We start from the raw sequence: 115,343 nt of genomic DNA, 5'->3' as shown, positions 1-115,343 counted from the left end.
GTAGTTGGCTTTGCTTCAAATCATATTTGGCAGCAAATTTGTGTATGCCTGCCCACTTTGCGCGCTCAAAGTATTGCGAAAGCAATAAGCAATTTCTTAGCGTACCAGGCTGGCCGCAAAGTGCATCTTTAACATCATCGCTAATCGGCACTTTATCTACCAAATCATCTATACGCTGTTCCATCATGGCATCTAACAACGATAGAAGCCCCGTTAGGAAACCTTTTAATGGGTCGTCTTTTTCATGGATATTCATATAAACCAGTTCACAAAACTTTGCGCGTACCAGTGCCATTTGCATTAGCTCAGTGGGTTGGCCATCGCTTAAGTTCGCGAGCGCGAGCAAAGAGATGAACTTTTTCACTTCCACTTCGCCCATGAAATTAAGTGCGTGTTTTAACGAATTAATTTTATTGCGTTTGTTAACTAGCGGGTTATTGATAAAACGAAGCAATAGATAAGTAAGAGAGGGATCGCGCTCGATAATTTTGTTCACTTCGTCGAAATCTAGCTTAGCTTGACTGCTTAAAGCCATAAGCTCTAGCATGGTTAAGCTACTAGGCCCGAGTTTTCTGTGACGCACTATTTCTGGTTTTGCTAGGAAATATCCTTGGAAGTAGTCGAAGCCCATCTCTTTGAACTTATTGAACTCTTCATAAGTTTCAATTTTCTCGGCAACGAGTTTTATTCTATTTGCTTTAAACCTTTCGACTAGCGCGGGAATTTTATCGTGTGCTATCTCTGTAATATCTATTTTTACCACACTAGTGAAAGGGATAAAGGCTTCCCACTTACCTTTCATATCGTAGTCATCAAGGGCGATAGGATAGCCTAATCCGCGAATATGTTTGCATGCAGCTACCAGTGCTTCGTCTACTTCAACGGTTTCCACTACTTCAATCACTACCTTGCTGGCATCTAGTGAGGTAGGAAAACGAAACATTAGGGTGTCGCGATGAAAGTTTATAAACGCCTTCTTATCACCAGTAATTTCTTCAATACCTAAACTTAAGTGAGTAGACGTTAGAATTTTTGAGGTTGCTTCATCAGGGTTCACATCGGGAAAGCAGTTATCTTCGCCAACTCGAAAAAGCAATTCGTATGCGTAAACATTTCGGTCTACGTCGAATATGGGTTGTCTTGCGACGTATGCAAACATCACGTTCCTCTTAACTGCATGATAAACATTGGCTTTACATCGACTATTTTAGTTCTCGTTATTGTCTAGCAAATGACTGCAGTGTTTGTAGTGCAAAAATCGATTGTATCAATCTATTATTTTCAGTTTCTTCATTGAAAAGCAAGATATATGATTACGCTTGTTAACGGATCCTTAACTTTTCGCGGCTTTTCATTTAGCGACTAAATCGGTAGGTGTCATAAGTACGGGATAAGCGAACAACCATTGTGCTGTCATTAAAGTAAAATAATCGTGTCGTATTGTTGAGAAGGGCATAGCAGAGCGTTTGCAATGTCGAAATACACGATGTGTGTTGAAGTTAATCTTTTTTCGAATACCGAACTTTTTTTCTAATTTTTGGTCTTGATATTGTAGAAATAGTTACTATACCTACATATCGGTACGACTTCATATCACAATTAGGTCTCGCGCGGCTTCAAGTACTTTGGTAACATGAAGCGGCAATACATGAGGTGAACAATGAGTAACAATTTGCAAACCATGGCCCTGTCAGTGCCACACAGCGGTAGCATCGAAGGCTACATTCAAGCTGTAAGCAGCATTGATATGCTTAGCGCAGAGGAAGAGCGCGAGTTGGCAGTGCGCCTTCGCGAAGACGAAGACTTACAAGCCGCTCGTAAGCTGGTAATGTCGCATCTTCGTTTTGTTGTGCACATTGCGAAGTCTTATTCAGGCTACGGCTTACCACAAGCAGACTTAATTCAAGAAGGTAATATTGGTCTGATGAAAGCAGTGAAGCGTTTCGACCCAACAGTGGGTGTGCGCTTGGTATCTTTTGCTGTTCATTGGATCAAAGCCGAGATTCACGAGTTTGTGCTCAAAAACTGGCGCATCGTTAAAGTCGCCACTACCAAAGCGCAACGCAAACTTTTCTTTAACCTTCGTAAAGCGAAAAAGCGCTTAGGTTGGTTTACTCACGATGAAGTACAAACAGTAGCAAGCGAGCTAGGTGTAAGTACGAAAGAAGTGCTTCAAATGGAAGCGCGCATGAGTAGCCAAGACCAAGCTTTCGATCTAACTGCTGACGAAGATGAAACTGGTGGCAATTTTGCACCTGTTCAATATCTAGAAGACAAGTCTTCAGATGTTGAGACTGACGTTATCAACAGCGACTGGGACGCAGCAGCAAGCAAGCGCTTGTACTCTGCAATTAAAACGTTGGATGATCGCAGCCAAGACATCATTGAAACGCGTTGGTTAGCAGATAACAAAATCACTCTGCAAGACTTAGCCGATAAATATCAAGTATCTGCTGAGCGCGTGCGTCAAATAGAAAAGAACGCAATGAAGAAATTACAGGCAGCAATGGTCGCGTAGCGTTTATTTATTTGTTTTGAATATAAAAAAGCGCCTGTATGGCGCTTTTTTTATGGAGCACGGATATGCTAACGCTCGAGATTATTCGTCTTCGCCTTTTTTCACAGGCAACACCCAAAATACACCTTCAAACTCAGCCACAGGATTTTCACCATCTAAAATAGCCACGGTAAGTTCAAAGCGGGCCTTTTTATTATTTTCTAATGGTTTGAATTTGCCAGATAAGGTTTCAATATTACATATTGCCCTTGGCTTCATCGTTATTGGCTTGTGATAATGTATGTTGCCATCTCCAAGCACTATGTCACCGTCCAGGCCGCGTTCTTTAAGCTGAAGATAAATCATTCCCCAACCCGTTAATGTGGCGAGTGAGAAGATACTACCAGCAAACATTGTACCGTGAATATTGATGTTTTTATTCAATGACGCCCGGGTTTCAAGCGTTCTGCCTGTGTACTGATAAAGCTTGATTCCCATATGCTCAGTTATGGGAATGGTTTCAGACCAGGTTTCTTGTAACGACTTACACCACTTTGGATGTAAAACCAGCGTATTGTTTTCGGTAAATTTCTTCACCATTTGCTGACGTTTTAACATGCCAAGCTCGTTCGGTGCCTCTCGTTCGACGACAAAACCACAAGCACTAAAAAAGTCGATTGAGATTTCACGACTATTGGTAACTGCACGAACGGCACCCAGATCTTTAGCGACATTTTCAAGTGCAGCCATGATCATTTGGCCCAGACCTTTACGTTGATGTTCGTTGTGAACAGCAATATGACGAATCTGTGCCTCTTCGGCTGTGTTCAAATGCACTCGCCCGCAAGCAACAATATCGCCGTTGCGGTTAGTTATTATACGGTGCTCGGCAACTTGCTCGTATTCGTCTTTCTCTGAGCCGGGAGGAAAGTTCCACGGTTGCCGTAAATGTTCCCACCTAAAGAGATAATAGGCGTCGAACTCGGCATCGCTTTTGGGCGTTACAACCTTGTACACAATAGACCGACCTTTTTTGAAAGAGTGAACGTCATATTTAAACGTAACCGTGATTAGCGTACAAGCTTAAATATGTAAGTGAATTTAGCGAGCGGAATCTTTTTACACGTTGAATTGAAATGTTACTGGACCATCGTTAATTAGCCCAACTTTCATATCTGCACCAAATTGACCTGTAGCAACGGGTATACCTTTGCTTTTAAGTGCGTCTATAAATTTAAGATAGATAGTCTTTCCATGTTCGGGTGTTGCACCACGAGAAAAGCCTGGGCGATTACCTTTTTGGGTATCTGCAACCAGCGTAAATTGAGATACAACCAATATTTCGCCGCCTATCTGTTCAACGTTAAGGTTCATTTTTCCGTCACTGTCATTAAACATGCGGTAACGGCATAGCTTGTTGGCAAGCTTTTCTATTTCAGCATCACCGTCTTCTTTTTCAACGCCTAGCAACACAAGCATACCGTGACCAATTTCTCCAATTACTTCATTTTCTACGGTGACGTTGGCTTCAAGTACACGTTGAATCAATCCTATCACTTAAATTAACTCCTGAAGGTAGCGCGACATATCTTTCGTAGCCCTGCACAATGCATAAGCAATATTTGGCTCTGAAGTGCTATGGCCGGCGTCGGGTATAATTTGCAGCTGGCTATTTGGCCAAGCCTTATGAAGCCTTTCTGCTGCTTCAGTCTTGCAAATCATGTCATAGCGGCCGTGCACAATGGTACCGGGAATACTCTGTATTTTCTCGACATTGTTAAGAATATAGTTTTCTTCTAAAAAGCAGGCGTTAGAAAGAAAATGGCATTCTAGCGTAGCAAGACAAGTGATTAGGCCCATAGGGTAATGGGACGTGCTGTCACCAACACCGGGTGGCAGCGAAACGCGAGATAACCTTTCCTCCCATTGATACCAGCGCTTTAGTGCAGCATGGCGAAGTACTTCGTTATTTGCATGAATCATGCTGCTGTAAAAATCACATACTGCAGCCGAATCAATAGGACTGGGAACGCCTTTGGTGAACTTTCTGTAGTATTCGGGAAATAGCTGAGCAGCTCCGCCTTGCGGCGACAAAAACCAATCCCTGTCTTCTTGTCGTGCTAAAAACACACCTCTAAGAATTAGCCCAGTGACTCTGTTGCTGTGTTTAATAGCGTAAAGCAATGCAAGGGTTGAACCCCATGAGCCGCCGAACAAAAGTACTTTGTCTATTGCCAGATATGAGCGGAGCTTTTCAATGTCTTCTACATTCGACCATGTATCATTCTGCTTAGTATCTGCATGTGGTGTCGAACGCCCGCACCCTCTTTGTTCATAGCCTATGATGCGATATTTGTTGCTATCGAAAAAACACTTGTAGTTGGGCGGGAGACCAGCGCCTGGGCCGCCGTGAATGAATATGACGGGAATGCCGTCTGGATTACCACTTTGCTCGAAGTACAGCGAATGCCCACTTCCCACGTCAATAAATCCATTTTTATAGTAGGTTACGTCTGGGTAAAGTCGTTTCATTTTATTTCTGCGCGTTGTGCGAGTGCCTGTTTTGGTTTACTTTACTGTTATAAGGACTTACGCGTGCGTAATTTATTGTGCTTTCTACAGTGTGTATTTTTTATAACTCGTTACACGTGTGCTTTTATTAAGCATCTTAATTGTAGCAAAGCCATTACGTTGCACTAGCTAATCACATTATGATCACAATTGCGAGGACAGTTAAATGGCGGGTCAAGGTTCAGGCGGCAACGTAATTGCCGCTATTTGTAATTTTTTTATTCCAGGTTTAGGGCATTTAGTTCAAGGACGCATTTTAGGTGCGTTATTTTTCTTTGTAACTGTTGGTGTTTGCTATGCGCTAGCAGCAACAGTGGTACTTGCTATCGTATTTTGGCCTTTAGGTGCAATACTGCACCTTATTAGCATTATCAGCGCAGCTCGCTTTAGAGCAGGAGCTGTAGCATGAAACTCGTAGCCTCAGCATTTGTTGCCATGTTAATGCTTACCGGCTGCCAGTCTGCTTATTATGCAGCATGGGAAAAAGTAGGCGTTGAGAAACGTGACATCTTAGTAGACCGGGTAGAGAACGCCAAAGAATCGCAAGAAGAAGCGCAAGAGCAGTTTAGATCAGCGCTTGAAGCATTTGGTGCCGTGGTAGCGTTTGATGGTGGCGAGCTTGAAGATGTCTACGACCGCTTGAACGGCCAGTATGAAGATAGTGTTGCAGCAGCCGAGGATGTTACTGCGCGTATAGATAAAGTTGAAGGTGTAGCTGAAGCGTTGTTTGATGAATGGCAGGAAGAGCTTGAAAAGTATCAAAATGCTTCACTTAAACGCGACAGCGCAAGCAAATTGCGTGAAACACAGCGTCGTTATAAATCGTTAATGAAGGCCATGCGCAACGCTGAAAGCAAAATGACTCCTGTGTTGAGTGCTTTGCAAGACAACGTTTTGTATTTAAAGCACAACCTAAATGCGAGTGCTATTGGAGCATTACAAGGCGAGCTTTCTACCATTGAAAACAACGTGGCGCAGCTGCTTCGCCAAATGAATGCAGCTATTGAAGAGTCTGACGCGTTTATTGCGTCGATGAAAAACTAAGGTTTTGAAGCAAAGTTCGCATGAAAAAAGGGAGCAGCTGCTCCCTTTTTTGTCGCTGAGTCTCTTGTCATACGCTTGGTAGCGTAGTATCGCTTTATGCGCTGTACGCTACACTATTCTTAATTCTTCGCTCTTTACTCTTTATTCTTTACTCTGCGATCTCTTCATTCTTCAGGTACTTTTCTTGGCGCGTGCTCTGCTTTTTTATTCTCTAATGCTTCGCCCAAACTACATGTGAATTCAGCGCCAAACAGCACAATAATCCAAGACAAATACACCCACAAAAACAGAATAGGTACAACGGCTAGTGCGCCATAAATAAGTTCATACGACGGGAAATTAGTGACGTAAAGGGCAAAGCCAGATTTGGTAATTTCAAAAGCGATGGTGGCAACTACCGCACCTGCAATAGCATGGCGCGCATATACACGTCTGTTGGGCACCACCATATATAAAATAGCAAACGCTAACATGGCAGCGCCGCTTGGTACTAAGCTTAATAAAAAGGTGCCAAGGCCTGGCGTATACTCTTCAGTAAATGCGGCTAGGCCGGCTAAGTAAGAGCTCACTATCACGCTAGAGCCAATAAGCATTGGGCCAAGAGTAATAACCATCCAATAAATAGCGAACGTGTAGACAACGGGTCTGTCGCTTTGCGTGCGCCAAATACGGTTTAGTGTTTTATCTACATTCGATATAAGCATAAGTGCCACTACAAGCAGAGACAAAATACCTATGGCACTCATTTCCGATGCATTACCTACAAAGTCCGTCATGTACTTATGAACTACATCGCTTGCGGTTGGCACAAAGTTGCTAAATACAAAGTGCTCTAGCTTGCTTCGTACAGAAGCAAAAGCGGGGAATGCTGACATGATCGTAAAGGTCACCATGATAAAGGGCACAAGAGATAACAGGGTTACATAGGCCAAGTGGCCTGCCGAAATGGTGATATTGTCTTCTTTACAGCGTTTTACAAAGATACTGCTTAAGTCTTTAAGCTGAGGCTTAATGTTTTGGAAAACCGTTTTAACCCTGTCTAAATCCACTCGATTTCTCCTGACGACGTCCATGGGTTTGCATTTAATACCAGTGCAGCCGTGTTTTAGTTTTTCATTTGGCTAAGCGGATGGGTATATCAAAAGTTAAATGTTAACTGTGCAGACGATAGGTAGCAAAAGGTTTGTTCAAAAAATAATAACAGGGTGAATGCCAATAACGCTGGTTTAATTGAAAAGGGGGCTGGTTTAAACAGTAAGGAGAGTGCTAACTTACAATAGCTGAACTGCAAACCCGCAGTACAGCTATTGAAAGAGGGGTATTAAACAGAGTGATTAACTGTTACCTCGAACGCCAAGCATGTGGCAAATGGCATAACTAAGTTCGCTTCTATTTAGCGTGTAAAAATGAAAATGTTTAACGCCTTCTTTCGCCAGTACTTTTACCTGATCCATGGCGATATTAGCGCCAATTAGGTTGCGGGTGGCCTGGTCGTCTTCATCAAGCCCGTCGAACATTTTATGCAGCCAGCCTGGTACGTGCACGTTAGTAAAACCTGCAAATCTAACTAATGTTTGGTAATTGGTTACTGGCAAAATACCCGGCACAAGGTCTAAGTCTACCCCAGCTGCGGCGGCGCGATCTCTAAAGCGTAAAAATACGCTGGTGTCGAAGAAGAACTGAGAGATCGCTTCCGTAGCGCCTGCTTCTGCCTTGCGTTTTAAATTCAGTAAATCGAACTGGGCGTTGGGGGCTTCTGGATGCTTTTCAGGATACGCCGCTACCGAAATATCAAAATCGGCTACGTCTTTTAACAGGGCAACCAAATCTGACGCGTACATTTCCGTTTTATCTACACCTGCGGGTAGGTCGCCACGTAGGGCTACAATACGGCGAATACCAGAATTCCAATAATCTTGTGCAATTTGCTTTAGTTCTTCTCTACTAGCATCAACACACGTTAAGTGTGGTACAGCTGCCACGCCAGTCTGTTGCTGAATACGCTTTACAACGTCATGGGTTCTGTCACGTTCACCACTGTTAGCACCGTAAGTTACCGACATGTAACTTGGCTTTAATGGAGCAAGACGTTCTACAGATTTCCATAAGGTTTTTTCCATAGCTTCAGTTTTCGGGGGGAAAAACTCAAACGACACATCAATATCTCGCAGCTCAGACAGAGACTGATTTAGGGCATCGATACCTTCTGCGTAAGAAACCATGGCTTATTCTCTCAAAATTAAAATATTATGGACGTTTAGACGTCTAAACTAAAGAATATATGTCTAGACGTCAAGAGGTTTACACTGCTCAATTGACCTTTTCGTTAATCTGTTTAGAATTTCTATTCATAACATAAAAAAGAGTAAACCGAGTTAGTACAATGGCAGAATGGAACGGCAACTATATTCACCCCTACGCAGAGCACGGTAAAAAAAGCGAACAGGTAAAGAAAGTCACTGTTTCCATACCTATTAATGTGCTGAAAGCGTTAACCGATGAACGCACACGCCGACAAATTAATAACTTGCGTCACGCAACCAACTCAGAGTTGCTGTGTGAAGCATTTCTACATGCGTTTACGGGTCAACCGCTACCCAACGATGATGATTTGCGTAAAGACAATCCTAACCGCGTGCCTGCTGAAGCGCGCCGTATTATGGAAGAGATGGGCATAGACCCAAGTTTAGAAAACGACGTAACAGAAGACTAATTACGCTTTACTTCAAATAAAAAACGGCGCTGTACAAGCGCCGTTTTAGTTTGTTAAGCAAGCCGCTATTCCTTTTCAGCTCCAGGAATACGAGCAACGCCCGATTTAATGGCTGCTTCAGATACGGCAGAAGCAATGCGCTGGCAAAGACGAGGATCCATTGGCTTAGGAATAATATAGTCTTTTCCAAAGGTTAGGCTTTCGCTTTTGCTGGCGGCAAGAACTTCAGCCGGCACCTCTTCTTTGGTTATTGCACGAAGCGCTTCAACGGCGGCAACCTTCATTTCATCGTTAATAGCTGTTGCTCGTACGTCCAGTGCGCCGCGGAAGATAAATGGGAAGCACAGTACGTTGTTCACCTGGTTAGGGTAGTCAGAGCGCCCTGTTGCCATAATTAGGTCTTTACGTACTTCGTGAGCAAGCTCTGGCTTAATTTCTGGGTCTGGGTTTGAGCAGGCAAACACAATTGGGTTTTCTGCCATTAGCGCCAGCGTTTCCGGTGGTAACAAATCTGGGCCTGAAACGCCTACAAAGATATCTGCACCGTCCATTACATCTTCAAGCGTACGTTTATCGGTATTATTGGCAAACAGCTTTTTATGTTCTGTTAAATCATCGCGGCGAGTGTGAATTACGCCTTTGCGGTCTAGCATATAAATACGCTCACGCTGTGCCCCGCACTTTATAAGAAGCTCCATACATGCAACGGCTGCAGCGCCTGCGCCCATGCAAACAATTTTAGCTGTCTCAATATCTTTACCCTGAATTTCCAAGGCGTTTAACATACCTGCGGCAGTTACAATAGCCGTACCGTGCTGGTCATCGTGAAATACAGGAATGTTACAGCGCTTAATAAGTTCTTGCTCAATTTCGAAGCATTCAGGTGCCTTAATATCTTCAAGGTTAATCCCACCGAATGTGTCTGCAATGTTCGCTACGGTATTAATAAATTCTTCTGTTGTGCGATGCTTAACTTCAATATCAATGGCATCAAGACCTGCAAAGCGCTTAAACAGAAATGCCTTACCTTCCATAACAGGTTTCGATGCAAGAGGACCTAAGTTACCTAAGCCCAAAATAGCCGTACCGTTACTAATAACCGCTACCATGTTGCCTTTAGCGGTATATTTGTAAGCGTTATCTGGGTCTTCTGCTATCTCTCGTACTGGTTCAGCCACACCTGGGCTGTAAGCCAATGCTAGGTCGTCAACGCTATCAGCCGGCGTAGTAAGCTCTACACTAATTTTGCCCGGCGTTGGTTTGGCATGATAATCGAGGGCGCGTTGTCTAAAATCTGACATGTAAGTTAATATCCTTAAGACGTAGGGTTCATCGGTGTTTTTCGTCTGTGCGATGCAGTTAATGTTGTTATTGTTGTTTTAAATTACTAAAGCACATGTTCGACATTGTTAGAATTCGTCCAGCAGCACTAGTCTGCGCCGTAAAAAGGCAACATTATTCATGAAATTAATACTCATTATTACGGTGACGATGGCAACTCTAACACAGCCTTTCACTGTGTACATATCTGATCAGAATTCTCATGTATCAATTTAGGTGACGCTAAGTTATTAGACCAGTAATATACGGCTATAATTGCCATTCATGCTATTTATTGATGTTGGGTAATTTATACGGTTTCTGTATTTTATTTAACGGTTAAATTTGTCAATGAAGAGTGTAACTATTGAGTGCTACGAAAGAGGAAGTAATGACGGAAAGAAAGCTGGTTGCAGTGCTTACCGAGGTTTGCGAAGAGCTTAAACAAGATGATAGCGGTTTCAGTTGGCTTACACATATAGGTCATTGGCGCTCGCCTACCATTGTTGCTGTGTTCAATACACAAGCTCAGCTAACCACAGCGTTATCACGAAAGTGGGATATAGACTTTATAAATCGCGTGAATATAGCGCTTGGTACGATAAAGTCATCGGCATACACCTGTCGTTTCACGAGTGAAGAGGCATGTAGCGTTAAAAATGGTGGGGATTGGGACCGCCATTTGTCGCAATTAGACTTGCATTAACAATCCAACATGCGCAAACAAGGGAATAAAGTGGTTTTAAGGTAATAAAAAAGCGCCGTAAAGGCGCTTTTTAGATTGGATACCAATAAAGGTAATAGGCTTACTTTTTGCCCAATGCACCGAAACGCTTCTTGAAGCGATCAACACGACCACCAGTATCAACGTTACGTTGCTTACCAGTGTAGAATGGGTGACATGAAGAACATACGTCTAGGTTGATGTCTTTACCCATAGTAGATCGGATTTTCATTACGTTACCGCAAGAGCATGTTGCTGTGATTTCAGCGTATTCTGGGTGGATACCTTGTTTCATGGGATTACCTCATTAATAAGGCCGTATCGCTATACAGCCCGAAGCCGCACACCATACGTAACTTAAAATTCAAATGATGAGTCGTTTACATAAACAGCCCATCGCAAAAGAGCGGCGCATAATAATAGATGGAGGCGCTGTTATCAAGCGGTTTTTGTACGCAGAATAAGCAGCTTGTGATTCTCCTTAGGGTTAAATAAAAAAGTGTGATTAAATATTTGTACTTACCGGCTTGTTGCACTTATTGACGGGCATCAGGACAAACGCGGAAAACAAAAGACTCACGTGCGCATTCAATGCGTTAAGGCATTTTTCTTTTACCATGGCATATATTCAAGTTGCTGTACCTGTTCCACTAAGGCAGTTATTTACCTACACCCACACATCTACGTTGTATCGTGGGGTGCGTGTTTCGGTGCCTTTTGGTCCACGGAAGTTGGTTGGGGTAGTTGTAGGTACTGTGCTTGAAAGTGATGTTGAAGACGTTAGCAAGCTAAAAGCAATAGAAAGTGTTTTAGATGATAACGCCGTTATAGATGATGTGCTGCTTAAAATGGCGCAGTGGCTCTGGCAATACTATCACCACGCACCCGGTGAGGTGCTGCATGCCATGCTGCCGGTGTTGTTAAGAAAGGGGGAGTCGCCTAACCCTGAACCAGACGATATGTTGTCGTTAACAAGCGATGTTGAAAGTATCGATTTAAGTATTTTATCAAGGGCGCCAAAACAAAAAGCGTGTGCTGAAGCACTTGAAAAAGGCGACATGCTTGCGTCTGCCGCAAGAAAGCGCTTCGGAGCACCAGCAGTTAAGGCTTTGGTAGAGAAAAGCGTTGCCACTATTACAGCTACTATCCCTCAGTTTAAATGTGCCGGTTGGCTTAACACGATGGAAGTGGGTGAAAAGCCCATTCCTGATAAAGAGCAGTCTGTGGCAATTGCGGCGCTTAATCGTCAGCACAACAGCTTTGCCGTGAGTTTGCTGGAAGGTGTAACTGGAAGCGGTAAAACCGAAGTGTATCTGCAGGCAATCGAGCCACTTTTGGCAGACGGCAAGCAAATTCTTATCCTTGTTCCTGAAATTGGGTTAACACCTCAAACCGTATCGCGTTTTGAAAAGCGTTTTGGTATTGATGTAGGCGTGCTTCACTCTCAGCTGTCCGATAAAGCGAGGCTACAAGTGTGGCAGCGAGCAAGGGCTGGTGAATTAGGTATCATTATTGGAACGCGCTCGGCCATCTTCACCCCCCTTAAAAACCCAGGTATGTTGATTGTTGATGAAGAGCATGATGAGTCGTTTAAACAACAAGACGGCTTGCGCTATCACGCACGAGATCTTGCTGCGATGCGGGCCAAGCAACATAACATCCCTTTGTTGTTAGGCAGTGCAACGCCAGCATTAGAGTCACTAAATAATGCGTTATCGAATAAGTACCACCATTTGCAGTTAACTAAACGAGCAGGTGGTGCTCAAAGTACCCATCAGCACTTATTGGATGCCCGCGATCAGCCCATTCATTACGGTATTGCCCAAGGCATGTTAAGCATAATGCGTCAGCATATTAGTGCTGGCAATCAAGTGTTGGTGTTCGTTAATCGCCGTGGTTACGCACCGGCAATGCTTTGTCACCATTGTGGTGAAACTGTAACGTGTAAGCGCTGCGACCGACCGTACACCGTGCATAAAGGTCAAAATAGGCTTCAATGTCATCATTGTTCGGGCACCCGCGCTATGCCGTCAAACTGCGAAGCTTGTCACAGCAGTGAATTGGTTACCGCCGGTACTGGCACCGAACAAGTTGAACAGGGATTAAGTGCATTATTTCCCGGTGTTAAGCAAGTCCGTATAGACAGCGACTCAGTGCGCGGTAAAGACAAGTTGCATCAAACCCTTGAAGCCATAAATCGACAGGAATATCAGCTGTTAGTTGGCACGCAAATATTATCGAAAGGGCATCATTTTCCGCACGTTACGCTGGTGGTTGTATTAGACGTAGATGGTGCATTATTTAGCGCCGATTTTCGCGCCCCCGAGAAGCTTGCACAGCTGGTAACACAGCTAGCAGGTAGAGCGGGGCGAGCAAGCAAGCCAGGCGAAATGTGGCTGCAAACACACAATCCCCATCATCCTTTGCTGCAAGACCTTGTGAATAATGGCTATGGCCACTTTGCACGACTTGCATTAATGGAAAGAAAAGCAGCTAGCTTGCCGCCTTATATCAGTCAGTTTGTTATTCGTGCCGAGGCTACCGACAGCCACCTAGCGTTTAATTTTTTGCAAGGCTGTAAAGGTATATTCAATCAGCACCACGCTGTTGAAATGAACGGGCCATTTCCTTGCTTAATAGAGAAGAGACAGGGAAGGTTTCGCTTTATGTTGGTTTGCAGTCACCAAAAGCGGTCGCCGCTTCATGAAGCGTTGCGTATAGCGCTTCCTTTTTTACAAGCGTTACCGCAAGCTATAAAAGTGCGCTGGTCGGTAGATATTGATCCCACCGATTTCAGTTAGCTTGTTGGCGTGCAATACGTTAAAATTTAGCAATAACGTCGGCTGTTTTTAACCGTAGATATATACTAATGATGTATGTTATTAGTTTGAACAAATGGCCGAATACAGCCTTGGTATAAGACGTTTTTCTTACGACCACGAACAACGATAACAAGTAGGAATATTGCCAACTATGGCTCAACGCGATTATGTCTCTCGTGGACGCTCTACACAAAAAAAGAAGCCTGCGAATAGTGGCAGGAAACCCGCATCACAAAACCAATCTAATGCCCCAGCGCTAGGTAAACTACCTATTATTCGTCTTGTGGGCGTGTCTGCTTTGGTTATAGGTTTTGGTGTTTTTCTATGGTCTATAAAAGACAATGTTGAAGAACAAGTAGATGTACAGGCATCAAGACCAGTAGCACCTACCGAAGAGGCATTACCGGAGTTACCGGAAGAAGAGTGGGAATACATTAAAACACTTCCAGGCTACGAAGTAGAAGTTGAAGTTCAAGAGCAGGAAAAGTCTGATAAACGTTACCTAATGCAGTGCGCGTCATTCAGAACCCGTGCGCAAGCTGAAGAAATGAAAGCTAAAATTGCTTTCCAAGGGTTAGAGGCACTAATTCGCCACAGCAGCGGCAGTAACGGCGACTGGTTCCGCGTTATTCTGGGGCCATTTGAGTCTAAGCGCGATGCTGAAAAAGCAAAGCACAGTCTGCGTAAAGTGAATATAGCGACTTGCCAAATTTGGTACTGGAATTTGTAAACCGCATTATTTTCGACAGATAGGGATATGATAAACGGCATATATGGCAAACAGCATGGCTAACAAAAATAGTGTTTTTGATGTGCCTAATTATCAATACTACAGCCTAAAAGAACTTGAAGATGTTTTGCAAAATATCGACAAACATCAATATCCCGAGCGCTACGTCGCTGCGCAGGCTGCGTTTGAAGTTAAGAAAGCGTCTAGTGTACTGAAAGAAGAAAAGCGCGTTCGGGATTCTAATAACTCCTCTAATCGTACCGATGGCCATTTTGAAAAATCTAAATGGTCAAAGCTTCATGTTGTTGCACGGTACAATATTGCTCTTCTCATCGTGTTATTCGTAGGGTTATTCGTGCCATTGTCTGCTGATTTTAGCACCGTCAAAACATGGGTAGATAATTCTGGCTGGTTCATAGTTTTATTGTCGTTGGTAGTGACGTGTCTATGGTATGCATCTATTGCTGTTGATGAAGCGTTTAGATTCAAACTCAATGACGATATTCGTGGCAAAATAACGATATTCTTGATGCCCTTCTTTGGCATCATGCTTAGCTGGAACGCAATTGATAATGCGCTGCCTTATATGCTGCATGCACTTTCTTCAAGTGAAGAAACTGAACATGCAGTGCTGTTTAATAAAGGTAGCGCGACTAAACATTGTAAATTTAATTTGCAGCTGGAAGATACTCAAACACATTCACACAGTCAGCTATGTGTGAATAAAAGTGCATTCAATAGGCTTTCCCAAAAAGGCACTGTAGTATTAAAAGGTAATGAAAGCGCTTTTGGGTTTACCATTGAGTCTTATCGCTTTCACTAGTTATTCGGTTTAATCATCGCAATAGCCAACGCAAAGAACCAAACTATTTGTCCTAAACCAAAAATAGCCGTTGTCGCTTCGAATAATGGAACTGTTTCTAAAAACGAAACACCTGAAAATAAGGTCATAACGCCCGCTATTCCTACAACTACGCCCATGATATGAATGATGTTTGCGTACTTATTGGCTTTTATGCCCATGTAGCTAATCAGCAGCACCCAGAGCGCTCCGAGAAGTTCGATACCTCCTCCAAGCGCATCTATCACAATATCTACACTGTTTAAGACCACAACAGCATTTTCTTCACTGGTGTTAGCATAGTTTGCAAGAGACGGCAGGCTTACTAAAAAAATAAAAGTGCTAGCGAGTACAAAGGTTGCCCAAATGTTTCCCAATGAACTGTTAAATCGTGCCGCGATAGGGCTCGTGCTTTCGAATATCTTTAACAACGATTGGTTCAGCAATATAAGGCCTAAGCTAAACACAATGCCAATAACGATATAGCCCATAAAAAAGGTATCGCGCTGTGACAAAAGGAACGTAAGGCGAGAACTCTCATTGCCATCTTCAGGTGCTTCAATTAGTCCAAAAAACAGCACGAAGCCGAAGATATAAGTGAGTCCACAAACGAGCGATGCTATGCCGCCCGCTTTTCGTTGCGCAGAATTTACTGTTTCATGGATAGGTGCGTTAGATGTGTGTGGGTTTAATTCCATTTTTTACTCGTGCTTTACTCTTACTTGGCTTCTGCTCGGCTGTTACATAGCTCTCACACAGCGGGGCTACAGATATTCATTAAGAACTACATGATGTAACCCATCAACCCCAATTTGTAACAAACATTGATTGCGCGGTAGCAGTGGTACTAAAACTACTGGTGAAGAAACGGAATAGCTATACCCCAGCGTTCTGCAAGCACGTTAGACGTTAATACACCAATGGCGAAAGCGTTAAGTGCAGCGGTAGCCCAAAACACACGCATAAAAGCCGGCTTGCTACGTTTATGTTTAAAAACATGCTGCGCAATAAAAGCGCCAGGCCACCCACCTAAAAGGCCTAGTATGTGAAGTTTACTTTCAGATATGCGCCATCGTTGATGTTTGGCGGCAGATTTGTCGATGCCATAACAACTAAAGGCAATAGCACTTATTACTGCGCAGAAATAAGTGACATTAACAGGCAATTGACCTATTACAGTTAGCAACACCAACGCGCTGCAATACACTGTTACAACTATCTTAGCTATTTTGGAGCCTGACTTAATTGCGTTGGGTTGAGAGCGCACGTTTTTGTAGTCTTTTAATAGTTTTATAGAAGCCGCTTTTTGCCCGCCTTTACCATCTTCTTTCATTTCATAAACGATAATATCGCCATTCACTGGGCGTCGAGAGCGTTTCAAAAAGCTACTGATATGAACAAAGGCACGGGTTCCGCCTCCATTGGGTTCAACAAAACCAAAGCCTTTGGCGTCATCCCAATTCTGAATTCTTCCCTGATACTTCATCTATCTTCCTTTTAAACTACGTATTAAGAGTAAAGAGTATGTGAAGCAAGACGCACTTATTCAATGTACTTTTTTAAACACAGGTATCTTTTTATCCCACTACAGTGAAACAGCATGTGGTAATACCCTTGAAAATAAGGCGTGCTGCCCCACTTTAAGAAGTATTGGACTTACAGGCTATCGCAGCGAGACGTTTTTAGTGAAACTGTTTTAGACAGTTTGGCGATAGCACCCAGCAAAACGGGGAATTAACGTGACAACGATTGTATCTGTACGACGTGGAAATCAGGTAGTAATGGCCGGAGATGGTCAGGTATCGCTAGGCAATACCGTAATGAAGGGCAATGCGCGCAAAGTTCGCCGCTTGTATCACGATAAAATTTTAGCAGGCTTTGCTGGTGGTACTGCAGATGCGTTTACGTTGTTTGAGCGCTTTGAAGCGAAACTAGAAGCGCATCAGGGGCATTTAACCAAAGCCGCTGTTGAACTAGCGAAAGACTGGCGCACCGACCGAATGTTGCGAAAGCTCGAGGCATTATTGGCTGTAGCCGATGAAACCGCGTCATTTATAATTACAGGTAATGGCGATGTGGTGCAGCCTGAACAAGACTTAATTGCTATTGGGTCTGGTGGTAACTATGCACAAGCAGCGGCAACCGCGCTGTTAAACAACACCGAATTAAGTGCAAAGGAAATAGCGGAAAAATCGCTGACTATTGCAGGTGATATTTGTGTATTCACCAACCATAGCCAAACTGTTGATGTACTAGATTATTAAATCACCAAATTACTCAGTTTTTGCCTGAGCAAAAACTCATTCGCCGCGTTGGCGCTTTTTGTAATACCTTCCAACGCGAAGCGCTTTGTTAGAAAAGGGTTTATTCATGTCTGAAATGACACCAAGAGAAATTGTCCACGAACTGGACCGCCATATCATTGGTCAGCAAGACGCCAAACGCGCAGTATCTATTGCGCTGCGTAATCGCTGGCGCCGTATGCAGCTTGAGCCAGAATTACGCCAAGAAGTAACGCCTAAAAACATCCTTATGATTGGCCCAACCGGTGTGGGTAAAACTGAAATTGCACGCCGTTTGGCAAAGCTAGCCAATGCACCATTTATTAAAGTGGAAGCGACAAAATTTACCGAAGTAGGTTATGTAGGTAAAGAAGTAGAAACTATCATTCGTGACCTTGCGGACATTGCCGTTAAGATGACGAAAGAAAACGAAATGAAGAAGGTAAAATTCCGTGCTGAAGAAGCAGCGGAAGACCGCATTCTTGACGTTCTTATTCCGCCACCAGAAGACGCGTGGGGTAACAAAGAAGATGTTGAAGATCGCGGTACACGCCAAGCGTTTCGCAAAAAGCTTCGTCAGGGCGATCTAGACGACAAAGAAATTGATATTGATGTGGCACAGCCTCAGGTGGGCGTAGAAATTATGGCGCCTCCTGGTATGGAAGAAATGACTAATCAGCTTCAAGGCATGTTCCAAAATCTGTCGGGTTCGCAAAAGAAAAAGAAGAAGCTGAAAATTAAAGACGCATTCAAACTGCTTGTTGAAGAAGAGGCTGCCCGCCTTGTCAATCAAGAAGACTTGAAAGAAAAAGCGATTGAAGCAGTAGAGCAGCACGGCATTGTGTTTGTTGATGAAATTGATAAAATTTGTAAGCGTGAAGGCAATACATCAGGTGATGTGTCGCGTGAAGGCGTACAGCGTGACCTATTGCCATTAGTAGAAGGCTCAACAGTATCTACCAAGCACGGTATGGTTAAAACCGACCATATTTTGTTTATTGCTTCTGGTGCTTTCCAAATGAGTAAGCCGTCTGACCTTATTCCAGAGCTACAGGGCCGTTTACCTATCCGTGTTGAACTGTCGGCGCTCAAAGTAGACGACTTTAAACGTATTTTAACCGAGCCAAACGCATCGCTTACGCATCAGTATATTGCGTTGATGAAAACCGAGGGCGTTGACATTAGTTTCGACGAATCAGGTATTCAACGTATTGCTGAGGCCGCGTGGCAGGTAAACGAGCGCACTGAAAATATTGGTGCCCGCCGTTTGCATACGGTGCTTGAACGCTTAATGGAAGATATCTCGTTTGATGCTTCTGAGAAAAGCGGTGAAAGCTTTGTGATTGATGCAGCGTATGTAAACAACCACTTAGAAACACTAGTAGACAACGAAGATCTTTCGCGTTTTATTCTATAAATAAGTGTTTTACAGCGGCCATTACATCGCTGTATTAACCTACTGAAAGCCCAGTTTTGTGACATTAACACGCTGGGCTTTTTTGTATTTTCAGTAATACCTACTTCTTTAACCCTCCGCTGCGCTCTTAATTAGTCAGTAATGACACTAAGCGGCCCGTGATATCAAGGCCAGTGTCTTTTTCTACTTTCATGAAAAATGGGCTAGGGTTTGCTTCTAAGAAAAAGTACGTACCTTTAGCACTTTTACGCCAATCGATAGCACACCAGTGCATACCTAATGCCTTGCAAATAGACACCGCTAAACGCTGCGTTTCTTTTGGAACAAGTGTGATTACAGGCGTAGCGTTTTTATCGTTTCTAAAGTCTAGTTCGGTAGAGGGGATCTCAACACTTAATACATCGCTTCCTAATACATAGCTTCGAATATTGGTGCCACCAATATATTTTTGAAAAGTAACAGGGCGCTGATGAAGCAGCGTAGTTAACAAGGGTTTTAACTCGGGCGTTTTATTAACGAATTGTGCTGTTTTCCCCCCCCTAACCGGCTTATACACTACGTTTTCCATGTTATAACAAAACTGAGTAGCGACATCTGCAGCGTTACCTATAAAGGTATAAGGTACTTTTGCACCTAATTTAGCCGCTGCTCTTAGCTGAGCGGGTTTACACTGATGCGAGCGAATCGCGTCAATTGGGTTCACCCACTTAATGTCGTTAAAGCTAAACCAGCACAGCATTGCGCTACTTTTTTCTTGTTCAATCCAGCTTTGTTCATAAGCGGCCTCTTGATTTGAAGACGTAATTGGCTCACCCGTAATATACTCGTGCCAGTAGGCAGAATGCGTAGATGAAAACGTAATACGCTGGGGCATAGACTGGTTTATTTCACACATTTCATGATTAAAGTGAATGCATCCATCGTTAAAGTCGGGGTCATAACTCAGGTTCCAAGAAATGCCAAATTGTGAGGTGTTGATGATAAAATTCTGATGGCCAGACTGCGTGATAGCAGAGGCGACGTGCTGAATTTGTGGGTCTTTTTCGTTACCCAATAACGCAATGTGCATGTTTGTCCTTGTCGATACAAGATAAAGTGTAAAGCTTACAAACTGCGCGCTTGGACACCCTTTTCACCAAGCGCGCTTGACTAATTAAGACAGGATGTCAGGTAATTTACCGCCGTCTTCTCCAATAGCCATTGTTATGTAAACCGGCTCTTTGGGAGGTCCTAGGCGCTCAGGTTCATCGCAGAAGTATGCTTTAGATACTCCTCCAGCTATTTCAAAAAGTTGGTTTTCAGCTAATTCAACACAGTCTTGTGTGGTGTTTTTCATATTACGCTCCTTGTAAGCGTTGGTTTTAAAATGCGCCGCCGTTAAGCCGACAGCGCTTCGTGGTAAAGGGTTCTAAAGCAGCCTGCAATAAGCGCTGTTCTGCTAGAAATATTCAGCTTTTTATAAATATTTGCGCAATGAAACTTAACGGTACGCTCGCTAATGAAAAGGTCTTGCGCAATGGTTTTATTTGAGCAGCCTTCCATTATTTTGTGCGCTACCTGCAGTTCGCGTTTAGACAAACAATTTATTGGCAATAAGTCTTCGCTTGGCATGATGCCTTGCTCTTCAATAGACAGACGTTCTTTTTCCGTCATAAGCTGCGGCGTTTCTTGTCTTTCTCTATGTGTCATTGGTTTTCTCCTGGAAGGTCTTGCATTTGATTCCCTGGTACTTCAGAGGGAGAGTATGAATGTAGTTGCCCGTTGCGTAGACATAGCACGCGGTCTGCGATGGCAATAGATTGAGGTCGATGTGCCACAATAATGCGGGTGATATTCAGCGACTTCAGGTGAGCGTTAATCTTGGCTTCGTTTTCTATATCTAAATGACTACTGGCTTCATCAAGAAACAATATGTCGGGGTTTTGATAAAGGGCTCTTGCTAAAAGTAAACGTTGCTTCTGTCCGCCACTTAAGCTGCTACCCATGTCACCAATTAGTGTGAAGTACTGCATAGGCATTGCCGCTACTTCATCGTGAAGGCAGGCCAGTTGCGCCGAGCGCACAATTTTTTCTATCGAAGGATTGTCTTCAAAACAGCTGATATTGTCAGCTATTGTGCCGCTCAAGCAGGTATCTTCTTGAAGTACAGACGCTACCTTAATAGGGGCTCTCTCTCCTATAGAATGGCATTGAGGTGAGCACGCCTCGGAATAGCTGGCTTCAGGCGAGTAAGGCTGAGACAAGTCTTGTTGTGACAACACGTTTGCTGACTTTTTGACTGCTGCAGTGTGAAAGTGCTTCAGCCTTCCTTCGTTTAACGGGTAAAGCCCCATCAAACATTTCAATAGTGTGCTTTTTCCGCTACCGCTGTCTCCAACTATTGCGATTATCTCTCCCGCCTTTACCGCTATATTTAAATTGCGAAATACCCATTCGCTGTTTTCGCTATAGCGATAGCCGATGTGTTCTGCCGTCATAGCGTTTAAAGAAAGTTGGTTTATAGCGCTGGTGTCATCACAATGCTTCGACGAAGAAGCGCTGAGCGTCGGGTTTTGCTCAAAAGTAAGCTGATGCGTAGTAGGCGGGGTGAACAGAATGTCGCTTAAACGCGCAAAGTGAACATTCAGCATTTTTAGCTCTATAAGCTTTCCAACAATGCCGTCTATTGCCCCTACAAATCGTGTTTTATAGGCAATAAAAGCTAACAGCATGCCTATAGTTAGCTCGTTATCCATAACCAGCGTGGCACCGATGTACACAACGATAAGGTTTTCTATACCAAACAAAACCTGATTGACAGAGGCACTGCCAATGTTAATCTTCCCTAGAAGAATGTCTTTGTTTAGTGATGCTACTAGCTTGTTTTGCCAATCGCTGTGGCGCACAGCACCTTGCTGGTAAACCCTAATAGGTAGGATGGCACGAACGCTTTCCATAAAATGGGATTGCTCACTTGCCGACAGCGCAATTTTCTCGGTAGTGAGACGTTTCATCACTGGCAGCAAGCACAGCCTAATAGCTAAATACAGTGCCATAACAACAAGTACAGTAGCGCTAAGTTTTATGGAGTACATTGCCATAACAACTAGCGTGATAATTGCCATAACACCATCGAGTACTGCAGTGACTACGCCTGTTGTTAAGAATTCTCTAATGTGAGCCAGTGAGCCAAAGCGCGAGACAATATCGCCAATATGTCGCTTGGCAAAGTAGTCTAGCGGCAGTGATAAAAGGTGCTTAAATACTGAGGCAGATAGCTGCAATTGAACTCGGGTTGATACCGCAAGAACCAGTAGCTTTCTAACGATGCCCGTAAATACTTCGATAAAAAGTAAAAAAGAGAAGCCAATCGCCAATGCTTTAAGCAGCGCGTCATTATTGTGTGTAAGCACATCATCAATAACCGTTTGCATATAATAAGGCGTAGCCAATGCAAAAATTTGGAGCACAACAGACAACGCAAGAAGCGTGGCCAGATTGCGCTTAAATCCTATAGCTTTACTAAAAAAAGATGCAAGGCGTAAACGCGGTGAGTTTTTCTCTGGCGTGAAGTCATCACTGGGTTTCACCTCAAGGGCAATACCCGTAATGCTGCGAGAAGCTTCGGCAAGTGAAAGTTTACGTAAGCCCACTGCGGGGTCGTTAATCCACACCTTTTTATTCTTAACCCGCGTTAGCACCACAAAGTGATTCATGTTCCAGTGCAAAATAGCCGGGCAGGTTAACGATGAGAGATCGTCCATTTCAATTTTAAGTGCTCTAGTTTGAAACCCCATCGACGTTGCTATATGCATAACATCTTTTAATGTGGCGCCTCGAAGCGAAACACATAACTGTTGTCGTAAAGCCGTGAGATCGCGTTTATCGCCATAAAACTGGGCAATCATGTTAAGGCAAGCCAAGCCACATTCCGCGGCTTCACTTTGTAACACAACGGGCACGCGAGCTTTTTTGTTTAGCTGTTCAATGGGATTGGTAAAGGTTAGTGTGGTCATTGTTAAAGCTTCCCAATTACGCTGTACAGGGGTTCAAGTAACCACTCCATAAGCGTCCTGTTACTTAGTTCAACGTCAGCTGAAAACGTCATTCCAGCGCGCAGACTAACGGCTTTTCCGTAAGCCAAGATTTCTTGGCTATTTATGGATGCGGTAACCAAATACGTAGGTTCATTTATCGGTATAGGGGCATTATTAAGGTCGCCTGGGATAAGCACGCTATGCGACACCGATTTAACCTGTCCTTGCTGCACACCAAACTTTTGATAGGGAAACGCGTCGTAGCGAATATGTAGCGCTTGTCCAACGTCAACAAACCCTGCTGACCGAACAGGTACTAATATTCTTGCTTGAATATCGTTGTCTTGCGGCAGCAATGTAAGTAACAAATTAGAACCATCTACAATGTGCCCCGGCTGCAAGTTCATACCCGATACAATGCCTGCTTTGGGTGCGTATACCGTTTCCTTTGTTTGTTCGTTGTGAAGTACGATTTGCTGCGTTACGTCGCTAAGTGCATTTTTGAAATTCGCAAGTTCATTAGCGTGTTGCTGTGGAAGTCGCTCTATTTCCCGCTGTAAGGTATTAATCGCTATGAATTCTTTGCGTTTATCCTGCTGAGCTAGCTTAAATTGCTGCTCTGTACTTAAATATTGCAGCGTTTGGTTATCAAATTCCGACGCACTTATATGCCCTTTAAGTTGCAGTATTTCTGCTTTTTCTAGGCTTACTTTGGCTAAGCTCCATTGTTTTTGTGCTAATGCTGTAATGTTGCTTTGTGCTTCGAACGATTGCTGTAATGCAGCAAGCGTTTCGTTCTTCGCGATGGTATTTGCAATATGCAGCGCCTCAATTCTAACTATGGTGTTATGCAGTCGCTGCTGCTTCGCATTTAATTCTTTCAAAAGCATACTGCTGGCACGTTCACCCGTTTCGCTCTGTTTACTGTATGTAATTTCAAGCAGTGGTGTGCCTGCTTCAACTGCATCACCTTCTTTAGCTAAAACCCGGGTTACAGTACCTCTGCGCATATCTGGGTATAACTTGAAAACACCAGTGGCTGGCTCTAACCAACCTAGCACCGACGCTTTGCGCGAGAATGATGTGGTGTTCATATACACGATAACAGCCACAACCCATATGAAAATGGCGGTGGTTAACAGCATAAATGCAGGTTTAGGTGTCATTAATAAGCGCCCCTGCGTTTTGCTGTTTTGGGCGCTAACCGCTTCTTGTCGAAAAAGTCCTTTTCTCATTTGAACCCCACAATTTCCCTATTTGCATTGAACGTTGGTTGCCCTTTGATGAAAAAGAAAGGTATCTGGTGTCGCTTCCATGACGACGCATTATCCTTGGCATCAAATCCCTGACGCCTCCGTTGTTACTGCCAGATACCCTGTGAAACACATCATCAGAGTGACGCAAACAAGACTATGCGTAATTGTGTTGTTTTGTTTTTGTCGCGAGGTCGTATTTTCTGAAGCTCACTAATACAAAGGGCGTGGCGCAATTTTTAAAGCGGTTGGCTCAAAAGTGTAAGTTGATTTGGCGCAATTATTTCGCGCAATGAAAAGAATAAGTCATAGAACTGACTAAAGAATGTGCTATAAAAAACAAAGAAATATGAAAAACAGCAAAAAGACGTACTTAAAAAGGAATACTCATGTTTGTACCCAGCATACTCTTAAAGCAGCTTTATACTCGTGGCAGCCTTACAAAAGCAGGTAACGGGCTAACGTTTACGCTTAAAAACCGTTTAAAAGACGCCACAATTAATGAGGTGAAATGGATTTCATTGGATGGTGAGAAAATTCCTGAAGATAAAATATCGCTACAATTAACGAGCGATACGCGTGTTTCAGTTGCAGAACTGAATAAGTCAGAAGGTAAACCATTCGGATTACGTCAAAGCATTACGGTGCATCTTGATATTAACGAGGCCCCTTGCCCGGAAAAGCGCAAGCTTGGCATTTGCTTTTCAGCATCGCCTTTTGGAAAACTTAAGTTTGAAGTAGATGACAACATTACTGCTGAAGGGCAGCGCAGTGCGTCTATACCGCGTGACGATATGGACGACTATGGCGAGTCAATTATAAAAACACGTCAGGAATATTTTGAAAGCGCCACTGGAAAGAAAGTGAATCATGTCGGCAAATATTCAATAGATCCTACCGAGCTTCAAGGCAATATTGAGCACTTTATCGGCGTGGCACAAGTGCCAATTGGTATTGCGGGGCCACTTAAAATTAACGGTGAGCATGCTAAAGGTGAATTCGTTGTGCCATTAGCTACCACAGAAGGTACGCTGGTTGCGTCTTACAACCGTGGAATGAAGCTTTTGAACATGAGTGGCGGTGTAACGGCTACCGTTGTTGATGATGCGATGCAGCGCGCTCCGGTATTTATTTTCGAAAATGCCCGCGGCGCAAGAGATTTTGTGAAGTGGGTAAAGGAAAACTTCGACAAAATTAAAGAAGAAGCGGAAGCTACGTCAAGCGTCGCGCAGCTTACTTATATCGATCATTTCCTATCAAACAAATTCGCATTTTTGCGTTTTAACTACAAAACGGGCGATGCCGCTGGCCAAAACATGGTCGGCCGTGCAACGTTTGCTGCGTGCGGGTGGATTTTGGACCACTATGAAGGCATTGAAAACTTTTACTTAGAATCGAACTTCGCAACCGATAAAAAAGCATCGCAAATTAACATTATGCGTACGCGTGGTAAGCGTGTGACGGCAGAGGCGACTATTAAGCGTGAGCATCTGCTTGAAGTTATGCGCGTAGATCCTAAACAAATTGACTACCACGGGCGCGTTGCTGGGGTGGGCTCATTCTTATCGGGTGTAAATAACACGGGTCTTCACTCACCAAACGGCATTACCGCTATGTTTATTGCTACCGGACAAGATGTGGCAAACGTCTCTGAGTCATCTGCCGGTATGATGTACTCTGAACTTACCGAAGAAGGCGATTTATACGTTTCTATTACCATTCCATCGCTTATTGTTGCTACTTACGGCGGCGGTACGGGTATTGGTACACAGCGTGAATGTTTAGAGCTGCTTGATTGTTACGGACGTGACCGCGTGTATAAGTTTGCAGAGATTGTAGCGTCGGTGGTACTTGCTGGTGAAATTTCACTTGCATCAGCCATCAGTTCATCTGACTGGGTATCGTCTCACGAGCAGTATGGGCGAAACCGCTAATTTCTCTTACTAACGCCTGATTAAAATAATGGCGTTACACCTATAAAAAAAGCCAGTGAGCTAAGCTTCACTGGCTTTTTTGTGTGCTTTACACCATAGGCGCTAAAGGCCTAGTGTTCCCAATGATAGTGATGTGCTTTAGCTTCCACTTCATCTGCGGTTTGCTGAGGCATAAAGGTAGCATTGTCTTGCTCGAAGAAGAACGGCTTACGGGTTTTCTTGCTGCCTACTTCGTTCATGGTTGCCGACTCGTAAACACGGCCATTAAGTACGGTGTACTCAACATACTCACTTTTCTTAATGTCGCTTAATACATCGCCGTCGATAACCACTAAGTCAGCCAATTTACCTTTTTCGATACTACCAATATCGTTGCCCATGCCAAGGTGTTTCGCGCCGTCAATGGTGCCACCACGCAGTGCCTCCCATGCACTAAAGCCGCCTTGCTCCATTATCCAAAGCTCCCAGTGTGCTGCAAGACCTTCACGTTGACCGTGCGCACCAATGTGAACACTTACGCCATTGTCGCGAAGTTCTTTCGCGTAGGCGGCTACATTCTGGTGGTTGTATTGGTTCTCTGGTGCCGTTGGTCTGCGAATAGCACGGCTATCCAAAATGGTTGAAGGGGTATAACGCAGTAGGCGTGGGTTTTTCCACACTTCTGTTTTGTCGTACCAGTACTCTTCACCCATCATGCCGCCGTAAGACACAACAAACGTTGGTGTGTAGCCAAATTCGGTAGCACGCCAAAGTTGAGTAACGTCGCTGTAGCCTTTTTCAACAGGAATACTGTGCTCAAGGCCGGTGTGACCGTCTACAAGCATTGTTAAGTTCTGCTGAAGCTTACCGCCACCTTCTGGCACTACCATCATTTCTTGGTGTTTTGCTGCCCACAGCACCTGCTGACGCTGATCGCGACGCGGTTGGTTGTAGCTTTTCACCGAAATAGCGCCAGCGTCTTTTAAGCGCTCAACATGGAAATACGCATCTTCGTAGTTGTTGATAATCGCTTTATATCCAAGACCTTCCGCTCCGTACAAAATGGTGCCGGTTGAATAGATTCGAGGAGCAACAATGTCGCCTTTTCGCTGTAATTCAGAGGCAGCAAAAATCTCGGTTGTATCGTTAGATGGGTCGTGAATAGTGGTTACACCAAACGACACATTTGAATACTGGCTCCAGTTTTGCTGTGGAATAATTTCGTTTCGACCTTGCGAACCGTGTGCGTGTGTATCTACCAGCCCAGGGATAATGGTTTTACCGCTGGTATCAATTTGCATAGCGTCGTCAGGAATTTTAACTTCGCCGCGCTTGCCTACAGCTTCAATGCGGTTGTCTTTAATTAACACTACGCCATCTTCAATCACTTCTTGCGTATTGTCGGCGTCGCGCATAGTAACTACTTTGCCGCCTACAAGCGCTTTATAACCCAATGGCTTATCTGCTTTGGTACTAAACGATAAATCAATACCTTCAGCCACTGGCTCTGGTAGTGTTTCTGGTGCGCCTTCTACAAACGCAAATGCTTCATCTAGTGAACGTTTATAAAGTGTTGGGCCATTAAACCAGCTTACCGTTTTGTTGTCTGGTGACCACGTTAGGTATTCACCAGCTCGACTTGAAAGTTGCGTAACGGGTAGCGATGTCATGTTCGGGCCAATGGTAATCTTTTTACCATTTTCAACAAACGGTGCTACGTAGGTTTTAAATTGATACACAAACGCAACCCACTTTTTATCGTGTGACAGTTTGTACTCACTTACCTTGGTTGAGCCGTAAAGGTGCGTGCGCTTGTCGTTGCCTTGTAAGTTAACGCTAGAAAGCTGAGTTTCATAATACGCTGCGCCGCCAGCCGATTCCGTAAAGTAAACACGGTCATCATCACCCGCAAAATGCGCGTTGTAGCCACCTTCAGTCACTTTGTTAACGGTATCTTCTTCAAGGTCAGCTACATAGATACCTGGCTCTACGGAATACTTAGGGTCAAGCAAGTAGCCGCCGGTAAATTTGCGGAATACGACCTTTTCACCATCGGCAGAAAATGACGGCTCAATGTAATGGCCAGGCTGTGATGAAATGACTTTGCCCTTACCACCGCGTGCAGATACAACGCGAACGCTACCTAGGTTTTGGTCGTTCCATGTGGTGTAAACAATCTTCTTACCGTCGTTAGAAAAGCGCGGGTAGTATTCGTCGTGGTCGTTCTGTTTTGTGAGGCGTTTTATTTTGCCCGACTTCACATCGCGCACATAAAGCTTACCTAAAGCTTGGAATAAAACCGTTTTGCCGTTTGGCGACATTTGAGACCAGCGGATCATTCGCACATCAAATTCGTCAGGCGCAACATCCACGTCGAATCGCAGTGCATCAGCGTACTTCACAGTACCTTCAACATTAATATTAATGGTGTTTGTAGTTTTGTCTTTAATGTCGATGGCGTGGAACTTACCACCAGTCCAATAAACAATTTTAGAGCTATCTGGCATCCAGTCGAAATACGCAAAATAGCCTTCCGAGCCGAAGCCTTCCTGCATATCGCGTTCAAGTTCAAGGGTAAGTGGTGTTTCAACGCCCGTTTTTACATCTTTGATAAACAGGGCTGTACGGTCTTTAACACGGCGTACAAAGGCAACGTACTTACCGTCTGGCGATGGAGTAGGTACTACTGCGCCACCTGTGCCGCTGATGTAGCGACTTTCTTCACCGGTTTCACGGTCGTATCGAGTAACCGCAAAAATACCTTCAAGGGGGTCACGGTTATATTCAAAGCGCGCGCCGGGTACTGTGTTTTCCGTAAAGTAGATGTATTTTCCGTCAGGCGAAAATACAGGGTCAGCAATGTTCTGCTGATCGCGCTTACCGTTGTTACGCGCTTTTATTTGAAGGCCATCGCCACCCGATTTGTGGTACATCCAGATTTCACCTGCAGGAATACTGCGGCTAGACATAATGCCTTTTGTTACCACTAAATATTCGCCGTCTGGGCTCCATTTAGGTGAGTGAATTAGGTTGCTCTTCTCTTTGGTTATTTGGCGTAGGTTCGAACCGTCAATGTCCATTACCCAAATATTGCTAAGCCCGTCGCGGTCTGACACAAACGCAATCTGTTTTCCGTCTGGAGAGATAGCAGGGTGAATGTTCCAAGCGAAATCTTGAGTGATTGGCGTGGCTTTACCGCCTGCGGTATCAACCTTGTACAAGTCGCCCAGCATATCGAACACCATAAATTTGCCATTCGGTGCAATATCTAGGCTAGACCACGTGGTTTCTGTTGTATTAATGGTGACTTCGTTTAGTGAATAAGGCGGGTTAGTCACTTCCCAATTCTCGACGTCGTATTCCGATTGTGTTTCTGTGTTGGCCAATGCTGCCAACGGCGCTATTGCACTTAAGCTCAGTGCGCTTGCTAACGCAGCGGTTAGCAAGTTCTTAGAGGTTTTAATCATAGTGGTGGTTCCAAACACTTTATTTATAGTTTTCTTGCTTTTACTTTTTATTATTTGAATAACAGTATGCCTTATGTAGCTACAACTCAACGTAAGCGTGGCATTGTGTATTATCTTACCGTAAAGCTTCATACACATTGTGGTAATGCGATTGTATGTACGATTTAAGCGCTTAATGCGCACATCATTACTTTCAGTGATGCTTGTCTATTACAGCAATAATCGCTAATTTCATAACAAGATATTAACAAGTGACTTGTGTGAGAACTACCGTGAGCAACGCCGAACAACAATTGCATTATTCTACCTGTACGCTTTGTGAAGCCATGTGTGGCATTGAGGTAGCAACAAAGGGCCGTCAAATATTGTCAATAAAAGGGGACAAAGATAACCCTTTTAGCCAAGGTTATATTTGCCCGAAAGCCAGTGCCTTAAAAGATTTGTACGACGACCCCGACCGTTTAAAGCGCCCAGTGAAAAAAGTGAGGCTTGAAGGAGGCGAGAGCGCCTGGAAGGAGATTTCGTGGGATGAGGCGTTTGATTTAGTTGCGAACAAATTGCACAACATACAGCAAGCTTATGGCAACAATGCGGTAGGCGTATATTTAGGTAACCCCAATGCTCATAATATGGGGTCGATATTGTTTGGCCCCTATTTTTATAGGGCGCTTAAATCACATAACCGATATTCAGCTACGTCAGTTGATCAGTTACCGCATCATATTGTAAGTAGAAGGCTGTTTGGTCATATTTCACAAATTCCTATTCCCGATATCGATCACACGCAACACTTTATGATTATTGGTGGAAACCCGCTGGCATCGAACGGCAGCATTATGACAGTGCCAAACGTGAAAAAGCGTTTGAAAGCCATTCAAAAGCGAGGCGGGAAAGTGGTTGTTGTCGACCCCAAGCGCAGTGAAACCGCTGACATAAGCTGCGAGCACCATTTCATTCGCCCCGGAAGCGATGTGCTACTTTTACTGGCAATGCTGCACGTGTTGTTTGAAAAGCAGCTACATAAAATGAATGCAATATTGCCTTATGCCGAAGACATTAAAGCGGTAGAACATTACGTTAAGGATTATTCGCCGCAAAAAGTGAGCGAAGCTACGGGTATTTCAGCTTCACACATTACGCAGCTAGTTACCGACTTCTGTGATGCCGATTCCGCCGTTTGCTATGGCAGGATGGGGGCAAGCGTGCAGGCTTTTGGTACTTTAACGCAGTACCTAATCATGTTGTTTAACATGCTTACCGGAAACTTAGATAAGCGAGGGGGCATGATGTTCACTCAGCCCGCCGCCGACGTGCTTCCAGTTTCAGGTAAGGGGAGTATGGGTGGATTTACTTCTCGCGTAAGAGGGCTTCCTTCATTTGCCGGCGAGTATCCGGTGGCCTGCTTGGCCGAAGAAATACTTACGCCTGGTGAAGGCCAAATTAAAGCTATGGTGATTGGTGCGGGAAACCCAGTGGTTACTACACCAAATGCAGAGCAGCTCGATAAGGCATTCTCTGAACTCGACTTTATGGTAGCGGTAGATTTCTACGTGACTGAAACCTCTCGTCATGCCGATGTCATACTTCCTCCGGTGACTGCACTAGAACGCGACCATTACGACATTGTGTTTCACAACTTTGCGGTGCGTAATTTTGCTATCTACTCTGAAGCGGCAGTGGAAACAGATGAAGACCAGCTTACCGACTGGCAAATTTACTTATCGTTAGCTGAACGGTTAGATGCCCTAAATGGAAAAAGTACAGCCCACTATGATGCACTTTGGGATAAGCAACCTAAAGGTGTGGTAGACGATTTACTACAAGCTGGGTTGTATGGCGGTAAATCAGGTAATGCCGATGAAAGCCTAGCGCAAGGGCTTTCGCTTGCGAAGTTAAAAGCACACCCTCACGGTATTGATTTAGGGCCGCTTCAACCGTCTTTACCCAACGCGTTGTTCCAGGAAGATAAGAAAATACACTTAGATTTTGATTATTTTATGTCGGATTTAGACAGAGTAAATGCGCAGTTTTTTGGTGCCGAGAAGCAAGAAGAGTCACTTGTTTTAATAGGGCGCAGGCATATTAAAACGAATAACTCGTGGCTGCATAACAGCCCAAGAATGGTAAAAGGAAACAATCGCTGTACGCTGCAGCTTCACCCTGATGATGGCGCCACACACGGTATTGAAAATGGTGATGAAGTGCGTGTTACATCGCGCGTAGGGATGGTAACCATAGAGGCCGAAATTACCGATGCCATTATGCCGGGCGTGGTGTCCATACCTCACGGTTGGGGGCATAACAAAAAAGGCATAAAGCTTTCTGTGGCAAGCCAAACCCCTGGGGTAAATACCAATATTCTTACCGACGATTTGCAGGTAGATGAGCTGTCGGGAAATGCAGTGCTAAATGGCGTGCCGGTTAAACTGGAAAAGGTTAGCTGAACACATTTGGAGGTCATGTTGCCTCAACATTGACAACTTGTTTTTGCTGGGGCACGCTGATTAACACTCTCAGTGCGATTTTCGTGCTTTGAAGGACTACTACGGTGTAGACGCACTCTTCACCTAAAAAGGATTTACTATGAAATTGAAGCACTTTGTTAAGGCAATGGTTACTGCCATATTAATTAGTAACACGGCATACGCAACAACAGATCCCTCAGGTGAATCTAACTCCTTTGAGATAACAATAAAGCAATTGCGTGAATTTGGCGTGCCAATCCAAGTGCCAGGCTTGTGGTACATAAATGAAAATTCAGCGTTGGAGTTTTATAGTTCTGGCAGTCATGCGATTGAATCTCTCTCGAATCATATCCTCAAGGGGCAAGCATTAACGCAGAATGAAAACTTAGGTCAAGGGTTAAAGCACCTAAGAAGTCTGTCTAAAATGAATTCAGAAGACTTTTTGAGTCAGGAACGAGAAAGCCCAGCATATATAGTTTCGTTAGTCGTAGACAACCCAAACATGCCTTGTCCACCTTGTGAAGTTCAAAGTGAACGCTTAAAGGAAATACAGAGCAAGAAACAGAATGTAGATGTGGTGGTTATTACAATAGCGAATTAAGACACTAAACGGTCACAGAGGGCGTTAGTCTTTAGAACTGTGATTGTAAGAGCTAAGAAAGGCTATAAGTTCCGAAGGCTATGATTGCAAGAACATGATGGCCTATTGCTCACAAACATCAACGTTTAATTAATGGAGTGTAAGTGAGTAAAGGCCATCTAAAAATGCTTAGCAAAAGCTTTTAGTTACTCCGTTAGGTCATCGTAACGAATTCTTCACCACTGGTTGGGTGAATAGCAACACAGGCGTCGAAGTCGGCCTTTGTGGCGCCCATTTTAATGGCAACCGCAAAGCCTTGAAGAATTTCATCCATGCCATGGCCTATGCCGTGCAGGCCAACCACTTTCTCATCTTTGCCTACACATACCAGCTTCATTTTGGTCATTTGACGATGACGCGTTACGGCGGTGTACATAGATGCAAAGCTAGACGTGTACACTTTTACATTGTCTTCGCCATGTTCTTCTATTGCTTCACCTTCGGTTAAACCAATTGTACCAATAGGTGGATGACTAAATACCACGGTAGGTATTTGCGAGTAGTCCATGTGTGCATCTTTCTGCCCATTGAACAAGCGCTCGCTTAGTAGGCGACCCGCTTTAACAGCAACAGGGGTAAGCTCTGCTTCACCGGTAATGTCGCCAACGGCATAGACGTTTTTTGCAGTGGTGTTTTGATACTTGTCGACCTTTACTGTGCCATTGTCGTTAAGCTCAACGTCGGTGTTTTCAAGGCCGATTTTATCGGTCGATGGCTCGCGACCAATAGCCCACACAAGGCAATCTGATTTTAGTACTTCGCCATTGGTTAGATAAACTGATAGTTCACCGTCATCGGCTTTTTCCACTTTCTCAACGCTTGCGTGAGTATGCAGTTTGGGCCCTTCTGCGTTTATCATGTCTACCAAGGTTTCATGAATAATAGGGTCGAAGTTGCGAAGAGGGGCATGCTTTCTTACTACAAGATGTGCTTCTGTACCCAACGCGTGCAAAACACCCGCAAGCTCCACGCCGATATAGCCTGCACCCACTACCACCGCGCGTTTGGGTTGCTGCTTAAGTGCAAAGAAACCGTCTGAATCGATACCGTATTCGGCACCTTCGATATTTGGAAAAACAGGGCGGCCGCCTACAGCAATGGTGATATGGTCGGCAGTATATTGTTTGCCATCAACTTCAACGGTGTTGTTGTCTATGAATTTCGCAAAGCCACGAATTAAGGTTACATCGTTTGCGGTTAACACGCGGTCGTATGATGCATGAATGCGTTCAATATATGCCTGGCGACTGGCAATAAGCCCTTCCCAACTGAAGTGGTTTACTGATACATCAAATCCGTACTCTGGCGCATAGCGATGTATTGCTTCGGCTACTTGTGCACCGTACCACATAGCTTTTTTGGGAACGCACCCTACGTTTACGCAGGTACCGCCAATATCTTTTGCTTCAATAATTGCTGCTTTCTTGCCGTGCTTGGCTGCTCGGTTTGCTGACGCAATACCGCCGCTTCCACCACCAATACTGATATAGTCAAAATGTTCCATTTAAAACGCCTTTTCTGTGGATTGGGCAAGAGCTTGGTTTCACGTTATTGGCTCGTGACGTGTTAAACAAAAAGCCCTGCTGCACGCGTTTGACGCGCTAATTAATCATATATCCACAAGACCGACATTGGCATGTGAATATTTCAATGTATGTAATCATGGGGGTGACGCTTGTTAAAACAACAGCTAAAACAACGCCAACGAATTAAATGTATACGTAGCTTACGATCAATAGCTCATACCCATTTTTAATCGACGTGCTCTGACGGCTCATTGTGAACATTGATTTCTTCTGTCGCCTGTGGCTCTACTTGTATACTGAATGCCTTGCCACGCTCTTCTTCAAAATGAATAAGTTTGTGAATAGTTGCGTCAGTAAAAACATGCCCTTCTGGCAGAATTAATATGTGACTGTCGTTGTAAAGGTTTTGCGCTAAAACCATTCCTGATTTTAACTGAGTTGCTTTCATGGATGTGTGTAGAAGCGTGCTGGTGGTAACGTCTTCAGCTTCCAATAACAAGTCTAAAAACTCGCCATCATAACGCGTGTTGCGATGCTTCTTCATCTCAAGCTTGGCGTCACGAGGTGATAGTTCAATGCCGCTTAAACGGCCAGTTACCAAGCGCCAGTAGTCACGTGCTATTGCTAAAATACGGGCACCTACGGGAATTTCTTTCGCCACTTTTTTGTATAGCCCTGAACCATTATAATGTTCGAACTGATATTCAATAATGTCAGACACACCATGTAGTTCGTGAGCGGGAGCCAGTATAAGTGCGGCTTGCTTTGTCTGTGTTAGATAATCTTGCTGTTGTTGATATTTTAATTTTGCGAAGGGCGCAAGAAAGTCTTCTGTTTTAAGGCCAAGCAAACCAAGCTCACAAATTAACCCTGCATAGCGAACAAGTTTAATTTCTTCTTTGCCTAACCGTGCAATGCGCGCCAATTTTCCCGCAAGCTCACTCACCTCAATGGCGAATTTCCCATTAATGTGTGGGTTAATACTGATTACGTTAAACAAAACCTGCTCCATTGCGAGGTTGTGTTTTTCAATTTTTTGCAGCGCCGCTTTAATTTGGCGCGTGCGTTTATGCACCATTTGCTCTAGTTGTGTATTAACGTCTTTCAGCTTTTTATTTTGCAAGCGTGTTAACTTCTGTAGCCTCTCATTTTCCGCTTTTAGTTTTACTCGTTCTAGCCCTTCTTCAACCACGCGAATGAGTTCTTGATTATCCCAAGGCTTTTGAAGATAGCGGTGAATTTTACCTTCGTTAACCGCTTTTATCGTTGATTCAATATCAGCGTATCCCGTTAACACCACGCGAAAAGTATCTGGGTAATGCTTTGCCACCTGTTCAAGTAGTTGGGCTCCCGACATTTGAGGCATTTTCATATCTGAAATAACCACGTGCACGTCGTTAGTATTAAGCAACTCGAGTGCCTTTGCGCCGCTGTCTGCAAGCAGTAGCGTGATGTCCATAGTGAAAAGCGCACGCTTTATAGCGCGAAGGATATTTGGCTCATCATCCACAAATAGCACTGTGTATGTTGCCTTCTTATCAGCTTTCAACTCTGTCATAAATACATATCCTTTATTAGCATCATGCTCGCGTTAATTTTTCCGCGGTATTGAAAAGCATGTTTATTGCTCCTCGGCATTTTCATCTTCTTTCTTTACCAGTGGTAGTGACAATGTAAAACAGCTGCCGTCGCCTTCTTTACTTTCAGCAAACAAGGTTCCACCATGCTCTTGCGCAATACCGAACGAAATAGATAGTCCCAACCCTGTTCCTTGGCCTTCAGGTTTGGTTGTGAAAAACGGATTAAAGAGCTTATCCAAATGGCTGGCAGGTATGCCACATCCCGAGTCTTCTACACGAAGCTCAAGGTGATCCCCGACCGTGCAGGTGGTTATAATAATTGTGCCGTGCTTGCCAGTACTCTCGATAGCCTGACCTGCGTTAATCAATAAGTTTGTAATTACCTGAGAGATTTTGCCGACATTCATCGATATATCAGGTACGTTACCCAAATGCGTCTCAACGGTGCATGTGTATTTGAGCTGATTGTTCACCATCGCTAATGTTGTGCGTACACAGTCATTAATGTTGTGCAAATGCATTTCGTCACTGTCTACTCGCGAAAACAGTTTCAGCCCTTTTACTATCTCGGCAACCCTGTGCAAACCTTCTTTTGAGTCTTTTAATAAGTCTGAGATATCATCGTTTACGAAATCGATGTCCTGATTGGCAAGCAGGCTTTCCAAGTCTTTAATAGCTTTTTGACGCCGATCCTCGTCTCTTTCTTCCAGAACAGCTTTAAGTTGAGAAAAAATCATTTGATAAGTGGCAACGTACTCGCTTAACGTTGCAATATTGCTGCTTACAAAGCCCACTGGGTTATTTATTTCGTGAGCCACCCCTGCGGCTAGCTGACCAACCGACGCCATCTTTTCAGCCTGCAGTAACTGCACTTGAGCTTCTTTTAAATCTTTATTGGTTTCTTCAAGCTGGTAGTTCTTTTTGTGGAGCAGAGCAGTCCTGTCTTGCACTTTTTCTTCTAACAAGGTGTTAAGCTCTTTAAGCTCGTCTTGTATTCGCTGTCTGTGGCTGTATTCCTCTTTTAGACGCTCTACAATGCTATTAAAAGCTTCCGCTAGATCGCTTAGCTCATCTTTTCCTTTTACCTCAATATAGACATCTTGGTAATTATTGTTCTCGACTGCATCACCCAATCGCTGCGCGCCTTGATGAAGTCTTGATAGCTGCGACATTAAATACGAACCTACAGAGTAAGAAAGCAGTCCAATAAGAATGAATTCAAGGAGAGCAAGCAAGAGTGTCCAGCTTCGTACGCGCGAGACGGATTCGGTATTAGATGCAATGTTTAACCCTAGTTCAACGAAGCCATAAACAGTGTTGTTTACCATAATAGGGGCGCGAGTGTCGTAGACACCATCTGTTGATTCTGTGGCTGCTGTATCTTGAACGAAACCTTCGCTTGATAAGTCTGTATTGCTCTTTTCAACAAACACTTTGCCGTTTTTATCAATAACGCGAACGTAAGCAATATTGGGGTTGGTAAGAATCTCTGTTACATCTGCATCAAGCGCTGAAATATCATAGCTTAGAAAGGCATTTTTCGTAGTTGATACAAAAAGCGCCACGGTGGTGTCTGCCGATTTTTTTACACTGTTATCAACTAGGTCGTTGAGCAGTTGAAATACAGTAATGATTAGCACCAATAGCAGAAGTGCAGCTATGGAGGCTATGCCTGTAATGGTTTTCGTTCGTAAAGACAGTCGCATGGTTACCCACTCAAATTTGAGGCCGAGATAATGATATAATCCCCAGCGCTCTTACATCGTCCCAATCACTATCGCTTGATTGAATAAAACCGTTGAACCCTAATCCCTCTAGAACCCATGACTTACTGGTGTCGTCTGATATTGCTATTAATGCTTTAAGGATAGCCTCTCTGTGGTTTTGCGCCATGTTAGGGTGCGTTGCCAGCGCATGTGGTGTGTAACCATTGCTTTCCCACAGCACGGTCAGTGCTTCATTAACATCATCAGGTACTGCACCTAGCGTGCGTAGAATACCGCCGCCGCTTTGAAAGAAGCCCTTCTTCACGGCGAAATAGACTGAGTCGTGAGATTTCACATAACGAGGAATAAAGCTGATGTTTCGTTTCCTGAGTTCTGCTTGAGTGATAATGGTTGCGGCAAATGCTGCCGGAGCCGGAAAGGCCATTTCAGTGCCGTTTAAATCTTCAAGCGAAGTAATATCGCTATCTTTGCGTGTAACAATAATGCCCTTAATCGCTTTATTCTTTTGGCGAGCCAAGGCTTTGTAGCCAACAGCATCGCTAAACGCTACGAAGTGATAGGGATTCATATACGCAATATCGTATTTTCCCTCGGCCAGGTTGCTTTCGAAAGTAGGGATGTCTTTGGCTGTCTGAAATTCGATATTTAGCCCAGAGTATTCTGAAATATAGTGAATAAGCGGCTGCCACCGCTCTACCATTTTTTTAGCCGACTGTTGCGGAACCACTCCTAGCGTTAATGTTGTTGTCGTATTGTTCGCCATTGTTGCTGAAGAGAACAACAATATAAAAAGGCAAATTTGGTGTCGAAATAGTTGCATATACCGCTCCTTGTTTTGGCGTTTTACATCGACATGTATTGTTCTAAAACCATGGTCAAATCATGGTTTGAAAATGGCTTTTGTAAGGTTGCATCGGCACCTAAATCCAGTGCTCTCTCAAGACTTATGTGATCTAGTGCTGAAATGACAACAATTTTTAGATCTTTGTATCTGCTTTGTTTGCGCGTGAAATCAATAACGCTGTAACCGTCCATGCCCGGCATGCTTAAGTCAAGCGTCATGATTTTGGGTTGATACTGGCTTAGCATTATGCCAGCCTGAAAACCGCCGATAGCGATGTGGCTTTCATAGCCGGCGCGCCGCGCTACGCGTTGAATCGATTTGGCCAATGGCATTTCGTCATCTACAATCAAGATAGAAGGGTTTGCTGTGCTTTTTAGGGCATCAGGTATAGGCATGTCGTGACGCTCTAAAAACTCGATAAAGTCTTCAACGAGTACTCGGTTGTTTCCTCTACCGGGCAGCTTAAAACCTTTTAACTTTCCACTTTCTATCCATCTGATTACGGTACGCAGGTTAACATCGCAATATTCAGCGATTTCGCCCGAGGTTAATGTTTTCATAACTTAGCCTTGAAGAAGAATTGACCAAATTATAGTTGCAGATCCCGCATGAGACAAAGTAGACAAAAGGATTAAATGTGACAATTGTGACATTTTTAATGTTGAAAAGGGGCGAATTTAGAAGAAGCGGCGCTTAATTCAGGCCAATCGCAACTTGTATTTAACTTGGCAAGCCCCATCATAAATGTAAACAAAAGTTAAGAGTGACCGAATATGACAACACCCGCAATTGAATTAGTAGATGGACTACCTCTTTTTTCTTCTATTGATGCTCAATCAATAAAGCCTGCAATTGAAAAAGCAATAACACAGTGTAAGCAAGAAATTGAAGACGTGGTGGCGTCAAAAGACTATTCGTACAGCAATCTGGTTCACCGTTTGGAAGAGTCGGACGATAGATTAAGCAAAATGTTCTCTCCTGTGTCACATATGAACAGTGTAGTCAGTAGTGATGAACTGCGCGAGGCGCACGACGCATGTTTGCCGTTGCTTTCAGAATATGGCACATGGGTAGGTCAGCATGAAGGACTCTACAATGCGTATACTGAACTAAAACAGTCTGATGAGTTTTCAGGCCTGTCTGAAGAGCAGCAAAAAGTAGTAGAAAATGCCGTGCGTGATTTCACGCTATCTGGTGTTGCCCTTCCAAAAGAGAAAAAGGAACGCTTTGCACAGATTCAAGCCAAACTCAGTGAATTGTCATCAACATTTTCTAATAACGTAATGGACGCCACGATGGGCTGGACCAAGCACGTTACTGATAAAACGCTGCTTACCGGCATGCCTGAGTCGGCGCTAGATGCCGCGGCACAAGCTGCTCATCAAAAAGACTTACAGGGCTATCTATTCACTTTGGATATTCCTTCTTATCTTCCTGTAATGCTATACGCCGATAATCGTGAACTGCGAGAGGAAATGTACCGTGCTTACGCTACCAAAGCCTCTGAGCAAGGCCCTAATGCAGGGAAGTGGGATAACACTGAAATTATTAAAGAAACGTTGGCACTGCGCACAGAACTGGCCGAGCTATTGGGCTTTTCTACTTACGCTGAGCGCTCATTGGCTACGAAAATGGCTGACTCTACCGAGCAGGTAATTACCTTTTTGCGCGATTTAGCGTCGCGCTCTAAGCCTCAAGCAGAGAAAGAGCTAGAAGAAGTTCGCGCTTATGCAAAAGACACTCATGGCGTGAGCGAATTGGCAGCATGGGATTTGCCTTACTTCAGTGAAAAGCTGAAACAAGAAAAATACACTATCTCAGATGAAATGCTGCGTCCTTACTTCCCTGAAAACAAGGTATTGTCTGGCCTGTTTGAGGTAGTGCATCGCTTATACGGCTTAAAAATAGCTGAGCAGCCTGGTGTTGATACATGGCACAAAGACGTGCGCTATTTTACGATTACCGACGACAGCGACGTTATGCGCGGCAGCTTTTATCTTGATTTATATGCACGAGCTAAAAAGCGTGGCGGTGCATGGATGGATGAATGTCGTGTACGCCGTGAACTAGCCAACGGTGAACTGCAGTTACCTGTTGCCTATCTTACCTGTAATTTCAACGCACCAGTTGGCGACAAACCTGCGCTGTTTACTCACGATGAGGTAGTAACCTTATTCCATGAGTTCGGTCACGGTATTCACCACATGTTGACAAAAATGAAAGCGGCAGGCGTATCGGGAATCAATGGCGTGCCTTGGGACGCTGTTGAACTACCAAGTCAGTTTTTAGAAAACTGGTGTTGGGAGGAAGACGCGCTTAACTTTATTTCAGGTCATTATGAAACTGGTGAGCCGCTGCCTGCTGATTTACTAGAACGTATGCTAGCCGCTAGAGACTACCAATCTGCTATGCAAATGGTAAGACAGTTAGAATTTAGCTTGTTCGACTTTTTACTGCATAGCGAAAAAGGCAGTACGGTTGACGTTCAAGGTACTTTAGATGCCGTTCGTGAAGAAGTTGCTGTGGTAATTCCACCATCGTTTAATCGCTTTCAAAACAGTTTTGGGCACATTTTCGCCGGTGGTTATGCAGCGGGCTACTACAGTTACAAGTGGGCTGAAGTATTATCTGCAGATGCATACAGCAAATTTGAAGAAGATGGTATTTTTAACCGCGAAACGGGTAATGCGTTCTTGGAGAACATTCTAGAAATGGGTGGAAGCAGAGCGCCAATGGACTTGTTCGTTGCATTTAGGGGCCGCGAGCCGCAGGTAGATGCGCTGTTGCGCCACAGCGGTATAAAAGGCTAGCGACTAATGGCAGAGTCTTTTCAGTCTATATATCGCCGTGCGTGCGAGCGCAAAGGCGGTGAAAAGGTGCTTGAGGCGATGCTTCAAGCACCGCTTTCAAAGGCACAGATACAGAAAATACCTGACGATCGCTTTCTAGCCGCGATGACGAAGAAAGTGTTCCAGTCGGGGTTTGTATGGCGTGTGATTGAACAAAAGTGGCCTGATTTTGAAACAGTATTCTTTAACTTCGATATTGATAAAGTGCTGTTAATGCCTGATGAAATGTTAGAGCAGAAAGCCACGGATAAACGCATTGTGCGTAACTACAAAAAAGTAATGACGGTGCGCGACAATGCCATAATGATTAAAGATGTTGCGCGAGAGCACGGCAGTTTCGGCAAATTCGTGGCGTCTTTTGATCCTGAAAATATTACGCAGCTTTGGGATTTTCTTAAAAAGCGAGGCGCTCGGTTAGGCGGTAACACCGGACCATATATGTTGCGTTCGCTGCGAATAGACACCTTTTTGTTCTCACGTGATGTTGAAGACTACCTAAGAAAGCACGACATTATTGACGGTGGCTTAACGTCTAAAAAGTCGTTAACGGCTGCAAACGAGGTGTTTGAAATGTGGCGCAAAGAGAGTGGACGTTCGCTTCAAGAAATAAGCGCCATTCTTGCATTTAGCTGGGGCACCAATAACCGATTGGCATAAAGCTTTTGCTTGCCCCCACAATCCGATACACTTCAGCTTTATAAAAATACTCCACAGAACAGGACTGTCATGAGCGACAATCAGACTTCCGCTACACAAGTAGACAACGCTGCAGAGCAAACCACGCACTTTGGTTTTCAACAAGTTGATAAAGGCCAGAAAGCATCGCTTGTTGCTAATGTTTTTGATTCGGTTGCAGCAAAGTACGACGTTATGAACGATTTGATGTCGATGGGAGTTCACCGCCTTTGGAAGCGATTTACTATAGATTGTAGCGGTGTGCGTGCAGGCAATAAGGTACTTGATATTGCTGGTGGTACGGGCGACCTAACTGCTAAGTTTTCGCGCTTAGTTGGCCCAACGGGCCGTGTAACACTTGCCGATATTAACTTATCGATGTTAAAAGTAGGGCGAGATAAGCTTCGCGATCGTGGTTTGGTAAGCAACATCGACTATGTGCAGGCCGACGCAGAAGCACTGCCTTTTCCTGATAATCACTTCGACGTAGTGACTATGGCATTTGGCCTTCGTAACGTAACCGAAAAGCAGAACGCACTTAATTCGATTTACCGTGTGTTGAAGCCAGGTGGCCGCCTTCTTGTACTTGAGTTTTCAAAGCCAACTTCTGAGCAATTAAGTAAAATCTACGATATGTACTCGTTTCATATTCTGCCAAAAATAGGGCAGTTAGTTGCGAACGATGCAGAAAGCTATCAATACCTTGCTGAGAGTATTCGCATGCACCCCGATCAAGAAACGTTAAAGGGCATGTTTGAAACCGCTGGCTTTGAACAGTGTGACTATCAAAATTTAACCGGCGGTATTGTTGCTCTTCACCGTGGATATAAATTTTAATGCCAACCTCTGCTCTGATTTCTGCCACTGTTGAAACCGCGTTAAACAAGCTGCTTTCGTTAGACGACGAAAGCAAAAAGCGTTTGAAAGGATTAAACGGTGCAAGACTGACTGCTTTTGTTTCGCCCTTACCCTACGGCATAACCTTGTCGTTTTCCGACCGAATTGATGTGTTGATTGAACAGGAAAACTTTGATGACGTTGTGAAATCGTTGGGTAAACAAGACTGCTGCATTAAAACGTCAATGCAAACCCTGCCTGCACTGAAAGAGACCAGCAAACTGACCCGACTTATTCAGCAAAAACAGCTGTTTCTTGAAGGCGAGTTGAATATCGCGCAGCAAGTAAGTGGGCTTTTTCAACAGCTTGATATCGACATTGAAGAGTTGCTGGCAAAGAAAACAAATGACGTTGTGGCGCATCAAAGTGTGAAAACAGCGAAAGCAATTCATCACAAATCAACGGCAGCAATTTCATCCATCGCGCGAGTATTTGGCAATGCCTTGGTAGAAGAAAAAAAGGTAGCGGCACACAAGCTAGCCGTTTTGCACTTTAGCGATGAAGTTAACGCTCTGCGCGATAGCACCGAGCGTTTAGACGCGCGTCTGAGCGCAATAGAAGAAAAGTTTAAATAAGCACAGGTTGCACATGCGAATAGTAAGGTTGTATCAAATTAACAAGGTAATGCTTGAGCATGGGTTAGATGAACTCATTCCAGCAAAGTGGTTACCTTGGTATGTGCGTATATTACGATTCGCAATTTTTTGGATCCGCAACAAACACAAAGGAAAGTCGGCAGGCGAACGTATAACGCTTGCTCTGCAAAACTTAGGGCCCGTATTTATTAAATTCGGGCAAATGCTGTCTACACGAAGAGATTTGCTCCCTCCCTCTATCGCGAATGAACTTGCTAGGCTACAAGACAAAGTACCGCCTTTTTCTTCAGAGGCAGCTCAGGCAATAATTAAACAGTCGCTTGAACTTACACATTTATCTGACCTTTTTTCTGAATTCGATGAAACACCATTGGCATCGGCTTCAATAGCACAGGTACATGCAGCCAAATTGAAACACAACAATGAAGATGTTGTGGTTAAGGTGTTACGACCAGATATTCGCGATACCATTGTGGCAGATATGGAATTGCTATTTAGCCTAGCCTCAGTTGTGCAACGCTTTTTACCTGACGGCAAAAGGCTACGGCCCATAGAGGTGGTTGTAGAGTACCGCAAAACCATTGTGGACGAGCTAGACTTACTACGTGAAAGTGCTAACGGTATTCAGCTAGGGCGCAACTTTGAGGGATCTGATGCGCTTTATGTGCCCAAAATTTACAGCGACTATTGCAGAAGCAATGTGCTGGTAATGGAACGCATTTACGGTCTTCCCATATCTAATATCGATGCACTTCTTGCGCAAAATACCAATATGAAAAAATTGGCTGAACGTGGTGTTGAAGTGTTCTTCACCCAAGTGTTTCGCGACAGCTTTTTTCATGCAGACATGCACCCCGGTAATATTTTTGTGTCTACGGAAAGCCCTGATAATCCAAAATACATTGCGATAGATTTTGGCATTGTGGGAACATTAAACCGCGAAGATAAACGTTATTTGGCGGAAAATTTTATTGCGTTCTTTAATCGAGACTACCGCAAAGTAGCGCAGCTTCACGCCGACTCAGGCTGGGTGCCGCAAGATACCAACATCGACGAGTTTGAAATGGCTATACGCACGGTGTGCGAGCCAATCTTCCAAAAGCCTCTTGCTGAGATCTCTTTCGGTAACGTGCTGCTTCAATTATTTAATACGGCGCGTCGTTTCAATATGGTGGTGCAGCCTCAATTAGTATTGTTGCAAAAAACGCTACTTTATATAGAGGGGCTAGGTAGACAGCTATACCCACAATTAGACTTGTGGAAAACAGCGAAGCCTTTCTTAGAAAATTGGATGAAGGAACAAATTGGTTTCTCGGCCATGGTGGGCAAGGTAAAAGATAACTTACCGTTTTGGTCAGAAAAGCTACCTGAAATGCCTGACCTACTTTACGACAGCTTGCAGCAGTTAAAGCGGATGCCTTTACAACAGCAGCGAGCAACAGAAGCATTATTATTGGCACAAAAGCGCACAACTCAGACCACTCACCTTACTGTAGTAGGTGCGACTTTGGTCTTATTGTCTGCTGTATTGCCAATGTATGAATTATCTTGGTATTTCCCAGCTTTTTCGGCGACGTTGGGTGTTATGTTCTGGTTTTTAGCTTGGCGGCATGGCCAAAAATAATTGTGACACCTCGATGAATTATTTATGAAATCCACGGTTTATTAATTAATTTGTATATTAATCATCCCGAAGAGTGTTATAGTGCACTTGGCTTTATTGCCAAAGTCTTTAGATAGACGCGATTTTGTATTATTTGCTATATGTTAAAACCGCTCGAGTTACCCGGTAATTTGTTGTAAGTTGTTTGTCCATTCGTAAGTAAGACCCAATACTTCGCATATTTGAAGACTATAAACGAACTTAGTTATACGCGCGAAAGCGCACTTTAATACAATATTTGAGGTCTATACGACATGTCTAAAGTTACAGGCACAGTTAAGTGGTTCAACGCTGACAAAGGTTACGGTTTTCTAACTCAGGATAACGGCGGCAAGGACGTTTTCGTTCACTTCCGTGCAATCATCTCTGACGGTTACAAAACGCTTCCAGAAGGTCAGCGAGTAGAATTCGAAGTAGAAGAAGGTCAAAAAGGTCTTCAAGCTGCAAACGTGCAAGCTATCTAAGAATTCGAAAACTAAAGAATTCCAAAACGGCGGTCATTGACCGCCGTTTTTTATGGCATTCCCTTTCCCTTCCTTAAGTTGCTTTTCCCTATATTTTAATGCTTTACTACTTCTTCAGTAGCGTTATCAAAACGTACTGAGAAATCTCATCGCTTGTAGGGGGTTGATATCATGTTTTTGCGTAACCGCAGTCATTCTTTTCTTAGTGCTATTGTTTTTTCATTAAGTTGTTTTTACGCGCTTGCGCTAAATGCGCAAACAGCGGCTCCTCAACAAACCAAAAAAGTACAAGATACCAATGAACAAAATAGCGCTGTGCTTGCTGTTGTATTGGGTCAGCCTGTCACCGTTAAGAAAGCTACACCGTCGATAAACGATTTAGTTCAGCTACGCGAAGATGCTGGCGACAACTACAATGCTGTGCTTGATCATATTATTAAAGTGAATGCATCGACCGCAGTAATTCAGGCAGTATTAGATGACTATGCCAAGCAAAAGAACATTGCATTGAACCAGCAATGGGTAAAGCAGTTTGAAACAAAGTTTGGCCGTGAGGCGTCTGATTCTGAGCAGGCATCAACCAATATTGAAGACATTGCGAAAAAGCAGGTATTACTGTTTCAAACCGAAAGAGCTATGTATGAGGAGTTTGGTGGGCGCGTTATCTTTAGGCAGTCAAACCCTCAAATGCCAATTGATGCTTATCAAGCGTTGCTAAAACGCTACCAAGCTTCTGGGAAGTTAACCTTTAGCGACAGCCAACTTGCATCGTCCTTTTGGGAGTCTTTTGCTCCACCTTTTCAATTTGAAATTCCCGCTGAGAACGTAGATTTCAGCACGCCATGGTGGCTTTAAAAAAGCGTAACAAGTAGTGTTAAATAGCAAGGAGGCCACGTGAAGTCTTCACTGGTAGATAAAACAGATCGCGCCATACTTACGCTGCTTCAGCAAAATGCTGAAAAGCCCATAGCAGAAATAGCTGAACAGGTTGGCCTTACCGTAACACCCTGTTGGCGCAGAATTCAAAAACTCGAAGAGCGGGGCATTATTTCAAAGCGTGTTACGTTGCTTCAAGGCCGCGCTTTGGGGTTAACCATGACCGTTTTTGTTCAGGTAAAGGCAGGCCGGCACGACGGTAAGTGGCTTGAGAGCTTTGCTAATCATGCAGCATCTTTTGATGAAGTAGTTGAATGTTATCGAATGTCGGGAGAATACGATTATTTGTTAAAAGTGCTTGTGACCGATATGGACTGTTTTGATCATTTTTACAAGCGACTGGTAAATGGGCTTGAGTTTTCCGATGTAACGTCAAGTTTTGCTATGGAGCAAATAAAGTACACTACTGCACTTCCACTTAATCATTTATAAGAATTTCTACTGTTCGTTTCGTGCTAACTGGAATGCAGGGCCAGTCTTTCATTTACTTTTTTTAATATAACTGCCATTTTGCTGAAATTATCATCAACAAAGTTCGGTCATATACTGCTTAGTAGCTATACCTAGTTTTGTTTATGGGGACACGTGGCGCAAGGCATGACACCCTCAACAAGGAGCATCATGTTTAATACCATCAAACAGCGAATTTTATTGGGATATGCCTTAGTTATAGTGGTAGTTGTTATTGCAGCCATGGTACTTAGCAGCAGTAATAACAGTGTGAATAAGCAGGTAGACAGCTACGTATCAAAAACCCTACCAGCGCTTAACGCCATCAATACTATTCAAAGTAACAGCAAAGAACTAGTGCTGAACAGTTATTCTCTTTATGGAACTACATTAAGCGTTAATGATTTTAAGGAACGTTATACTGATGTTGTTGGTGATATTGAGCACCAGTTTAGTACGCTGAATGCGCTTGGTAATTCTGTTAGTGAGGCAAAAGCGAAATTCGATGACTTGTCTGTTGCAGTAGCATCTATTCAGACAACAATGTCTGCGTCATCTATTAGCTGGGACACGGCGCGCAATAATTTAGAAAGCATTGCTATGTCGTCTGAAGCATTAACAACGGTGCTGGATGAAATTCGAAGCAACGTTGAACGTGCGGCAGGTAATAGAACCATGGCTATCGCTAATGAGCTAGATGTGAGCCAGTGGACTATTCTTATTCTCGTTGCACTGCTCGTGCTGGTGTCAGTAGTTGGGTATATCCTTGCAAAACAACAAATAGCTAACCCAATAGAGCAGGTATCAGAAACACTAAACACGCTTGCTAAATCTCGGCGCTTGGCTACCAATATGCCGCCGCAGCAGTTAAAAGAATTAGACGATATCTCAAAAAGTGTACAGGGCTTACTGAGTGTTTTCCTTAAGGGAATGCAGGATTTACAGGAAGCGGTAGTCGACCTTACTCAGTCGTCAAAAACATTGAATACAGCCACTACTAACTCATCAGAAGCAATTCACAGCTTTCATGGTGATATAAAGCAGCTAGTTTATGTGATGGATTCATTGTCTAACGACATGGAGCAAAGCCTAGCACTGTCTCAACGCGCAGCCTTAGAAGCGCAAAGCAGCGCCGAGAAGGTCGCACAGGGGCGCGACGATGTTGAGCACGCGGCACGCGCTATTTCTGAGCTAACCAGTGATATTGATAAAACAGCGTCAACACTAGACAGATTACAAAACGATGGCAAAAACGTTTCTAGTGTGGTTTCTACTATTGCCGAAATTGCCGATCAAACTAACTTACTTGCGCTTAATGCTGCTATTGAAGCAGCGCGGGCAGGGGAGTCTGGCCGTGGATTTGCGGTAGTAGCAGATGAAGTGCGCACGTTGGCGTCACGCACACATCAATCTACAGAAGAAATTAATACCATGTTAGAGGCCATCGTAAATTCTATTAGAACATCGGTGCAGAACATGACGTCTAATAAGGACAAAGCGCACACTGCTCTGGGTATGGCGAATGAATTGGTTGATACGTTAGAAGAAGGAAGGCAACGTATTTTGTCTTTAGTTGCGGTAAGTACGGAAGCGTCAGATTTGGTGTCTCATGCCAAAACCCAAGTGTCGTTAGCAAGAGAAGGGGCACTAGATTTTCAAATGTTAGGTGACAAGGTAAAAGAGGCGAACATTAATGTTGGTGTAGAAGCCGAAGGGCTATCTGAGTTAGCAAAAGAATTACAGTCGAATGTGAATACATTCAAACTAACTTAGTAAGAATAGCAGGCAAAAAAATGGGGCCGTTTTATAGGCCCCTTTCAATTAGTGATTTTGTTCTTCAATGTGCTGATCTGCAAATATCTTGGATTTCTTTTTAATTTTACATCCTAGGATACGCTGCGCATTCTTACGGCCAATATAATGGGCTACCGTATAGGGGTGTGCGCGCTTGAAGAACCGTGAAAACGAATGAAAAACATTTTCCATACTTAGGCTCCTTCTTAATAAAAATTCCCCAAATAAATATAGTAATATTACAGATTAATGTCAACTGTGATTTGGATCTTCTGTTAATTGGTAGCGTTGGCAAACAATATTAGATCACTTTTTACGCTAGCCACTAAGAGAGATGGCATAGAAGCAAATATAAATATAAAGCGGTGAAGCACAGTGCTGGTAACGTAATTATAGAATACGTGAATACAAGTGAAGTATCTAACGCACTCTGGTGATGTTTACTATTTGAGCGGCGAATAATGAGTGAATGGGCAAAAGCGGATGGAAATGGGTCGAATGTTAAGAAGGCGGGCTACCTAATGTTTGCAATAACAAAGGTAGCCCGCCATAACACGCTCTAGTAATAAGACAGCTTTTCTGATTTCCCTGAGAAGATTTTATAAACCATAACGGTGTAAGCCAGGATAACGGGAACAACAATAACAACACCCACTAAGAGAAAGCGTAACGAACTTGCATCGCTTAGTGCTTCATTAATTGTCATAGTGCCGGGAATGATAAAGGGGTAGTAGCTAATCCCGAATGCAGCAAAGCAGAGCATAAAGATTAGCAGCGCAATAAAGAACGGAAGCCATTCGCCCTTACCATTTGCATGGGGAAGCTTCTTCAGTAGAGTTGCGCACAGTATTAGCAGTCCAAAGCACATGGTTGGAATAGCAAACAATACATACCCCCAAGGTGCAGACAACCATAGGGCGCGAACGTCATCGTGAAGGGTTAGGTTAGCGATACTTACTGCAATTATCCCGCCGCCCAGTACGTATAAGCCACGCTGTGCCCAGTAATACGCTTTTTGCTGAAGTTCGCCTTCGGCTTTTAGTATTAACCAGCACGCACCGATAAACGCATACGCAGCCGTAACACCAAAAGCGGCCAGTAAGGCAAAGCCTTGAGCCCACATATCGGTACGCAGCCCTGTTACATATATACCTAGCATATAGCCCTGCGCCAGTGTAGTTAACAAAGAACCATACTTGAAAACTAAGTCCCATTTACGCTTTTTCACTTGTACCACTTTGGCGCGAAAATCGAACGCCACACCTCTTAAAATAAGGCCCAGAAGCATAAAGGTAGCAGGCAAATATAGCGTTTGAAGGAACTCACTGTGCGCCTCAGGGAATGCTATTAAAAGTAATCCAATGGCCAATACTAGCCACGTTTCGTTAGCATCCCAGTAGGGGCCAATAGAAGCAATCATGTCATCTCGAAATGTCTCGGTACGAGGCGGGATTAAAACACCTACGCCTAAATCGTAACCGTCCAAAATGGCATAAAGTAAAACCGATAACCCCAATAACCCCACATAGATATTGCCGAGCATTTCTGCTGAAACATTTTCAAACATAGTCGCTCCTTACACCGTGGCTGGGTCTGGGTTACGAGGCTGCATTTTCGCTTTAGCGACCTCTCTTTCTTCTGTGGTTATTTCTTCAATTTCCACAGCGCGTCGACACATCAGCATTAAAGTGCCTATATAGGCCACTAGTAGCACTGAATAGATAACTAGATACAGTGTAAACGACAGTGCGATATTGCTTGGCGGCAATTGCGTTACCGCATCGGCTGTGCGCAATACGCCACTTACCAAATAGGGTTGGCGTCCAATCTCTGTGACATACCACCCTGCAAGTGTGGCTACCCATCCACTAAAAGCCATTCCTACAAACGTGTGTTTTAGCCACATTGGTAACGCGCCATTGCGGAACAAATAGAAGCTGCCAATCCATGAAATGGCAAGCATAAGCATACCTACGCCAACCATTACCCTAAAGCCATAGAAGACTGGAGCAACTGGCGGGTGCTCGCCTTCAAACTCGTTCAGCCCTTTTATCTCGCCATCAAGTTTATGGGTAAGAATAAAACTAGCACCGTAGGGTACGGGAATTTCAAAGTGATTTTCTCTACTCTCTTCATCGGGAATGGCAAACAGTAACAGTGGAGCACCTTTTGTGGTTTCCCACAGTCCTTCCATAGCTGCCACTTTTTGCGGTTGATGTTTCAAGGTGTTAAGGCCATGCATGTCGCCTGCAAAAATTTGTAGCGGAATAAGGATGGCAGCGGTATAGGTTGCTGTTTTCAATGCTAATTTAGGCGCAAGTTTGTCGTCGCCTTTCAACAAGCGATAGGCTGAAAGACCTGCAATAAGGAAACTAGCTGTTAGGCCAGATGCTAGCATCATGTGAGCAAAGCGGTACGGGAAAGAAGGGTTGAAAATAATTTCTTTCCAGTTAGTTGCGTACAATACGCCGTCTACTACTTCATAACCTTGCGGCGTTTGCATCCAGCTGTTTAAAGCTAAAATCCAAAACGCAGATATTGTTGTGCCTATGGCTACAACCAGAGTTGATGTTGTATGAAGCCAGTTGGGTACGCGTCGTATTCCAAATAGCATGATCCCTAAAAAGGTGGCTTCTAGGAAAAAGGCAGTAAGCACTTCATAACCTAACAACGGCCCAGCTACATTGCCTACCTTTTCCATAAAACCGGGCCAGTTAGTTCCGAATTGGAATGACATGGTTACGCCGCTCACCACTCCAAGCGCAAAGCTTAAAGCGAAAACACGTACCCAAAAACGGTACATACGCATCCAAACAGGATGGCGCGATGTGTTAGAGCGTAGTTTGAAGTAAAACAAAAACCAGCCCATCGCCATGGTTATGGTAGGAAATAAAATATGAAAACTAATGTTTAACGCAAATTGTAATCGAGACAGCAAGAATGCATCCATAGAGGGCCCCCTTAGTTAACGCTGTTTTTCCCCGGAAGAAGCTTGTCTTTAAGTTCAAGCATACGGCCCACGCCTGAGCCCAACTTCATCAGCGTATTTAACTTTTCTGGCCCAAGGTTCTGAAGTTCTTCAGACCACACTGTAATTGATTCGAGTAAATCGTGAATTTCGTTCAATTTATGTTGTGCATTTGCTTCTTTATCAGTAGCTGGTGTGTCTAGTAACAGGTCGCGAAGCAAACTCATGGTTGGGTCTATTTCACGCTTTCTGCGTTCTTCGAATACGCGGTTGGCCAATGTCCATATATCGCCTGCTGGAATAAAGAAGTCTTTACGTTCGCCTGGCACTAAATGCTGTTTTACTAAACGCCAAGACTGAAGTTCTTTTAACCCCATGCTGGTATTGCCGCGTGAGATATTAAGCGCATCCGAAATTTCCTGGGCAGTGATAGGCTCTTCGTTTAACACTATTAATGCGAGTATTTGACCAACGGTGCGGTTAAAGCCCCAGCGACTACCCATTTCACCAAAGTGCATAACGGCCGATGTGATTAGTGGCGTCATCTTCATTTTTGTTACCTGCTGAAGTTTCAGAAATTACTGAAAGTTTATTATGGAGCTTGACATAGATCAACTATTTTTGGTGTTTATTACAGGCGTTTTATGAAGTTTGGCTGATACAGCATTTCTTTACATTTACAAGTTTTGAGCAATTACCAAAGCTCTAAACTGGCAATGATTTTAGCTTTACTGTATTTTCCTGTGGGTTTAATAGAAACCCATGCATTGGTATATATAAAAAGGACTTTGTTTTGTCGCTAGCACAACGGTTATTCTCTCTTACGTTACTCTCCTTTTCTGTTTTAATTACTGTTACCCCAACAACTCTCCACGCGACAAGTGACCCTCTGTTTTACAGGCAGTGGCAGTTCGAGGGAAACAGCGTACCATCGGATTTCTCTAATTTTAACTTAGGAGTCCTTAGAGCCGAAGCTCAACTGGGTCTTGGTGAAGAGAATGTTCTGATGCTGATCACAGATGGGATAAAAACCGATCACGAAGACCTAGAGGGGGCTTTCTGGACCAATACACAAGAAGTCCCTGGTGATGGCGTAGATAATGATGGTAATGGCTACATCGACGATATACACGGCATAAATACCGGAACGAAAAATGGAAACTTTACCGATGAAAATGGGTGGGGAACAAATGTTGCCGGTATAATAGGCGCTACCGTAGATAACGGAGTCGGTATACGTGGTATTGCGCCAAATACCAAAATTGTTGGTTGTCAAGTAAACGAAGACTTCAATGAATTGGAGTTGGCACAGCAGATAACCATTCTAAATGAATGTATCAGTTACGCTATTAGCTTGAAGAAAAACTCGGTTAACATCTTTGCGATTTCAAGCACATACTTTGAACATCCATATCACTATTTTCTTGAGGTGGAAAAAAATCTCAAGTTGTTTATGCAATTGATTGAAAAAATAGAAGAAAATGACTTTCTTTGGATCAACGGTGTACCTGAACCCATAGATAACACTGACTGGACCCTTGATTATATACCAACTTATCCACTTGGACTGAATAGCCCTAACATGGTGGCGGCAACTAGGTTAAGCCGGTCACTTGAGCTGGCTAGCAACTACGGTAAAGTTGCCGCGACTTCTGTCATTGTCGGAGATGTCATGACCACCACACCGTTTGATAAAATAGAGTCAAACGGAACATATATTTTTGATGTAACGCCTGAAGATGAACGCGTTATTAAGTCTCCATTTATTGACATTGTTGAGCATCCTGATAATCCGCAATTGTTGGCGTGGCATATACCCGCTTTTTCAAACGACGGCGGCCAGTCAGAAATTATCTTTCCACACGTCGATTTATCAACGGTGACTACATCTTCTTTGATGATTGATGTAAGTCTCAAAAGAAACAAAGCATTGAATGGTTACAACCAAGACGGTAACCCAATATATCAAAAGGGAGGGGAAGTAAGGATAGAGTTCAGGGTAGATGATTCAGAGCAATGGATATATTTTAATTCTGATTTTTTGAGTGCACGTGGGGTGTGGGATCTGTATACGGCGCAATTAGACCTAGAACGTAATTTTGATACGCCAATTTTGCCTGATTCCAAAATTCAATTTCGACTGAGTATTAGCGGGAATGAGACCTATATCGATGGGTTGAAGGTTTGGGCTATTGAAGATGGCGTGTGGAAAAACGGTTATGACTACACTTATCCACCCAATGCCGGGCAGGCAATTCTTTCCGCTTTAGCAGGTATAATCAAATCACACAATAACGATTGGCCGGCCTGGAAAATCGCCAACGCTATTACATCTGGCGGTTCATTTGATGAATATGTTTTAAGTCCTGGGCGCACGCACAACACTTCAGGTGCTGGAATTCTTAGTCTATTGAATGAGGGAGAAGGCGCGTTAGATTGTCGCAATAAATTACTACAGAGACGGTTATTACCAGCAACCAATGAAGCAGTATTCATGGTTGTTAATGAAGAATTAAGAATCAGAACAAAAAGTCTAAACTGTGAAGAGCCAGGAGATGCTTACACGCTGGTTGATGATATAGCGGGTAATACGTTTATCTCGGTTGACGACGGTAGCTTTGGTGATCGATTTGCTGGGGATGGTTTAGGAATACTCACCTATCAACCAAATAATGTTGGTAAAACAATACTTAAAAACGAGTTTGATGACAATTTACCCGTCTTTGTTTTTTATGACTACCACCCCGTGCGACAGGAAGATTCATCCTGGGTGGATACCACAGATGCAAGGCATGTAATGTGGCAAGATACGGAAAATTTAAGGCTAGGCGGGTTAGATACTGATATCAGCAAGTCTTTTTACGAGTATCCATTTGGTTACTTGGGGATAAATACGACGCGACAAATTAGCTCAGAGGTTGGGGCGAACGAAAGTCGGTTCGAGTTATCAATTAATAATTCTAATACAAGCAATATTCTCAGTACGTCTAAATTTGAACATCCAGAAACGTCAAACGCGATTTACGATTCCAACATTCTGGTTGATAAAAGACTTAATAGTTTTCGAATATATGCAGCACCTAAGAATACGTCGGACAATGTTTACACTCGTTTGCATATGAAGGGTGATGAAGGTAATCGACAATTAATCGCAGAGTATAGCGCCACGCACTACCACGAAAATCAATCATCGCCATTTCTACAGATTGTGTTTTACGAGAACAAAAGCGTTATTGAGTTTAATTATGGAGACCTTCCTAATTATCTAGAGGGGGTTGAGTATGATATCGGACTTGAAGTAGGTCGCTCATTCAGGCAGAGACGCACTGTTACGTTAAAATCGCACTCATCTTATCTGCTTGATGTCGATTTTGACTTCGATGGTATCATTGATGTAGATGATCCAGATGATGATAATGATGGCGTAGCTGATGAAGTAGATGCTTTCCCGTATGACTCTGCTGAAGATACGGATACCGACGGAGATGGCATTGGAAACAACGAAGATACCGATGATGACAATGACGGTGTGAATGATGAAGAAGATGCTTTTCCACTCAACCCGAATGAAGATACGGATACCGACGGTGATGGCGTTGGAAACAACGAAGATACCGATGATGACAATGACGGTGTGAATGATGAGGAAGATGCTTTTCCATTAAATCCGAATGAAGATACGGATACCGACGGTGATGGAGTTGGAAACAACGAAGACACTGACGACGACAACGATGGTGTGAATGATGATGAAGATGCTTTCCCATTAAATCCGAATGAAGATACGGATACCGACGGTGATGGCATTGGAAACAACGAAGATACCGATGATGACAACGACGGTGTGAATGATGATGAAGATGCTTTTCCATTAAATCCGAATGAAGATACCGACACCGACGGCGATGGCATTGGAAATAACGAAGATACTGATGATGATGGGGATGGTGTAGCAGATGGCAGTGACGCGTATCCTTTGGATCCTAGTAGAACCCAAAATCCTGCTACCAAACCAGTTTCTTCTACAGCTGAGTCAGGGGGAGGGGCATTTAGTAGTATGAGTGTTTTGTTACTAATCATAATTATCGCTGCTAGGAGAGGGCGGAGATATCATGGCTAGGTAGCCAGTAATTGGACATCTTGGTAGATAATTATTGATAGCGCCAATTGTCCAGCAAAACAGTAAACGCTATGCCTTAAATGCTGTAGAAATTACATATTTTGATGTTTCGAATTGTGTGATTTCCGCAGCATTGCCTTTTCTCTAGATGCACTGTCGAAGAAAAAGTTAACCGATTTTTTAATTAGTTTCGTATAGGTTGATATTTCTTTATAACACCATGTGAATAGTATTGTTTCGCGCTTTCTGATAACAATAAGAAACCATCTTTGTTTCAGGAGCTTGTCATGCCGAAGAGCTACACACTTTATGGAACTTCTTTTTCTTTGTACACAGGCAAAGCTCGTGCGTACTTGCGTTACAAAAACGTCCCCTATAAAGAGGTTTTTTCATCATTAAAAGTCTACAAGCGCATTATCGTACCCAATACCGGCGTGCGTTTTATTCCGGTAGTTAAAACGCCTGACGGGCAATATATTCAAGACACAGCAGAAATAATTGACGCTATCGAAACTCAGCATCCTCAACGTCCTGTTTACCCAACCACACCAAAGCAGCGCATAGTGTCTCAACTATTTGAGTTTTATGGCGACGAATGGCTTCTCTTGCCCGCCATGCACTACCGATGGAATAAAGATAACGACGATTATATTTATGGTCATTTTGGCTCTGTAGTGTTACCTGGTTGGCCAGCGTTTATCCGAAGATTTTTGGGTAAGAAAGTGGGGAGCAAGTTTAAAGGGTTTGTGCCCCTTCTTGGTATTACCGAGAAAACAATACCGGCGTTGGAGCAATGGTACGAGAGCGAATTACTCCCGTTGCTGGATACTCACTTTGCTAAGCACGACTATTTACTTGGTAGCGCTGCCAGTGTGGGTGACTTTGGGCTTATGGGGCCTTTGTACGCGCACTTGTATTTAGATCCATATCCCAGTCAGTTCATAAAAGCGAAAGCGCCTAACGTTGAAGCTTGGATTAATCGTATGAATGTTACGCCCATCGAGGTAGGCGACTGGCTAGCTGATGACGCCATTCCAGATACGCTTTTGCCTATTCTGCAGTTGGTTTTCAGGGATCACTGGCCCGTTGTGCAAGATACACTTTCTGCGTTTTCAGTATGGTCAAAACAAAACGCTGATATAGCTATTCCACGGATGATTGGTCAGCATCCTTTCTGTATTAATGGAGCTGAAGGTAGTAGATCGTTAACGACGTTTTCTGTATGGAAGTACCAGCGAATTCTTGATACTTTCAATGGGCTAAATGAGGAGAAGAAGGAGCAGGTAAATGCGTTTTTGAATGCCTGTGGTACTGATAAACCGTTTAACAACCCACCTTTTCAAAGAGTTAAACGGGAAAGTAATAAGCTTGTTATAGATAAGAAATAAGGGGCAAGCCAACTTAATTAGATAATATAAAAAGGATTTTGAACAACATGAAAGCACTTAAAATTTTAGCAGTTACCTTCATTGTTTTAGTGGTCATTGCTGTATTTTCCTATGAAAGAATAATAGCGAGTGTTTTATTGCCGCAATATATTGAATGGGCACATGAAACAGAGCTAAAGGGCCAAGAAATAGGCACGCCATTAAATGAAAAAGAGTTACTACTAGCCGCTGAAATTGGCATCAAGCACCCTGAAAAAGTACGTATTGTGTATATTGATGAAGTGCCTTACCCATACGAAAATTATGCATTAAAAGTTTTCGGTGAAGCCGTTGGCCTTGTGGGTGAGGGTATCATTAATAATGCTCAAGTATTTGGATACTCAATTTACTCCCGTAAAGATTTTGAACTCAACAGGCCTAAATTGGCGCATGAATTAGTACACGTATTGCAAATTGAGAGGGCGAGTTTAGATAGCGTGGTGACTCAGCACTTCTTCGACATGGCTGAATATGGTTACGATGACGCGCCGCTAGAAGTGGAAGCTTTTAAAGCGAACAAAACATACAGTGCCGATTGGTAGTGAGAACACGGCTCCATAATTGCTCCATATTGTGTGCGTATAACTACGGTTATTGTCGCAGCTATAACTCTTCTTGTTCGTCGCCATTAAGCTTTTGATGGTACGAAGCTATTCGATTCATTAACTATTTCCTACAGAATGTTCCTTTCAGATGCAGTCACTAACATGCTAAACAGCATGGACGACAGTGCAAGTTTCTCAATCTGGAACACGTTATCTAATAGCAGTACTTTTGTTAACCCTAATGCTACTGAAGTGTCGGAGCCAATTAATCTGTTTATTTTAATTCTCAGTGCGTTAGGGCTTGTGGGATCTCGTCGAGTAAAATCATAAAGCCCGCTTGTTACAAGCAGAAGCTACGCTAGAGGAAGGTCGGGTGCTGCTTTTTGCTTTTTCAAAGCTACATGCACCAACATAATTTCAAACCGTAGCCAAGTGTCTGTAATATTTATAATTGTTATGAAAAGTGCAAACTGAATTTTAGACTAAAGTATTAAAGCTTAAAATTCTCTATAGCGTAATCATATTCTAAATAAATACGACATTTACCATTAGTAAGTAAATCTAGCGTATATTAGAGATTCTTGATTGTTATTCTAATTCAAAAGCTTAGCTGATACTGTTTGAACAAAACAGTGTTCTGCTTCACCATAAGCACATACAAACGGACCATGGTGTATTTCAATGAGCGTGCACAACAAACCCACCCTTCAGAATTGTGAAGACGAAGCCATACACCTTATTGAAAGCGTGCAAAGTTTTGGTTATGTCATTGCTTTAAACCCTCGCGACAAGCGCATTCAGGTTGTTAGCAGCAATATCAATGAGCTTTTCAAAGTTGATATCGTACCTGGTGAAACGCTAATTACAGAGCTTATCGATATTCCTACGCCCGATTCTCGCACGTTTCAAAATATTTACGAATCAATTGAAGGTGGAAAATTACGCCGCGCTTACCAATGGAAATTCGCAGAGAACGCACTGCACCTTGAAGATTGGGATAAAGAAGGAAGTGGTGTTGCATTTGACTCTGATGGGTTGTTAGTGATTGAACTAGAGCCCACACCACAATTAACTCATGAGGCGGCCCAGCAGTGGGTGCCTATGGATATGGATGTTCGTCCGTTACTTCCTGATGTTGAAAACTGCGAGGCTATTGGTGATGTGGCAGACGCTATAGCAAAGGTATTTCAAAGCTATATCGGGTTTGGTTCGGTAATGGTGTACCGTTTTGACGAGAAATATAGTGGTGAAGTGATTGGAGAAGCAACTAAAAGCGAGCGCTCTTTCAAAGGGTTAAAGTTTCCCGCGTCTGATATCCCGAAACAAGCACGCGAGCTTTATCTGAGTAACCGGGTACGATGCGTTTATGATGTTGAAGAAGCGCCTATTGGTTTGCTGCCTAAAATCGATAACGGAAATCGTGCTCCACTTGATTTGTCCATGTCGATGGTTCGCTCGGTATCACCGCTCCATATCCAATATTTAAAGAACATGGGGGTAAGATCGTCTTTCTCGGTTTCTTTGGTATTTGAAGGTAAATTATGGGGTTTATTGGCCTGTCACAATCATGAACCTATTTATATCGACCAAAAGAAGCGTTTGGTGTGCGAATCGCTAGGACACCTTTACGCATGGCAGCTGCACACAAAAGCGCTGCACGAAAAGAAAGAGCAATTTCAATCTAGGCAGCGCAAATTAAACAGCATTGTTCATCAGCTAACTACGTTTGCAAACCCTCTTGAGGCAATTAGTCAAAAAGAAGGCGACTTGCTCTCTGTTACTGAGTCGTGCGGAATGGCAGTGGTAACACCGTCAGGTCGCTACAGTGTTGGTATTACACCTTCAGATAAAACCCTTGAGTTGTTATTAGACAAATTTGCGATAACGCAGCCAGAACAGTCTATTGCTATTAATCGTTTAACTGACGATATCATTCAAAATAACGACCTTAACGGCATACGTGGAATCTACATATCATGCGTATCATCTAAGCTTGGCTATTACACCGTATGGTTTAGAGAACAGCGAGACAAAACCATACGTTGGGCGGGCCGAGAAGCCGCGAATAAAGATGTGTCAAAGTCGCTTACACCAAGAAATTCATTTGATACTTATTTGCAAAGTGTAGCCGATGAAGCCCTCGACTGGACTGAAGACGACAAACTAATTATTGAAGGCTTCGACCACTTATTTATTCCTTACGCGTTAAGCTTAAAAGCGTCGCTTGATAAACAAATTAGTAAGCTTGAAGAGCTTGATAAAGCAAAGGACCATTTTCTTGCCAGCATTTCTCACGAGCTGCGCTCGCCCTTAAATTCCATTGTAGGCTGGACTGATTTAGCACTAATGGATGTGACCAATGTTGAGCGTATGACTGACGCATTGGGTGTTATTAAACGTGCGGCATCAACACAGGCAGCGCTGATAAACGATATATTGGATTTATCACGCATTATTTCAGGCACCATGAAGCTCAGCACGCATTCGCTTAATATTGCAGATGCCATCTCGGAAGTGTCAAAGTCGTTTGAGGCAGGTTTTGCTAGTAAGAATATTCAGCTTTCTATTCACTGCGACGACAGCCATACGCAAATACTCGGCGATAGCCTTCGTATAAAGCAGGTGGTAAATAATTTGCTTAGTAATGCGCTTAAATTTACAGCCAAGGGCGGCACGGTGCACGTACGAGGCAAACGCGAGCACTCTAATTACTTGTTCCGCGTAAGAGATAACGGCAAAGGCATGACTCAAGAGCAGCTTTCGCATGTATTCGAACGCTTTTATCAAGGGAAAAATGAGCATAACCGTCATGGGTTAGGGCTGGGCTTATCCATTGTTAAAAGCCTTGTAGAAATGCACGGCGGTGAAATTTATGCACAAAGTGACGGGCCAAACAGTGGTACGACTTTCTTTGTGTCGCTACCCATAGCTCCGCTTAGTTTGCAAGAAGACATTATTGAAACGAAGAACTCGCAGATAAGTAACCTCACTAAATCCCTGCGTTTAGAAGGGTTGCGTATTCTTGTAGCAGAAGATGAAGCTGACGCGCGAGATTTTATCAAACTGTTCTTGGAATCCAACGGCGCTCGCGTAAACGTAGTGAAAAATGGCCTTTTAGCTTGGAAAGAAATAAACGATATACCGGGTGCATTTGACCTATTACTAAGCGATATCGGTATGCCTGAACTTGATGGCCTTGGGCTTGTTACCAAAATAAGAGCTAGCCAAATTCCGGAAATAGCAAAGCTTAACGCTGTTGCGCTAACCGCTTACGCGTACACCTCTGACCGTGTGAAGGCACTGAAAGCTGGGTTTTCAAACTACGTATCGAAACCTGTTGATGGTGAAGAGCTACTTACCATCTTGGAGATGTATTCGCCGGATAAAAATCGGCGCTAGGCTTTTACTATCCTAAGCGCTTTGCTTTTAGCTGCTGTTTTTTTAGGAACAAATAGCGCTTAGTGTTGCTACCACCGTTGAATTAGCTGTTTGTAGGTGGTGGCATCAAGCAATGACAACTGGCGTTTAATTATGGGCTGTTGCCTGAGCACGTCTTGAACGGCCTTTATAGAACTAAATTTTTTACCATCAATATAGTAGTGGCTTTCGTCTGAAGTTGGTACACCATCAAGTGAATAAGCACCCGTCAATTCACTGCTCTTGTGTGTTATTGATGAATGACCAATAAAGTCTGCGGTACCGTCTCCATCGATATCTTTCGTTAACCATTCAAGTGCTAAATGTTGATTCATAACACCTTGCCTCTGCATATCAACAATGGCTGCGTTAAAACTATCGATGATTTGTTTAGCATTACTCACATTTTTGCGAAGGGAGATTTGAAAACCTGTCGTGGCTAAAGGCGAAGCAGAAAAATGAAGTAGTTCTTCATTGTCGTTAAGTAATAGTTTATTGAATTCTGTTGCCAGCAACGCGGTAGTTACAAGGTAATGAGCACGGTCATCGGCAAGCTGCTTGAAAGCATCGAACGAAGAAGGATTACGCGACCATTTTACCTCTTTCAATAGGCGGAAGTTGGGAGTGTTCGCAAAGCGGTTTTCAATGGCCACACGATTGTCTTTTAAATGAGAAAAACGTTGTACATTCTCTACGTTACTGGTTTTACCTAACGCGTATAAGTAAATTGGTAGATAGATATCCGATAATAAAAAATCGTCTTTATCTTTTCCTAAATCTATAAATGCAAATTCTCCATCTACCTTGCCAGTAAGTACCGCGCTACCTAAAAATGCATCTCGCATTATCTTAAGTTCTACATCTATATCCGCTCTGCGAAAGGCGTCTTTTACAATAGCGGTAGTTCTTGAGGGTTCGCCATTGTCACTTACGTAAGTTTCGAAAGGGGAAGCGGCTAATTGCGTTTTGGCTTGAGCAGACATTGCTGGCAACAGACATAAGGTAAAGCCTAACACTGTCATTACCTGTATTGATTTTGATGTAAAGATACGTAGCGATTTAAGGGGCAAGATGTTGTCTCCATACTGCATACATGCACTTTGTACACTGTAATGCAGATGGATGGTTTAATCCAATGGCGCTATTTGCGAGAATATTAATAAAACGTAAGCGACTACACCTTGTAGCCGCCCGTTTTTTTAATGGCTTTACTGGCTAAAAATGGCGCTATTCACCAAAGCTGCCTGCGGGCCCAGGATAGACCACCACGCTTTCTACGTCATGGTTGCTTACGCTAGCAACGCCGAAGAAATAGTTGTCTATAACAATGTTTTCCAGCGTAGCCTCGGTTACGTTACCTACAAATTTACTGTACTCCCACTGTGGAGCGTCGGTGTGTCGCCAATAAATTTTATAACCCTTCAATTGTGGGTTTTGAGTCTCGTCAAGGGCATCCCAACTCAAGGTAGTAGAGGGCTGTACCGCGCCTTTTATTTTAACGCCCTTAGGTGGATTTGGCGCCCACGCCATTGCTGCAAGTGATACCGCATTTAATCCTGTAAGTTTAGCTGCATAATCGAAGTTAACGCCGTCTAACGTATCGCCGTATTTGATGCCGTCTTCGGTACGCAAATCTTGATGCTGACGCGTGTAGTTTTCATTCGTTTCCATAATACGAATGCCAGGGTAGCCTAAGTCGTTAAACGGGCGATGATGCCCACCGCGACCAAAACGATCGAGGCGGTAAACCACCATGGTGTCGAGGTTCTCAATATATTGGTCGGCAATTTTATCGATGTAGCGCGCCAAATTGCGGCTAGGAGAGTCTACTTCACCACCTGTGAAGCGGCGACGGCGCGCTTCTGCTTCGGTTTCAGTAACACGGGTGCCTTCTGCAAAAATGCGTGCAGTGGTATTGTTAATAACACCGTTTACGCCTTCAATATTGCCAATCATATCGTTATTTAATACGGCCTTAATGCGCCAGCCGTCTTCTTTTGCTTGTTCTGCCATAATACGGCCACCAAACAAGCCCTGTTCCTCACCTGCAAGGGCTGCGTACACAATACTGCCGTTAAACTTGTGCTTGCTTAATACGCGCGCCGCTTCAAGAGTACCTGCTACGCCCGACGCATTGTCATTAGCACCTGGTGCATCTGACGTGTAATCCATTACATCGCTAACACGTGAGTCGATATCGCCCGACATGATCACGTAGCGATCTGGATCGGTGGTGCCGCGTTGAATAGCGATAACACTTTTTACTTCTACCGGGTCGGGAATGCGCTTTTCGCCGCTAATCACATCCGATTGGAAATACACTTCAAGACAGCCGCCGCACTCTGCAGATATTTTGTCGAACTCAGCTTTAATCCACCGCCTTGCTGCACCAATACCACGCGTGTCTGACTCTGTTTCAGAAAGTGTATGGCGAGTGCCAAAATTTACTAATGTGGTGATGTCGCTCTCAATACGCTCTGGCGAGATTTCCTTGGCAATATCGTAAAGCGCTTGTGTTTGCTCGCTCTGAGCAGCACTCGTTGTTTGCAAAAACAATACACCTAAACAGGCGCTAGCCATCATGGCTGGTTTTTTAATTAGGTTGTGTGGCTTTTTCAAGGTTAGGTTTTTTATCATTGTTCTCTCCGTTGTATATGCTCAAACCATAACCAATACGAACAAAGCGAACAATTAGAGTAAACGTATGAGAACGCAAGTCATCGCAATGCAGCGATTTAGAGAATATTTAGGGGAATACAGCCGTTTGTCGATTGAAACGATATGCATACAAAAATTCACACGTAACAATATGTGTTACAGAAAACAGGCCTACAAAAAAGCCAGCAATGATGCTGGCTACTGACAATTATTCGTTGAAGGCTCAAACATAGCCTTACTTGCTAAATAAATGCAAATGCATCGCCAAATAAGTTTTCTTGTTTCAGGCCGCGCTGCGTGAAGTCATCGCGCACTACTTTCGACATTTCAAATCGACCCGCAACGTACACTTGCACATTTGTAAAGTCTGCATGGTCGGCCATTGCGGCATGGTGAACCCAGCCTGTGCGGCCAGTCCAATCGTCGTTGGCAAACTCAACTACAGGCACAAAAGTAAAGTGCGAATGTGCTTGAGCAAGCGCAGTTAGTTCGTCTGCTAAGTAAAGATCTGAAGCGTGTTTACCACCCCAATATAGTGTTAACGGGGTTTTGTCGCCGCTATTTAAGTGCTCTTGCAAGATAGAGTAGGTGTATGAAAAACCGGTTCCGCCAGCAATAAGCACCATGGGTAGCCCGTTGTTTTGAAGAAACGCGTCGCCATGGCCAATACTAAGGGTAATTTCACCCTCTTCACGCATACGGGCAAGTACTTCACCAGCATAATTGTTGCCTGGCTCAGCGCCGATATGCAACTCTATTCGGCTGTTATCAAAAGCTGCATTAGCAATTGAAAAGGGCCGCATATCTTTTTCACCCATTACAGCCATAGCATATTGACCCGCCTTAAACGTAGCAGGTGTAGTAGGTGTTAATTCAACTTTATATACAACGTCGGTTAAAGGCGTGATGCTTGCAACCTTACACTTAATTTCTGACATGGTTTCTCTTTTTACCTTGTATTTAGCGTCTCGCCTTTTACTTTCTCTAGCGTATGCTTTGTAGTGCACTTATTTACGATGCACCGCTTTTAAATACTTCAACTACTTAAAGCTAATGCGGTAGTTAAATAATATCAAAGCTACATGATACCAAGTTCGTCCCAGATATCATCTACTCGCTTTTTAACATCTTCGTCCATCACAATAGGTACGCCCCATTCGCGGTCGGTTTCGCCCGGCATTTTATTGGTAGCGTCCATACCCATTTTCGAACCAAGGCCAGAAACCGGCGATGCAAAGTCTAGGTAATCAATAGGCGTGTTTTCTATCATCACGGTATCGCGTGCAGGGTCCATGCGGGTGGTAATCGCCCAGATAACATCGTTCCAATCGCGCGCGTTAACGTCGTCATCACACACAATAACAAACTTTGTGTACATAAACTGTCGCAAGAAAGACCAAACCCCCATCATTACGCGTTTTGCATGACCCGGATATTGTTTCTTCATAGTCACTACCGCCATACGGTACGAGCAACCTTCAGGTGGAAGGTAGAAATCTACAATTTCTGGGAACTGCTTTTGTAATATAGGTACAAACACTTCATTTAACGCTACACCAAGAATGGCTGGTTCATCAGGCGGACGACCTGTGTACGTTGAATGATAAATAGGATCTTTTCTGTGAGTAATATGCGTTACTGTGAACACTGGGAAGTCGTCTACTTCGTTGTAGTAGCCTGTGTGATCGCCGTAAGGCCCTTCTGGTGCGGTTTCATCTTGTGCAATATAACCTTCAAGCACAATTTCAGCGCTTGCCGGTACTTGCAAATCGTTACTTATCGACTTCACTACTTCTGTTTTATCGCCACGCAACAAACCTGCAAACGCGTATTCAGAAAGCGTATCTGGCACAGGTGTAACTGCGCCTAAAATAGTGGCTGGGTCGGCACCTAGGGCGACTGATACAGGGTATGGTTCGCCGGGATGAGTTTGACACCATTCGCGAAAATCTAATGCGCCGCCTCGATGTGATAACCAACGCATTATTAGCTTGTTTTTGCCAATAACCTGCTGACGGTAAATACCCAGGTTTTGACGTTTTTTGTGTGGGCCTTTTGTTACGCTTAAGCCCCAAGTTACAAGTGGTGCAGCATCACCAGGCCAGCAGCGCTGAACCGGAATTTTCGACAAGTCTACATCGTCGCCGGTTAGTACCACTTCTTGGCAAGGGGCTTTCTTCAGTACCTTCGCCGGCATATTAAGCACTTGCTTGAATACGGGAAGTTTTTCCCAAAGGTCTTTTATACCTTTGGGTGGCTCAGGCTCTTTTAAATAGGCAAGCAGTTTACCCACTTCACGTAGGGCCTCTACTGAGTCTTGTCCCATCCCCATTGCTACGCGCTGAGGCGTACCAAACAAGTTGGCAAGTACCGGCATATCGTGATTCTTAGGGTTTTCAAACAAAAGCGCTGGGCCGCCTGCACGCAATGTGCGGTCGGCAATTTCGGTCATTTCTAGGTCAGTATCAATAGGCTGACTAATGCGCACCAATTCGCCTTTCGCTTCAAGCTGACGAATAAAGTCGCGTAAATCTTTGTACTTCATCTGGGCAGGTGTATCCACAATCTGTAATTATGGCAAGAATATACTATTTGAAGCGAAAGTCCGATCAGTTAGCAGCAGGAAAGTGAGATTAAACGTTTTACAGATAAAAATACGCTTTACAGCGCTGTCATTTGAGTGTGATATAGAGACATGCGCTTAACGTATCATTAACAAATCAAAGAACATGCGCTTTCTCTAAACCCTTTGCCTAAGGTGGTTACATGACAACATTCGATCAAGACATGCTCGACGAGTTAAATTTACTGCTTAAGTTTCCAAACGATAGCCTGCTACAGGGGCTTAAAATTCATCACGATGCTAGTCAAACAATGGTCAATGCTGCAGCTAGGCTGTATGCAAAAGGCTTAATTACACAATCTGATGGTGGTTACTTAACCGATTTGGGCATTGACCTTGCCGACCATGCGCGTCATATCCAGTCAGCATTGTGTCCACGTAAAAGCAGTCATTAGGGTCAACAGACCACATTCTTAGAAAAATATTTGAAGCGCTAGGGTGCGTAATATTCGCTTAAGCGCTTCATCTGCAATACTGCGTTAAGTTATTCTATACTTAGCCGATACCCTCTTTGTATATGTGTATTTCGTGTTTGAGCGTTTGTTATGAAACAAAATCTGTTTACTTCGATGGTTGCTAATGTCTCTGCCAGCATGATTTTTGCCGGCGTTTTGTTGTTCGGTGTAACAAAGCCCTCTTACGCGTTAGAAGGTGAAACCATTGAAGAACTGCGTGCAGTGCAGTTGTACAGTCAAGATGCACTCATCGAGATGATAAACGCCAATACTCACTTAGATAAGGTTGTTGAGGATCGTTGCCAGCTTGTACAAGACATTGAGGCACGTGCCGATGTACTAAAAATTCCTGCTTATCAATTCCTGTGGGGGGATATGTTGGCGTGGGGCGTGTGTATAGATGAAGCGCCCGAGCGCGGTATTGGCTATATGGAAGATGCCGCTAATCAAGGTTTGCCCGCGGCACTTGAACAGCTTGGTCGCTATTACGCAAAAGGCACTTTAGTGCAGCAAGACAAAGAACGCGCTGTGGTTTATTTGCGAGAGGCGGCTGCACTTAAAAATTTAAATGCGCAAATACGATTGGTTGAATTGTTTTTAGAGGGTTACGGTAGCCCGTACGATTACGTTGATGCGTACCACTGGTTATACAATTCGGTGACTTCAGATAAACAGCAGCACCAACAAATAGCAGGCTATTTAGCCAAACTTGAAAAGCTGATGCATCCCAAGGCAGTTCGAGAGGCTAAGCGACCGCTAGATAGCTAGGTTTACAATAAATCGCGGTGTAAGAATCTATCGGCTTGTTTTACTCGCTGCTGTTTTCTCTACTTGTCTTTTACCCACAAGCATTGGGCGAATAAGTTGAACTCGTCCTCTATGCTGAACGCAAAATACAGCTATTACGTGCACAATAACACTTGCGTAAAGTACATCAGCCATAATGCTGTGAATCCACTCAAGTGTGCTGTTTCCAAACAAAGCATCAATCTCTTCCATCAGAAAGCCGGTAACACCTAGCCCAAGCAGCAAAACAACAACAAGGTAAACCATTAGCCAACCGAACGGGTTGTGGCCGTGTTCTGGATTTACTCTTCTTTCCTTTAATTCAGAAAGGTGGGTTTTGAATGCACGTTTACTTAAGTCGATGTGTTTAAAACTAGCCAAAGACGCTTTTGTGCGGGTGAAACCCCAAAACAACCTGACTGCAACAAGTACAGTTGCGATGTAGCCTACAATTTCATGAATTTGCCTGCCTGGCTCAACAATAAAATAATTAGTGATAAAAGCGGCAACCAATCCCCAATGGCATAATCGAACCAGTATGTCCCAGATAACAATTACTTGGTCTGTATAAATAGAAGTTTGATGTGAAGGTTGTTGGTTCATTGATTTAAAAACTACGGAGCGTCATAAGCGCAAGATAGCGCATGTTTGCTGAAATAAAAAACGCCACAGTAAAAGCGTGGCGTTTTAAGCAATAATGTATACCTATATAGGCTTAGTGCATTTCTTTCTTAACAATGCTGCCATCAACAGGGTTGAAATAAATCTCAACTTTGTTTTCTTCTTTGTCAAAACCATAAATTTCGTAGCAGTTGCCGCCAGTTACTTTAAATTCGTTAATTTTGTAACCTTGCGCAAGTAGTGTAGCTTGAAACGCTTCTTGGTTTTGCCAGTCAGACTGAGGTGCTGTTGTACATTGCGTTGTACCGTGCTCTGCACTACAAGCGCTCAACAGTGTGGCTGCGCCAACCGCAGTTAGCATCATCATTGTTTTTTTCATCGCAATCTCCCTAAAGATTTATTTAAGCGTTACTTGATACTTTGTTCCCAGCTGTATCAGGTCAATATATTGTATACCTGAAGAGTACATGCTTTTAATGAGAATGACTATAGCTCTCATTAAGATGTAGCACATTAATGCCATTGCAACAGTGAACGTAATTACTACGCAATGTTTTGCGTCAATACTGTTATACTGTGCACCAAACGACCACTAGTTTAATTTAAAGGTAATTTATAAATACATGAGTGATGATCCGCATTATCAGCGCGAGAAAGAGAAGTACGAAAATCCGGTAGCAAGCCGAGAATATCTAATGAGCTTGCTAAAAGAACATGACAAACCATTGTCGTTTCTAGATATCTGTAATTTGGTCAATGCTTTCGACGAAGACGCGCGAATAGGCATTCAACGTCGCCTGCGTGCAATGGAGCGCGAAGGGCAGGTTCAATTTACAAAACACAAAAAGTACATACTTCAAAACCGTGATGAAATAATTAAAGGCCGTATTATTGGCCATCGTGACGGTTACGGTTTCTTGCGCCCAGAAGATAAAAGCGGCGATTTATTCATAAGTGCAGGGCAAATGAACTTGTTTATGCACGATGATGTGGTTGAAGCGCGTATTAGTTGTACTGACCGCCGTGGGCGCAAAGAAGCGTTCGTGACTCAAGTAATTGAGCCGCGCAGCGAGCCTATTGTTGGCCGCTATTTCGTTGAGCAAGGCTTTGGCATGGTTGTGCCCGACGACAGCCGTTTGCAACATGAAATTGTAATTCCCCCAGAAAGTACGCATGGAGCCCGCATGGGCCAAGTGGTTGTGGTTGAAATTACGCAGCGACCGCGCCGTAAGATGAGCCCAGTGGGCAAAATTGTGGAAGTACTTGGCGAGCATATGGCACCGGGTATGGAAATAGAAATGGCTCTGCGCACTTTTGATATTCCTCATCAGTGGCCTAAAGGTGTAACGAAGCAAATTGAAAGCTTAACCAGTGAAGTGCCCGACGAAGCCAAAGAAGGGCGCATTGATTTACGCCAACTTCCATTGGTAACCATTGATGGCGAAGATGCAAGAGACTTTGATGATGCGGTTTATTGTGAGCCGCTTGATGACGGTGGCTGGCAGCTTTGGGTAGCTATTGCCGATGTAAGTCACTACGTACGCACCGGTTCAGCGTTAGACGATGAAGCGCAGCAGCGTGGTAACTCGGTGTATTTTCCAGACCAAGTTATACCTATGCTTCCTGAAGTGCTCTCAAACGGCCTGTGTTCACTTAACCCTGAAGTAGACCGCTTGTGTATGGTGTGCGAAATGACCATCAGCGCCCAGGGTAAGCTGCAAGAGTTCCAGTTCTATGAAGCCGTGATGAATTCTCACGCGCGGCTAACCTACACCAAAGTATGGAATATTCTGCAAGGTGACAAAGAACTTCATCAGCGTTACGAACCACACGTTCCTCATTTACGTAATTTGCACGACCTCTATCGCGCGCTCAAAAAGGCCAGAGCCAAGCGCGGTGCTATAGAGTTTGAAACACAAGAAGTGAAATTTGTGTTTAATGCGCAGCGTAAAATAGAAAACATCGTACCGCTGGTTAGAAATGATGCACATAAGCTTATTGAAGAGTGCATGATTATGGCTAACGTAAGTGCGGCGCTAATGCTTGAAAAGCATGAGGCTCCCGCCTTGTATCGCGTGCATGACAAGCCTGATGCCGACAGACTTACTGCATTCACAAGCTATTTAAGTGAAATTGGTATTCCTCACGGTATTAATGAAGACGCCGAGCCTGCTGCATTTACTGACGTGGTATTAAAAACGCGTGGGCGAGCAGATGAAGAGCTTATTCAAACCATGCTGCTTCGCTCAATGAAACAGGCTATTTATGATGGCGATAATGTAGGTCACTTTGGCCTTGCACTAGAGGCCTATGCGCATTTCACGTCTCCAATTAGACGTTATCCCGACTTGGTCGTACACCGCGCTTTGAAAGGTATTATTGCCAAGCAAAAAGGCAAGAAAGCGGTTAGCGGTGCGAAGAGCTATACCGTTGAAGAAATAGAGCAGTTAGGTGAACAGTGTTCAATGACTGAACGCCGTGCCGATGATGCAACCCGTGATGTTGCCGACTGGCTTAAGTGCGAGTTTATGCTTGACCACGTTGGCGATACTTTCGAAGGCGTTGTAAGTTCAGTAACGAACTTTGGCTTGTTCATTCGTATAACCGAGTACCATATAGACGGGCTTGTACATATCACATCACTCGATGACGACTTTTATCACTACGACGATGTAAAGCAGGCGTTAGTAGGGGAGTCTGGGCATCGCCAGTTCCGTTTGGGCGATACTGTAGAAGTAAAAGTTGCTGCGGTAAATCTTGATGAAAGAAAGATTGATTTATTGTTGGATAAGTCTATGCTGCGCGGCACTTCAGGTAAGAAGGTAAAGGTTAAGACTGCTAAAAAGTCGCGAGCACAAAAACAACGCGACTTTAATGAACCGGTAAAGGGCAAGGCTAACTCAAAAAGCGGTTCGAGACGTGGTTCAAAAACCAGAAGCGACTCAAAAGGCGCTTGTAAAAATGTCGCGAATAGTGGCAAAACATTAAAGCTGAATAAAAGAGGTAAGCGTTAAATGGCGCAGCAAGAATGGTTGTATGGATTACATGCAATGCAGTCGGTACTTGAACAAGAGCCCGAGCGTGTAATGGAAGTAATGGTGTTAAAAGGGCGAAATGATGAACGTCTAAACAACATTGTGAACCAAGCACGCCGTTTCGGTATTTCTGTTCAGTTTTGTCAACGCAAAGCGCTAGACGACAAAGTGAATGGCGAACAGCATCAAGGCGTAGTAGCACGAGCGAAGCCAGCGCGTGTTCTAGACGAAGCAGACTTAGACACAATTTTAGCCAATGAATCACAGCCACTACTGTTAGTGTTAGACGGTATTACAGACCCGCATAACTTAGGTGCATGTTTGCGTACCGCAGATGGGGCTGGCGTTCACGCGGTAGTGGTACCTAAAGATAAATCAGCAAGTTTGAACGGCACAGTAAGAAAAGTGGCCTGTGGTGCTGCTGAGGTTGTGCCTTTAATACAAGTTACTAACTTGTCTAGAACACTGAAACACCTGCAAGACAAAGGCTTATGGGTTGTGGGTACGGCAGGTGAAACCGACAAAATGCTTTATGATGTAGATCTGAAAGGGCCTACTGCATTAGTGATGGGCGCGGAAGGTAAGGGTATGCGTAGACTGACCAAAGAAACCTGTGATGAACTAGTTAAACTACCTATGGCGGGCAGTGTGACTAGCTTAAATGTATCTGTGGCTACAGGCGTATGTCTTTATGAAATTGTAAGGCAACGCAGCTTGTAAGCAGCAACTTCCTTTTTTAGTCAACGTACTTTCTCTGTTGTGCGCTAAATTCATTATGTGTGAATGACGCACTTTGTAACTACCATCATCAAAAGTATTTATCATAGTACTTTCTCAAAATTGAAATAGAAACGCGCACTTTCGTTTGAAAAGTGCGCGTTTTTTATTTCTAACGTTTCATTTCTTAGTTTTTTTCCAAAAAATAACAGCCCGTTCGGCGAAAATCGAAACCGCTTGATCAAATAGTGAACACCGCGGTTTGTTTGGTATTTAAGGGTAAGTCCTTATTTACATGTTTGTGCAAAACAGGAGGAGTTTAATATTTTGTTACATTTTGCGAGTAAGTAATTAATGTTAATTATAGATTTTTATTCCTAATATGAATTCGTCTGTAGCGCCCAGCGTGCACAGTTTTTCATAGCGATGTTGTTCAAATGTGCGGAAATATTACGTATAAAAATCGCACCTCCAGGGTAAGGCAACATACCTAACGCATTGATAAACTGCCTAATATAGACCTTGTAAGTGGCTTGTAGAATTTCAAACTACTTACTTACCTGACAAACGGGTAAGTCGTTGCAACGCAGTTGCGTCGGTAGTCATGGATGAGCATTTCGTATAAGGTAACGGTTACACCTGTATGTCAATTTATAACAAAAGTTTCAAAAGCACGGAGTAACAAAAACAGTGCTGAAACACAACAAGACAGATAAACAGGAAATAAATTTTGAACTCAAAATTAAATAAGAAACACACATGTATGACAGCAGCAGCGCTTGCTGTATCACTTGGCTTAATGGGTAATTCAGCAATTGCAGCAGAGACTGGTTTAGTAAAAGTTGAAGCCCAACCAAAATCATTTCAGGAGAAACTTCGTGGTCGCTTAGGCGAAAGATTTGCTGAAATTGAAACTGACGAGCGCTATATCATCACGTTTAAAGACGAAATGAGCAGCGGTGAAGTGATCATGGGCGAAGACGACGCACAAGTTATGTCTTTTGGCCGTGACTCTGGTCTTTCTCTTAATAACGGTCGTATGGGTAAAATTCAACGCGGCGGCAAAGTTGGTCTTAAAAAACGTCCATTCAGCATTTCTGCAGCACGCTCTGAAGTACAAAAAGTAGGCGGTAAAATTAAGAAAGAAATCGGCAAACGTCGTATGGTTGCTGCTACGCTTAACAAATCAGCACTAAATAAACTGCGTAAAAATCCAAACGTTGCAAGTGTAGAAGTAGATGCCAAGCGTTCACTAATGGCACAAACTGCTCCTTACGGTTACACCATGGTGCAAGCAAACCAGTTTGGTCAAGGCGACACTACAGCACGCAAAGTATGTATCATTGATACCGGTTACAACTATGGTCACCCAGACCTGCCGGACATTAACAACGGCCTTTCTGGTAACTCAAACAACACCGCAGTAGGCAACTGGTATAACGATGGTAACGGTCACGGTACTCACGTTGCGGGTACCATTGGTGCATACGACAACAACGAAGGTGTTATCGGTGTTTACCCAGGCGTTAGCATGCACATTGTTAAAATCTTCGATGACAACGGTCAGTGGACATTTGCTTCAGACCTTATCGATGCAATTCAACAGTGTCAGGACGCAGGCTCGAACGTTGTAAACATGAGTTTGGGTGGTGGTAGCTCGTCTACTACAGAGCGTAACGCTATGCAAAGCTTCACCGACGCTGGCATGCTGTTAGTAGCGGCTGCAGGTAACGACGGTAACAGTGCTAAGTCTTACCCTGCATCATATGACGCAGTTATGTCTGTTGCTGCGGTAGATTCTAACGAAAACCGTGCTAGCTACAGCCAGTACAACAACCAGGTTGAAATTGCAGCGCCGGGCTCTGCGGTTCAGTCTACTTACCCAACTAACACTTATGCATCGTTAAGTGGTACATCAATGGCAACACCACACGTTGCTGGTGGTGCAGCGCTAGTGTGGAGCTACTTCCCGCAGTGTTCTAACACGCAAATTCGTAATGCACTAAACGCGACAGCAAAAGACAAGGGTGCTGCAGGCCGTGATAACTTCTATGGTTACGGTTTAATGCAACTTGCAGACGCTTACAATTTCCTAAACACAAATGGCTGTGATGGAAGCGGTAATGGCGGTGGCGGTTCTGAGCCAGGTGTAGAGCCAGTATCAGGTCAGCTAACGGGCCTTTCTGGTTCACGTCGTAGCTGGGATCGCTATCAGTGGACTATTCCTGAAGGCGTATCACGTATGACGGTAACTATTGGCGGTGGTTCTGGCGATGCTGACCTTTACATGAAGTTTGGTTCTCAGCCAGAAACTAACAGCTACGATTGCCGTCCATATCAAAATGGTAACAACGAAGTATGTACTTTTGACGCGCCAGCGGCAGGTACATGGCATATTGGTATTCGCGCATACTCAACGTATAGCGGCGTAACGCTGAACTACTCTTACGAGTAAACTTCTCTTAGTTCCCATATAAAGCCTGCCACTGTGCAGGCTTTTTTATATTTCAGCATCCCTTTCTACCCTGTGAAGTGTCAACAATTAACTGTGTAGTGTCAGTTTTGCAAAGTTAATGTAAAGGCCTGAACGGAAGTTGTTTTATTTAGCCTTAGAGTAATGAAACACATGTTTGTGTGTTTTTATCTTAAACGCTAATAAAGAATACTTCTAAGGACCTTCACAACAATGCAAATCACATTCACTGATATGCACCACTTTTTTATTTCAAAAGCGCGCACTTTAATTTCAGCCATTGCTGTTCTGACGCTACTTTCAGCATGCGGAAGTTCAGACAGCAATAATTCCGACTACACTTTTGCCTATTTGCAGTTTTACAACGGCTCACCAAACGGTGCTAACGTTGAAATGCGTGAAGTTGACGGCGACAGTTTTGGCTCTGCTCAATTTGGTGATGCCACATCAATGTATTCAATGGATGATGGCGAGATAGAGCTTGAATTTATTCGAACTGATGCGGACGACCAAGAGGTTTTCATTGATGAGCTTACGGTAAACTTGCGCGACGGCTACAAAACGATTGTAGTGATGAATGGCGATTTCAATTCCCCTTCATTTACAGCGTATCAGTATGAGCGTGAAACACTTGATGTTCATTTTCGCTTATTCGTGACATCTGTAGTAATTGATGAAAGCCAGTATGACTTTTATATGAGTGAAGCTGGCGACCCTTTTGAAGCGGCAAACTTTTTGGGTACGGTGTCAGCCGGAGAAATTTCGGAGTTAACTTACTGGGACGCCGATGACGATAGCAGCGACTTCGATGAAGGTGAATATACTATCTTTTTAACGCAGCCAGGAAGCGATACGGTAATATTCGAGTCACAAACCCTCGACTTTATTTATGAAACTGAGTACCTGCTATCACTTCGCGATGTTAGTGGCGCAATTCAAGATGGGTTGGTAGTAGATACCATCTTGAACTCATCTTCAGTCACTGCACTGACCGATGTGGAAGCCGATTCACAATACCGCATTTATAACTCAACTAACTTAACCACACCGTTGTCAGTGACGTTTGGCGGTAATACTGATGAAGAAGATGTGACTTTCACACTGGCATCTGATGAGTTGTCTTCGTTCAGTGCAATTCGTTATGGTGATTATCGCGTTACGGTGACAGACCCAAGTAATACGGTGTTACCTATCAACAACAAGTTGATTACGCTGAATCAAGGCGAGAGCAAAGCTATCCTTATATACAGTAGTAATGGGCAGTTGGGTGCGGCTTCGTTGGTAGAAAGTGGTCTTCCACAGGCATATGACAAAACCGTTAACTTCGTTAATTTGGTCGACGACTATGACGATGTTGATTTTTATCTTGTTCGTAATGACGAAACGATTGATACCGCAGAATATGACGTTCAGAACTTGTCGTTTGCTGAAAGTGAAGATGAAGTTCTGCCGTCTGATTTCTATGAAGTAATTGCAGTGTATGAAGACAACAATGGAGAGCAGGTGTTATTGGATAGAACTGCGTTGTTCGGATTTACTGAAGAACAGAACTATATCGTAACGGTAGAGCCTGCAGATACACCAACAGGTTATAAAATTAGCATTTTATATTAACGGGTTACGTTTAGCTTAGACTAATTGATAAGTACAAAAACTTTCATATATAAGCAGATGTTATAGGTTTAAAAGGCTGAGTAAAAAATACTCAGCCTTTTGTGTTGTAAATCTTCATGACGTTAGTAGCAGTTAACTTGGCCTTAAGGGGCGTCAATCCTCATGAGCATCATTAGCGATCTTCACAACATATCAAACGATAAAGCTCTGTCTTTTGACGAACGTTTAGATAGGTTGCTAGAAACAGGTACTACACTGCTTAACTTAGAAACGGGCATAGTGAGCAATATACGAGGTGATTCTTACCAAGTACTGAACGTGCACACTCCCGATGCTGCGATAACGCCAGGAATGCGTTTTCCACTTGCTGATATCCCACAAACCTTTGAAAAACATAAAGTACTTATTGTCGAAGACAACGAAATTAATCAGCTTGTTATTCGAGAACAGTTAAGAGACATAGGGTTATATGCCGACCTTGCCGAAAATGGTGAAGAAGCTGTTAAATTTGTGCAAGATGCTTATGAAACTGGCGACATCTATTCTATAATTTTGATGGATTGTCATATGCCCGTGATGGATGGACTAGAAGCCACCAAGCAAATTCGATTGTTGGAAGGTGATACCAAGCGAGTTCCCATTGTTGCCGTTACCGCGAATGTGTTGGCAGATGATAAAGAAAAGTGCTTGAATTCCGGCATGGACGACTTCATATCAAAACCAGTTGGTTGTGATAGTTTGAAAAAGTGCATTTTTCGACACATAAATTCGCCATTTTCAAGTAATGAAAATGGGCTAAAGGCTCCTGCATGATAACCCTCAACGTGGTTATCGGCCCCGGCTTTTAGTCGGGGCTTTTTTATTGCTCGCATAGTTTAAAAATAATTCAATTTACCGCTATCACTTCCCAAACTTTTCTGTTATTATTTCGCGCCCTTTTTATGGGGGTATGTACATAAAAGCAACGATATCCAGTTGTTTTTAGCAGCACTAACGACTCGGGAGAGTCTTAATTTTAAGAGCGGAGCACTAACATGATCCAAATGCAAACTAACCTGGACGTTGCAGACAACAGCGGCGCTCGCAGGGTTCAGTGTATTAAGGTTCTTGGTGGCTCGCATCGCCGTTATGCAGGTATCGGTGACATCATCAAAGTTACTGTTAAGGAAGCAATTCCTCGCGGTAAAGTTAAAAAAGGTGACGTACTGAACGCAGTGGTGGTGCGTACTAGAAAAGGCGTTCGTCGTGCAGATGGTTCTACCATCCGTTTTGACGGTAACGCGGCTGTTATGCTTAATGCAAACAAGCAACCAATTGGTACGCGTATCTTTGGCCCGGTTACCCGTGAGTTGAGAAGTGAAAACTTCATGAAAATCATCTCATTGGCCCCAGAGGTACTATAAGGAGTCACGATAATGGCTAATAAAATTCGTCGTGATGATGAAGTAGTCGTATTAGCGGGTAAAGACAAAGGCAAGCAAGGCAAAGTTCTTCGCGTGCTTATGGCTGATAACCGTGTAATTGTAGAAGGCATCAATCTTGTTAAGAAGCACACTAAGCCAAACCCACAATTGGGCGTAGCTGGTGGCATCGTTGAGAAAGAAGCTTCTATTCACGTTTCTAATGTTGCGATTGTTAACCCGGCAACGGGCAAAGCAGATCGCGTTGGTTTCCGTTTCGAAGATGAGAAGAAAGTACGTTTCTTCAAGTCTAACGGCGAACTTGTTTAATTATATTGGAGAGTACGATGGCGAAACTGCATGATTTCTATAAAGAAACAGTAGTAGCTGAACTTGCTAAGCAGTTCGGGTACAAAAGCGTCATGCAAGTCCCTCGGATTGAAAAAATCACTCTAAACATGGGTTTAGGTGAAGCAGTTGCTGACAAAAAGGTACTTGAGAATGCTCAAGCTGACATGACGGCTATCGCCGGTCAGAAGCCTGTTGTTACGGTTGCAAGAAAATCAGTAGCGGGTTTTAAAATCCGTGAAGGTTATCCGATTGGCTGTAAAGTAACCCTACGTGGCGAGCGTATGTGGGAATTCCTAGAGCGTTTGATTTCAATCGCTATCCCGCGTATCCGCGATTTCCGTGGTTTGAATCCTAAATCATTCGACGGTCGTGGTAACTACAGCATGGGCGTGCGTGAGCAAATCATTTTCCCTGAAATCGATTTCGATAAAGTGGATAAAGTTCGTGGTATGGATATTACTATCACTACCAGTGCGAGCTCTAATGAAGAAGCACGTGCTCTGCTGGACGCGTTTAACTTCCCATTCAAAAAGTAAGGGTGTAGGGTTATGGCAAAAGAATCAATGAAGGCACGTGAAGCTAAGCGTACTAAGCTAGTAGCTAAGTATGCTGAAAAGCGCGCCGCACTTAAAGCGATTATCAGCGATGTTAACGTTTCTGAAGAAGAGCGTTGGGACGCTGTTCTGAAGCTACAACAACTGCCACGTGACTCAAGTTCTTCACGTCAACGTAACCGTTGCCGTGTAACTGGTCGTCCACATGGTTACCTACGCAAATTCGGTCTTAGCCGTATCAAGCTTCGCGAAGCTGCGATGCGCGGTGAAGTCCCTGGCCTTAAGAAAGCCAGCTGGTAAGGAGTAGCTGATAATGAGCATGCAAGATCCTATCGCGGATATGTTTACCCGCATCCGTAACGGCCAGATGGCACAGAAAGTTTCTGTAACTATGCCTTCTTCAAAACTTCGCGTTGCTATTTGTGAAGTATTGAAAGCAGAAGGTTACATTGCAGACTTCGCTGCTTCTGGTGACGTTAAGCCTGTTTTAGAAGTTACGCTTAAGTACTTCGAAGGCAAGCAAGTAATTGACACTATCGAACGTGTAAGCCGTCCTGGTCTGCGCATCTATAAGAAAAAAGATGAGCTTCCAAAGGTTATGGGTGGTTTAGGCATCGCTATCGTGTCGACTTCTAAAGGTGTGATGACTGACCGTGCAGCGCGTAACGCTGGCATGGGCGGTGAGATCATCGGTTATGTAGCATAACGGAGGAGTTGAAATGTCACGTATAGCAAAAGCCCCAGTAGACGTTGTATCAGGTGTAGAAGTTTCTATCTCTGGTCAAGAAGTTACTGTTAAAGGTAGTAAAGGCACTTTGACTCGCGTTTTCAATGACGCTGTTGAAATTGCACAGGAAGACAACCAATTGAAAGCACTTCCACGTGAAGGCTTTGCAAACAATTGGGCACAAGCAGGTACTGCTCGTTCTATCCTAAATGCAATGGTTCAAGGTGTTTCACAAGGTTTCGAGAAAAAACTTACATTGTTAGGTGTTGGTTACCGTGCACAAGCACAAGGTGCCAAACTAAACCTTACTCTAGGTTTCTCTCACCCTGTAGTATACGAAATGCCAGAAGGCATTACGGTTGAAACTCCTAGCCAAACTGAAATCGTCGTTAAAGGCGCCGATAAGCAGGTGGTTGGTCAGGTTGCGGCGAACATTCGTGGTTACCGTCCACCAGAGCCTTACAAAGGCAAAGGTGTACGTTACTCTGACGAAAACGTACGTCGTAAAGAAGCTAAGAAAAAGTAGGTGGGTGATACGATGGATAAGAAAACAGCTCGCATTCGTCGCGCTACTCGCGCACGTGCAAAAATTCGTGAACTGGCCGCGCATCGCTTGGTAGTTAACCGTACACCTCGCCACATCTACGCTCAGTTAATCGCTCCTTGCGGTTCTGAAGTGTTGGCTGCAGCTTCAACTGTTGAGAAAGATCTTGCAAAAGGTCTTAAGTCTACAGGTAACGCTGAAGCAGCGACGGTAGTCGGTAAAGCAATCGCAGAGCGCGCACTTGAGAAAGGCATTAAAGCAGTGGCTTTCGATCGTAGTGGTTTCCAATACCACGGTCGCGTTAAAGCATTAGCTGATGCAGCTCGCGAAGCTGGTCTTCAGTTCTAGGAGTTTATAATGGCTAAACAAGACGTTCAAAATGGTGAATTTCTAGAGAAATTGATCGCTGTAAACCGCGTTTCTAAAGTGGTTAAAGGTGGTCGTATCTTTAGTTTCACTGCATTGACAGTAGTGGGTGACGGTAACGGTCGCGTTGGTTTTGGTTACGGTAAGGCACGTGAAGTACCTGCTGCAATCCAAAAAGCAATGGAAAAGGCACGTCGCAACATGGTTGACGTAGACCTTAACGGTCACACGTTACAGCACCCTATTAAAGGTCGTCACTCTGGCTCTAAAGTTTACATGCAGCCAGCATCAGAAGGTACCGGTATTATTGCTGGTGGTGCGATGCGTGCAGTACTTGAAGTAGCTGGTGTACAAAACGTACTTTCAAAATGTTACGGCTCTACAAACCCAATCAACGTTGTACGTGCAACAATCAACGCGCTGACAGAAATGAACAGCCCGGCGAAAGTTGCTGCGAAGCGTGGATTGTCTGTAGAAGAAATTTTGGGGTAATCAGACATGGCAACGATTAAAGTAAAGCAAACTAAAAGTGCAATTGGCCGTCTGCCAAAGCACAAAGCTACGCTTAAAGGTTTAGGCCTTCGTAAAATCAACCATGTTCGTGAACTGGAAGATACCCCAGCCGTTCGTGGCATGATCAACCGTGTAAATTACATGGTTGAGATAGTGGAGGAGTAAGACATGCGTTTAAATACAATTTCTCCAGCCGAAGGTTCAAAGCCTACTGGTAAGCGTTCTGGTCGTGGTATCGGCTCAGGTCTTGGTAAAACAGGTGGCGTAGGTCACAAAGGTCAAAAAAGCCGTTCAGGTGGCCGTGTTAAGCCAGGATTCGAAGGTGGTCAGATGCCTATCCAGCGTCGTCTTCCTAAGTTCGGTTTCACTTCACGCAAGAGCTTTGTTACTGATCAAGTAACTCTTGCTGAAATCGCGAAGGTTGACGGTGATACAGCGTCTCTTGAGACTTTAAAAGCAGCTGGACTTGTTAAGAAAGAAATCCAGTTCGTTAAAGTTGTTAAGAGCGGTGAAGTATCACGCGCTGTAACAGTAAGCGGTTTAAAGGTTACTAAAGGCGCTAAAGAAGCGATTGAAGCTGCTGGCGGTAAAGTAGAGGAATAAGCTAGATGGCTAAACCAGGATTGGATTCAGGCGCTAAAAGCGGCTTGAGTGAGCTAAAAGCAAGATTGTTGTTCGTACTTGGTGCGATTGTTGTTTTCAGACTAGGTTCTTATGTTCCTATTCCTGGCATCGATCCAGCGGTACTTGCTGACTTGTTCGAGCAACAAAAAGGCACCATTGTAGAAATGTTTAACATGTTCTCTGGTGGTGCGCTTGAGCGTGCATCCGTTCTGGCTTTGGGCATTATGCCATACATTACTGCATCCATTATCATGCAGTTGCTCTCGGTGGTTCACCCACCGATGGTAGAGCTTAAAAAAGAAGGCGAAGCAGGCCGTCGTAAAATTAGCCAGTACACGCGTTACCTAACGCTAGTATTGGCTATCTTCCAATCAATTGGTATTTCGACTGGTTTGCCTAACCTGATTAATGGATTGGTAATAAACCCTGGCTTCGGATTCTACTTTACGGCAGTAGTGAGCCTAGTCACAGGAACTATGTTCCTTATGTGGTTAGGTGAGCAAATTACCGAACGAGGTATTGGTAACGGTATCTCTATATTGATTTTTGCTGGTATTGTTGCCGGTCTGCCAACAGCGATAGGTCAGACTGCGGAACAAGCAAGGCAGGGCGACATTAACATGTTGTTCCTACTGTTGATTGGCGTTATTGTTATCGCTCTTACATACCTAGTTGTATTTGTAGAGCGCGGACAGCGCAGAATTGTGGTAAACTACGCAAAACGTCAGCAAGGCCGTCAGGTTTTTGCTGCGCAAAGCACCCATTTACCGCTAAAAGTCAACATTGCTGGTGTTATTCCACCAATCTTTGCTTCTAGCATTATTCTGTTCCCGGGTACTATCGCAGGATGGTTCGGACAGAATGAATCAACAGCGTGGTTGCAAGATGTAGCGCTTATGCTATCTCCTGGTCAACCGCTGTACGTGATGTTATATGCAGCAGCTATTATCTTCTTCTGCTTCTTCTACACGGCGTTGGTTTTCAACCCGCGTGATACAGCAGACAATTTGAAGAAGTCTGGTGCGTTCATTCCTGGTATTCGTCCAGGTGAACAAACGTCGCGTTACATTGACAAGGTAATGACTCGCCTTACACTGGCTGGCGCACTGTACATAACCTTTATTTGTTTAGTGCCTGAATTCATGCTAATTGCTTGGAATGTGCCGTTCTACTTCGGTGGTACGTCGCTTCTAATTATTGTAGTGGTTATCATGGACTTTATGGCACAAGTACAGACACATTTGATGTCGAGTCAATATGAGTCTGTGCTGAAAAAAGCTAACCTTAAAGGCTACGGCCGATAAGTTAGCCCCTTAATTTTGAAAGAAAGGGGAAAGATGTAATGAAAGTTCGTGCATCAGTAAAAAAGATTTGCCGTAATTGTAAAGTTATCAAGCGCAACGGTGTTGTGCGTGTAATTTGCAGTTCTGACCCTAAGCATAAGCAGCGTCAAGGCTAATCTAAGCGGTACAGAATATTGGCAAGACTGTAAGCAGAACCTGACAATACTTATCAGGTTCTGCAGTTTTGCTTTTTGGTATTCTGAACCTTTATTTGCAATTTAGTCGACGGGTAAGTATCCTATCGGGCTTTTTAGGTCGTCGACAAATAAACAAGAGGAGTGCTGTTAATGGCCCGTATCGCTGGCATTAACATTCCTGAGCACAAGCATGCTGTAATCGCTATCCAAGCGATCTACGGTATCGGTCCCACACGTGCGAAAAGCATCTGTGCGGGCGCTGGTGTTGCAGAAAATACAAAAATCAAAGAGCTAGACGAAGCTACTATTGATAAGCTTCGTGACGAAGTGGCAAAGTTCACTGTTGAAGGTGATCTGCGTCGTGAAGTCTCTATGAGCATCAAACGTTTGATGGACCTGGGTTGCTTCCGTGGTATTCGCCACCGTCGTAGCTTGCCTCTACGTGGTCAGCGCACTAAAACTAATGCGCGTACCCGTAAAGGTCCTCGTAAGCCAATTAAGAAGTAAGCGGGGAGTAAGTTATGGCTAAAGCACCAGCTCGTAGCACGCGTAAACGCGCTAAACGTCAGGTTGCAGACGGTATGGCTCATATCCATGCGTCTTTCAACAACACAATTGTGACTATTACAGACCGTCAAGGCAATGCACTAGCATGGGCGACATCTGGTGGTTCAGGTTTCCGTGGTTCACGTAAATCTACCCCTTTTGCTGCACAGGTAGCTGCTGAGCGTGCAGGTGTTGCTGCACAAGAATACGGTCTTAAGAACCTTGAAGTATTCGTTAAAGGTCCAGGTCCAGGCCGTGAGTCTGCGATCCGTGCTCTTAACGCTACAGGTTATAAGATCACAAACATTACCGATGTGACCCCTATTCCTCACAACGGTTGTCGTCCACCGAAAAAACGTCGCGTTTAATCGACGGACAGTTGGAGAAAGATCATGGCAAGATATTTGGGTCCAAAACTCAAACTTAGCCGTCGCGAAGGAACTGACCTGTTCCTTAAGAGCGGCGTTCGCGCAATCGATTCTAAATGTAAAATCGATACAGCGCCTGGTCAGCACGGTGCCCGTCGTGGCCGTCTGTCTGACTACGGTGTACAGCTGCGTGAAAAACAAAAAGTTCGTCGTATGTACGGCGTACTGGAAAAGCAATTCCGCAACTACTATAAAGAAGCTGCACGTCTAAAAGGCAACACAGGTGAAAACTTGCTACAGCTTTTAGAACAGCGTCTTGATAACGTAGTTTATCGTATGGGTTTCGCTAGCACTCGTGCTGAAGCACGTCAGCTAGTTAGCCACAAGGCGATCATGGTTAATGGTCAAGTTGTGAACATCCCATCATTTAACGTTTCTGCCGAAGACGTGGTTTCTGTTCGTGAGAAAGCTAAAAAGCAAGCGCGTATCGTTGCTGCTTTGGAACTTGCTGACCAACGTGAGAAGCCAACCTGGATTGAAGTAGACAGCAGCAAAATGGAAGGCACTTTCAAGCGCGTTCCTGAAAGAACTGACCTGTCTGCGGAAATTAACGAACAGTTGATCGTCGAACTTTACTCTAAGTAAAGCTAACTAAAGAGGAAGCATTGTGGGTTCTGTGACTGAATTCCTAAAACCGAGATTAGTAGAGATCGAAAACGTTTCTCCTACTCGTGCCAAAGTAACTTTGGAACCACTAGAGCGCGGCTTTGGCCACACTCTAGGTAACGCCCTACGTCGTATCTTACTGTCATCTATGCCAGGATGTGCAGTTACCGAAGTAGAAATTGATGGCGTTCTTCACGAGTACAGCACCAAAGAAGGTGTTCAGGAAGACGTAATTGAAATCCTGCTAAATCTAAAAGGTTTAGCGGTTCGCCTTGAAGGTAAAACTGAGGCAACCCTAACTCTAGTGAAATCTGGCGCTGGCCCTGTTGTTGCTGGTGATATTCAGCATGATGGCGACGTAGAAATTACAAACCCTGAGCATGTTATTTGTACTTTAACCGGCGAAGCTGAAATCAGCATGCGCATTAAAGTAGAAATGGGCCGTGGTTATGTACCAGCTTCTACCCGTCGCTCCTCTGAAGAAGATGATCGTCCAATTGGTCGTTTGTTAGTAGACGCTTCATACAGCCCAGTTGAACGTATTGCTTACAGTGTAGAGTCTGCTCGTGTTGAACAACGCACAGACCTAGACAAACTAATCATCGACATGGAAACGAACGGTACTTTAGATCCTGAAGAAGCGATCCGCCGTTCTGCAACCATCCTAGCTGAGCAGCTAGACGCATTCGTAGACCTACGTGATGTATCTGAGCCAGAAGCGAAGGAAGAGAAGCCAGAATTCGATCCAATTCTGCTTCGTCCAGTAGATGACCTAGAGCTAACAGTACGTTCTGCAAACTGTTTGAAAGCAGAAGCTATCCAGTACATTGGTGACCTGGTACAGCGCACTGAGGTTGAGCTACTTAAAACGCCTAACCTTGGTAAGAAATCGCTAACTGAAATCAAAGATGTTCTTGCATCTCGTGGTCTTTCTCTAGGTATGCGCCTAGAAAACTGGCCGCCAGAGAGCATCGCTGAAAAAGATTAATCAGGTTTATATCAAACTGATTTGTAGAGAAGGATAAAACTATGCGCCATCGTAAGAGTGGTCGTCAGTTGAATCGCAACAGCAGCCATCGTCAAGCTATGTTCAAAAACATGGCAGGTTCTTTGGTCAAGCACGAAGTGATCAAAACTACGTTACCAAAAGCGAAAGAATTACGTCGCGTAATCGAGCCTCTAATCACTATGGCTAAAGAAGACAGCGTTGCAAACCGCCGTCTAGCTTTTGCCCGCACTGGTGATAAAGAGGTTGTAGGTAAACTATTCAACGAGCTTGGTCCTCGTTACGAAGCTCGCCCAGGCGGTTACACTCGCATTCTTAAATGCGGTTTCCGTGCTGGCGACAATGCCCCAATGGCATATGTTGAGCTAGTTGACCGTCCAGTTGTAGAAGCTGAAGAAGAAGCAGTTGAAGCAACTGAAGAGTAATAATTACTCTTTATTCTGAGTTATCAGAATTTAAGAAAAACCCGGCTTAGGCCGGGTTTTTTGTTGTTTGCAAACACACATAAGTTGTTACAAAAAGTAAAAGTTCAAGATTGCTATTGCATATCGCTTACCTAGCCTATTCATACCGTTAATACCATTGAAACTGCCTTTTAAAAAATTCATACTAGAGTGTGATCCATTTCGTCAAATTTAATACTTTGGTATTGGAAATTTTTAGGCTAAACAGGTAGAATCCCGCGCCTGTGCTTAATCATCTGGACTGAAGTAGTGGCACGCTCACGCATAATTAAGGGAATCAATGTGAAGAAAATCTGTTTTATCATTGTATCATTCGTATCAATGACGATGTCCTCGCAAGTATCAGCGGTTACCCCAACACCAGAACAACTGAACATGTTTATGCAGTTGCCAAAAGCGCAGCAAGAGGCGTTGGCCGCCCAGTATGGTGTTGATTTAAATTCTTTAAAGCAAACATCACAAACTCAACAGGCGTCTCCTTCGCTGAATGAATTAAATGGTGAGCGAAATAATTCGGAAGTTAATGCAAAGGACGTCAAGAATAACAGTGAACGCTCTTCAACGTTCGCTGGCTTTAATGACAATCAGGTTCAAATCTCTCAAATCAACGTTGGCGATAATCAGATAGTACGGTGCGTTCCACGCAGCCAAGTAACAGAAGAGCAGCAGGCCGACTTAGGCGCTCGAGTAATACAGCCAAAAATGGCTATGTTTGATGATGTTGAGCGTCGTAAAAGCGAGCGTGAAGAGCCCTTATTCAGTGACGATTTTTACTGTTTTGCTGAACAAAATAAACAAACACGATTTTCTCTTCAAAACGATACTGAAAAAGAATTAAAACCTTTTGGTTACGATTTGTTCGCCAGCGAACCTAGTACTTTTGCACCTGTTTCAGATGTTCCTGTTCCAAATGAGTATGTACTGGGCCCTGGCGACACAATTCGTGTAAAAATTTATGGAAAGGAAGCACAAGACTACTCATTAGTAGTTAATCGCGAGGGCGATGTTGATATACCAAAGCTTGGCCCGTTTTCAGTTGTTGGTAAAAGCTTCTCTGATGTGCGCAAAGAATTAAGCGAAGAAATTAGCAATCGAATCATCGGTGTTCGCAGCAACATTTCAATGGGCGAACTGCGCTCTATTCGTGTTTTCGTTTTGGGTGAGGCCTACAAGCCTGCAAGCTACACACTAAGCTCGCTTTCTACTGTAACACAAGCCATCTTTGCCGCTGGCGGTGTTAGTGACATTGGCTCACTTCGTAATATTCAAGTAAAAAGACAAGGCAACGTAGTTGCAGAGCTAGACTTATACGACCTACTGTTAAAAGGTGATACCAGCGGTGACGTAAGTTTAATGGCTGGTGACGTAGTGTTTATTCCTACTCGCGGAAAAACGGTAGCGGTGAAGGGCTCGGTTACGCGCCCTGCAATTTATGAAGTGAAACAAGAAAGCTCGGTGAGAGATGTTATAAAACTCGCCGGGGGGTTGTTGCCAACCGCGTTTGGTGACATTGTTAAACTAGAGCGCATTACCACACAAGGTTTAAAGCAGGTTGTTAACGTAAACCTTAGAAACAAACGCATTCAACCTGTTCAAAATGGTGATGTGGTTGAGGTAAGTTCAACATTAGACACTGTAGAACAAAGTGTAACTTTACTTGGTCATGTAGCCCGCCCTGGTGTTTACGGCTGGTACGAAGGAATGCAGCTTAGCGAGCTACTGCCTAGTATTCACGATTTTAATCCACAGCCCGATTTAAACTACATTCTTATAACACGCGAAGATCCGCTAACAGGTGCAATTACTGCTTACGATGTAAACTACGCCGATTACCTTCGAAATAAAAAAGAGCAGTCAAACTTCACATTAGGCGCCAAAGACACCATTTATGTGTTTAACCGTGAAGAAGAAAGAGCGCTTAGTTTACGTACAGTTATTGAACAGCTTCAAAAGCAGACTACGCTAGCGCAGCCACCAAAAGTTGTGAAGGTTTCTGGTGCAGTTAGAAACCCTGGACATTACCCGTTAAGTGTTGGTGCAACAGTAAACAACGTTTTACGCGCTGCTATGGGTTATACCCAGCAAGCAGAATTGAATTTCGTATTACTTGCTCGCATCAACCAAAACACGTTCAAAACAGAACTTCGCTATATAGACCTAAACAGCGCTGAGCAGTTAAAGCTTGCACCGCTAGACCGTCTATTTGTGTTCAGTAAAAATGAACCCCGTGAGGAATTAATTGCAGACCTAATTGAAGAGCTTGGCTTACAAGCTACCAAAGGTTTTTCTCAGCAGTTAGTCACTATTAGTGGTGATGTGCGTTTCCCTGGAGTGTATCCGTATGTTGAAGGCATGACCAAAGACATGCTTATCAAATTGGCGGGCGATTTAAATGCATCAAGCTATATGGTAAACGCGGAACTTACGCGCTTTAAATCAGACGACGCGACACGCGCAGAACTTGTTCACAGCGTTGTAGAGCTTAATGAAGAAGTGGTATTGCAGCCGTTAGATACGCTGCTTATAAAGCGTATACCTGAATGGCGTGAACGCAGAACTATCAAATTAGCGGGCGAAGTGCAATTCCCAGGTATTTACGTTCTTCAAGAAGGTGAAACTCTTTCATCAGTAATCGAGCGAGCGGGCGGCTTAACAGACTTAGCGTACCCAATGGGCGCAGTATTCTCGCGCGAATCATTAAGAATACGTGAGCAAGAGCAGATTCAGCGACTTACTAAGGAACTCGAGTCTGAGCTGGCAACCTTAAGTGTTGATAAAAGTGACGATACTAAAAGCGTAAGTGCCGCAGAAGCTGAGCGTTTGAAAGACCGCCTAACAAATACTACGGCTATTGGCCGCTTAGTTATCGACTTACAAGCGCTTTGGGATGGCGACCTTCGCTTCGACCTTACGTTAAACGACGGTGACGAACTATATGTTCCTAAAATTTCACAGTCGGTAACTGTGATGGGCGAAGTGCAGTTCCCAACATCTCACCTATTCGACCCAGATCTAGATGCAAAAGAATATATTGAGAGTTCTGGTGGTCTGAAAGTACGTGCAGATGACGACCGTATTTACGTTGTACGAGCTAACGGTTCGGTATTTAGACCATCTTCAGGCTGGTTTAAAAACAATGAGATAATGCCTGGCGATACCATTGTGGTGCCGCTAGATACGGAATACAGAGATACGTTGAGCTTGTGGAGTACGGCTACGGGTATCCTTTACAATACCGCGATTGCTATTGCTGCGATTAATGGTTTGTAAGTTCATATCATAGTGGCTATGTCGAATAGATTAGCCAGAGTGACGTACGCATGTATCATGCAAGTCAATATCGATACTGAGATATTAAATCGACTGCGTTTCAGTACTTTCGCAGTCGTTATGGAGTAATAGACTAATGTACAATCAGGATGGGAATCCGCAAATCGCTAGTAACGTTTCTGAAGACGAAATAGACTTGAAGGAACTTTTCACTGCGCTTTGGCAAGGAAAGTGGGCAATCTTGGGCGCTGTCTTAACTGCTGCAGTAGTTGCAATTTTTTATGCGCTTAGTATTCCTAACATCTATAAAAGTGAGGCATTGCTCGCTCCTGTAGAAGAAAACAATGGCGGTAGTCTCAGTTCTTTAGCCGGTCAGTTCGGTGGGTTAGCTTCTTTGGCCGGCATAAATCTTGGTGGAGCCTCGTCTGGAAAAATAACGATAGCGTTGGAGTTACTAAAAAGCAGACAGTTTCTAGGTGAATTTATAGACGAAAATGACCTGAAACCAGCAATTATCGCTGCTGAAGGCTGGGATCAGTCAAAAAATACCCTTGTTTACGATAAAGATATCTACGAGCTTGACCAGCAAAAGTGGGTAAGAGATGTTAATCCGCCCAAACAGGTAGAGCCGAGCCTATTAGAGGCACACCAAAAGTTTTTGAAAGATAACTTAATAGTTAGCCAAGACAAAGATTCCGGATTGGTGAAGTTGTCAGTAAAACATTATTCGCCATACTTAGCGCAAGAGTTAGTGTCAAAGCTAATCAAGGCCATCAATAAACAAATGCGTCAAAAAGATATTGAGGAAGCACAAAACAGCATCGAATATTTGCAGAAAGCGCTAAGAAAGACTGATGTAGCAGACATGCAGAGCGTTTTCTACCAATTGATTGAAAAGCAACAGCAAACAAAAATGCTAGCAAATGTTCGAGAAGAGTATGTTCTGAAAACTATAGACCCTCCTGTGGTTGCCGAAGAAAAATCAGAACCTAAACGTGCTATCATTGTTATACTTATGTCTATACTCGGCGGTATTATAGGATCCGTCTTTTCACTTATAAAATATTTCAGAAAAGGTTAGCAATGTTAGGGACCACATTACTCGTAACTTCTAGTATTTTAGCTTCACTTGTTCTTATAAATTCTTTAATAGCGGTTGCTCCAAAAATTGGCTTAATGGATAAGCCAAATATGCGGAAAACTCACAATGGTGATGTTCCCCTAATAGGCGGGTTAAGTGTTTTTGTCGCTGTCGCTTTATCGGTAACATTGTTCGTGCCACAAGACAACTCTGTAGTACTGTTTTTGATTGCTGGCGCACTCATGGTTTTTATGGGGATCTTAGACGATAAGTACGACTTGTCCGTTCGTATTCGTCTCGTTGGTCAATTTCTAATATCCGCCATACTTGTGTTTGGTGTGGGTGACTATATTTACACGTTCGGCAACTTATTTGGCCAAGGTGAGATTCAGTTGGGCTTGATTGGTATCCCGATAACTTTTTTGGCGGTAATTGCCGCTATTAACGCATTTAATATGGTCGATGGCATAGATGGGCTTTTAGGCGTCTGCGCGATTGTAGCAATTGGTGGTTTGGGCTACTTCTTTTTTGAAAGCGGCCAAGACCTTAATTTTTACATATGCGCAGCTTTCATAGGGGCTCTAATTCCTTTTCTACTCGCAAATTTCGGTGTGTTCCCTTTTAAAAGAAAGATATTCATGGGAGACGCAGGCTCAATGTTTATAGGCCTCGCTGTTGTATGGCTTATCGTTTCGGCAATAAAAGTACCACTAAACAGCTCTGAACCTCTAGCACCTGTTATGGCACTTTATTTAATAGCATTACCTTTTATGGATATGGTCGCCGTAGTTATTCGCAGAGTTAGAGGAAAGAAATCTCCTGTAAAACCGGGTCGAGATCACGCGCACCATATTATGCTTCAAGCTGGCTTTTCTTCTAAGCAGACCCTGTTTATTCTGGCAATCGTTTATTCCGCTATTGTTGCCTCTGGCTTTTTGTTAAACCAAATTCTTAGTGAGTTTCAGTTGTTCTTATCATACTTATTTGTATTCGGTGTTTACTTTACAATTTTTGAGAGGCTAGAAAAGTTATGAAAATCTTGACTGTTTTCGGTACGCGTCCCGAAGCCATTAAAATGGCTCCGTTAGTAGACGCTCTAGCAAAAGACAGGCGTTTCGAAGCAAAGGTTTGCGTTACTGCTCAACACCGCGAGATGCTTGACCAAGTGTTAGAGCTATTTAGCATCACGCCTGATTATGACTTAAACCTAATGAAAGCAGGCCAAACCCTGCCAGAGGTAACAAGTCGCATTCTGCTTGAGTTAACCCCCGTCTTAAAAGACTTCAAACCAGATGTCGTGCTTGTACATGGGGATACAGCAACTACTTTTGCAGCTAGTTTAGCTGCTTATTATGAGCAAATCGCAGTTGGGCATGTTGAAGCCGGGTTGCGTACGGGTAACATTTACAGCCCTTGGCCAGAAGAAGCAAACCGGAAGCTTACTGGAGCTCTAACCAAATATCACTTCGCGCCAACAGCAACAAGTAAAACCAACCTTCAAGCTGAAAATTATGATGATAGCAATATTCATATCACAGGCAATACAGTAATTGATGCGCTTTTGATGGTTAAGGAAAAATTAGAGTCAAATGAAGATTTAAACGCCACATTAAACGCTCAGTTTCCATTTTTAGACGAAACTAAAAAACTTGTACTTGTAACCGGTCACCGCCGTGAAAGCTTCGGAGGCGGGTTTGAGCGTATTTGTGAAGCACTTGTAGAAGTGGCAAAAGCTAATTCAAATGTACAAGTAGTTTATCCAGTACATTTAAATCCTAATGTTCAAGAGCCAGTGAACCGCATTTTAGCGAGTGTCAATAACATCAAGCTAATTGAACCGCAACAGTACCTACCCTTTGTGTATTTAATGAACCGCGCGCACATCATTTTAACGGACTCAGGCGGTATTCAAGAAGAGGCCCCCAGCCTTGGTAAGCCAGTATTGGTAATGCGCGATACCACAGAACGCCCAGAGGCAGTAGAAGCTGGCACTGTAAAACTTGTTGGTACGAATAAAGCAACCATTATTAATGAGCTAACCACATTACTTACCAGCCAAGATGCGTATAACGAAATGAGCTTTGCTCATAACCCATATGGCGACGGAAAAGCGTGCGAGCGTATTTTAGATATCTTGGCACAATAAAAATTTTAAAGTTTAATAAGTTTAGGGAATATCATGTCATTTAATACTATCTCAGTAGTGGGCCTTGGTTATATTGGCCTGCCTACTGCAGCTATGTTTGCATCACGAAAAAAACAAGTTATTGGCGTTGATGTAAATCAACATGCGGTTGATACAATTAACCGCGGTGAAATCCATATTGTTGAACCAGAGTTGGATATGATAGTGCACGCAGCAGTGAAGGAAGGCTACCTAAAAGCCGTCACTGCGCCAGAGCCGGCCGATGCCTTCCTAATTGCAGTGCCTACACCATTTAAAAATAATGGCAGTACTATCCCCGAACCAGACCTTGCTTATATTGAATCTGCAAGTAAGGCCATTGCGCCAGTGCTAAAAAAGGGTGATTTAGTAATTTTAGAATCTACTTCACCTGTAGGCGCAACAGAAAAAATGGCCGAATGGTTAGCAGAAGCACGGCCAGATTTAAGCTTTCCGCAAACAACAGGTGAAAATGCCGACGTTAACGTAGCACATTGCCCAGAACGCGTATTACCTGGTCACGTTGTACGCGAGCTCGTTGAAAACGACCGCGTTATCGGTGGTATGACTAAAACGTGTTCAAACCGTTCTATTGAACTATATAAAACCTTTGTAGAGGGTGAGTGCGTTATAACAAACGCACGTACCGCTGAGATGGCAAAACTTACTGAAAACTCATGCCGTGATGTACAGATTGCGTTTGCGAATGAGCTTTCAATCATTTGTGACAAGCTGGACATTAATGTGTGGGAGCTTATTTCACTGGCTAACCGCCATCCTCGCATCAATATTTTACAACCAGGCCCAGGTGTAGGTGGTCACTGCATCGCAGTGGACCCATGGTTTATAGTCAGTAAAACACCTGATGAGGCAAAAATCATTCACACTGCACGCCAAGTGAATGACGCAAAACCGGATTGGGTCATTGATAAAGTTAAAATTGCAATTAGTGACTTTTTACAAGCTAATCCAACTAAGCGCATTGAAGATATTACAATTGCTTGTTATGGTCTTGCTTTTAAACCAGATATTGATGACTTACGTGAAAGTCCTGCTATGGGAATCACACGTCAAATTGCAGCAATGCACCAAGGGAGAGTGATCGCTGTTGAACCAAATATAACGAAACTAAGCAATGAGCCCTTTGACTTAAAAACACTAGAGCAGGCTTCATTAGAAGCTGATGTCGCAGTATTACTGGTAGATCATAAGGAATTCAAAGCTACAAAAAGCCCACAAGCCATATTAGTTGATACGAAAGGAATTTGGTAATCTTCGATGGACATACATAGTTACAACGTAACTATATTTGGAGTGTTACTAGCTTTAAATGTGGTTCTATTCCTCTTCAGTGGCAAACCATTCTCTGTTTACTTCTTTCGCCCGAGTCAAGTTGCAATTAACTATGTATTGTTTTCATTTTTATTTGGTGCGATTCTTTTCTCGCATGGAAATGTTTACTATAAAAATTATATTAATGAAAGTGCGCTGTGGAGCTGGCAAACTATATTATATAGTTCTATATTTATGTTTTCTTTGATAATACATAGCTATATTTATTCTTATAAAATACCAACTTTATTCTTTAAAAAAAATGATTGCTATGCGCTACCTAAAACATATGGAGTATTGGGTTTAATTTTAATCTACATATATACTAAAACCGAGTTCTACCCACTCTATATGCTAGGTTTGCCCTTAGCAACCGTACCGTTTTTTAACGAAAAATTTTCATTTCTTACGAAGTTTACTTTCGTTATCTTCTTTTTAGTTGTCTTAGCACCTGTAGCAATTTTTTCAAAAAGACTTTTAATATTTCCAATACTATCGATAATTATTCTCCTGACTTACGGAAAAAAGATAAGTCTTTTAAAAGTGGCTCTAGTACCTGTCATGCTCATGGTAATGATTTTGTCTTTTTCTGTACTAAGAGGTTATGGTGGTGTTCAGGTAGATAGTTTCTATTCACTTCTAAATGCTGTTTATCTATATGTCAATTCAGATATATTTTATTCGGCACTGGGAAATAATACGGAAGTTACGTACTTTTATTTCCATAGCCTGAATGCTATTCATATTTTTAATGACGATATTGGCGAGCTATTGTTTGGTAAAACATTATTAAAGGGGGTTCTTCTAGGTTGGAATAGTACTGGGCTCTCTTTACCTATTATTAGCTCAATTGACGCATATACCAAATTGTATGATCCCAGCTTTCGAAATATAGGAGGGTCTTTTCCCGTAAATTATTTATCAGAGTTGTTTATGAACTTTCATATATTAGGGGTTTTTTTCGCTCTGTTGATAACTGATATATTTGAACGTTTTTGGTTTTATTGTATCAAGGCTAAAACGTCGATAGGCAGTAAAGTTTCTATGGCCCTTTTTTTATTTATATTCATACTATATTACCGAGGTTCTAGTTTTGATATTTTGGTTTATAATTTGATCTTAGCGGTGATTTTCGTGTGTATTATTGAGTCTCTACAAGCGATGTTAAAAAAGAATGATCAATAAAGCAGTTGCTGAATTTTTTTCAAGATTGTTAATTTGGTTTAGAGTTTTTAGTCCTGGATTTTTTCTTCTAAATGTAGAGTATGGTTTAGTAATAAAATACGTTACTTATGAAGTTTTAGTCGGCGGTATCTCTTCGTACTTTTGTATTAAGCATATGATGATACATCATAGCAGAAATAGCGAACTTATACTTTTTATTCAATCTTCGGTCTTATGCTTGCTTCTTTGTTCAATAATATTTTTGTTGGATGATGTTTTTTTCGTAAATTTATTTTTTTCCTCACTTTTCTTCACTTTTTCACAAATAGCACTTTATTCAATAAGACTGAAAACAACACGTTATGCCGCTTTTAGGCTTTGCTCTAGTGTGCTTTCGACAGCTGTCTTTTATCTGCTTTTGTTAATAAATGTAGAATATTTTAGTGAGTATTACTATTTCGTATCGTTGTCTTCTTTTCTGTGTGCTCTTTATTTTATGAACGAGCAGTTAACTTACAGGGTGAATGTTGTAGATGTATTAAATTTTATTCGATATAATTTCAAAGATATTCTTAATTTTACGTTTATTTCGATATCCACAAACAGCTGGACATACGGAATCAGGTTGCTAATAGTGTTTTATTTAGGCCAAGAAGCCTTAGGACAGTTCAGTAAACCTTTGATGTTGGCTAGTGCAATAACATTTTTATATGCTATCACAATGATTATTTTTGAACCTAAAATTTTAGCTTCAAAGTCATCAGACAATGCAGTTGTTAAGAAGGTAGCGTTTTTTAATTTTATAGTTGGTTGTTTTTATTTTTTTTCAATTCACCTTATAAGCTTGGTTCCTTTGAATTTTATATCTGAAGTTAAAAGCGATTATATCAATGTACTGTTTTACGTTATCTTTCTTTCAGTTTTTATTCATGGAATATATTTGCCGATTAATTCGAAGCTCATATCCTTCGGAAACAGCAATATGAATCTGATAAGTGTTCTAATTGCAGCGCTTTCGATGTTTACTTATATATCATGCGTAGGAAAATCCATATCTTTGTTAGACTTCTCAATTTCATACTTAATCTCTGAAGTGGTATTGGTTTTAACTACGTTTTTACTTTTGATTAGGTCGTTTGGGAAGATGAAAGATGAACGATAGATTTATTATAACAATTGGTTGCCCTGAGTGGAGGCAACCAATGTTAGAAAGTTTAAGTAACAAAGGGTTCGATATTTATATAATAGGTGAAGCATGTGTTCCAAGTCCTTTTCGTAAGCTTGCAATAAGGAATTTCTTGGGTTGTTATTTTGTGGACTCAAGTTGTCTAGATAAATATAAGAGTGGAGTTTGCATTTTTGATAAAAAACTTTTTTTATGGCTGATTTTATCAAGAATGGTTTCGAAGTCTTTTCTTTGGGGCATCGGAAAAGGAAATAATTTCCTTGTAAATAAAATGAGGGCTTTCGTTTCAAATAGAAGCTTAGGAATAATTTCTTACATGCCGCTCAATGACGCTTCCTTTAAAACAGCAGGTTACATCGTAAATAGTGTATTTTCAGAAGCCAAATTTAGTTGGAGTAATTCTTACAAGTTATTATTTATAGGTGGTTTAAATAAAAGGAAAAGGATAGATGTTCTAATTTCAGCCTTAAAGATATGCCACTCCCTCAATTATTACTTTACGCTTGACGTAATAGGTGACGGGCAGGAGAGAAATAAACTCGAACGTATGGTGCAAAATCTCAATCTTTCCAAATTTGTAAATTTTCATGGTCATATATCTGAATCTTGTACTAAAGCGGACGTTATCAAAGGAAGCTTCTTGTCAGTATCGCCAGGCCAAGCGGGTTTATCGATCTTAGAGTCAATGTCATACGGTATTCCTTTCTTGACTTCAAGGAATGCAATCAGCGGAGGCGAGATTAAGAATATTTCAGACTGCTATAACGGGTATTTGGTAGATGATTATAAAGACCCGATAGAACTTGCTTTGAAAATGATTAAAATAAAGCAAGACGAAAATATAGAGCAGGTATCTATGAATGCGCATGACTATTTCACTCGTTACGCTAACGGACACGATATGACAAAAAGATTTCTAGACATAGTAGAGGGTGGATGTGGAAGTTAATGTTTTTCAGTTCAAAGGGTATCCATGTGTAAGGACCCGAAAAGTAATCGCTTCTTTCATAGAGTCTGGTCATGACGTAACCTTCTATGGAGTTCATCGTGGAGAAGACGTTGGCATAACATCCGGTTATAGTATAAGACACCTAGGCTTGCCCTCAAAGCGAGGTTCGTTTTCTAAGTTGTTTTCAATTCCAATCTATTTCTTCATAACGTTTTTTATATATTTCTTTAAAAAAAGTAAAAGTCGCTGCTTTTATATTGTGGATTTTGACGCTTCGTTAGGAATATATTTATCTGCTAAACTCCTTGGCAAGAAAGGAATTATTTTATATGACGTATTGGATACATATGCTGACAGATATGTAGGTGCTTCTTATATTTCTGGGGTGCTAAGGTATCTTGAGTCCAAGGTTTTTTCTTTTTCAGATTATGGCATTCATGTTGATTCATTTCGAGTAAATACCCTTTATTCAGAAAATGTGAATACTTATATTATTCATAACAAACCCCGATTCGATGACTTAGTACCAATAGAGAACAAGGCAAAAAACGACTGCTTTACAATCCTTATTTCTGGTGGCGTTTATGAGCATAGAGGTGTTTTAAAAATAATTACGGCTGTGAACGATTTAATCCAGCAAGGTTATAATTTGAAGGTTGACGTCATTGGTTTTGGTGATGAAAGCGTTGTTGAGAACCTCAATAGGCATCGTTTTGTTACTTTCCACGGATACGTTAGTTCTCTTGAAGCCCAAAAATTTTCATTGAACAGCGACCTTATTGGTTGCTTATACGACCCGGAATCTCCTATCAATCGGATGGCGAGTCCTAATAAAGTCTTTGATGCTGTCGCTAACGCAACGCTTGCACTGGTTAATCAAGAAGTCAACAGTGGTACAAAGTCTAGTGAAGCATTGAATGTAGTTGAGTGCGAATATAATTCATCTGACTCAATAAAAGCAGCAATCATGAATGCCATGCATAAGATGGGTGATTGTCATTTCAGAAGCTCTCTCATTCAACGTGCTAACGATTTTAGAAATGGCGAATTGTGGGATTCAGAGTTCGCTTGTTTAACTGATAAGCTTCAGAGTAATTCATGAAACAAGTATTACAAAACCTCGCTAATGGCGAGACGTCATTAGTTGATGTGCCTTGCCCTAAGGCTAAAAAAGGGAATGTTTTAATTGAAACCACTAAAACACTCGTTTCAGTAGGCACTGAACGTATGTTAGTGGATTTTGGTAAATCAGGCTGGATTGAAAAAGCGCGTTCTCAACCAGACAAAGTAAAAATGGTGCTAGACAAAGTTAAAACCGACGGTTTTTCTGCAACTTATGATGCAGTTAAATCGAAACTTGACCAGCCATTACCGCTAGGGTATTGCAACGTAGGCACAGTACTTGATGGCGGTGACACGGGCTTTGAGGCAGGTACTCGTGTGGTTTCTAACGGTAACCATGCAGAAGTAGTGCGTGTACCTAAAAACTTGGTGGCTGCTATTCCTGACGGCGTTGATGACGAATCAGCATCATTTACAGTTTTAGGTGCTATTGCCATGCAAGGCATCCGGTTAATTAAACCAACAATAGGTGAAACAGTTGTTGTAACTGGCTTAGGTTTAATTGGTTTACTTGCCGTACAGATATTAAAAGCAAATGGTTGCCGCGTACTTGGTATTGATTTTGATTCAGCTAAGTGTGAGTTAGCAAAACAATTTGGTGCAGAAGTTGTTGACCTTTCAAAAGGTGAAGACGCTCTTGTGGCTGCAGAGGCATTTTCTCGCGGCCGAGGCGTTGATGCTGTGCTAATTACTGCTAGCTCAAAGAGCAATGACATCATGCACCAAGCAGCCACTATGTGCCGCAAGCGTGGCCGCATTGTATTGGTAGGTGTGGTTGGTTTAGAGCTAAGTCGTGCTGATTTTTATGAGAAAGAGCTAAGTTTTCAGGTATCTTGCTCTTATGGCCCAGGCCGTTATGACGAAGAGTACGAAGATAAAGGCAAAGATTACCCGTTTGCTTTTGTGCGTTGGACTGAGCAGCGTAACTTTGAAGCGATTCTTGATTTAATGGCGTCGGGTACTGTGAATGTGAAGCCGCTTGTCAGCCACCGTTTTGCAATTGATGATGCAAAAGCTGCATACGAAAAACTAGATGATAGAGCATCTCTAGGTATTGTTTTGGATTACAGCAAAACCAATGCTGCTGATCTAACCAAAGCAACAGTTGTACTTAATGAGCAAGCTAGCTTTGCCGCTAGTAAAGGTAACGTTGCGTTTATCGGTGGTGGCAACTATGCATCACGTGTATTAATACCGGCATTCAAAAATGCAGGCGCTAACTTAACTTCTATTGTAACTAGTGGCGGTATTAGTGCGGTACACCATGGTAAGAAGAATGGTTTTGCCAATGCGTCTACAGACCTTGATAAGGCGCTTGATAGTAATACAGATACCGTAGTGATTGCCACGCAGCATAACTTGCATGCGCCTCAAGCCATTGCAGCTCTTGAAAAGGGCAAGCATGTGTTTGTAGAAAAGCCACTTGCGCTTAATCATGCTGAAATAGATGCGATAGAAGCGGTGCAACAAGCTGCAAACACAATGGTAATGGTTGGCTACAATCGTCGTTTTGCGCCACAAGTGCAAAAAATGAAAGCATTGCTAGCGAAAAAAGCAGCACCTAAGACCTTCATTATGACGATGAACGCAGGTGATATCCCTGCTGATCATTGGACGCAAGACCCTGCAGTGGGTGGCGGCCGTATTATTGGTGAAGCTTGCCACTATATTGATTTAATGCGCTTTTTGGCCGGTTCTAAGATTAAGTCTTTCTCAGCGATAAAAATGGGTGAGAATGATTATGTCGAAGTCACTGAAGACAAAGCCATTATTACCATCACGTTTGAGGATGGCTCTGTTGGTTCGATTCACTACTTTGCTAATGGTGGTAAATCATTCCCGAAAGAACGCGTTGAAGTGTTCTGTGATGATGCAGTGTTACAACTAGACAACTTCCGTAAACTAACGGGCTTTGGCTGGAAAGGTTTCTCAAAAATGAACCTGTGGTCACAAGACAAAGGCCAAGCGGCCTGCTCACAAGCTTTTATGGACGCAGTAAAAGCGGGAGGCGTGAGCCCAATCCCTCAAGATGAAATTTTTGAAGTTGCACGTGTATCAGTTGATATTGCTGAGCAATTACGCAACTAATCCACATTAATAAGGATGTATCAAGGGGGCTTTGCCCCCTTTTTGTGATTATGAAAAAGCTACTTTTACTATTCCACACGCTCAAATATCTTCGTTGGCCGCAATTCTATTTTAGGATTTACCGCAAGTTAATTAAACCTAAAGTAACAGAGCAATACGCGGGGCATGAACCACAAAAAAGTGCTATGTGGGTGCATGCTCCTTTGTATGACGAAAAAATTTCATCACAATTGGCGGCTACTTTTTTAGGGTTTACTAAACAGCTAGACCTACCTGCAGATTGGAACGATGAGTCGCATAGTAAGTTATGGGTTTATAACCTTCATTATTTTGAAGATTTACTCTCAGTAAATGCCAACACTAAGCATGATTTTCATATCGCACTTTTAAATAAATGGGCTGCTGAAAACCCCATAGGGTTAGGCAACGGCTGGGAGCCATACCCGATTTCGCTACGAGTGCCCAACATTCTTAAAGCATGGCAAGCTGGTTTGCCACTGCAGGAAAAGCACTTTAAAAGTGTTTATGCACAAGCTAGCTTTTTATCTAATGATTTAGAAAAGCACCTGTTGGGAAACCATTATTTTGTAAACCTCAAGGCACTGCTTTTTGCTGGCGTAATTTTTAATAACACTCGTTGGTTAAAGCTTGCAGAAAAAGGGCTAATGTCAGAAATCCCAGAGCAAACGCTCGAAGATGGTGCTAATTTTGAGCTCACACCCATGTATCACTCTTTGATTCTGGTAGATATGCTTGACATGTATAACTTGTGCAGGGCTTATCCAAAACAAGTATCCAAAGAGTTAACTCATCTTATTGAAAGTTACATTCCTAAAATGCTTAACTTCATGCAGTTGGTATCGCATAACGACCAGGGCGTGAGCTTTTTTAATGACTCGGTGGATGGGATTGCACCTAACCAAGCGCGCATTAAGGCATATGCTCAAGCGCTTGGTTTTAGCTTGCTAGAATTAGATATACAACAAGTAAATGCAATAGACTCTCGCCCTAGCGGATATATGGTCGCTACTCACAGTGGTAACAAACTGATTTTTGACGCTGGTAACGTGGGCCCTGATTACATACCAGGGCATGCTCACGCAGACACGTTAGCATTTGAATTGTCGATTGGAAGTGAACGTGTATTTGTTAATACAGGTACTTCACGATACGGGGTAGGTGAAAAACGTCTTCAAGAGCGTAAAACACTGTCTCACAATACAGTTGAAGTTGATGATTTAGATTCATCACAAGTTTGGGGCGGATTTAGAGTTGCAAAGCGTGCTCGGATAACATCTGCGTCAGCTAAGGTAGTTGCTGATACAATAGAGCTAAAGGCAGGACACGATGGTTATCAGGTAATCTACTCAGGTCCTCATCATCATCGAACAGTGTTTCTCAGTGAATCAACGCTTAAAGTAATCGATAAGTTAGATGGCAAATTTTCACGAGCAAAGGCACGCTTTTATCTGCATCCAGACCTAAACGTCACGTTAATTAATGAAAAGTTAAAGGTAATAGGCAAGCGTTTTGAACTAGTTGCTGATTTAAAAGGTCATCAAGCGATGGTCTCTAAAAGTAATTGGCATCCAGGCTTTGGAATATCACAACAAAATAGCTGTTTGGAAATTATGTTTAGTAGCCCTGAAAACCATATCGAATTTACCTGGAATGCTAAGTAGTATGCATATTTTATTTTTAACAGATAACTTTCCGCCTGAAGGCAATGCACCGGCTACAAGAACGTATGAGCATGCGCGGGAATGGGTCAAAAGAGGACACAAAGTCACAGTTATTACAGGTGCTCCAAACTTTCCTGAGGGTAAAGTATTTGAAGGTTTTAAAAATAGCTGGTACTCAAAATCTGATTTAGACGGAATAAATGTAGTAAGAGTTAAAACATACATCACAGCAAACGAAGGGTTTTTAAAACGGATCCTCGATTTTTTATCCTTCATGCTTTCAGGGTTTATTGCTGGCTTATTTGTTAAAAAGCCCGATATTATTGTCGGAACTTCACCTCAGTTCTTTACTGCAGTAAGTGCTTGGGCGCTCTCCGGTGTTAGGCGAAAGCCATTTGTTTTCGAATTAAGAGATATTTGGCCTGCGTCGATAACTGCAGTTGGCGCTATGAAAGAGAGTTTTGTAATTAAATTATTAGAAAAACTTGAGATGTTCTTGTATCGTCGCGCCGATTCAATTATCTCGGTCACTCATGCTTTTAAGAAAGAACTGATAGAGCGCGGAGTTAATTCGGATAAAATTGAGGTGGTTTTGAATGGTGTTGACTTGCAAAAGTTTCAACCAGCTTCGGATAAAGACCCATTACTAGCCTCAACGTATAATCTTGAGGGAAAGTTTGTAGCAGGTTATATCGGTACTCACGGAATGGCTCATGGGCTTGAAAAAATAGTTCATGTTGCGGAACAATTGCAAGAATATGGCAACATAAGAATTTTATTTGTTGGTGGTGGTGCCGCTCGTAAACGAGTGGAGGAGTTAGTCGCAGAGAAAAAATTGAATAACGTTATACTAATTAACCGACAGCCTAAGGAATTAATGCCTAAAATTTGGTCGCTATGCGATATTGCGTTAGTACCCCTTGTTAATAATGACCTATTTAAAACTGTTATCCCATCGAAGATATTTGAGTGTATGGGAATGGGTATTCCTACTCTTCTCAGTTTACCCGAGGGTGAAGCTACATCGATAGTACGAAGTACCAATTCAGGCTTAGTCGTAGAGAGTGAAAATGTTAAAGAAATAAAGGGCGGGATTCTTCAGCTATATGAAAATAAAGAAGTATATTCACAAATGAAGGCTAACAGTTTTGCATCCGCATCAAAGTTCAGCCGTGTGACAAATGCAGATGCGATGCTAGGAATCTTTAGTAAGTTAATTTCATAAAAGTAAGTTTTAGAGCCGTTTTTAAGTGCAGCACCTTTTTAGACGTTTCAAGTACACCTCTGAAGTAAGAGGAAAGATTTTCATAAGGAGTTTTAAAATGCCACAGAAGTTTTTTGGCACAGATGGAATTAGAGGGAAAGTTGGCGAGTTTCCAATGACGCCCGATTTTGTAATGAAGCTTGGTTGGGCGGCTGGCGTTGTATTAGCGGCAGATGGCACCAAAGAAGTGTTAGTAGGTAAGGATACGCGTGCTAGCGGTTATATGCTTGAATCTGCCTTAGAAGCAGGCTTGTCTGCGGCTGGGGTAAATATTGCGTTGGCGGGCCCAATTCCAACGCCAGCGGTTGCTTATTTGGCATCAACGTTTCGTTCAGATGCGGGTGTTGTAATTAGTGCCTCTCACAACCCTTATTACGACAACGGTATTAAATTTTTTGGGCGAAGTGGCGCTAAACTTGGCGCAGAGCAGCAAAACGCAATTGAAGAAAAGCTACAGTATGCACTACAGCACGGCATTGAGTGTGTTGATTCTGAAAAGCTAGGTAAGGCAAGACGAATTGAAGATGCATCTGGTCGGTACATAGAGTTTTGCAAAGGCACGTTTAATTCAGAACTGAGCCTTGAGGGTTTAAAAATAGTTGTAGATAGTGCTAATGGTGCAGCTTACAAAGTGGCCCCAAGTGTTTTTGAAGAGCTTGGTGCAACGGTAATCAATATCGGTAATAAACCTAACGGCGTTAATATTAACTATGAATGTGGCGCTACGTCACTCGCTGCGCTTAGCGCTTCGGTTATTGAATGTAAAGCTGATTTGGGTATTGCCGTTGACGGCGATGCCGATCGCATAATGTTTGTAGACGGTAACGGCGAAGTTGTTGACGGTGACGAGATACTCTTCCTAATGGCAAGAGAAGCAAAACAACAAGGCTATAAAGGCGGCGTTGTTGGAACCTTGATGAGTAATCTTGGTTTAGAGTTAGCCCTTCGAGAGTTGGATATTCCGTTTGTTCGTTCGAAAGTAGGCGACCGCTACGTAGTTGAAAAACTGAATGAAAACGGGTGGAAAATTGGTGGTGAAACATCAGGCCATATACTGAACTTCAACTACACATTCACGGGCGATGCGATTATTGCTGCTCTGCAAATTCTGTCGATTATTGTTAAAAGTGGTTATTCTTTAAACCAGCTTAAACAAGGTATGAACAAGCTTCCACAGTGCATGGTGAACGTGCGTCACAGTAATCTAGATTCGGTATTATCACTCGACTCGATTAAGCACGAAGTGTCAACTGTGCAGGAAAAGTTGGGAAATACTGGCCGCTTGGTGTTAAGGAAGTCAGGCACCGAACCACTCATTCGTGTAATGGTGGAGAGTGAATGCGCGAATACTGCCACTGATCTTTCAAATCATTTAGCTGATTGCATTAAAGCTAGCTAAATATGCAAAACGTGTAGCTAGTATCTACGCTGCATGTTTGCCCTCATTTATTCTTTTGCTTCACACACTCTAATAGCACCAACGTTCAGCAAAGATGCAAATATAAAATTTCCAATAAAACAAATGTAGCAATAACTAGTAAATAGCTCGCTAATAATGCAATATTTGTAGCCGTATAACGGAAGTTTACTCATAATAAAAAGCAGCTAACACAGTGTGGTTGGCATGCGTAATGAAGGCTAAAAAAAAAGTAACGGAGAACAGGGTGAAAAAATACAAGATTGCAGTGGCTGGAACAGGCTATGTAGGGCTTTCAAATGCCGTACTACTAGCTCAGCACAACGAAGTAAAAGCAGTCGACTTGGTTGCCGAAAAAGTAGCGCTTTTAAACAGCAAGAAATCGCCCATTGAAGATAAAGAGATTTTTGAGTACCTAACAACCAAAGAACTTAACCTTGAAGCTACGTTAGATGCCGAGCATGCATACAAAGACGCAGATTACGTTTTAATAGCCACCCCAACCGACTACGACCCTCAAACGAACTATTTTAATACAGGTAGCGTAGAGGCGGTTATCAAAACAGTGATGGAAATTAATCCAAACGCTGTCATGATAATCAAGTCAACAGTACCAGTTGGGTATACCAAGGAAGCACGAGCACGCTTCGGTTCAGAAAATATCATTTTTTCACCTGAGTTTTTACGTGAAGGCAAAGCACTTCACGACAACTTGTATCCTAGCCGTATAATTGTGGGTGAGCGCAGCGAGCGTGCAGAGGTTTTTGCAGAATTGCTTAAACAAGGTGCAATTAAAGAAGATATTGATGTGTTGTTTACAGACAGCACAGAAGCGGAAGCTATTAAATTATTTGCTAATACCTACTTAGCAATGCGTGTTGCTTATTTCAATGAATTAGACAGCTACGCAGAAAGAAACGGCTTAGATACTAAGCAAATCATTGAAGGGGTGGGCTTGGACCCTCGCATTGGCAAGCATTACAACAATCCTAGTTTCGGCTATGGCGGCTACTGCTTACCGAAAGATACTAAGCAATTGTTAGCTAATTATAGCGAAGTGCCAAACAACATGATTCAGGCTATCGTGGACGCAAACCGCACGCGAAAAGACTTTATTGCAGACTCCATATTAAGTCGCAGGCCTAAAGTTGTTGGAATCTATCGACTGGTCATGAAGTCTGGTTCTGATAACTTCCGAGCCAGTGCGATTCAAGGCATTATGAAGCGCATTAAGGCTAAAGGTATTGAAGTTGTTGTTTACGAGCCGGTATTAAAAGAAGCAGATTTCTTCAATTCTCGCGTTATTAACGACCTGGAAGAGTTTAAAAAGATATCTGATGTTATTGTGGCTAACCGCGTAACGGCTGATGTAGAAGATGTGCTTGATAAGGTGTACAGCCGCGATTTATTTAACGCAGATTAAGTAATACTTAGTAAGTAATAGTAAAATACAAAAAAACCGAGCTCTACGCTCGGTTTTTTATTGGATACAGATGAGGCTATCTCAAGTACGCTATTTATCAGAACGTCCATATCGGTCAGAAAAGCGCACAATGTCATCTTCGCCAAGGTAAGCACCCGATTGAACTTCAATAAGCTCTAGTGGAATCTTTCCTGGGTTTTCTAGTGCGTGTACGGCGCCAATTGGAATATAAATAGACTCGTTTTCAGTAAGCATAGTGGTGTCGTCATTAACGGTAACGTTTGCAGTACCTGAAACTACTACCCAATGCTCAGCGCGGTGGTGATGCATTTGAACAGACAGCTTTTCGCCAGGTTTCACCGTTATGCGTTTAACTTTAAAACGACCGCCTTCGTCAATTGAATCATAGCTTCCCCAAGGGCGGAACACTTCGCGGTGAAATTCAAACTCTGGGCGTTTGTGCTTTTTAAGGTGGTTAACAACCGCTTTAATCTGCTCTGAATTCTTCTTGTTAGCAACCATTACTGCATCTTTGGTTTGCACAACCACTACGTCGTCTAAACCAATAACCGATACTAAGCAGTCTTCTGCGTTCACATAGCTGTTTGTTGTGCTCTCAAGTAGCGTGTCGCCTATTGTAACGTTACCACTGCTGTCTTTTTTGCCCGTTTCCCACAGCGATGACCAACTACCTACATCAGACCATCCCGCATCTAATGTAACCATTGCTGCATCTGCCGTTTTTTCCATTACCGCGTAGTCGATTGAATCGCTAGGGCAGGTGGCAAAGATGTCTTTGCTAATGCGAATAAAGTCTAAATCTCTTTCGGTTTGAGCTATCGCTTTGCTACATACTGTAAACATCTCTGGCGCGTGTAGTTCTAAAGCTTTAAGGAAAACGCTAGCTTTGAACATAAACATACCGCTATTCCAGAAGTATTCTCCTGAATTCACATATTGTGTTGCGGTATCCATGTCAGGCTTTTCTACAAACTGGCTTACTGCAAATCCATTGCCCATTGCTGCGCCGGCCTTGATGTATCCATACCCAGTGTGTGGTTGTGTCGGTACAATGCCGAAGGTAACTAATTTACCTTGCTCTGCAAGAATTTGAGCTTGTTTTATCTGTGCTTGGAAAGTAGCGCTATCTTGGATTAAATGATCGGCTGCCAACACTAAAAGAGTGGGGTCTTCTCCATTTGCCGTTGCATGTAGTGCCGCAAGTGCAATTGCAGGTGCTGTGTTTCTACCCACCGGCTCAAGCAAAATATCGCTGTTATCGATATTAATTTGGCGCATTTGCTCAGCTACTAAGAAACGGTGCTCTTCGTTACAGATGATAGAAGGTGGCAGTGCATCCACCCCAGCAAGACGCATTACTGTTTCTTGAATCATTGTTTGATCTGACGTTAGCGCTAAAAATTGTTTTGGTAGCGCCGCACGAGACTTCGGCCATAAACGGCTTCCTGTGCCCCCGGCAAGAATTACTGGCTTCATCGAGCGTTCCTTGAAAGTAAATTTTTTAGAAATAGTACACTTACTTGATGAAATATTTAACTTTAATCTGATGTTTTCTTCGCTACATGCTGGTGTCGCAGCTTGATTGTTGTTGATTGTTACGGTTTGGCATGCATGTTTGAGATGTCGAAATATTTTACAAAGTTGCGGCGTTCTCCTTTCGCTCAATTGTAGCCTATTGTTTATATTTATAATTAAAAGTGGCGCATATATTGCTGATCAATTATCGAAAAACTCCTATGGTGATTAAAAGAGGTAGATTTACATGGGTAATGTAAAGCGGTTGTTAGTAAAAGCGGCGGGGCTTGTTGCTCTGTTCTCAGTATTAAATGCAAATGCATCGATTATTACGGTGGGCACATTTACTGGTGGTGACGTCGGCGAAGGACTAGATTTCGACGGTAATTTTGTTTATGCGGTTAATGCACGTGGCGCTGGCGGGTTTTCGATTGGTGATGCAACATTCACAACCGATACCACACAAGGGGTAAGTCTCTCTGCAGTAAATGAAATTTTAAATTGGCACACAGCAGACTACGGAAATACTGCTAACGATAATAACCTTGAAACCGTAATGCGCTCTATACGCTGGAGTCCAAGAGTATCGTCTGGAAATCAACTATCAACATACAAAGAAGACGTACTAACTATCGATTTGGCGAATTTGAATGTTGGTGCGACATATTCATTGCAACTACTTTTCGCTGAAAATTGTTGTACCAGAGGGTTTGACGTTTTTTTAGAGGGAAGTAAAGCGGTTGATAACTTTGCTCCTTATGTAGTTCAGAGCACAGGTTTGAGTAGCCCAATTGTTAGAACACCAAATGTTGGCGCATTTATACGTTATGACTTTACTGCGAGTGATTCAGTTTTGAACATAGCGTTTGGCGGAGACGCACCTTTTAGTGACAACAACCCCATTATTAATGGTTTCACACTTGAAGCGACCGAGGTATCTGCCCCGTCTACGCTTGCCATTTTTGCTTTTGGGTTAATTTCACTTACTAGATTACGTAGAAAGTAATTGTAGAGATGGGGCCTAAGCAATGATGAAACGCTTAGGCTCTTCTTGTTGTTTTTGTAGTTTCCACTAACCTCGCTTTTTATCCAGCCGCGAAACATGCGTACATTGGTGCTATAGCGTCTTATGCGGCATCAGTATTCTCCTCGCTGCCTCAATTATCGACTCACTAATAGTGTAATCAGCTCTGCTTCTTCCCGTTATAGCGTAATAGCGTTCGTTAAGGGTTGATGCATTACCAATGCAATGCACACCATATTGTTCTTCAACATGAGATGAAATAGCGGAGGGCGCGCAAAATACGCCAAAGTTTTCGCTGCCAAAAAGTTTAAGTAGCGCTGTGTCGTCAAACTCGGCAACAATTTTAGGGTAAAGCTGTTCTGTCTCTAGCCAGCTGGTTAGTACATTGCGTATACCAGATGTGTTGCCTTGAATTAAAAGCGGCATGTTGTTTAGACATTCGGGGAAACACTCTTCTGAAGACAATGGTTCTTTTGCAAAAAAACTTAACGAGCTTTCACCTAAAAAGTGGCCGTTAGCATTAACTTGCGTACCAGGTGCAATACTTCTATCTGCTACAATGAAATCAATGGTATTAATAGCTAGCTCTTTTAATAAGCCGTCGAAGCTATCTTCTTTAATAACATACTTAACATTTGAAAACTGTCGCATGGTGCTGTGCACAAAATCGTAGAAAAGTACTTTAGGTATGCCGTTAGTAATACCAATCACGAATTCCTTCGTATTCACTTCGTCGCTGTTGTTAAGTATTTCAGCCAATTGGTTGCCTTTATGAAATATTTCGCTGGCATACTGGTACGTCACTTTACCTTTCGTGTTTAAATGAAGGCGTTTATTAATTCTATCGAACAGCGAGTAACCCAATTGCGTTTCAAATGTACTTATCTGCCCACTTACGGTTTGAGGAGTAACGTGTAGCAGCTTCGCAGCCTTGGCAATACTGCCTTCGCGAGCGACTAAAAAGAAATAATACAGGTGATGATAGTTTAGATGATGCATAACTAAGCTTTTGTCGATGAACTAAGAAGAATATAACAGATTTATTCTAAGTAAGTGTTGCATTACACTTAAGTACAATAAAGCTAGCGGTGTTACTGAAGATACTATTATGGCAAAAGCAATAAACTTACGTGAAACGCGCAAGACGCTCTTTTCTCTCCTAAAACCTGAATCTGGCTTTTTCTGGGTAGCCATTGCATATGGCGTAGCAATAAGCTTAATGACACTCGCCGTACCTATTGCAGTTCAAACGCTTATTAACAGCATTGCTAATATTGGCTCTACCAGAGCAGTGGTAATTCTAGCTGTTGTGCTATTCCTTACCCTTTTTATCTCGGGCATTTTTAGTGCACTTCGTATGCGTGTTATGGAGTTCTACGAGCGCAAAGTATATGCGCGGCTAACTTCTCAGCTTGGTCTTAAAACTATAATGGCGCCGCACAGTTTTTTTGAAGGCCGCCAGAACGTAAGCATTACGCAGCGTTATTTCGATATTATGACGTTGCAGAAGAACATTCCGTCTTTGATGATAGACGGCTTTGCGTTAGTACTTCAAATGCTGGTGGGTTTTACGCTGGTTTCTTTTTATCACCCCGCGTTGTTTGCTTTCAACGTAGTGCTACTAATGACGATGTACGCAGTGTGGAAAATTTGGGGTCGAGGCGCTAAGCGAACCGCTATCGAACTCTCTAATGCAAAATATGCATCTGCAAAATGGTTGCACGATATCGCCAGCGCACACGAGTTTTTTAAGTCTGCCGATCATGTGGAATATGCAGGAAGAAGCACGGAAGGCTACATCAATAGCTATGTGAAAAAGCACAAAGCGCATTTTCACTACACGTTTTCGCAAGTTGTTATGTTCCTTCTTATGTATGCCATTTCGAGTGCTGCGCTTCTAGGCATAGGTGGTGTGCTGGTTGTACAAGGCGAGCTTTCTATTGGTCAATTGGTGGCAGCTGAGCTGGTTATGTCAGCGGTATTCCTTGGCTTGTCACGTTTTACACAGTATCTAAAACTGTACTACGAGCTATATGGCGCAGCCGAGAAGCTTGGTGGTGCGCTCAAAATTCCGCAGGAAGTGCTTCATTCCGATTCGGTGGCTATCCCAGCATCGTCAAAGTTGGTGTTTAACAAGGTGACGTTGGCCTACGGCGACGATAGATGTGAGGTAGACGTAACGTTACAGCCTGGTACACAGTATTTCGTAACATCCGATAAAAGCTGGGTACAAAAGCAGCTTCTGGGTTACCTTAAGAAGTACGAACGCGTGCCAGCCGGCGACATTCTGCTTGGCGATTTGAGTTTAAACGACTATGACACCCACGAATTACGCCAGGCAGTAACCATACTCGACCGCTCATTAATTGTTGAAGTGTCTATTGAACGATACTTGAAGCTTGCACAGCCTGAAGCCAGCCATGCGGATATTCGCCACGCATTAGAAGAAGTAGAAATGCACAAGGTAATTGATGCTTTACCTGAAGGCTTACAAACAAAAGTGTCTGTGCTTGGAGCACCACTACAACCATTAGAGTTTTTATTGTTAAAGCTTGCGGCAACGATTATTGCTAGACCAAAACTGCTGATATTGAATCAACACTTCGACGCTATTCCTGTGGACTTGCGCTCGCGCTTACTGAAAAGGCTGAAAAAGTACGAATTTACGGTGTTGTATTTCACCAACATGCCTATGTCAGAATGCTTAAGCGGTGTGCTTCATATGCACGACAACGCGCAAGCGACTATTTATGATATTGATGAGGTTGAATGCGCTATTACAGACATTCAACAGTCAGGGGAGGATGCATAAATGAATAATGCAGAAAGACGTTTCCTTGATAACATTGAAACATTACCTTCGCTACGAGTGCCAAAGCTGCATAGAGTAGTTAGCGGTATTATAATCTTTCTTGTACTGTCAGCAGGATTGGTTCTTTATTTTACCCCCTGGATCCAAACGGCTTATGGTACGGGTATGGTAGATTCTCTCGATCCTAAAGATCGTACCCAACCTATTAACGCACTGGTAGATGGTCAAGTTAAGCAGTGGCATGTTCGTGAAGGCCAACAAATTAAAGCGGGCGATCCTATTGTTACACTCATCGATATTGATGCCCAGAGACTAGAAAAGCTTCAGTCGCAGCTTTCTGCTGCTAATCTTGCCAAGGAAGCAAACGAAACTGCACTTCAAAACGCAGAGAACAACCTAGCACGCCAACGTGCGCTTCAAGAACAAGGCTTGGTATCTACAAAAGAAGTTGAAAAAGCGCAGATAACGGTTCAGGAGCTGCGCGCGAAAGTGGCGGCGTCGGTATCTGATATTAACAGCGTAAGTATGACGCTGTCTCGTCAGTCTACGCAAACTAAGAAGGCGCCTGTCGATGGCACTGTGGTAAGGCTACTTTCCGGCGGCGTATCTACGTACGTGAATTCGGGCGATATTCTAGGCCAGTTTATACCAGCTGATGCGAAGCGCAGTGTGCGCGTAACGGTAAGAGGCTTAGATGCACCATTAGTTAAGCCAGGTGCGAAAGCTCGCTTACAGTTTGAGGGGTGGCCAGTGTTTCAGTTTAGCGGGTGGCCTGGCTCTGCAATAGGTACTTTTGGCGGAAAAGTGGTGTACGTTGAACCAGTAGCAAATTCAACCGGTGATTTTAATGTATGGATCCGCCCCGACGAAAACGATGTGCCATGGCCTGCAGAAAGTTCTGCACGTTTAGGCAGTCGGGTAAAGGCATGGGTGTTACTTGAAGAGGTACGTCTTGGTTATGAAATGTGGCGTCAGCTTAATAACTTCCCGCCGTTACCAACCGAGCAACCACAAACCATGGGAGGCACTAGCAGCGCACCATGGTAACCAATAATTTTAAAGTAGAGCAGTTGATAAGCACTAACACAGCTAACTTATGCAAGAAGAAGCTTGTGGCGAAACACTTTTCTAGAGTGGTAAAAGGGGTTGTTGCCTCTTTGGCATTAGTCGTTTCGTCGGTAAACGCTAATGACGAGATGAAGATGCCTGCACCAACAATAGACGCACTAATTAATAGCATGGTGAATTATCATCCTTACGTATTGGCTATTAATGAAGGTAACTACCAAGCGGCTGCAGAACTTGAAATAGCAAGAAGTAGCTTTGACCCGTTTATCGAGCAAAAAACGAATAGTCGCGTTAGTGGTTATTATGATGGAACAAGTTTGGCGCAGCGCTTTTCAAACCCTATCGAAGATTTTAACGGTACGTTATTTACTGAATATCGTTTAGCAGGTGGTGACTTTCCATCATACGAAGGCGCTTACGATACATTATCTGCGGGTGAGGCAAGTGTTGGTGTAGCAATTTCGCTTCTTCAAGGTCGAGAGATTGATAAGCGAAGAACGGAGCTGCGCAATGCCGGCTTAGCAACGTCACAGTGGCAAGCTCTTGCAACCAGTATGATTAACGAGTTTGTTTATAAAGGTGTAAGTGAGTACATTTCGTGGTACGAAAGCGCGCTTTCGGTTGAGGCAGTAAAAGGACTGTTAGAGACCGCCGCTGAGAGAGAACGAGCACTAGTAACAAGAGTACAAAAGGGCGACATTGCCAGTATTGTACTTACTGAATTTAAAGCTAACATTCTACAACAGCAATTATTGTTGGCTGAATTAAGACAAAAGCGAGATGCCCATGCGCAATTACTCTCGTTTTATTGGCGTACAGCAAACGGAGATATGTTGCAGATCCGCGAAGACCAACCAGCTAAAGAAATTGAGTGGCCCTTTTGGGTTGGTGATGGACAGCTAGTAAAATTAAGAAAAGCACTTCGTCAGCATCCAGAGCTAGACGTTATGAAGCTAGAGCAGCAGGTGATTCAGAATAAAGCGGCCCTAGCGGAGAACAGTCTACTACCAAAGTTAGATTTAAAGGCGTCGGTTGCTCGTGATGTTGGTTCAGGTCCAGAAACGCTAGAAGGAACGGAAACCAAACTAGGTTTGTCGTTTAGCTATCCGTTAGGAAACCGCAAAGCAAAGGCAGAGCGTTCGCAGCTATTATCAAAACAAAGAGAGTTACAACACAAGCTCACGTCTACCGAGCAATCAATAACGCAACGTTTTGAACAAGCCTATGTATTTTGGTTTCAAGCAAAGGACATTGTAAAACTGCAGAGTGAAAATGCTGAGCTTGCAAAAACCCTATCGCAGGTAGAGCGCACACGATTTGATGCAGGTGACAGCGATATGTTTGTTGTTAATGCACGAATGCAAAGTGAGATCAGAGCCCAAATTAAAGAAATAAAAGCAAAGGTAGATTTGTTAAAAGCGGAATTGATGCTTTATAAAGAAGCTGCTCAACTTTATACAATCAATTAGACATGTGTATAGCGTAAATACAAAAAGCCGCTTGGTTTACCAAGCGGCTTTTTGTTATCTTTCGTTCAATAAGTACATTCAAAAATACTTATTAAAATTGGAGGTTACTCGACAGCACTATTGAAGTCATCTTCAGACAGTCCAGCTGAAAGCGCGTATTCTTTTAACTTCGATTTATCAACACCTGCATTTTGTGCTGTGCTCAGTATGCGCATAACTTGTTCACGTTGTTCGGACGATTCGCGTACTGCCGTTTCTACAACAGATTCTGCTTCATTAGGAAATACAGCTAATAGAGCGTCTACTACATATTCACCTACAAAAGGAACGGCATTGAGCGCACTTGTCATTATTTCTACTATCTTATTAGGGTGTTCTTTCGATAAAGTCTGAACAATACTATCTGCTGCGTCTGGTTGTGTTAGTACTGCAACGCGAACAATTTCGTCTAATTCTTCGGGTGTTGCAACAGATGCTGCGTGCACAACAAAATCAACGTAAGTTGGCTCTGCTTTAATGGCCAGCTGGACAATACTAGGGCAGCTAGCCACGTCTTTCTCAATCGCTAGCTGTACAATTTCTTCGGTAAGCGCGGGTTGCGTTGAAATAGCAGCAAACAATATTTCGCGGTATTTATCAGGGTAAGTATCTAGCGCAACATCTACTATAGAAACAACTTCCTGCGGATAGTGGCTAGCAATAGAGCTTATTGCGCGACCCACAGACATGTTTTGATCAACTTGTCTTTTAAGAAACGTAGTTTGAAAACGATTATTATCTTCCGATGAGTTAACTGAGCGAGAAGCGTTATCCATCGCTTCGGCTTTTACGCTATCTTGCGCCACCGCTACCACACTTACACTTAATGTAAGTAATGCTGTAGTTAGCAATGTAGGAGTTTTAAACATAAACCCACCTTTTTATAATTATCGCGTAGTATTCTACCGAGCACGGCGTTTATACAATTAATTGTTCCAACGAACTTATCAGACAACGCTTCAGTGAAACATACGCATTAACCATACATTGTTATAAGTATGCTTAACGGCAGTTTGTTTCACCACTTTAGAAGTGACTACTTTATAGGATCTAAACAACCATCCTATTAGCAATTAGCCTATATTGTCTACTATTTATCACATCTGACTAGAAAACGACCGTTCGGTTCACTTTTATCAAATATTTTTATAATAGCGCTTGACCTTTAATGGCAGATCTCTACAATGCGCATCCGCTTCGGGGGGAAAGCAAAACAGCTAACCAAACGAAGTGAGTCTCTACTAGCTTTATAGGCCAGTAAAGACGGGAGTTTGAAAGAAACGCTTTCGAAAATAAATTTTCAAAAAGTGTTGACACTGAAAACTTCCAGCGTATAATGCGCACCTCACTCGAGCAGGGTGAGTCACTAAGAAGTTTAAGTAAGTTTCTAGTGAGGCAAGGAAACGAATCAACTGAGAGTAATGTTGGTCCTCCTTGCGCAGAAGTCATCTGCGATGATTCTGCACGAC

100 protein-coding genes (1 of these 100 running past the window's edge) are annotated in these 115,343 nt (G+C 43.1%); 67 read left to right on the top strand and 33 right to left on the bottom strand.

Annotation, left to right across the window (positions count from 1 at the left end; all coding sequences use genetic code 11):
- Positions 1 to 1,159, bottom strand: the 5' portion of a protein-coding gene (locus V7R35_RS15290; protein ID WP_334015787.1) for an EAL and HDOD domain-containing protein. Its footprint begins 68 nt before the window's first position; only the first 1,159 of its 1,227 coding nucleotides appear in the window; the start codon lies at positions 1,157 to 1,159; the stop codon falls past the left edge of the window.
- Positions 1,160 to 1,660: 501 nt separating this feature from the next.
- Here V7R35_RS15290 and rpoH point away from each other — a divergent pair.
- Complete coding sequence (gene rpoH / locus V7R35_RS15285; protein WP_334015786.1) at positions 1,661 to 2,518, top strand: RNA polymerase sigma factor RpoH; 858 nt, start codon at positions 1,661 to 1,663, stop codon at positions 2,516 to 2,518.
- Positions 2,519 to 2,599: 81 nt separating this feature from the next.
- On the opposite strand, the gene V7R35_RS15280 is transcribed toward rpoH, so the two are convergent.
- The 3 genes from V7R35_RS15280 to pip all read right to left on the bottom strand — a co-directional run bounded on the left by V7R35_RS15280 (position 2,600) and on the right by pip (position 5,029).
- Positions 2,600 to 3,514: a bifunctional GNAT family N-acetyltransferase/hotdog fold thioesterase gene (locus tag V7R35_RS15280; protein ID WP_334015785.1), complete on the bottom strand. Its 915-nt coding sequence runs from the start codon at positions 3,512 to 3,514 to the stop codon at positions 2,600 to 2,602.
- Between the two features lie 102 nt (positions 3,515 to 3,616).
- The gene (gene dtd, locus V7R35_RS15275; RefSeq protein WP_334015784.1) at positions 3,617 to 4,054 is read right to left on the bottom strand and encodes a D-aminoacyl-tRNA deacylase; all 438 of its coding nucleotides are present in this window, start codon (positions 4,052 to 4,054) and stop codon (positions 3,617 to 3,619) included.
- Positions 4,055 to 5,029 carry a prolyl aminopeptidase gene (gene pip / locus V7R35_RS15270; RefSeq protein ID WP_334015783.1) on the bottom strand — a complete coding sequence of 325 codons (975 nt, stop codon included), beginning with the start codon at positions 5,027 to 5,029 and terminating at the stop codon, positions 4,055 to 4,057.
- 205 nt (positions 5,030 to 5,234) lie between these two features.
- On the opposite strand from pip, the gene V7R35_RS15265 reads away from it, so the two are divergent.
- Entirely contained in the window at positions 5,235 to 5,477 is a 243-nt protein-coding gene (locus tag V7R35_RS15265; RefSeq protein WP_334015782.1) for a hypothetical protein, read from the top strand.
- Entirely contained in the window at positions 5,474 to 6,112 is a 639-nt protein-coding gene (locus V7R35_RS15260; RefSeq protein ID WP_334015781.1) for a DUF2959 domain-containing protein, read from the top strand. Before V7R35_RS15265 ends, V7R35_RS15260 begins: the two co-directional genes overlap by 4 nt.
- A 164-nt stretch (positions 6,113 to 6,276) precedes the next feature.
- On the opposite strand, the gene V7R35_RS15255 is transcribed toward V7R35_RS15260, so the two are convergent.
- Positions 6,277 to 7,161: a virulence factor BrkB family protein gene (locus tag V7R35_RS15255; RefSeq protein WP_334015780.1), complete on the bottom strand. Its 885-nt coding sequence runs from the start codon at positions 7,159 to 7,161 to the stop codon at positions 6,277 to 6,279.
- 285 nt (positions 7,162 to 7,446) lie between these two features.
- Complete coding sequence (metF, locus tag V7R35_RS15250; RefSeq protein WP_334015779.1) at positions 7,447 to 8,334, bottom strand: methylenetetrahydrofolate reductase; 888 nt, start codon at positions 8,332 to 8,334, stop codon at positions 7,447 to 7,449.
- A gap of 161 nt (positions 8,335 to 8,495) precedes the next feature.
- Here metF and metJ point away from each other — a divergent pair, with 161 nt between their 5' ends.
- On the top strand, positions 8,496 to 8,825 hold the full coding sequence (gene metJ / locus V7R35_RS15245; protein ID WP_334015778.1) for a met regulon transcriptional regulator MetJ: 330 nt from the start codon (positions 8,496 to 8,498) through the stop codon (positions 8,823 to 8,825).
- Positions 8,826 to 8,890: 65 nt separating this feature from the next.
- Here metJ and V7R35_RS15240 read toward each other — a convergent pair whose 3' ends face one another.
- Positions 8,891 to 10,126 (bottom strand): malic enzyme-like NAD(P)-binding protein, encoded by a 1,236-nt coding sequence (locus tag V7R35_RS15240; RefSeq protein ID WP_334015777.1) that lies wholly within the window; start codon positions 10,124 to 10,126, stop codon positions 8,891 to 8,893.
- Positions 10,127 to 10,536: 410 nt separating this feature from the next.
- Between V7R35_RS15240 and V7R35_RS15235 the strand changes: the two genes are divergently transcribed.
- On the top strand, positions 10,537 to 10,851 hold the full coding sequence (locus tag V7R35_RS15235; protein WP_334015776.1) for a hypothetical protein: 315 nt from the start codon (positions 10,537 to 10,539) through the stop codon (positions 10,849 to 10,851).
- 100 nt (positions 10,852 to 10,951) lie between these two features.
- Here V7R35_RS15235 and rpmE read toward each other — a convergent pair whose 3' ends face one another.
- Positions 10,952 to 11,164: a 50S ribosomal protein L31 gene (rpmE, locus tag V7R35_RS15230; protein WP_334015775.1), complete on the bottom strand. Its 213-nt coding sequence runs from the start codon at positions 11,162 to 11,164 to the stop codon at positions 10,952 to 10,954.
- Positions 11,165 to 11,486: 322 nt separating this feature from the next.
- Here rpmE and priA point away from each other — a divergent pair, with 322 nt between their 5' ends.
- The 3 genes from priA to V7R35_RS15215 all read left to right on the top strand — a co-directional run bounded on the left by priA (position 11,487) and on the right by V7R35_RS15215 (position 15,244).
- On the top strand, positions 11,487 to 13,670 hold the full coding sequence (gene priA, locus V7R35_RS15225) for a primosomal protein N' (protein ID WP_334015774.1): 2,184 nt from the start codon (positions 11,487 to 11,489) through the stop codon (positions 13,668 to 13,670).
- Positions 13,671 to 13,842: 172 nt separating this feature from the next.
- On the top strand, positions 13,843 to 14,421 hold the full coding sequence (locus tag V7R35_RS15220) for an SPOR domain-containing protein (RefSeq protein ID WP_334015773.1): 579 nt from the start codon (positions 13,843 to 13,845) through the stop codon (positions 14,419 to 14,421).
- A 55-nt stretch (positions 14,422 to 14,476) separates the two neighbouring features.
- The gene (locus tag V7R35_RS15215) at positions 14,477 to 15,244 is read left to right on the top strand and encodes a hypothetical protein (RefSeq protein WP_334015772.1); all 768 of its coding nucleotides are present in this window, start codon (positions 14,477 to 14,479) and stop codon (positions 15,242 to 15,244) included.
- On the opposite strand, the gene V7R35_RS15210 is transcribed toward V7R35_RS15215, so the two are convergent.
- Together V7R35_RS15210 and V7R35_RS15205 are read right to left on the bottom strand one after the other, a co-directional pair.
- Positions 15,241 to 15,960, bottom strand: coding sequence for a hypothetical protein (locus V7R35_RS15210; protein ID WP_334015770.1), 720 nt, complete (start codon positions 15,958 to 15,960; stop codon positions 15,241 to 15,243). The two genes, V7R35_RS15215 and V7R35_RS15210, sit on opposite strands and share 4 nt — an antisense overlap.
- 155 nt (positions 15,961 to 16,115) lie before the next feature.
- Positions 16,116 to 16,748 (bottom strand): cold shock and DUF1294 domain-containing protein, encoded by a 633-nt coding sequence (locus tag V7R35_RS15205; protein WP_334015768.1) that lies wholly within the window; start codon positions 16,746 to 16,748, stop codon positions 16,116 to 16,118.
- A gap of 253 nt (positions 16,749 to 17,001) precedes the next feature.
- Between V7R35_RS15205 and hslV the strand changes: the two genes are divergently transcribed.
- Positions 17,002 to 17,526: an ATP-dependent protease subunit HslV gene (gene hslV, locus V7R35_RS15200; RefSeq protein ID WP_334015767.1), complete on the top strand. Its 525-nt coding sequence runs from the start codon at positions 17,002 to 17,004 to the stop codon at positions 17,524 to 17,526.
- A gap of 106 nt (positions 17,527 to 17,632) precedes the next feature.
- Positions 17,633 to 18,961 carry an HslU--HslV peptidase ATPase subunit gene (hslU, locus tag V7R35_RS15195; protein WP_334015766.1) on the top strand — a complete coding sequence of 443 codons (1,329 nt, stop codon included), beginning with the start codon at positions 17,633 to 17,635 and terminating at the stop codon, positions 18,959 to 18,961.
- Positions 18,962 to 19,088: 127 nt separating this feature from the next.
- Here the strand turns inward: hslU and V7R35_RS15190 are convergent, their stop codons facing one another.
- The 5 genes from V7R35_RS15190 to V7R35_RS15170 all read right to left on the bottom strand — a co-directional run bounded on the left by V7R35_RS15190 (position 19,089) and on the right by V7R35_RS15170 (position 24,212).
- Positions 19,089 to 20,030: an ATP-grasp domain-containing protein gene (locus V7R35_RS15190; RefSeq protein ID WP_334015764.1), complete on the bottom strand. Its 942-nt coding sequence runs from the start codon at positions 20,028 to 20,030 to the stop codon at positions 19,089 to 19,091.
- 84 nt (positions 20,031 to 20,114) lie between these two features.
- On the bottom strand, positions 20,115 to 20,297 hold the full coding sequence (locus tag V7R35_RS15185; protein ID WP_334015762.1) for a hypothetical protein: 183 nt from the start codon (positions 20,295 to 20,297) through the stop codon (positions 20,115 to 20,117).
- A 41-nt stretch (positions 20,298 to 20,338) separates the two neighbouring features.
- A complete protein-coding gene (locus V7R35_RS15180) occupies positions 20,339 to 20,650 on the bottom strand; it encodes a helix-turn-helix domain-containing protein (RefSeq protein WP_334015761.1) in 312 nt (103 codons plus the stop codon).
- The gene (locus tag V7R35_RS15175) at positions 20,647 to 22,956 is read right to left on the bottom strand and encodes a peptidase domain-containing ABC transporter (RefSeq protein WP_334015759.1); all 2,310 of its coding nucleotides are present in this window, start codon (positions 22,954 to 22,956) and stop codon (positions 20,647 to 20,649) included. The genes V7R35_RS15180 and V7R35_RS15175 overlap by 4 nt, the downstream gene beginning before the upstream one ends.
- A gap of 2 nt (positions 22,957 to 22,958) precedes the next feature.
- On the bottom strand, positions 22,959 to 24,212 hold the full coding sequence (locus V7R35_RS15170; RefSeq protein ID WP_334015758.1) for an HlyD family secretion protein: 1,254 nt from the start codon (positions 24,210 to 24,212) through the stop codon (positions 22,959 to 22,961).
- A gap of 407 nt (positions 24,213 to 24,619) precedes the next feature.
- On the opposite strand from V7R35_RS15170, the gene V7R35_RS15165 reads away from it, so the two are divergent.
- Entirely contained in the window at positions 24,620 to 26,164 is a 1,545-nt protein-coding gene (locus V7R35_RS15165) for a hydroxymethylglutaryl-CoA reductase (RefSeq protein ID WP_334015757.1), read from the top strand.
- Positions 26,165 to 26,274: 110 nt separating this feature from the next.
- On the opposite strand, the gene V7R35_RS15160 is transcribed toward V7R35_RS15165, so the two are convergent.
- Positions 26,275 to 29,610: an amidohydrolase family protein gene (locus V7R35_RS15160; protein ID WP_334015756.1), complete on the bottom strand. Its 3,336-nt coding sequence runs from the start codon at positions 29,608 to 29,610 to the stop codon at positions 26,275 to 26,277.
- Positions 29,611 to 29,882: 272 nt separating this feature from the next.
- Here V7R35_RS15160 and V7R35_RS15155 point away from each other — a divergent pair, with 272 nt between their 5' ends.
- Together V7R35_RS15155 and V7R35_RS15150 are read left to right on the top strand one after the other, a co-directional pair.
- Positions 29,883 to 32,054 carry a molybdopterin oxidoreductase family protein gene (locus V7R35_RS15155; protein ID WP_334015836.1) on the top strand — a complete coding sequence of 724 codons (2,172 nt, stop codon included), beginning with the start codon at positions 29,883 to 29,885 and terminating at the stop codon, positions 32,052 to 32,054.
- A gap of 139 nt (positions 32,055 to 32,193) precedes the next feature.
- On the top strand, positions 32,194 to 32,676 hold the full coding sequence (locus V7R35_RS15150; protein WP_334015755.1) for a hypothetical protein: 483 nt from the start codon (positions 32,194 to 32,196) through the stop codon (positions 32,674 to 32,676).
- 193 nt (positions 32,677 to 32,869) lie between these two features.
- On the opposite strand, the gene gorA is transcribed toward V7R35_RS15150, so the two are convergent.
- The 5 genes from gorA to V7R35_RS15125 all read right to left on the bottom strand — a co-directional run bounded on the left by gorA (position 32,870) and on the right by V7R35_RS15125 (position 38,952).
- On the bottom strand, positions 32,870 to 34,219 hold the full coding sequence (gorA, locus tag V7R35_RS15145; RefSeq protein WP_334015753.1) for a glutathione-disulfide reductase: 1,350 nt from the start codon (positions 34,217 to 34,219) through the stop codon (positions 32,870 to 32,872).
- A gap of 248 nt (positions 34,220 to 34,467) precedes the next feature.
- Entirely contained in the window at positions 34,468 to 35,799 is a 1,332-nt protein-coding gene (locus tag V7R35_RS15140; RefSeq protein WP_334015751.1) for a response regulator, read from the bottom strand.
- A 63-nt stretch (positions 35,800 to 35,862) separates the two neighbouring features.
- Positions 35,863 to 37,527 carry an ATP-binding protein gene (locus V7R35_RS15135; protein ID WP_334015749.1) on the bottom strand — a complete coding sequence of 555 codons (1,665 nt, stop codon included), beginning with the start codon at positions 37,525 to 37,527 and terminating at the stop codon, positions 35,863 to 35,865.
- A 10-nt stretch (positions 37,528 to 37,537) separates the two neighbouring features.
- Positions 37,538 to 38,368 (bottom strand): phosphate/phosphite/phosphonate ABC transporter substrate-binding protein, encoded by an 831-nt coding sequence (locus tag V7R35_RS15130; RefSeq protein ID WP_334015748.1) that lies wholly within the window; start codon positions 38,366 to 38,368, stop codon positions 37,538 to 37,540.
- Between the two features lie 23 nt (positions 38,369 to 38,391).
- A complete protein-coding gene (locus V7R35_RS15125) occupies positions 38,392 to 38,952 on the bottom strand; it encodes a response regulator (RefSeq protein WP_334015747.1) in 561 nt (186 codons plus the stop codon).
- Positions 38,953 to 39,165: 213 nt separating this feature from the next.
- On the opposite strand from V7R35_RS15125, the gene prlC reads away from it, so the two are divergent.
- From prlC to V7R35_RS15080, 9 genes are all read left to right on the top strand, one after another.
- Positions 39,166 to 41,202 (top strand): oligopeptidase A, encoded by a 2,037-nt coding sequence (gene prlC / locus V7R35_RS15120; RefSeq protein ID WP_334015746.1) that lies wholly within the window; start codon positions 39,166 to 39,168, stop codon positions 41,200 to 41,202.
- Between the two features lie 6 nt (positions 41,203 to 41,208).
- Positions 41,209 to 41,898, top strand: a complete 690-nt coding sequence (locus V7R35_RS15115) for a DNA-3-methyladenine glycosylase I (protein ID WP_334015745.1) — start codon at positions 41,209 to 41,211, stop codon at positions 41,896 to 41,898.
- Positions 41,899 to 41,967: 69 nt separating this feature from the next.
- Positions 41,968 to 42,753: a bifunctional demethylmenaquinone methyltransferase/2-methoxy-6-polyprenyl-1,4-benzoquinol methylase UbiE gene (ubiE, locus tag V7R35_RS15110; RefSeq protein WP_334015744.1), complete on the top strand. Its 786-nt coding sequence runs from the start codon at positions 41,968 to 41,970 to the stop codon at positions 42,751 to 42,753.
- Positions 42,753 to 43,388, top strand: a complete 636-nt coding sequence (locus V7R35_RS15105) for a ubiquinone biosynthesis accessory factor UbiJ (RefSeq protein ID WP_334015743.1) — start codon at positions 42,753 to 42,755, stop codon at positions 43,386 to 43,388. Before ubiE ends, V7R35_RS15105 begins: the two co-directional genes overlap by 1 nt.
- Before the next feature lie 13 nt (positions 43,389 to 43,401).
- Positions 43,402 to 45,033: a ubiquinone biosynthesis regulatory protein kinase UbiB gene (gene ubiB, locus V7R35_RS15100; RefSeq protein WP_334015742.1), complete on the top strand. Its 1,632-nt coding sequence runs from the start codon at positions 43,402 to 43,404 to the stop codon at positions 45,031 to 45,033.
- Between the two features lie 293 nt (positions 45,034 to 45,326).
- On the top strand, positions 45,327 to 45,536 hold the full coding sequence (cspE, locus tag V7R35_RS15095) for a transcription antiterminator/RNA stability regulator CspE (protein WP_012519905.1): 210 nt from the start codon (positions 45,327 to 45,329) through the stop codon (positions 45,534 to 45,536).
- Positions 45,537 to 45,707: 171 nt separating this feature from the next.
- The gene (locus V7R35_RS15090) at positions 45,708 to 46,391 is read left to right on the top strand and encodes a hypothetical protein (RefSeq protein WP_334015741.1); all 684 of its coding nucleotides are present in this window, start codon (positions 45,708 to 45,710) and stop codon (positions 46,389 to 46,391) included.
- A 39-nt stretch (positions 46,392 to 46,430) separates the two neighbouring features.
- Complete coding sequence (locus tag V7R35_RS15085; RefSeq protein ID WP_334015739.1) at positions 46,431 to 46,904, top strand: Lrp/AsnC family transcriptional regulator; 474 nt, start codon at positions 46,431 to 46,433, stop codon at positions 46,902 to 46,904.
- Positions 46,905 to 47,093: 189 nt separating this feature from the next.
- Complete coding sequence (locus tag V7R35_RS15080) at positions 47,094 to 48,695, top strand: methyl-accepting chemotaxis protein (RefSeq protein WP_334015738.1); 1,602 nt, start codon at positions 47,094 to 47,096, stop codon at positions 48,693 to 48,695.
- Between the two features lie 580 nt (positions 48,696 to 49,275).
- Here the strand turns inward: V7R35_RS15080 and V7R35_RS15075 are convergent.
- From V7R35_RS15075 to V7R35_RS15065, 3 genes are read right to left on the bottom strand one after another with little or no spacing between them, the layout of a single operon-like run.
- The gene (locus V7R35_RS15075) at positions 49,276 to 50,283 is read right to left on the bottom strand and encodes a cytochrome d ubiquinol oxidase subunit II (protein WP_334015737.1); all 1,008 of its coding nucleotides are present in this window, start codon (positions 50,281 to 50,283) and stop codon (positions 49,276 to 49,278) included.
- Positions 50,284 to 50,292: 9 nt separating this feature from the next.
- Positions 50,293 to 51,666 (bottom strand): cytochrome ubiquinol oxidase subunit I, encoded by a 1,374-nt coding sequence (locus V7R35_RS15070; RefSeq protein ID WP_334015736.1) that lies wholly within the window; start codon positions 51,664 to 51,666, stop codon positions 50,293 to 50,295.
- 11 nt (positions 51,667 to 51,677) lie between these two features.
- Positions 51,678 to 52,235 carry a GbsR/MarR family transcriptional regulator gene (locus V7R35_RS15065; RefSeq protein WP_334015734.1) on the bottom strand — a complete coding sequence of 186 codons (558 nt, stop codon included), beginning with the start codon at positions 52,233 to 52,235 and terminating at the stop codon, positions 51,678 to 51,680.
- A 242-nt stretch (positions 52,236 to 52,477) separates the two neighbouring features.
- Between V7R35_RS15065 and V7R35_RS15060 the strand changes: the two genes are divergently transcribed.
- From V7R35_RS15060 to V7R35_RS15045, 4 genes are all read left to right on the top strand, one after another.
- Complete coding sequence (locus V7R35_RS15060; RefSeq protein WP_334015731.1) at positions 52,478 to 55,804, top strand: S8 family serine peptidase; 3,327 nt, start codon at positions 52,478 to 52,480, stop codon at positions 55,802 to 55,804.
- Positions 55,805 to 56,091: 287 nt separating this feature from the next.
- Positions 56,092 to 57,192, top strand: coding sequence for a glutathione S-transferase family protein (locus V7R35_RS15055; protein ID WP_334015729.1), 1,101 nt, complete (start codon positions 56,092 to 56,094; stop codon positions 57,190 to 57,192).
- A 47-nt stretch (positions 57,193 to 57,239) separates the two neighbouring features.
- A complete protein-coding gene (locus V7R35_RS15050) occupies positions 57,240 to 57,773 on the top strand; it encodes a hypothetical protein (protein ID WP_334015728.1) in 534 nt (177 codons plus the stop codon).
- 684 nt (positions 57,774 to 58,457) lie between these two features.
- Positions 58,458 to 61,175 (top strand): ATP-binding protein, encoded by a 2,718-nt coding sequence (locus tag V7R35_RS15045; RefSeq protein ID WP_334015727.1) that lies wholly within the window; start codon positions 58,458 to 58,460, stop codon positions 61,173 to 61,175.
- Between the two features lie 68 nt (positions 61,176 to 61,243).
- On the opposite strand, the gene V7R35_RS15040 is transcribed toward V7R35_RS15045, so the two are convergent.
- The 4 genes from V7R35_RS15040 to ubiD all read right to left on the bottom strand — a co-directional run bounded on the left by V7R35_RS15040 (position 61,244) and on the right by ubiD (position 66,396).
- Positions 61,244 to 62,284, bottom strand: coding sequence for a transporter substrate-binding domain-containing protein (locus V7R35_RS15040; RefSeq protein WP_334015726.1), 1,041 nt, complete (start codon positions 62,282 to 62,284; stop codon positions 61,244 to 61,246).
- A gap of 136 nt (positions 62,285 to 62,420) precedes the next feature.
- On the bottom strand, positions 62,421 to 63,773 hold the full coding sequence (locus V7R35_RS15035) for a M28 family metallopeptidase (protein WP_438823484.1): 1,353 nt from the start codon (positions 63,771 to 63,773) through the stop codon (positions 62,421 to 62,423).
- Between the two features lie 320 nt (positions 63,774 to 64,093).
- Positions 64,094 to 64,789 (bottom strand): NAD(P)H-flavin reductase, encoded by a 696-nt coding sequence (fre, locus tag V7R35_RS15030; RefSeq protein WP_334015725.1) that lies wholly within the window; start codon positions 64,787 to 64,789, stop codon positions 64,094 to 64,096.
- A 140-nt stretch (positions 64,790 to 64,929) separates the two neighbouring features.
- Positions 64,930 to 66,396, bottom strand: coding sequence for a 4-hydroxy-3-polyprenylbenzoate decarboxylase (ubiD, locus tag V7R35_RS15025; RefSeq protein WP_334015724.1), 1,467 nt, complete (start codon positions 66,394 to 66,396; stop codon positions 64,930 to 64,932).
- Between the two features lie 221 nt (positions 66,397 to 66,617).
- On the opposite strand from ubiD, the gene V7R35_RS15020 reads away from it, so the two are divergent.
- Both V7R35_RS15020 and V7R35_RS15015 read left to right on the top strand, forming a co-directional pair.
- Positions 66,618 to 66,869, top strand: coding sequence for a TIGR02647 family protein (locus V7R35_RS15020; RefSeq protein ID WP_334015722.1), 252 nt, complete (start codon positions 66,618 to 66,620; stop codon positions 66,867 to 66,869).
- Between the two features lie 198 nt (positions 66,870 to 67,067).
- A complete protein-coding gene (locus tag V7R35_RS15015; protein WP_334015834.1) occupies positions 67,068 to 67,697 on the top strand; it encodes a tetratricopeptide repeat protein in 630 nt (209 codons plus the stop codon).
- A 27-nt stretch (positions 67,698 to 67,724) separates the two neighbouring features.
- On the opposite strand, the gene V7R35_RS15010 is transcribed toward V7R35_RS15015, so the two are convergent.
- Together V7R35_RS15010 and V7R35_RS15005 are read right to left on the bottom strand one after the other, a co-directional pair.
- Positions 67,725 to 68,318 (bottom strand): cytochrome b/b6 domain-containing protein, encoded by a 594-nt coding sequence (locus tag V7R35_RS15010; RefSeq protein WP_334015721.1) that lies wholly within the window; start codon positions 68,316 to 68,318, stop codon positions 67,725 to 67,727.
- Positions 68,319 to 68,430: 112 nt separating this feature from the next.
- Positions 68,431 to 68,715, bottom strand: coding sequence for a PepSY domain-containing protein (locus V7R35_RS15005; RefSeq protein ID WP_334015720.1), 285 nt, complete (start codon positions 68,713 to 68,715; stop codon positions 68,431 to 68,433).
- A 244-nt stretch (positions 68,716 to 68,959) separates the two neighbouring features.
- Between V7R35_RS15005 and rnr the strand changes: the two genes are divergently transcribed.
- From rnr to V7R35_RS14830, 35 genes are all read left to right on the top strand, one after another.
- Positions 68,960 to 71,350, top strand: coding sequence for a ribonuclease R (rnr, locus tag V7R35_RS15000; RefSeq protein ID WP_334015719.1), 2,391 nt, complete (start codon positions 68,960 to 68,962; stop codon positions 71,348 to 71,350).
- The gene (rlmB, locus tag V7R35_RS14995; protein ID WP_334015717.1) at positions 71,351 to 72,091 is read left to right on the top strand and encodes a 23S rRNA (guanosine(2251)-2'-O)-methyltransferase RlmB; all 741 of its coding nucleotides are present in this window, start codon (positions 71,351 to 71,353) and stop codon (positions 72,089 to 72,091) included. It begins immediately after the preceding gene.
- A gap of 727 nt (positions 72,092 to 72,818) precedes the next feature.
- Positions 72,819 to 74,543, top strand: coding sequence for a S8 family serine peptidase (locus V7R35_RS14990; RefSeq protein ID WP_334015716.1), 1,725 nt, complete (start codon positions 72,819 to 72,821; stop codon positions 74,541 to 74,543).
- A 231-nt stretch (positions 74,544 to 74,774) separates the two neighbouring features.
- On the top strand, positions 74,775 to 76,175 hold the full coding sequence (locus V7R35_RS14985; protein WP_334015714.1) for a DUF4397 domain-containing protein: 1,401 nt from the start codon (positions 74,775 to 74,777) through the stop codon (positions 76,173 to 76,175).
- 162 nt (positions 76,176 to 76,337) lie between these two features.
- Positions 76,338 to 76,988: a response regulator gene (locus V7R35_RS14980; protein ID WP_334015713.1), complete on the top strand. Its 651-nt coding sequence runs from the start codon at positions 76,338 to 76,340 to the stop codon at positions 76,986 to 76,988.
- Positions 76,989 to 77,209: 221 nt separating this feature from the next.
- Positions 77,210 to 77,578 carry a 50S ribosomal protein L14 gene (rplN, locus tag V7R35_RS14975; protein WP_012519228.1) on the top strand — a complete coding sequence of 123 codons (369 nt, stop codon included), beginning with the start codon at positions 77,210 to 77,212 and terminating at the stop codon, positions 77,576 to 77,578.
- 12 nt (positions 77,579 to 77,590) lie between these two features.
- The gene (gene rplX / locus V7R35_RS14970) at positions 77,591 to 77,905 is read left to right on the top strand and encodes a 50S ribosomal protein L24 (RefSeq protein WP_334015712.1); all 315 of its coding nucleotides are present in this window, start codon (positions 77,591 to 77,593) and stop codon (positions 77,903 to 77,905) included.
- Between the two features lie 17 nt (positions 77,906 to 77,922).
- On the top strand, positions 77,923 to 78,462 hold the full coding sequence (gene rplE, locus V7R35_RS14965) for a 50S ribosomal protein L5 (protein ID WP_071816102.1): 540 nt from the start codon (positions 77,923 to 77,925) through the stop codon (positions 78,460 to 78,462).
- Positions 78,463 to 78,474: 12 nt separating this feature from the next.
- Complete coding sequence (gene rpsN / locus V7R35_RS14960; protein WP_012519225.1) at positions 78,475 to 78,780, top strand: 30S ribosomal protein S14; 306 nt, start codon at positions 78,475 to 78,477, stop codon at positions 78,778 to 78,780.
- 13 nt (positions 78,781 to 78,793) lie between these two features.
- A complete protein-coding gene (rpsH, locus tag V7R35_RS14955; protein ID WP_131093534.1) occupies positions 78,794 to 79,186 on the top strand; it encodes a 30S ribosomal protein S8 in 393 nt (130 codons plus the stop codon).
- A gap of 13 nt (positions 79,187 to 79,199) precedes the next feature.
- Positions 79,200 to 79,733 (top strand): 50S ribosomal protein L6, encoded by a 534-nt coding sequence (rplF, locus tag V7R35_RS14950; RefSeq protein WP_334015711.1) that lies wholly within the window; start codon positions 79,200 to 79,202, stop codon positions 79,731 to 79,733.
- A 12-nt stretch (positions 79,734 to 79,745) separates the two neighbouring features.
- A complete protein-coding gene (gene rplR, locus V7R35_RS14945) occupies positions 79,746 to 80,099 on the top strand; it encodes a 50S ribosomal protein L18 (protein WP_105932260.1) in 354 nt (117 codons plus the stop codon).
- A 9-nt stretch (positions 80,100 to 80,108) separates the two neighbouring features.
- Positions 80,109 to 80,609: a 30S ribosomal protein S5 gene (rpsE, locus tag V7R35_RS14940; RefSeq protein WP_012519221.1), complete on the top strand. Its 501-nt coding sequence runs from the start codon at positions 80,109 to 80,111 to the stop codon at positions 80,607 to 80,609.
- A 6-nt stretch (positions 80,610 to 80,615) separates the two neighbouring features.
- Entirely contained in the window at positions 80,616 to 80,795 is a 180-nt protein-coding gene (gene rpmD, locus V7R35_RS14935) for a 50S ribosomal protein L30 (RefSeq protein WP_044058207.1), read from the top strand.
- A 3-nt stretch (positions 80,796 to 80,798) separates the two neighbouring features.
- Positions 80,799 to 81,233, top strand: a complete 435-nt coding sequence (gene rplO / locus V7R35_RS14930; RefSeq protein WP_012519219.1) for a 50S ribosomal protein L15 — start codon at positions 80,799 to 80,801, stop codon at positions 81,231 to 81,233.
- 5 nt (positions 81,234 to 81,238) lie between these two features.
- Positions 81,239 to 82,558, top strand: coding sequence for a preprotein translocase subunit SecY (secY, locus tag V7R35_RS14925; RefSeq protein WP_159627411.1), 1,320 nt, complete (start codon positions 81,239 to 81,241; stop codon positions 82,556 to 82,558).
- A 38-nt stretch (positions 82,559 to 82,596) separates the two neighbouring features.
- The gene (gene rpmJ / locus V7R35_RS14920; RefSeq protein ID WP_012519217.1) at positions 82,597 to 82,713 is read left to right on the top strand and encodes a 50S ribosomal protein L36; all 117 of its coding nucleotides are present in this window, start codon (positions 82,597 to 82,599) and stop codon (positions 82,711 to 82,713) included.
- A 171-nt stretch (positions 82,714 to 82,884) separates the two neighbouring features.
- A complete protein-coding gene (rpsM, locus tag V7R35_RS14915; RefSeq protein WP_020746687.1) occupies positions 82,885 to 83,241 on the top strand; it encodes a 30S ribosomal protein S13 in 357 nt (118 codons plus the stop codon).
- Positions 83,242 to 83,255: 14 nt separating this feature from the next.
- Positions 83,256 to 83,648, top strand: coding sequence for a 30S ribosomal protein S11 (gene rpsK / locus V7R35_RS14910; RefSeq protein ID WP_013786215.1), 393 nt, complete (start codon positions 83,256 to 83,258; stop codon positions 83,646 to 83,648).
- 24 nt (positions 83,649 to 83,672) lie between these two features.
- Positions 83,673 to 84,293 (top strand): 30S ribosomal protein S4, encoded by a 621-nt coding sequence (gene rpsD, locus V7R35_RS14905; protein ID WP_012519214.1) that lies wholly within the window; start codon positions 83,673 to 83,675, stop codon positions 84,291 to 84,293.
- 19 nt (positions 84,294 to 84,312) lie between these two features.
- Positions 84,313 to 85,302, top strand: a complete 990-nt coding sequence (locus tag V7R35_RS14900; protein ID WP_334015833.1) for a DNA-directed RNA polymerase subunit alpha — start codon at positions 84,313 to 84,315, stop codon at positions 85,300 to 85,302.
- A gap of 41 nt (positions 85,303 to 85,343) precedes the next feature.
- A complete protein-coding gene (rplQ, locus tag V7R35_RS14895; RefSeq protein WP_012519212.1) occupies positions 85,344 to 85,745 on the top strand; it encodes a 50S ribosomal protein L17 in 402 nt (133 codons plus the stop codon).
- 321 nt (positions 85,746 to 86,066) lie between these two features.
- Positions 86,067 to 89,054 carry an SLBB domain-containing protein gene (locus V7R35_RS14890; RefSeq protein ID WP_334015709.1) on the top strand — a complete coding sequence of 996 codons (2,988 nt, stop codon included), beginning with the start codon at positions 86,067 to 86,069 and terminating at the stop codon, positions 89,052 to 89,054.
- Positions 89,055 to 89,190: 136 nt separating this feature from the next.
- Positions 89,191 to 90,135, top strand: coding sequence for a Wzz/FepE/Etk N-terminal domain-containing protein (locus V7R35_RS14885; RefSeq protein ID WP_334015708.1), 945 nt, complete (start codon positions 89,191 to 89,193; stop codon positions 90,133 to 90,135).
- Positions 90,136 to 90,137: 2 nt separating this feature from the next.
- Positions 90,138 to 91,169 carry an undecaprenyl-phosphate alpha-N-acetylglucosaminyl 1-phosphate transferase gene (locus V7R35_RS14880; RefSeq protein WP_334015707.1) on the top strand — a complete coding sequence of 344 codons (1,032 nt, stop codon included), beginning with the start codon at positions 90,138 to 90,140 and terminating at the stop codon, positions 91,167 to 91,169.
- Positions 91,166 to 92,281 carry a non-hydrolyzing UDP-N-acetylglucosamine 2-epimerase gene (gene wecB, locus V7R35_RS14875; protein WP_334015706.1) on the top strand — a complete coding sequence of 372 codons (1,116 nt, stop codon included), beginning with the start codon at positions 91,166 to 91,168 and terminating at the stop codon, positions 92,279 to 92,281. Before V7R35_RS14880 ends, wecB begins: the two co-directional genes overlap by 4 nt.
- A gap of 33 nt (positions 92,282 to 92,314) precedes the next feature.
- Positions 92,315 to 93,571, top strand: a complete 1,257-nt coding sequence (gene wecC, locus V7R35_RS14870) for a UDP-N-acetyl-D-mannosamine dehydrogenase (RefSeq protein ID WP_334015705.1) — start codon at positions 92,315 to 92,317, stop codon at positions 93,569 to 93,571.
- Between the two features lie 6 nt (positions 93,572 to 93,577).
- The gene (locus V7R35_RS14865) at positions 93,578 to 94,816 is read left to right on the top strand and encodes an O-antigen polymerase (RefSeq protein WP_334015703.1); all 1,239 of its coding nucleotides are present in this window, start codon (positions 93,578 to 93,580) and stop codon (positions 94,814 to 94,816) included.
- A gap of 1,130 nt (positions 94,817 to 95,946) precedes the next feature.
- The gene (locus tag V7R35_RS14860) at positions 95,947 to 96,930 is read left to right on the top strand and encodes a glycosyltransferase (protein ID WP_334015702.1); all 984 of its coding nucleotides are present in this window, start codon (positions 95,947 to 95,949) and stop codon (positions 96,928 to 96,930) included.
- Positions 96,931 to 97,189: 259 nt separating this feature from the next.
- Positions 97,190 to 98,032 carry a hypothetical protein gene (locus V7R35_RS14855; RefSeq protein WP_334015701.1) on the top strand — a complete coding sequence of 281 codons (843 nt, stop codon included), beginning with the start codon at positions 97,190 to 97,192 and terminating at the stop codon, positions 98,030 to 98,032.
- Complete coding sequence (locus tag V7R35_RS14850) at positions 98,029 to 100,140, top strand: bi-domain-containing oxidoreductase (RefSeq protein WP_334015700.1); 2,112 nt, start codon at positions 98,029 to 98,031, stop codon at positions 100,138 to 100,140. Before V7R35_RS14855 ends, V7R35_RS14850 begins: the two co-directional genes overlap by 4 nt.
- 203 nt (positions 100,141 to 100,343) lie before the next feature.
- Positions 100,344 to 101,822: a heparinase II/III family protein gene (locus V7R35_RS14845; RefSeq protein ID WP_334015699.1), complete on the top strand. Its 1,479-nt coding sequence runs from the start codon at positions 100,344 to 100,346 to the stop codon at positions 101,820 to 101,822.
- A gap of 1 nt (position 101,823) precedes the next feature.
- Complete coding sequence (locus V7R35_RS14840) at positions 101,824 to 103,047, top strand: glycosyltransferase family 4 protein (RefSeq protein WP_334015698.1); 1,224 nt, start codon at positions 101,824 to 101,826, stop codon at positions 103,045 to 103,047.
- A gap of 97 nt (positions 103,048 to 103,144) precedes the next feature.
- Positions 103,145 to 104,485: a phosphoglucosamine mutase gene (gene glmM, locus V7R35_RS14835; protein ID WP_334015697.1), complete on the top strand. Its 1,341-nt coding sequence runs from the start codon at positions 103,145 to 103,147 to the stop codon at positions 104,483 to 104,485.
- Positions 104,486 to 104,717: 232 nt separating this feature from the next.
- Positions 104,718 to 105,926, top strand: coding sequence for a nucleotide sugar dehydrogenase (locus V7R35_RS14830; RefSeq protein ID WP_334015696.1), 1,209 nt, complete (start codon positions 104,718 to 104,720; stop codon positions 105,924 to 105,926).
- 90 nt (positions 105,927 to 106,016) lie between these two features.
- On the opposite strand, the gene V7R35_RS14825 is transcribed toward V7R35_RS14830, so the two are convergent.
- Positions 106,017 to 107,423 (bottom strand): mannose-1-phosphate guanylyltransferase/mannose-6-phosphate isomerase, encoded by a 1,407-nt coding sequence (locus V7R35_RS14825; RefSeq protein ID WP_334015695.1) that lies wholly within the window; start codon positions 107,421 to 107,423, stop codon positions 106,017 to 106,019.
- 286 nt (positions 107,424 to 107,709) lie between these two features.
- Here V7R35_RS14825 and V7R35_RS14820 point away from each other — a divergent pair, with 286 nt between their 5' ends.
- Positions 107,710 to 108,468: a hypothetical protein gene (locus V7R35_RS14820; protein ID WP_334015694.1), complete on the top strand. Its 759-nt coding sequence runs from the start codon at positions 107,710 to 107,712 to the stop codon at positions 108,466 to 108,468.
- A gap of 111 nt (positions 108,469 to 108,579) precedes the next feature.
- On the opposite strand, the gene V7R35_RS14815 is transcribed toward V7R35_RS14820, so the two are convergent.
- Complete coding sequence (locus V7R35_RS14815; protein ID WP_334015692.1) at positions 108,580 to 109,485, bottom strand: LysR family transcriptional regulator; 906 nt, start codon at positions 109,483 to 109,485, stop codon at positions 108,580 to 108,582.
- Between the two features lie 109 nt (positions 109,486 to 109,594).
- On the opposite strand from V7R35_RS14815, the gene V7R35_RS14810 reads away from it, so the two are divergent.
- Genes V7R35_RS14810 through V7R35_RS14800 form a run of 3 tightly spaced genes read left to right on the top strand, consistent with a single transcriptional unit; the run spans position 109,595 to position 113,835 of the window.
- Positions 109,595 to 111,298, top strand: coding sequence for an ABC transporter ATP-binding protein (locus V7R35_RS14810; RefSeq protein ID WP_334015690.1), 1,704 nt, complete (start codon positions 109,595 to 109,597; stop codon positions 111,296 to 111,298).
- Positions 111,299 to 112,345, top strand: coding sequence for an HlyD family secretion protein (locus tag V7R35_RS14805; protein ID WP_334015689.1), 1,047 nt, complete (start codon positions 111,299 to 111,301; stop codon positions 112,343 to 112,345).
- Positions 112,339 to 113,835: a TolC family protein gene (locus V7R35_RS14800; RefSeq protein WP_334015688.1), complete on the top strand. Its 1,497-nt coding sequence runs from the start codon at positions 112,339 to 112,341 to the stop codon at positions 113,833 to 113,835. The genes V7R35_RS14805 and V7R35_RS14800 overlap by 7 nt, the downstream gene beginning before the upstream one ends.
- A gap of 104 nt (positions 113,836 to 113,939) precedes the next feature.
- On the opposite strand, the gene V7R35_RS14795 is transcribed toward V7R35_RS14800, so the two are convergent.
- Positions 113,940 to 114,743 (bottom strand): hypothetical protein, encoded by an 804-nt coding sequence (locus V7R35_RS14795; RefSeq protein WP_334015687.1) that lies wholly within the window; start codon positions 114,741 to 114,743, stop codon positions 113,940 to 113,942.
- Positions 114,744 to 115,343: the final 600 nt, after the last annotated feature.

The sequence above is a fragment of the Alteromonas sp. S167 genome (assembly GCF_036864375.1).
Lineage (GTDB): Bacteria > Pseudomonadota > Gammaproteobacteria > Enterobacterales > Alteromonadaceae > Alteromonas.
The sequence above is the reverse complement of the archived record's forward strand: the minus strand, read 5'-3'. Positions and strand labels throughout refer to the sequence as shown.

Excerpts from the sequence above, each read along its gene's own strand:
- rpoH (WP_334015786.1), top strand. The coding sequence starts at position 1,661 with ATGAGTAACAATTTGCAAACCATGGCCCTGTCAGTGCCACACAGCGGT.
- pip (WP_334015783.1), bottom strand. The coding sequence starts at position 5,029 with ATGAAACGACTTTACCCAGACGTAACCTACTATAAAAATGGATTTATT.
- V7R35_RS15265 (WP_334015782.1), top strand. The coding sequence starts at position 5,235 with ATGGCGGGTCAAGGTTCAGGCGGCAACGTAATTGCCGCTATTTGTAAT.
- V7R35_RS15260 (WP_334015781.1), top strand. The coding sequence starts at position 5,474 with ATGAAACTCGTAGCCTCAGCATTTGTTGCCATGTTAATGCTTACCGGC.
- metF (WP_334015779.1), bottom strand. The coding sequence starts at position 8,334 with ATGGTTTCTTACGCAGAAGGTATCGATGCCCTAAATCAGTCTCTGTCT.
- metJ (WP_334015778.1), top strand. The coding sequence starts at position 8,496 with ATGGCAGAATGGAACGGCAACTATATTCACCCCTACGCAGAGCACGGT.
- V7R35_RS15240 (WP_334015777.1), bottom strand. The coding sequence starts at position 10,126 with ATGTCAGATTTTAGACAACGCGCCCTCGATTATCATGCCAAACCAACG.
- V7R35_RS15235 (WP_334015776.1), top strand. The coding sequence starts at position 10,537 with ATGACGGAAAGAAAGCTGGTTGCAGTGCTTACCGAGGTTTGCGAAGAG.
- rpmE (WP_334015775.1), bottom strand. The coding sequence starts at position 11,164 with ATGAAACAAGGTATCCACCCAGAATACGCTGAAATCACAGCAACATGC.
- priA (WP_334015774.1), top strand. The coding sequence starts at position 11,487 with ATGGCATATATTCAAGTTGCTGTACCTGTTCCACTAAGGCAGTTATTT.
- V7R35_RS15220 (WP_334015773.1), top strand. The coding sequence starts at position 13,843 with ATGGCTCAACGCGATTATGTCTCTCGTGGACGCTCTACACAAAAAAAG.
- V7R35_RS15215 (WP_334015772.1), top strand. The coding sequence starts at position 14,477 with ATGGCTAACAAAAATAGTGTTTTTGATGTGCCTAATTATCAATACTAC.
- V7R35_RS15210 (WP_334015770.1), bottom strand. The coding sequence starts at position 15,960 with ATGGAATTAAACCCACACACATCTAACGCACCTATCCATGAAACAGTA.
- V7R35_RS15205 (WP_334015768.1), bottom strand. The coding sequence starts at position 16,748 with ATGAAGTATCAGGGAAGAATTCAGAATTGGGATGACGCCAAAGGCTTT.
- hslU (WP_334015766.1), top strand. The coding sequence starts at position 17,633 with ATGTCTGAAATGACACCAAGAGAAATTGTCCACGAACTGGACCGCCAT.
- V7R35_RS15190 (WP_334015764.1), bottom strand. The coding sequence starts at position 20,030 with ATGCACATTGCGTTATTGGGTAACGAAAAAGACCCACAAATTCAGCAC.
- V7R35_RS15185 (WP_334015762.1), bottom strand. The coding sequence starts at position 20,297 with ATGAAAAACACCACACAAGACTGTGTTGAATTAGCTGAAAACCAACTT.
- V7R35_RS15180 (WP_334015761.1), bottom strand. The coding sequence starts at position 20,650 with ATGACACATAGAGAAAGACAAGAAACGCCGCAGCTTATGACGGAAAAA.
- V7R35_RS15175 (WP_334015759.1), bottom strand. The coding sequence starts at position 22,956 with ATGACCACACTAACCTTTACCAATCCCATTGAACAGCTAAACAAAAAA.
- V7R35_RS15170 (WP_334015758.1), bottom strand. The coding sequence starts at position 24,212 with ATGAGAAAAGGACTTTTTCGACAAGAAGCGGTTAGCGCCCAAAACAGC.
- V7R35_RS15165 (WP_334015757.1), top strand. The coding sequence starts at position 24,620 with ATGTTTGTACCCAGCATACTCTTAAAGCAGCTTTATACTCGTGGCAGC.
- V7R35_RS15160 (WP_334015756.1), bottom strand. The coding sequence starts at position 29,610 with ATGATTAAAACCTCTAAGAACTTGCTAACCGCTGCGTTAGCAAGCGCA.
- V7R35_RS15150 (WP_334015755.1), top strand. The coding sequence starts at position 32,194 with ATGAAATTGAAGCACTTTGTTAAGGCAATGGTTACTGCCATATTAATT.
- gorA (WP_334015753.1), bottom strand. The coding sequence starts at position 34,219 with ATGGAACATTTTGACTATATCAGTATTGGTGGTGGAAGCGGCGGTATT.
- V7R35_RS15140 (WP_334015751.1), bottom strand. The coding sequence starts at position 35,799 with ATGACAGAGTTGAAAGCTGATAAGAAGGCAACATACACAGTGCTATTT.
- V7R35_RS15135 (WP_334015749.1), bottom strand. The coding sequence starts at position 37,527 with ATGCGACTGTCTTTACGAACGAAAACCATTACAGGCATAGCCTCCATA.
- V7R35_RS15130 (WP_334015748.1), bottom strand. The coding sequence starts at position 38,368 with ATGCAACTATTTCGACACCAAATTTGCCTTTTTATATTGTTGTTCTCT.
- V7R35_RS15125 (WP_334015747.1), bottom strand. The coding sequence starts at position 38,952 with ATGAAAACATTAACCTCGGGCGAAATCGCTGAATATTGCGATGTTAAC.
- prlC (WP_334015746.1), top strand. The coding sequence starts at position 39,166 with ATGACAACACCCGCAATTGAATTAGTAGATGGACTACCTCTTTTTTCT.
- V7R35_RS15115 (WP_334015745.1), top strand. The coding sequence starts at position 41,209 with ATGGCAGAGTCTTTTCAGTCTATATATCGCCGTGCGTGCGAGCGCAAA.
- ubiE (WP_334015744.1), top strand. The coding sequence starts at position 41,968 with ATGAGCGACAATCAGACTTCCGCTACACAAGTAGACAACGCTGCAGAG.
- V7R35_RS15105 (WP_334015743.1), top strand. The coding sequence starts at position 42,753 with ATGCCAACCTCTGCTCTGATTTCTGCCACTGTTGAAACCGCGTTAAAC.
- ubiB (WP_334015742.1), top strand. The coding sequence starts at position 43,402 with ATGCGAATAGTAAGGTTGTATCAAATTAACAAGGTAATGCTTGAGCAT.
- cspE (WP_012519905.1), top strand. The coding sequence starts at position 45,327 with ATGTCTAAAGTTACAGGCACAGTTAAGTGGTTCAACGCTGACAAAGGT.
- V7R35_RS15090 (WP_334015741.1), top strand. The coding sequence starts at position 45,708 with ATGTTTTTGCGTAACCGCAGTCATTCTTTTCTTAGTGCTATTGTTTTT.
- V7R35_RS15080 (WP_334015738.1), top strand. The coding sequence starts at position 47,094 with ATGTTTAATACCATCAAACAGCGAATTTTATTGGGATATGCCTTAGTT.
- V7R35_RS15075 (WP_334015737.1), bottom strand. The coding sequence starts at position 50,283 with ATGTTTGAAAATGTTTCAGCAGAAATGCTCGGCAATATCTATGTGGGG.
- V7R35_RS15070 (WP_334015736.1), bottom strand. The coding sequence starts at position 51,666 with ATGGATGCATTCTTGCTGTCTCGATTACAATTTGCGTTAAACATTAGT.
- V7R35_RS15065 (WP_334015734.1), bottom strand. The coding sequence starts at position 52,235 with ATGAAGATGACGCCACTAATCACATCGGCCGTTATGCACTTTGGTGAA.
- V7R35_RS15055 (WP_334015729.1), top strand. The coding sequence starts at position 56,092 with ATGCCGAAGAGCTACACACTTTATGGAACTTCTTTTTCTTTGTACACA.
- V7R35_RS15050 (WP_334015728.1), top strand. The coding sequence starts at position 57,240 with ATGAAAGCACTTAAAATTTTAGCAGTTACCTTCATTGTTTTAGTGGTC.
- V7R35_RS15045 (WP_334015727.1), top strand. The coding sequence starts at position 58,458 with ATGAGCGTGCACAACAAACCCACCCTTCAGAATTGTGAAGACGAAGCC.
- V7R35_RS15040 (WP_334015726.1), bottom strand. The coding sequence starts at position 62,284 with ATGCAGTATGGAGACAACATCTTGCCCCTTAAATCGCTACGTATCTTT.
- V7R35_RS15035 (WP_438823484.1), bottom strand. The coding sequence starts at position 63,773 with ATGGCTAGCGCCTGTTTAGGTGTATTGTTTTTGCAAACAACGAGTGCT.
- fre (WP_334015725.1), bottom strand. The coding sequence starts at position 64,789 with ATGTCAGAAATTAAGTGTAAGGTTGCAAGCATCACGCCTTTAACCGAC.
- ubiD (WP_334015724.1), bottom strand. The coding sequence starts at position 66,396 with ATGAAGTACAAAGATTTACGCGACTTTATTCGTCAGCTTGAAGCGAAA.
- V7R35_RS15020 (WP_334015722.1), top strand. The coding sequence starts at position 66,618 with ATGACAACATTCGATCAAGACATGCTCGACGAGTTAAATTTACTGCTT.
- V7R35_RS15015 (WP_334015834.1), top strand. The coding sequence starts at position 67,068 with ATGATTTTTGCCGGCGTTTTGTTGTTCGGTGTAACAAAGCCCTCTTAC.
- V7R35_RS15010 (WP_334015721.1), bottom strand. The coding sequence starts at position 68,318 with ATGAACCAACAACCTTCACATCAAACTTCTATTTATACAGACCAAGTA.
- V7R35_RS15005 (WP_334015720.1), bottom strand. The coding sequence starts at position 68,715 with ATGAAAAAAACAATGATGATGCTAACTGCGGTTGGCGCAGCCACACTG.
- rnr (WP_334015719.1), top strand. The coding sequence starts at position 68,960 with ATGAGTGATGATCCGCATTATCAGCGCGAGAAAGAGAAGTACGAAAAT.
- rlmB (WP_334015717.1), top strand. The coding sequence starts at position 71,351 with ATGGCGCAGCAAGAATGGTTGTATGGATTACATGCAATGCAGTCGGTA.
- V7R35_RS14985 (WP_334015714.1), top strand. The coding sequence starts at position 74,775 with ATGCAAATCACATTCACTGATATGCACCACTTTTTTATTTCAAAAGCG.
- V7R35_RS14980 (WP_334015713.1), top strand. The coding sequence starts at position 76,338 with ATGAGCATCATTAGCGATCTTCACAACATATCAAACGATAAAGCTCTG.
- rplN (WP_012519228.1), top strand. The coding sequence starts at position 77,210 with ATGATCCAAATGCAAACTAACCTGGACGTTGCAGACAACAGCGGCGCT.
- rplX (WP_334015712.1), top strand. The coding sequence starts at position 77,591 with ATGGCTAATAAAATTCGTCGTGATGATGAAGTAGTCGTATTAGCGGGT.
- rplE (WP_071816102.1), top strand. The coding sequence starts at position 77,923 with ATGGCGAAACTGCATGATTTCTATAAAGAAACAGTAGTAGCTGAACTT.
- rpsN (WP_012519225.1), top strand. The coding sequence starts at position 78,475 with ATGGCAAAAGAATCAATGAAGGCACGTGAAGCTAAGCGTACTAAGCTA.
- rpsH (WP_131093534.1), top strand. The coding sequence starts at position 78,794 with ATGAGCATGCAAGATCCTATCGCGGATATGTTTACCCGCATCCGTAAC.
- rplF (WP_334015711.1), top strand. The coding sequence starts at position 79,200 with ATGTCACGTATAGCAAAAGCCCCAGTAGACGTTGTATCAGGTGTAGAA.
- rplR (WP_105932260.1), top strand. The coding sequence starts at position 79,746 with ATGGATAAGAAAACAGCTCGCATTCGTCGCGCTACTCGCGCACGTGCA.
- rpsE (WP_012519221.1), top strand. The coding sequence starts at position 80,109 with ATGGCTAAACAAGACGTTCAAAATGGTGAATTTCTAGAGAAATTGATC.
- rpmD (WP_044058207.1), top strand. The coding sequence starts at position 80,616 with ATGGCAACGATTAAAGTAAAGCAAACTAAAAGTGCAATTGGCCGTCTG.
- rplO (WP_012519219.1), top strand. The coding sequence starts at position 80,799 with ATGCGTTTAAATACAATTTCTCCAGCCGAAGGTTCAAAGCCTACTGGT.
- secY (WP_159627411.1), top strand. The coding sequence starts at position 81,239 with ATGGCTAAACCAGGATTGGATTCAGGCGCTAAAAGCGGCTTGAGTGAG.
- rpmJ (WP_012519217.1), top strand. The coding sequence starts at position 82,597 with ATGAAAGTTCGTGCATCAGTAAAAAAGATTTGCCGTAATTGTAAAGTT.
- rpsM (WP_020746687.1), top strand. The coding sequence starts at position 82,885 with ATGGCCCGTATCGCTGGCATTAACATTCCTGAGCACAAGCATGCTGTA.
- rpsK (WP_013786215.1), top strand. The coding sequence starts at position 83,256 with ATGGCTAAAGCACCAGCTCGTAGCACGCGTAAACGCGCTAAACGTCAG.
- rpsD (WP_012519214.1), top strand. The coding sequence starts at position 83,673 with ATGGCAAGATATTTGGGTCCAAAACTCAAACTTAGCCGTCGCGAAGGA.
- rplQ (WP_012519212.1), top strand. The coding sequence starts at position 85,344 with ATGCGCCATCGTAAGAGTGGTCGTCAGTTGAATCGCAACAGCAGCCAT.
- V7R35_RS14885 (WP_334015708.1), top strand. The coding sequence starts at position 89,191 with ATGTACAATCAGGATGGGAATCCGCAAATCGCTAGTAACGTTTCTGAA.
- V7R35_RS14880 (WP_334015707.1), top strand. The coding sequence starts at position 90,138 with ATGTTAGGGACCACATTACTCGTAACTTCTAGTATTTTAGCTTCACTT.
- wecB (WP_334015706.1), top strand. The coding sequence starts at position 91,166 with ATGAAAATCTTGACTGTTTTCGGTACGCGTCCCGAAGCCATTAAAATG.
- wecC (WP_334015705.1), top strand. The coding sequence starts at position 92,315 with ATGTCATTTAATACTATCTCAGTAGTGGGCCTTGGTTATATTGGCCTG.
- V7R35_RS14865 (WP_334015703.1), top strand. The coding sequence starts at position 93,578 with ATGGACATACATAGTTACAACGTAACTATATTTGGAGTGTTACTAGCT.
- V7R35_RS14860 (WP_334015702.1), top strand. The coding sequence starts at position 95,947 with ATGAACGATAGATTTATTATAACAATTGGTTGCCCTGAGTGGAGGCAA.
- V7R35_RS14850 (WP_334015700.1), top strand. The coding sequence starts at position 98,029 with ATGAAACAAGTATTACAAAACCTCGCTAATGGCGAGACGTCATTAGTT.
- V7R35_RS14840 (WP_334015698.1), top strand. The coding sequence starts at position 101,824 with ATGCATATTTTATTTTTAACAGATAACTTTCCGCCTGAAGGCAATGCA.
- glmM (WP_334015697.1), top strand. The coding sequence starts at position 103,145 with ATGCCACAGAAGTTTTTTGGCACAGATGGAATTAGAGGGAAAGTTGGC.
- V7R35_RS14830 (WP_334015696.1), top strand. The coding sequence starts at position 104,718 with ATGAAGGCTAAAAAAAAAGTAACGGAGAACAGGGTGAAAAAATACAAG.
- V7R35_RS14825 (WP_334015695.1), bottom strand. The coding sequence starts at position 107,423 with ATGAAGCCAGTAATTCTTGCCGGGGGCACAGGAAGCCGTTTATGGCCG.
- V7R35_RS14820 (WP_334015694.1), top strand. The coding sequence starts at position 107,710 with ATGGGTAATGTAAAGCGGTTGTTAGTAAAAGCGGCGGGGCTTGTTGCT.
- V7R35_RS14815 (WP_334015692.1), bottom strand. The coding sequence starts at position 109,485 with ATGCATCATCTAAACTATCATCACCTGTATTATTTCTTTTTAGTCGCT.
- V7R35_RS14810 (WP_334015690.1), top strand. The coding sequence starts at position 109,595 with ATGGCAAAAGCAATAAACTTACGTGAAACGCGCAAGACGCTCTTTTCT.
- V7R35_RS14805 (WP_334015689.1), top strand. The coding sequence starts at position 111,299 with ATGAATAATGCAGAAAGACGTTTCCTTGATAACATTGAAACATTACCT.
- V7R35_RS14800 (WP_334015688.1), top strand. The coding sequence starts at position 112,339 with ATGGTAACCAATAATTTTAAAGTAGAGCAGTTGATAAGCACTAACACA.
- V7R35_RS14795 (WP_334015687.1), bottom strand. The coding sequence starts at position 114,743 with ATGTTTAAAACTCCTACATTGCTAACTACAGCATTACTTACATTAAGT.